We start from the raw sequence: 112,796 nt of genomic DNA on the forward strand, positions 1-112,796 counted from the left end.
TCGCGCGCTGCGGGCGAGAAACGCGCTGCCGTAGCCCTCGCCGGAGGAGACGTCGAGCACGTCGAGCCCGGCGACGAATTGCGAGGCAAAAGCGTAGCGGTGCTGATGCTCCGAGGCGATGGGCCCGGTCACACCCGGGACAAAACGTTCACCAGTGAATTCCACGATCGTCACCTGCGAATGTCTGGGGCTGCGAATATCCGGCACTTGTCGAAGCCGCGTGCGCGTGAGCGCCGCTCGCACATCGCGTGTGTCATTCCAGGCGAATCCCCCGACACTTTTTTCGATTCGTTGTTAACGAAAAACCCTTTCCGAAAAGTTCGTGTGCACGGGTCCGGTTCCCTCCGATCGGAAAAAAGACGCGGCACCCAGCGCGCGGGGTCCTTTTTGGCGGGGTCGTCGGCGCCGGCGAGCCGGTGATGCTGATCGTGCCGGTGCGGGTCGCGCGGCTGCCGGGGAAGGCGGCCAATCCCGGCGACATCCGGCTGGTGCCGGGCATGCTGGTGGAGGCGTTCATCCGCACCGAGGAGCGAACGGTGCTTGGTTACCCCGCAAGGCCGTTCGCCGAGCAGGTGATGCGCACCTTCCGCGAGAAGTAGATTTTCCTTGTCGAACCAAGGTTCGGCGCGCCTCGAATTGCCGCGCGCAAGACCTCGCCGGCCCGCACGTGCGGATCGCGTGTAAATCCCGCTTGCCATTTTTCGCGCCGGGGACTACACGGGCTGCGGGCCACCCCTCCCCACCGAGGGGCACCCATCTGGAAGGATGGCTATCATGACGACTATCGCTCTGCCGGCGGCGAAGCCGGCGAATCCCAATTTTTCTTCTGGTCCGTGCTCCAAGCGTCCCGGCTGGACGCTGGAAGGCCTGAGCGATGCGCCGCTCGGCCGCTCGCACCGTGCCAAGGTCGGCAAGGCGAAGCTGAAGCTCGCACTCGACCTCACCCGCGAAATCCTCGAAGTGCCCGCCGACTACCGGATCGGCATCGTCCCCGCCTCCGACACCGGGGCGGTGGAGATGGCGCTGTGGTCGATGCTCGGGCAGCGCCCGGTCGACGTTCTGGCCTGGGAGAGCTTCGGCGAGGGCTGGGTCACCGACATCATCAAGCAGCTCAAGCTCAAGGACGCCCGCACCCTCAAGGCTCCTTATGGCGAGCTGCCGGACCTTGCCGAGGTGAATTTCGACCATGACGTGGTCTTCACCTGGAACGGCACCACCTCCGGCGTGCGCGTGCCGAACGGCGACTGGATCGCCGCCGACCGCAAGGGCCTGACCATCTGCGACGCCACCTCGGCGGCCTTCGCCCAGGCGCTCGACTTCGCCAAGCTCGATGTCGTCACCTTCTCCTGGCAGAAGGTGCTCGGCGGCGAGGCGGCGCACGGCATCCTCATCCTCTCGCCGCGCGCGGTCGAGCGGCTGGAGAGCTATGTCCCGGCCTGGCCGCTGCCCAAGCTGTTCCGCATGACCAAGGGCGGCAAGCTGATCGAGGGTATCTTCGAGGGCGAGACCATCAACACCCCGTCCATGCTCTGCGTCGAGGACTATATCGACGCGCTGCAGTGGTCGAAGTCGCTCGGCGGCCTCAAGGGGCTGCGCGCCCGCGCCGACGCCAACTGCAAGGTGCTGGCCGACTGGGTGGCGAAGACGCCGTGGGTCGACTTCCTCGCGAAGGACCCGGCCACGCGCTCCAACACCAGCGTCTGCCTGGTGGTGGTCGACCCGCAGGTGACCCAGCTCGCCGCCGATGCCCAGGCCGCCTTCGCCAAGGCGATCGCCGGCGCGGTGGAGAAGGCCGGCGTCGCCTACGACATCGGCGCCTATCGCGATGCCCCGGCGGGGCTGCGCATCTGGGCCGGCTCCACGGTCGAGGCTTCCGATCTCGAAGCGCTTCTGCCCTGGCTCGACTGGGCCTATGCCGAGGCCAAGGCCGGTCTGAAGCAGGCCGCCTGACGCCCGTTCCCGCTCCCCGCCGCTGACGCGAGGGGACGGCGAACGGGCAATGCTCCGGAACGGTGGCGAAGGGCTTTCTCCTCCCGGCCGCGTCTCGCCACCGACCTCCGTCGAGCTCTGCCCGGCGAACGCTTCGTCGTCCCCTCCCGCCAGCGGCGGGACGCACTGCCCCCCGCCCGGCGGCGGGTCGACATCAACCGTCTCAAGGGACGAAATACATGGCTCCCCGCGTTCTCATTTCCGACGCCCTTTCCCCCGCCGCCGTGCAGATCTTCAAGGATCGCGGCATCGAGGTCGACTTCCAGCCGGCCCTCGGCAAGGACAAGGACAAGCTTGCCGAGATCATCGGCAATTATGACGGCCTCGCCATCCGCTCGGCCACCAAGGTGACGCCGAAGATCCTGGAGCAGGCGAAGAGGCTGAAGGTGGTCGGCCGCGCCGGCATCGGCGTCGACAATGTCGACATCCCGGCCGCCACCGCCCGCGGCGTGATCGTGATGAACACGCCGTTCGGCAACTCCATCACCACCGCCGAGCACGCCATCGCGATGATGTTCGCGCTGGCCCGCGAGATCCCCGCCGCCGACGCCTCCACCCAGGCCGGCAAGTGGGAGAAGAACCGCTTCATGGGCGTCGAGCTCACCGCCAAGACGCTCGGCATCATCGGCTGCGGCAATATCGGCTCGATCGTCGCCGACCGCGCGCTGGGCCTGAAGATGAAGGTGATCGCCTTCGACCCGTTCCTCAGCCCCGAGCGCGCGCTCGACATCGGCGTGGAGAAGGTCGAGCTCGACGACCTGCTGGCGCGGGCCGACGTGATCACCCTGCACACCCCGCTGACCGACCGCACCCGCAACGTGCTTTCCGCCGAGGCGATCGCCAAGACGAAGAAGGGCGTGCGCATCATCAACTGCGCCCGCGGCGGGCTGGTCGACGAGGCGGCGCTGGCGGCGGCGCTCGATGCCGGCCATGTCGCCGGCGCGGCGTTCGACGTGTTCTCCACCGAGCCGGCGAACGAGAACCCGCTGTTCGGCCATCCCAACGTGATCTGCACCCCGCATCTGGGCGCCTCCACCACGGAAGCGCAGGAGAACGTGGCGCTGCAGGTCGCCGAGCAGATGAGCGACTACCTGCTGCGCGGGGCGATTTCCAACGCGGTCAACTTCCCCTCGATCACGGCGGAAGAGGCCCCGAAGCTGAAGCCCTTCATCGAGCTCGCCGAGAAGCTCGGCTCCTTCGCCGGTCAGCTCACGGACACCGACATCAAGACCGTGCGCATCACCTATGAGGGCTCGGTCGCCGGGCTGAAGATCAAAGCGCTGACCTCCTCGGCGGTCGCCGGCCTGCTGCGCCCGGCGCTTCAGGACGTCAACGTCGTCTCGGCCCCGAGCGTCGCCAAGGAGCGCGGCATCGTGGTCGAGGAGACCACCCGCGACGTCGCCGGCGACTATGAGAGCCTGGTGACGCTCACCGTGGTGACCGAGAAGATGGAGCGCTCGGTCTCCGGCACCGTCTTCGCCGACGGGCGCCCGCGCATCGTCGACATCAAGGGCATCAAGGTCGATGCCGAGTTCGCGCCCTCGATGATCTACGTGACCAACGAGGACAAGCCCGGCTTCGTCGGCCGCTTCGCCAGCCTGCTGGCCGATGCCGGCATCAACATCGCCACCTTCGCGCTCGGCCGCGACCGGCAGGGGGGCGATGCCATCGCGCTGGTGGAGATCGACGGCGCCGCGCCGGCCGAGCTGCTCGCGCAGGTGCAGGACCTGCCGCATGTGAAGCAGGCCAAGCCGCTCGCGTTCTGAGACGCGGAGCGCATTCCGGGCGGCCCTAAGAGGGGCCGGCCGCGCGTTTCCAGAGACTGAAGGACCCGGCCGCCCGCGCGGCCGGGTTTTTCGTATCCGCGCGGCGCGTCAGGAGCTGCGCGGATACCAGAACACGTTGGAGACCGGCTCCATGCCGGCCTTCTCATAGAAGCCGACGGATTCGGGGACCGCGCCGAGGATGACGCAGACCCCGCCACCGAGCTCGGCGCGCAGCCGGTCCAGCAGCCCCTTGCCGATGCCGAGGCCCTGCGCTCCGGCCTCCACCGCGAGGTCGGAGACGTAGCAGCACCAGGCCGAATCGGTGATGGCGCGGGCGATGCCGAGCAGCTCGCCGCCGCGGCGCGCGGTGACGATCATGTTGGCGCCGGCGATCAGCGCGGCGAGGCGCGCCGGGTCGTCGACGGGCCGGATCCGCGACAGGCCGGAGGAGAGGAGCACGCGGCGGAACTCCTCGACCCCGACACCGGCCTCGCGGGCGAAGACGATGCCGTCCTCGGCCGCCATCTCCGCCCCCACGGCCCGCCTCCGCGCCTCAGAGCGGGAAGGCGGCGCGGTGCAGCTTCGAGGCCGCCTTGGCGAGCGACGCGATCTGTTCCCAGTCGCCCATGGTGACCGCCTCGCCCGGCGCCACCCAGGAGCCGCCGACGGCGAGGATGTTGGGCTGGGCGAGATAGGAGCCGACATTGGCCGGGCCGATGCCGCCGGTGGGGCAGAAGCGCAGGTCCGGCAGCGGGCCGGCCAGCGACTTGATGAGGGCGACGCCGCCCGCCGACTCGGCCGGAAACAGCTTCAGCACCGGGAAGCCCATCGCGTGCAGCGTCATCGCCTCGGTCGCGGTGGCGCAGCCCGGCATCACCGGCACGGGCGCCTCGGCCAGCGCCTCGGCGAGCGCGGGCGGGCAGCCGGGGCTGACGAGGAAGCGCGCGCCGGCGTCGATCGACTTCTGGATCAGCTCCGGGCGCGTCACCGTTCCGGCGCCGACGATCGCGTCCGGCACCTCGGCGGCGATGGCGGCCATCGCCTCCAGCGCCACCGGCGTGCGCAGCGTGACCTCGATCAGCGGCAGCCCGCCTTCGACCAGCGCCTGGGCGAGCTTCACGCCCGCCGCGACGCTCGGCACCGTGACCACGGGAACGACCGGCGCGCGGGCGAGGAGGAAGCTGGGATCGGGGAGCGACATCGGGCACCTTTGGAGCGTTGCGGTCATCAGGAAGGCCAGGCGGGGAACCTTATACAGCCGATGCAAGATTTGTGCGGCGTCGGCGACGCGGTGTTTCGCCCGCGCTCATAACGCACTAGCCTGACGGCTCGACAAAGTCTCGTTCCCTTGCGTGCCGGCCGGAACCTCTCGCACATGTTCAACATCGATGCACCCTATCCCCGCGACATGATCGGCTATGGTCGCACGCCGCCGGACCCGAAATGGCCGGGCGGGGCGCGGGTCGCGGTGCAGTTCGTCATCAATTACGAGGAAGGCGGCGAGAACTGCATCCTGCATGGCGACGCGGCCTCCGAGGCGTTCCTGTCGGAGATCGTCGGCGCGCAGCCCTGGCCCGGCCAGCGGCACATGAACATGGAGTCGATCTACGAATACGGCTCGCGCGCCGGCTTCTGGCGGCTGTGGCGGCTGTTCACCGGACGCGGCCTGCCGGTCACGGTCTACGGCGTTGCCACCGCCCTCGCGCGCAACCCGGAGGCGGTCGCGGCGATGAAGGAGGCGGGGTGGGAGATCGCCAGCCACGGGCTGAAGTGGATCGACTACCGCGACCATTCCTACGCCGCCGAGAAGGCGGATTTCGAGGCGGCGATCGACCTGCACACCCATGTCACGGGCGAGCGCCCGCTTGGCTGGTACACCGGGCGCACCTCGGAGCATTCGCGCCGGATCGTCATGGAGGAGGGAGGCTTCCTCTATGATTCCGACATCTATTCCGACGACCTGCCGTTCTGGGTCGAGGGGCCGCGCGGGCCGCATCTGAGCATCCCCTACACGCTCGACACCAACGACATGCGCTTCGCCGTGGCCGCCGGCTTCAATTCGAGCGAGCAATTCTACACCTATCTGCGTGACAGCTTCGACGCGCTCTATGCCGAGGGGGCGGAGGCGCCGAAGATGCTGAGCATCGGGCTGCACTGCCGGCTGGTCGGCCGGCCCGGGCGCATCGTCGGGCTGCAGCGCTTCCTCGATCACATCGCCAGGCATGACCGGGTGTGGGTGCCGCGCCGCATCGACATCGCCCGCCACTGGCACGAGCATCACAAGCCGGCGTGAGGCGTTCCCATGCGTGTCGTTTCCCTATGTGTCGTTCTTCGGCGAGCCGTTTCCAGGTGTGTCGTGCCTCTGGCGGCGGTCGCCGCCTTCACCCTCCTGGCGGGTGCGGCGCAGGCCGCCGACCGCATCGTCATCGCGCTGCCCAAGGGCAGCTCGGTCGTCACCAGCAAGGTCAGCTACAGCTGCGACCGTATCAAGGGCGTGGAGGCGACCTACATCAACGCCCCGCCCAACGCGCTGGCGACCATCGCCTTCAATGACGAGTTCGTGGTGATGGCTAACGTGCTGGCCGGTTCCGGCGCGCGCTATGCGGGCGACCGCTTCATCTGGTGGACCAAGGGGGCGCAGGCCAGCCTCTACGACCTCACCAAGGGTGAGGACGCCCCGCCCATCGCCACCTGCACGCAGGACTGAGGCGCGGCCCGCTCACGGGGCCTCGCGCCGCGCGCCGAGGAGATGGGGAAGATGGCTCTGCAGCACGTAGATGAGCAGCGCCGTCGACCAGCCGAACATCATGATGCCGCTGCCGGCCGCCATCGGGCCCAGCAGGCGGGTGCGGGTGGCCTGCAGCACGTCGCCATAGCCGAGCGTCGTGTAGTTGACGAAGGCCGAGTAGTAGGCGTCGCCCGGGTTCGAGACCAGGCCGAGATAGCCGTAGACCCCGCCCCAGATGCCGACCTCGATGAGGTGCGCGCTGAGCAGGATGACGTTCGCCGTGAGCAGGGCGAAGGTGACGCGCGCATGCGGAAATTTCCACAAGGCCTTCTCGAACGGGCGGGTGAGCGCGAGCAGGGTGAGGGTGGCGCTCAGATGCACCAGCATCACCGCGACGTTCACGGCGACGCCTGTAATCAGCTCGTCCATCATGGGATCAGTTCCAGCGCGAATCGGCGGTGTTTAGCATGAGTGAGGCGGTTCACATTCGATTCCTCGATCGCGACGAAATTCAGCTCGCGTCGGATTGGGCGGCGGGGGAGGGCTGGAACCCGGGCCTCGCCGACGCTGCCTGTTTCGGCGCGGTCGACCCGCAGGGCTTCCTGGTCGCGGAGGTGGACGGCGCGCCGGCGGCGACGATCTCGGTGGTCAATTACGACGAGCGCTTCGCCTTTCTCGGCTTCTACATCGTGCGCCCGGAGCTGCGCGGGCGCGGCATCGGCTGGGCGCTCTGGCAGGCGGGTATCGCCCATGCGGGTGGGCGCACCATCGGGCTCGACGGCGTGCTGGCGCAGCAGGCCAATTATGCCCGGGTGGGCTTCACCTTCGCCTATCGCAACATCCGCTTTTCCGGCCCCGCCCCGCAGGAGGGCGCGGCGGCGGAGCGGTGCGTCGACCTGGCGGAAATCCCTTTCGCGGCGGTTGAGGCGAGCGACGCGGCGATCTTCCCGGCGGCGCGGCCGGCATTCCTGCGGGCCTGGATCGACACTCCCGGCCATGTCGGGCGGGCGCTGCTGCGCGAGGGTCGGCTCGCCGGCTGGGGCGTGGTGCGGCCGGCGCGCGAGGGCTGGAGGATCGGGCCGCTGGTGGCGGAGGACGAGGCGGCGGCCGAGGCTCTGTTCGCGGCGCTGGGCGCGGCGACGGGCGGGGGCACGATCGTGCTCGACGTTCCCGAGCCGAACGGCACGGCGATGGCGCTGGCGCGCCGGCACGGGCTGGCGCCGGTGTTCGAGACCGCGCGCATGTATACCGGCCCGATCCGCGAGGTGGCGCTGGAGCACCTGTTCGGCGTCACCAGCTTAGAGCTCGGCTAGGGCGGCGTCGAGCTCGCCGCGCGGCCGGGCGCCCAGATGGTGGCGATGGCGATGCCCGACAGCACGAGCGCGTAGCCGGCGGCATGGTAGAGATGGGGCACCTCGCCGAGGAATGCTATGGCGAGTGCCGAGCCGAACATCGGCATCAGGTGGAAGAACGGCGCCGCCCGGTTCGGGCCGATGAGCTGCACCCCCCGAATGAAGAACAGATAGGCGAGCACCGAGGGGAAGACCGCCACATAGGCGAAGGCGAGCAGCGCCGTGGTGTCGAGGACGAAGCCCTCGCCGAAGCTGCGCTCCACCGCGAAGGCCGGGGTGAGGAACAGGACGCCGAGGAGCAGCGTGGTGGTGAGGAAGCCGAGCTGCGACATGGCCGGCCGGCGCGCCAGCAGCGCGGAATAGATGCCGTAGACGATCATCGCCAGCAGCACCAGCACGTCGCCGCGGTTGAAGCGGATATGCACCAGCACGTCGAGATCGCCGCGGCAGACGATGGTGAGCACGCCCATCAGCGACAGGCTGATGCCGGCCGCCTGACCACCGGAGAGCCGCTCGCCGTTCAGCACCAGCGACCAGAAGGCGATCATCAGCGGGCCGGTGGACTGGATCAGCAGCGCATTGATCGCCGGCGTGAAATGCAGCGCGTAATAGGCGATCGTGTTGAACAGGGTGATGCCGGTGAGAGCCAGCACGGCCAGCAGCTTCCAGTGGCGCAGCACCAGTGGATAATCCTGGCGCAGCGCCCGCCAGGCGAAGGGCAGCAGGATGAGCGAGGCCAGCGCCCAGCGCATCCAGGCGAGCGTCACCGGCGGCACATGGCCGGCGACGTAGCGCCCGAGCACCAGATTGCCGGCCCAGAACAGCGAGACGAGCGTCAGCAGGAGATAGGGGGCGTCGAACAGGCGACGGAACATGGCGGGACCGCGGAAGGACCAGAAGGGTGCCGGCGATAGAGGTATCGATGGCCGGCCGATGGTCTAGTGCATTCCGGGCCGCGATGGACCACCGCGTCCAATGAATAAACTTCATGCTGCGCCGCACTGCGTTTATGGGGCGGTGCAGCGCGTTAGCGGGGGCGCCGTTCAGCCGGCGCGCGAGACCACGTGCAGGCGGGTGCCCCAGGGGTCGGCGATGCTGAAGCCGTGCGCGATCGGCGAGGGGCTCTCGCCGGCCGCGCGCAGGCGCTCGCTCGCGGCCTCCACCGCTTCGGCATCGGGCAGCACGATCTCGAAATGGGCGAGGCCGACGCTGTTGGCCGGCGCCGGGCCGCCGCCCCGGCTCTGCCAGATGTTCAGCCCGAGATGGTGGTGGTAGCGCCCGGCGCTGACGAACAGGGCGCCCGGATAGCGGTCGGTCGTCACCGCGAAGCCGAGGCGTTCCACATAGAAGCGGCGCGCACGGGTCAGGTCCGCGACCTGCAGGTGGACATGGCCGATCACCGTTCCCGCCGGCATCGGCGCCGCGATGTCGGCATCGGCCGGGAGCTCGGCGAGCAGGGAGCGCATGTCGAGCTGGTAGGTCGCCATCTCGACGGTCGCGCCGTCCCAGCGCCAGTCGCGCGGCGAACGGTCGCGATAGACCTCGATGCCGTTGCCGTCCGGGTCGTCGAGATAGAGCGCCTCGCTCACCAGATGGTCGGAGGCGCCGAGCCTGACGCCGCGCTCGATCAGACGCCGCAGCACCAGGGCTAGGGCGGGGCGGTCCGGCACCAGGATCGCGACATGGAACAGGCCGGTGGTGCCGCGCGGGCGCGGGCGGGCATTGGCGACCGGCTCCAACTCGATCAGCGTCTCGTCCCCTGCACCGAGCCGCACGACGCCGTCCGGCGCGGTGCCGAGCACGGTGAGGCCGAGCACGCCGCTGTAGAAGGCGGTGGAGCGGGCGGCATCGCTGACGCGCAGCCGAACCGCACCCATGCGCAGCGCATCGGGCAGGCTGGTAGGGCGTGTATCGGCGGCGGCGTCAGCGGCGTCTTGGGCGGTCGGCGGGGCGGAAAGGGGGGCGGTCATGGTCGTGTCCGGTGTGACGTTCCCCCTTAAAGTCATGGTGCGGCGCGGCGTGCGCAAGCGTCGGCTGCTTGCGGGCGCGCAATGTCGACCTGTCGCCGTCGCCGCGGGCGACATGACGCTGTCGTCATCCTGCTGCACGAGGCACAATTTCTTGCCTCGTTCCTGCGCATCCCTTAAGACGAAGCGGCCCCGGTCGGATCGTTTCGCCGGGGTTTTGTCTGCGCAAGCGGCGCCATGCGTGGCCCCTCGCGCGCAATCAGGAGCGTGGCTCAGTGGCGAATGTGGTCGTCGTCGGTTCCCAGTGGGGCGACGAGGGTAAGGGCAAGATTGTCGACTGGCTCAGTGAGCAGGCGGATGTGGTCGTGCGCTTCCAGGGCGGCCATAATGCCGGGCATACGCTCGTCGTCGGCAACACGACCTACAAGCTCTCGCTGCTGCCCTCGGGCCTGGTGCGCGGCGCGCGCCTGTCGGTGATCGGCAACGGCGTGGTGCTCGACCCCTGGGCGCTGGTGAGCGAGATCGAGCGAATCGGCGGGCAGGGCGTGGAAGTCACCCCCGAGCGCCTGCGCGTCGCCGACAATGTCGCGCTGATCCTGCCGCTGCACCGCGAGCTCGACGCCATCCGCGAGAACGCCGCTGCCTCCGGCACCAAGATCGGCACCACCAAGCGCGGCATCGGCCCCGCTTATGAGGACAAGGTGGGCCGGCGCGCCATCCGCCTGGTGGACCTCGCCTTCCCCGCCACGCTCGCGGGCAAGATCGAGCGGCTGCTCGCCCATCACAACCCGCTGCGGCGCGGGCTCGGCATCGACGAGGTCGACGCCGAGGCGCTGCGCGGCGAGCTGCTCGCCATCGCTCCCAGGGTGCTGCCCTTCATGGACCGCACCTGGTCGCTGCTCGACGACGAGCGCCGGCACGGCTCCAAGATCCTGTTCGAGGGTGCGCAAGGCGCGCTGCTCGACGTCGACCACGGCACCTATCCCTTCGTCACCTCGTCCAACACGGTGGCGGCGCAGGCGGCGACCGGCTCCGGCCTCGGGCCCGGCGCGGTGGACTATGTGCTCGGCATCACCAAGGCCTACACGACCCGCGTCGGCGAGGGGCCGTTCCCTTCCGAGCTGGAGGACGAGATCGGCCGGCGGATCGGCGAGCGCGGGCACGAATTCGGCACCGTCACCGGCCGCGCCCGTCGCTGCGGCTGGTTCGACGCGGTGCTGGTGCGCCAGACCGTGCGCACCTCGGGCATCAACGGCATCGCGCTGACCAAGCTCGATGTGCTCGACGGGTTCGATGAACTTAAAGTGTGCACCCGCTACCGCCTCGGCGGCGAGGAGATCGACTATTTTCCGGCCGGGCAGGACGCCCAGGCCGAAGTCGAACCCGTCTACGAGACCATCGAGGGCTGGAGCGAATCGACCGCCGGTGCCCGCTCCTGGGCGGATCTTCCGGCCGAGGCCGTCAAATATGTACGTCGCATCGAAGAACTCATCGGCTGCCCCGTGGCGTTGTTGTCCACGAGTCCGGAGCGCGATGATACGATCTTGGTGCAGAATCCCTTCGAATCGTGAACGGCAACTGATTCGCCGACCCTGATGGCCGATTATTATCCGCTTCTCGCACGCGCCATTGGCGGGCTCCCCAACAAGTCTGGGGACGCCCGGAAGGTGGTCTATGATCGCGCCCGGCGGGCGCTGCTGACGCAGCTGCGCGGTGCCGAGCCGCCGCTGACAGAGGACGACGTCGCGCGCGAGCAGCACGCGCTGGAAAACGCGATACGCCGGCTCGAAGCCGAGTATGGCGGGGCGCCCGCGCCCGAGGAGCCGCGGCGCGCGCCGCCTCCGCAGCCGGAGCCCGCGCCTGCCGCGCCACCTCCCGTCGCCACGCCGCCTGTCGCACCTCCTCCCGTCGCGCCCGCTCCCGCACCGTCGATGGCCGAGCCTCCCGCACGGGCGGAGCGGCCGGCGCCCTTCGCGCCGTCGCGTCCCGCCGCGCCGACGCCGATCGATCACGACGAGGAAGACCTCTACGCCGCCGCGCTCGGCGCGCCCTCGCCTCATCTCGGGGCCGAGCGGCGCTATCCCGCCGGCCGGTCCGGCGAGGATTTCGGCGGGCTGCGGCCGGAAGACGAGGTGCCGGTCGATACCGGGTCCGCGCCCCTCGGAGAGGACGCGGATCCCGCCGCGCCGGAGCCTGCCCGCCCGGCACGCGGGCGGCTGATCGCGATCGCAGCGGTGATCCTGCTGGTGATCGCGGGCGCCGTGGTGGGCTACACCCAGCGCAACACCATCATCGCGCTGATGGGGCGGGCCTCCGGCCAGCAGACGACCTCGGTCCCGGCCGACGCGCCGACCGCCGGCGCTTCCGCGCCCGAAGTCACCAAGTCGACCGACCGCATCGCCCAGGCGCCCGGCGGCAACGCGCCGAGCGCGACCTCTTCCTCCACGCCGTCGGCCGCGCCGTCCTCCTCGGCCCAGGGGACCGCCGCGCAGGGCCAGAGCCCGAGCGTCGCGGTGGCCCAGCGCGCCGTGCTGTTCGAGGAAAGCCCCGGCGGCGGCGAGCAGGGGCTGCAGCAATATGTCGGCACGGTGGTCTGGGACACCGAGAACTATTCGCCGGGGCAGGGGCTGGCGCCCGATGTCGGCATCCGCGCCACCATCACCATCCCCGACCGCAAGATGAAGGTGACGCTGCGCATCCGGCGTAACCAGGACGAGAGCATCCCCGCCTCGCACATCGTCGAGATCCAGTACGACCTGCCGCCGGACTTCGATCTCGGGGCGGTGGCGAATGTGCCCGGCATGCGGGCCAAGGCGGTGGAAGGCGCGTCCGGCGCGCCGCTGACCGGCATTTCGGTCAAGGTGGCGCCGGGCTACTTCCTGATCGGCCTGTCCTCGCTGCAGGCTGAGCGCCAGCGCAATCTCGGCCTGCTCATCACCCGCAACTGGCTCGACATCCCGACCGTGTTCGAGAACGGGCGGCGCGCCATTCTGGTGCTGGAGAAGGGCGTGCCGGGCGACCAGGCGTTCCGTACGGCGTTCTCCGCCTGGGGCCTGCCGCTGCCGCCGCCCTCCGAGCCGGCGAACTAAGGCGTTCCCAGAGAGGGAGGGGAGGGCGGTCTTCTGGCCCCGCCCGAACCTGATTCGCCGCAGGCTGGAGCGTCCGTTCTGGCGTCGCATTGTCCTATTAGGTGCGGCTTCGTCACGTGGGTTCCGGGCGCACCCCGACTTCCGATATTTCCGAGCTGTAGTGGCGTGGCTGCCGGAGCGATGCGTTCCGGGCGAACGAGTGCCGGTTCGGGGCCAATGTTACGCCCTCCGGACGCTGACGTTTTCAACTTGCCGGGTGGCGCGGTTCCCTTTTTGGCGGCGCGTTGCGTTATGAGGCAGGGCTGCGTCTCGTAGGCTCCGGGCCTACCCCGACTTCCAGTACTTCCGAGCGGAAGCAATGCCGGGGCAAGCGCTCCGGGGCTTCGCGCCCTTGCGCGCAGGCCGCTCGTCCAGGTTTGTCCCGGCGCGGGCAGTAAGCGCCGGCGCTGCATGCCCATCAAACGACATCTCAGGTCCGGCAGCGTCATTCCGCTGCCTTGATGGCGCCGGCCGGCGCCGCGTAGTCGCCCCGCGCATGCCATCGTCCACGCCGGAGCGCTGCCGCTATGCGCACGGCGCAGTGGCACGTCCTGATATTAGGTATACCAAATACCAGATACACAAACTAAGGTCCGGGCAGATACAGCTCGCGATCGGGGTCCTCGCATGTTCCAGACAGTGTTTCCTGTCCTCCCGCTTCTCATCATCTGCCATGCGTGGATGACTATCGTCTTTGTCGAGACGCTCGGCCGTGAGGAAGGTGCGGCGCTGCCGCCGGAATGCTACCCGGCCTGACACGGCGCCGGCCGACATGAAAAAAGCCCCGCGCCGGGTGGCGCGGGGCTTTTCTCGTTGGTGCGTGTCGCGTCGGGCGTCAGGCCGCGGCGCGCTTGTTGAGCACGTCGACCAGGGTCTTGCCCAGCCGCGCCGGGGAGGGGGAGACCACGATCCCGGCCTCTTCCATCGCCGCGATCTTGTCTTCCGCGCCGCCCTTGCCGCCGGAGATGATGGCGCCGGCATGGCCCATGCGGCGGCCGGGAGGGGCGGTACGGCCGGCGATGAAGCCCACCATCGGCTTCTTGCGCCCGCGCTTGGCCTCGTCCTTCAGGAACTGCGCCGCCTCTTCCTCGGCCGAGCCGCCGATCTCGCCGATCATGACGATCGATTCGGTGGCGTCGTCGGCCAGGAACAGCTCCAGCACGTCGATGAACTCGGTGCCCTTGACCGGGTCGCCGCCGATGCCGACCGCCGTGGTCTGGCCGAGGCCTTCCTGCGAGGTCTGGAACACCGCCTCATAGGTGAGGGTGCCCGAGCGCGAGACGATGCCGACATTGCCCTTCTTGAAGATGTTGGCAGGCATGATGCCGATCTTCGATTCGCCGGCGGTGACGATGCCCGGGCAGTTCGGCCCGATGAGGCGCGACTTCGAGCCGTCGAGCGCGCGCTTCACCTTCACCATGTCGAGCACCGGAATGCCTTCGGTGATGCAGACGATGAGCGGGATCTCGGCGGAGATGGCCTCGCAGATCGCGTCCGCCGCGCCCGGCGGCGGGACGTAGATCACCGAGGCGTCGGCACCGGTCTGCTCCTTGGCCTCGGCCACGGTGTCGAACACCGGCAGGCCGAGATGGGTCATGCCGCCCTTGCCCGGCGAGGTGCCGCCGACCACCTTCGAGCCATAGGCCAGGGCCTGCTCGGAGTGGAAGGTCCCGTTCTTGCCGGTGAAGCCCTGGGTGATGATCTTGGTGTCCTTGGTGATGAGAACCGACATCACGCAGCCTCCTTCACGGCCTTGACGATCTTCTGGGCGGCGTCGTCGAGATCGTCCGCCGGGATGACGTTCAGTCCGCTGTCGCGGATGATCTGCTTGCCTTCCTCGACATTGGTGCCCTCGAGGCGCACCACCAGCGGGACCTGGAGCCCGACCGCCTTCACCGCCGCGATCACGCCGCGGGCGATGACGTCGCACTTCATGATGCCGCCGAAGATGTTGACGAGGATGCCCTTCACCTGCGGGTCGGCGGTGATGATCTTGAACGCCGCCGTCACCTTCTCTTCCGTGGCGCCGCCGCCGACGTCGAGGAAGTTCGCCGGGCTCTCGCCGTAGAGCTTGATGATGTCCAGCGTCGCCATGGCGAGGCCGGCGCCGTTGACCATGCAGCCGATGGTGCCGTCGAGCGCGATATAGGCGAGGTCGTACTTGGAGGCCTCGATCTCCTTGGAGTCCTCCTCGGTCTCGTCGCGCAGCGCCATGATGTCGGCGTGGCGGTAGAGCGAGTTCGAATCGAAGGAGATCTTCGCGTCGAGGCACTTCAGCTCGCCGCCCTTGGTGACCACCAGCGGGTTGATCTCGAGCATCGCCATGTCCTTGGCGACGAAGGCCTTGTAGAGCTTCTCGACCAGGCTGCCCGCCTGCTTGGCGAGATCGCCGGACAGGCCGAGCGCCTTCGCCACGGTGCGCCCGTGATGGGGCATCACGCCGGTCGCGGGGTCGACGGAGAAGGTGTGGATCTTCTCCGGGGTCGAGTGGGCGACCTCCTCGATGTCCATGCCGCCCTCGGTCGAGACCACAAAGGCGACGCGGGAGGTGGCGCGGTCGACTAGCGCGGAGAGGTAGAACTCCTTGTCGATGTCGGAGCCTTCCTCGATGTAGACGCGGTTCACCTGCTTGCCGGCCGGGCCGGTCTGGACGGTCACCAGGGTCTTGCCGAGAATGAGCTTGGCGTTGTCGGCCGCCTCGGCGGCGGACTTGACGACGCGCACGCCACCCTTCTCGCCGGCCTCGGTCTCCTTGAACTTGCCCTTGCCGCGTCCGCCGGCGTGGATCTGGCTCTTCACCACCCACACCGGGCCGGCGATCTGCGCGGCCGCCGTCTCGGCCTCTGCCGCGGTCAGCACCGCCACGCCACTCGGCACCGGGACCCCGAATTCACGGAGCACTCCCTTGGCCTGATACTCATGGATATTCATTCGTCCCGCTCCTCCACAACCGTGCGGCCGGGAACGCGCATGGCACAGTGCGCGCCGCACGTTCCCCTCGATTGGCGTATCCTATTCCCCTATAGGCGCAACAGCGCCAAGACGCTACTGCACGAAAGTGTTGCTGAGCGTCCCGATGCCCTCGATCGCGATCTCGACCGCGTTGGAGGGTTCCTTCATCGTACCCACGCCGACCGAGGTGCCGCAGCAGATGACGTCGCCGGGATTGAGCGTCATGTCGTGCGAGATCCGGCTCACCAGCTGGCGGGCGGAGAACACCATGTCGCTGATGGGATAGTTCTGCCGCTCCTGCCCGTTCAGGATGGTGCGGACGACGAGGCTGGCCGGGTCGACATCGGTGGCGACGACGGGGCCGAAGGGTCCGAACCCGTCGAAGCTCTTGGCCCGCACCCACTGGGCGAAGGTGGCGTCCTTGTTGATGATGTCGGCGGCGGTGATGTCGTTCACGCAGGTGTAGCCGAAGATGCAGTCGCCCGCTTCCTCCTCCGACACGCCGGTCGCGGTCTTGCCGATGACGATGCCGAGCTCGCCCTCATAGACCACCTTGCCGTCATAGGACGGCGGCCGGCGCACGGTGGCGCCGGGGGTGGTGAGGCAGGAGCCGGCCTTCAGCAGGTACAGCGGATCGGCCGGAATCGGCGAATTCAGCTTGGCCGCGAGGGCGCGGAAATTGTTCCACAGAGCGATGATCTTGGTCGGCTCGGTGGGCGTGAGGAGCTCGACCTCGGAGAGCGCCACGCGCTCCCCGGTCGGCGTCGCGCCGTTGAACATGTTACCGCCGTGAACGACGATGGTGTCTCCCTCGAGCGTGCCGAAACCGACGGCGCCCGAGCGATTGTAGCGAACCCAATGTGCCATGTGTCGTCGACTCAGCTGTAGCAGCCGGCGATCTGCGCACGCTGGCGAACCAGCGAGAGCACGACGTCGATGGTCGGGGTCGGGATGCCGGCGAGGCGGCCCATTTCCTGGACCACGGTCACCAGCGGGTCGATCTCCATGGCGCGCGAGCGCTCCAGGTCCTGCAGCATCGAGGTCTTGTGCGCGCCGACCGCGCCCGCCCCGTCGATGCGCCGCTCCACGCCGACGCGGAAGTTGACGCCGGACTGCACCGCGATCTCCTGCGCCTCCAGCATCATCGCCTTGGCGACCGCGCGGGTGCCCGGATCGGAGGCGATGACGTCGAGCGTCGCATGGGTGAGGGCGCTGATCGGGTTGAAGCACAGGTTGCCCCACAGCTTCAGCCACAGCTCGTCGCGGATGTTCGGCATCACGGGCGCGCGCATGCCGCCGGCGGTGAACGCCTCGGACAGCTTGTTGACGCGATCGGTGATCTCGCCCGAGGGCTCGCCGAGCGGGAACTTGTCGCCATAGACGTGCTTGATCACGCCCGGCTCGATCACCTCGGTCGCCGGGTAGACGATGCAGCCGATGGCGCGCTCGGGGCGCAGGCCGTTCCACTGCTTCGCGCCGGGGTCGATGCTCTCGAGCGTCTTACCTTCGAGCTGGTCGCCATGCTTGTAGTAGTACCAGTACGGCACGCCGTTGACGGCGGTGACGACGGCGGTGTCGTTGCCGAGCAGCGGCTGCATCAGGTCGACCACGCCCGGCACCTGGTGCGCCTTCAGCGCCACGATCACGTAGTCCTGGGGACCGAAGTCGGCCGGGTTGTCCGAGCAGGGAATGTGCTCGACCCGCTCCTCGTCGTCGATGAGCAGCTTCAGGCCGTTGCTGCGCATGGCCTCGAGATGGGCTCCGCGCGCGATCAGGCTGACGTCGACGCCCGCCCGCTTGAGCTGAACACCGACATAGCCACCGATGGCGCCGGCACCATAGATGCAGACCTTCATTGGACTCCCTCCTGCCCGTAGCGCCCCCGCGGCGCACGGAACTTGTTTGGTATTTTGTATGCCATGATTGGGGAGAATGAGCCCCGCGTCAAGGCCGATCTGTCGGGCGTGATAATACGTCGCGCATGTTAAGCCGCATCCGAGGCAGAGCCGGGCGTGTTTGCGACGTGTGACCTAAGTTACGTCGGCAACCGGCGGTTTGTCCACGGTGTATAGGGCAGAACAATTGTCTCCCGGCGTGCGCAAAAGACTACCGGGGCGCCTGGTTCCACTACAGGGGAAGCATTGCTTACTGGTCTTCAAAAACACTTCGGGGGCGCTTGGCGCCCCCGAATCTAATTTGCATTCATTATTCAGTCAGCAGTCGTCGATCGCCTCAGGCGTCGGGCATGACGGTGTGGTTGGCCATCATCTCCAGCGCCTTGACCAGCGCCGAGTGGTCCCACGCCGCCCCGCCATTGGCCGCGCAGGCCGAGAACAGCTGCTGCGCCACCGCGGTCGCGGGAAGCGCCATCTGCAGCTGGCGCGCCCCGTTCAGCGCCAGGTTCAGGTCCTTCTGGTGCAGCTCGATCCGGAAACCGGGGTCGAAGGTCCGCTTCACCATCCGCTCGCCATGCACCTCGAGGATGCGCGAATTGGCGAAGCCCCCCATCAGCGCCTGGCGCACCTTGGCCGGGTCCGCACCCGCCTTGGAGGCGAACAGCAGCGCCTCGCCCACCGCCTGGATGGTCAGCGCCACGATGATCTGGTTCGCCACCTTGGTGGTCTGACCGTCGCCGTTACCGCCCACCAGCGTGATGTTCTTGCCCATCTTCTCGAACAGCGGCTTCACCGTCTCGAACGCCTTGTCCGGCCCGCCGACCATGATGGTCAGCGAGGCCGCCTTGGCCCCGACCTCGCCGCCCGACACCGGCGCGTCGAGATAGTCGCAGCCGAGCGCGTTGACCTTCTTCGCGTATTCCTTGGTCTCGACCGGGGCGATCGACGACATGTCGACCACGATCTTGCCCGCCGACAGGCCGGCGGCGATGCCGCCCTCGCCGAACAGCGCCGCCCCCACATGCGGGGTGTCGGGCACCATGATGATGATGATGTCGGCGTTCGACGCCACCTCGGTCCCGTTGGCGCAGGCGATGCCGCCCTTGCCTGTCAGGTCCGCCGGGACCGGCTTGATGTCGTACAGATAAAGCGTGTGGCCCGCGTCGATCAGGTGACCCGCCATCGGCGCGCCCATGATCCCGAGACCTACAAATCCAACCTTCGCCATCGTTTCGTCCTCGCTTCCTAGACTGTGTTTCTTGACCGTCGCGGCCTCACGCCGCGCCGGTGAGCGTCTTCAGCCAGCCGAGACCGGCCGCCGTGTCGCCCTTCGGCTTGTACTCGCACCCGACCCAGCCGGCGTAGCCGATGGAATCGAGGTAGCGGAACAGGAACTCGTAGTTGATCTCGCCCGTGCCCGGCTCGTTGCGGCCCGGATTGTCGGCGAGCTGGATATGCGCGATCTGCGGCAGGTTGGCCTCGATCGTCCGGGCGAGGTCACCTTCCATGATCTGCATGTGATAGATGTCGTACTGGATGTAGAGGTTGTCCGAGCCGACCTCGTCGATGATCGCCTTGGCCTGCTTCGTGTAGTTGAGGAAGAAGCCCGGGATGTCGCGGGTGTTGATCGGCTCGATCAGCAGCTTCAGGCCGGCGTCCTTGATCTTCGGTGCGGCGAACTTCAGGTTGTTCACGAAGGTGTTGTGCAGCACCTCGCGATCGGCCCCGGCGGGGACGATGCCGGCGAGAATGTTCACCTGCGGGCAGCCGAGCGCGGTCGCGTAGGTGATCGCCTTGTCGACGCCGGCGCGGAACTCGTCCACACGCTCGGGCAGGATGGCGATGCCGCGCTCGCCCGCGCCCCAGTCACCCGCGGGCAGGTTGTGCAGCACCTGCTTCAGGCCGTTGGCCTTCAGGCGGGAGACGAGGTCCTCGACCGAGAAATCGTACGGGAAGAGGTACTCGACACCGGAAAAGCCGGCTTCGGCAGCCTTCTCGAACCGGTCGAGGAAGGGCACCTCGTTGAACAGCATGGTGAGATTGGCGGCAAAACGGGGCATGGACCGCTCCTAGGCATGGACAGATTTTCTGGGCGGGAGGCGCGTCCCGAAGCGGGGCGCGCCCCGGCGGCTTGGGCGCGCTCGCCTGCCGATCGCAGGAAAGCGCACCGAGCATAAGGGGGCGGATCGGAATCCGCATCCCGAAGCTGGAAGGGGCGGGCGCCCGCGGCTCACGCGCCGGTCGGGCGCCGGCAGATCAGCGCCAGCCGGTCAGGCGCCTGCCTTGGCACCGTCGAGCGGAAGGTCGAGGACCTCCTCGAACTCGTTGACGTTGTCGATCTCGGTGCCCATGGCGATGTTGGTGACGCGCTCGAGGATGAACTCCATCACCACCGGCACCTGGTGCTCCTTCATCAGCGCCTTGGCGCGGGTGAAGGCGTCCTTGAACTCGTTGGGCGAGGAGACGCGCACCGCCTTGCAGCCGAGGCCTTCGGCCACCGCGACATGGTCGACGCCGTAGCCCGCATTCTCCACCGCGTTGACGTTGTCGAAGGCGAGCGAGACCTCGAAGTCCATGTTGAAGCCGCGCTGGGCCTGGCGGATCAGGCCGAGATAGGAGTTGTTCACGACCACGTGGAGATAGGGCAGCTTGTGCTGGGCGCCGACCGCGAGCTCCTCGATGAGGAACTGGAAGTCGTAGTCGCCCGACAGCGCCACGATCTCGGCATCCGGGTCCGCCGCGCGCACGCCGAGCGCCGCCGGCAGGGTCCAGCCGAGCGGGCCGGCCTGGCCGCAATTGATCCAGTTGCGCGGCTTGTAGACGTGCAGCATCTGCGCGCCGGCGATCTGGCTGAGGCCGATGGTCGAGACGTAGCGGGTGTCGCGGCCGAACGCCTCGTTCATCTCCTCATAGACGCGCTGCGGCTTCAGCGGCACGTTGTCGAAATGCGTCTTGCGCAGCATGGTCTTCTTGCGCTCGAGGCATTCGGCGGCCCAGGCGGAGCGGTCCTTCAGCTTGCCGGCGGCCTTGTATTCCTTCGCCACCTCGATGAAGAGCTCGAGCGCGGCGCCCGCGTCCGAGACGATGCCGAGGTCCGGCCCGAAGACGCGGCCGATCTGGGTCGGCTCGATGTCGACGTGAATGAAGGTGCGGCCCTTGGTGTAGACGTCGATCGAGCCGGTGTGGCGGTTCGCCCAGCGGTTGCCGATGCCGAACACGAAGTCCGAGGCCAGCATGTTCGCATTGCCGTAGCGGTGCGAGGTCTGGAGCCCGCACATGCCGGCCATCAGGTCGTGGTCGTCCGGGATCGTGCCCCAGCCCATCAGGGTCGGGATGACCGGCACGCCGGTGATCTCGGCGAACTCGACCAGCTTGTCGGAGGCATCGGCATTGATGATGCCGCCGCCCGCGACGATCAGCGGCTTCTCCGCCGCGTTCAGCATGGCGAGGGCCTTCTCGGCCTGCTTGCGCGAGGCCTTCGGCTTGTAGACCGGCAGCGGCTCGTAGGTGTCCTCGTCGAACTCGATCTCGGCCATCTGCACGTCGATCGGCAGGTCGATCAACACCGGGCCCGGGCGGCCCGAGCGCATGACGTGGAACGCCTGCTGGAACACCTGCGGCACCAGCGCCGGCTCGCGCACCAGCACTGCCCACTTGGCGATCGGCTTGGCGATCGACTCGATGTCCACCGCCTGGAAGTCTTCCTTGTAGAGGCGCGCGCGCGGCGCCTGGCCGGTGATGCACAGGATCGGGATCGAATCGGCGGCGGCCGAGTAGAGGCCGGTGATCATGTCGGTGCCGGCCGGGCCCGAGGTGCCGATGCACACGCCGATATTGCCGGCCTTGGCGCGGGTGTAGCCCTCGGCCATGTGGGAGGCCGCCTCGACGTGGCGGGCCAGCACGTGCCGGGTCTTCCCGTAGGCGCGCATAGCGGAATAAAGCGGATTGATCGCGGCGCCGGGCACGCCGAAGGCGGTGGTCACGCCTTCCTTTTCGAGGACCCGTATCGCTGCATCGACGGCACGCATCTTGGCCATGGCATTTCCTCCTGGCGTCATCGCCGGCGAGGGCATCCCCTTCGGTTCAGGGGCGGCGTGCCCGGCACCGGACTTCAGGCTTGTTCAAAATCTCCGGTCTCGGCGGCCGCGCGAAGCGCATGGCGCCGGAACGGCAGCATGCAACGCAGCATCATTCTTCCCGCACTGCGGAAAGAATTTCCGAAATCGGGGGAAACATGCCACGCCCGCCGCATTCCCGCAATACGGGATGTATTTCTGATTTGCGAAAAAGCGGAGGATGCGCCTTTATGCTAGGGCGAGGGCGGCGCCGGAGGGTGCGATAACCGCCGAGGCCAATATGGATGCCCGCATCGACGCCTCGGCCGAGGCCAGGACGATGGCGGCACGGAACCCGGGAGGAGGCGAGGTTGGGAGGTGACATGCGGATGACGGACGCCGTCACGGTCACGCGCCGCCGCGGCCGGCCCTCCAGTTCCGGAGGGACCGAGACCGGTGGCGAAGTGCAGTCGCTCGACCGCGCCATCGCCCTTCTGGAGGTGCTTGCGCTTTCCGACGGCATGACGCTGAGCGAAGTAGCGCGCGCGGCGGAATTGCCAACCTCGACCGTGCATCGTCTGTTGACCACGCTGGAGCGGCGCGGGCTGGTGGGGCACGATCCGGCCACCGGCCAGTGGATGGTCGGGCTCGGCCTGTTCCGCATCGGCTCGGCCTATCTGCGCATCCGCAAGCTGCCGGAGATCGCGCGCGGATTGCTGCGCGAGCTGTCGCACGGCGTGAACGAGACGGTGAACCTGTCGCTGATCGACGGGCCGCACCTCATCTGCGTGGCGCAGATGGAAAGCCACGCGGCGGTGCGCGCCTTCTTCCGCATCGGCGGCGACCTGCCGATCCACGCCTCGGGCGGCGGCAAGGCGATCCTCGCGGCGATGAACCCGGAGGCGCGGCGAGCCTGGCTGGGCGGCGACCAGCTCCAGCGCTTCACCGAGCACACCCATGTGAGCCGGCGCGCGCTCCAGGCCGACCTCGCGACGATTGCCGAGCGCGGCTACTCGATCGACGACGAGGAGCATACGCCGGGCATGCGCTGCGTGGCGGCGGCGGTGCTGGACGAATGGCGCGAGCCGGTGGGGGCGATCTCGATCTCGGCGCCGACCGTGCGCATGCCGCCCGAGCGCATCGCCGATCTCGGCCGCCAGGTCCGCGAGGCCGCACAGCGTCTGACGACGCGCTATTCGGGGCTGTGAGCGGATCCGTCGCGGCCGGCGCTCTCGTTTCGAACGATCGGCCTAGGGCCCGGATCGGCGGGCGGGCAGGGCAAGGGCGGACCTCGCAAGAGCTTTGGCACGAACGGCGCTCGGCCGGATAGCGCCCGCGCATCTTCAGCCGTCTTACTTCAGGCAAAAAAATGCCGGCACCCCGCTCTCCGAGTGTGCCGGCACCAGTCGCCTAGGAGGAACCGAACGTTGGGAAATGACCCTTCGTCCTGCTCCGGGAGGCTCGTAGGCCAACCCGTCGGCCGGCGGTTCGTTCCGCCATTCGGGCCGGGTGGCCGATAGGGGCCGCGGCAGGGCCGCGGGGGAGGGCGACGCGCTGGACGCGCCGCCCGGACGCCGGACGGATCAGACCGCCTTGGCGTCGTGCATCGCGGAGATCTCTTCCTGCGAGTAGCCGAGCTGGGCGAGCACCTCGTTGGTGTGCTGGCCGAGCAGCGGCGAGGCAGTGATGTCGACCTCGACGTCGGAGAACTTGATCGGCGAACCGACCGTCAGGTACTTGCCGAGCTTGGGGTGCTCGACCTCGACCACGGTGCCGCTCTTGCGCAGCGACGGGTCGTTGGCGATCTCCTTCATCGACAGCACCGGCGCGCAGGGGATGTCGAACTTGCGCAGGATGTCGATGGCCTCGAACTTGGTCTTGTCGGCAAGCCAGCCCTCGATGAAGGCGAAGATGTCGAAGATCTTGTCCTGGCGCGCCTCGGCGGTGTTATAGGCCGGGTCGTCGATCCACTCGGGCTTGCCCAGCGCCTTACAGATCGGCGCCCAGGCGTGGCCCTGGATGGTGAAGTAGATGTAGGCGTTCGGGTCGGTCTCCCAGCCCTTGCACTTCAGCACCCAGCCCGGCTGGCCGCCGCCGCCCGCGTTGCCGCCGCGCGGCACCACGTCCGAGAACTCGCCGTGCGGGTACTGCGGGTACTCCTCGAGGTAGCCGAGGGCGTCGAGGCGCTGCTGGTCGCGCAGCTTCACGCGGCACAGGTTCAGCACCGAATCCTGCATCGACACGGCAACCTTCTGGCCCTTGCCGGACTTGAGCTTCGCGTGCAGCGCCGTGAGGATGCCGATCGCGAGGTGCATGCCGGTGTTGGAGTCGCCGAGAGCGGCGGCCGACACGGTCGGCGGGCCGTCCCAGAAGCCGGTGGTGGAGGCCGCGCCGCCCGCGCACTGCGCGACGTTCTCGTAGACCTTCAGGTCTTCATAGGCGTGGCCTTCCGAGAAGCCCTTCACCGAGGCGAGGATCATGCCCGGGTTCAGCTTCTGGATGTTCTCCCAGGAGAAGCCCATGCGGTCGAGCGCGCCGGGGCCGAAATTCTCGACCATGACATCCGAGTCCTGGATGAGCTTGGTCAGGACTTCCTTGCCCTGCGGGGTCTTGGTGTCGAGCGTCAGCGAGCGCTTGTTGGAATTCAGCATGGTGAAGTAGAGCGCGTCGGCATCCTTCACATGGCGCAGCTGCGAGCGCGTGACGTCGCCGGCGCCGGGGCGCTCGACCTTGATCACATCGGCGCCGAACCAGGCGAGAAGCTGCGTGCAGGCAGGACCAGCCTGAACGTGCGTGAAATCGATGATCTTAATACCTTCGAGGGGCTTAGACATCTCGGTCGACTTCCCTTTTAAGCGTTAACAGTCCGACGGAGGCTCACCCTGCCGCCGGAAAGTGTACTCCCGGCCCTCTTGGTCGGGACTACTTCCTTCTCCCCAAACCCGCGACCCTGAATGGGCTACGGGTAACTCCCAGGTGGTGATTCGACTTCGGAAATATTCACGACTTCTTTTCGCTCACCCTGGCCTCACACCCCGCCGGATGCCGGCGCAACACGCGCTTCCCGGTCCGGCGGACTGTCTCGTCACGGGCTGCCGGCGCGAGAGCGCGGTGCCCGCTTCGTCTCGGGAAAGGCGGGCGCGATCGGCCGCGTCCGCTCTTCCTGTTCCGTCCCGGCACGCGCTTCGTCCGCCTGCCGTCTCCCGTGCCGCTCGGCGCTCGTGCCGGCCTGCCGTTCCGCGGTGGCGCCGCCGCCGGCGCCGGAACGGTCAGGCCGCGCTCGCGCGCCGTCGCCTGCACGGGGATGCCGGCACCGAAGCGCCGGCACCGAAACTCATTCCGCGGCGAGGCGGACCGGAAGGCCCACGGCGCCGGAGGCCTTGACCTCGCTGATCCGGCCCTCGTCGAAGCCGAGCACCTGCGCGAGGATCTCCTCAGTGTGCTCGCCCAGCAGCGGCGAGCGCGCGACCTGTACGTCGTTGTCCGACAGCTTGATCGGATTGCCGACCGTCAGGTAGGTGCCGCGGGTGGGGTGATCGATCGAGACCAGCGTGCCGCTCGCATAGAGCGACTCGTCCTCCGCGATCTCCTTCATCGAGAGCACCGGCCCGCAGGGGATGTCGAGTTCGTTGAGGATCTCCATCGCCTCGAACTTGGTGTGGGCCATGGTCCACGCCTCGATGCGGGTGAAGATCTCGTTGAGGTGCGGCAGGCGCGCGGCCGGCGTTGCGTAATTGGGGTCGGTCTTCCACTCGGGTTCGTGGATGACGTCGCAGATCTTCTCCCAGACCGGGGCCTGGGTGATGAAATAGATGTAGGCGTTGGGATCGTGCTCCCAACCCTTGCAGCGCAGGATCCGGCCCGGCTGGCCGCCGCCGGAATCGTTGCCCGCGCGCGGCACGGCGTCGCCGAAGGGAATGCCTTCGCCGAACTGGCTGTATTCGCGCAGTGGTCCACGCTCGAGGCGCTGCTGGTCGCGCAGCTTGACGCGGCAGAAGTTCAGCACCGCGTCCTGCATCGCGCACAGCACCTTCTGGCCGCGGCCGGTCAGGGTGCGCTGATAGAGGGCGGTGACGATGCCGAGCGCCAGATGCAGGCCGGTGCCGGAATCGCCGATCTGGGCGGCCGTCACGAGCGGCAGGCCATCACGGAAGCCGGTGGTCGAGGCCGAGCCGCCGGTGCACTGGGCGACGTTCTCATAGACCTTGCAATCCTCGAACGGGCCGGGGCCGAAGCCCTTCACGGAGGCGAGGATGATGCGCGGATTGAGCTCCTGGATGCGCTCCCAGGAGAAGCCCATGCGGTCGAGGGCGCCGGGGGCGAAGTTCTCCACCATCACGTCGCAGCTCTTCACCAGCTCCTCGAGGACCTTCTTGCCCTCGGGATTCTTGGTGTCGAGCGTGATCGAGCGCTTGTTGGAGTTCAGCATGGTGAAGTAGAGGCTGTCCGCGTTCGGAACGTCGCGGAGCTGGGCGCGGGTGACGTCACCCTCGCCCGGGCGCTCTACCTTGATGACGTCGGCGCCGAACCACGCCAGAAGCTGGGTGCAGGTCGGTCCCGACTGAACATGAGTGAAATCGAGGACGCGAACGCCGTCCAATGCCTTGCCCATAAGGTTTCCTCTCGAAGTACTCGGCGTTTTTTACGCCGTTGTTTTTCTCGTCTTGAGGGGATGGCGGGCGGGGATCTCCCCACCCGCCGGTTTGTCGTCAGCTCTTCTTCTTCACGACGCTCTGCGGGTTGAGGCTGCCGATGTTGCCGCTCTCGCTGCCGGCGGCCGGATCGATCACCGCGTTGATGAGGGTCGGCTTGCCGGAGTCCATCGCCGCGTCGACGGCGCGCTTCAGCTCGTCCGGGGTCGTCGCGTTGACGCCAACGCCGCCGAAGGCCTCCATCATCTTGTCATAGCGGGAGTCCTTCACGAACACCGTCGTGCCCGGGTCGCGACCGGTCGGGTCGGTGTCGAGGCCGCGATAGATGCCGTTATTGTTGAACACCACGATGCAGACCGGCAGGTTGTAGCGGCAGATCGTCTCCACCTCCATGCCGGAGAAGCCGAACGCCGAGTCGCCCTCGACCGCGAGCACCGGCTTGCCGGTCTCGACCGCGGCGGCGACGGCGAAGCCCATGCCGATGCCCATCACGCCCCAGGTGCCGACGTCCAGGCGCTTGCGCGGCTGGTACATGTCGATCACGCCGCGGGCGAGGTCGAGGGTGTTGGCGCCCTCATTGACCAGCATCGCGTCGGGACGCTCCTTGATGACCTGCTTGAGCGCGCCCAGCGCCGAGTGGAAGTCCATCGGCGTGGAGTTCTTGAGCAGGCGCTGGGACATCTTGGCGATGTTGACGTCCTTGCGGGCCTTGATGGTCTCGATCCACTCCGAGGGGGGGGCGGTCCAGCCGGCCTTCACGCCGTCGAGCAGCGCGGAGATGCAGGAGCCGATATCGCCGACCACGGGGGCGACGATCTCGACGTTCGAGTCCATCTCCTTGGGCTCGATGTCGATCTGGATGAATTGCTTCGGCGCGTCGCCCCAGGTCTTGCCCTTGCCGTGCGACAGCAGCCAGTTCAGCCGCGCGCCGACCAGCAGCACCACGTCCGCGTCCTTCAGCACCACCGAGCGCGCCGCACCGGCGTTGAGCTCGTGGGTGTCGGGCAGCAGGCCCTTGGCCATGGACATCGGCAGGAAGGGGATGCCCGAGGTCTCGACGAAGGTGCGGATCTCCTCGTCGGCCTGCGCGTAGGCGGCGCCCTTGCCGAGGATCACCAGCGGCTTCTTGGCGCCCTTGAGGACGTCGAGCGCGCGGGTGACGGCGGAGGGGGCGGGGAGCTGCGCGGGGGCCGCGTCGATCACCTTGACGAGCGACTTGGCGCCCTTCTCGGCGTCCATCACCTGCGAGAACAGCTTGGCCGGCAGGTCGAGATAGACACCGCCCGGGCGGCCGGAGACCGCGGCGCGGATGGCGCGGGCGACACCGATGCCGATGTCCTCGGCGTGCAACACGCGGAACGCCGCCTTGCACAGCGGCTTGGCGATGGCGAGCTGGTCCATCTCCTCGTAGTCGCCCTGCTGAAGGTCGACGATCTCGCGCTCCGAGGAGCCCGAGATGAGGATCATGGGGAAGCAGTTGGTGGTGGCGTTGGCCAGCGCCGTCAGGCCGTTCAGGAAGCCGGGGGCCGAGACGGTGAGGCAGATGCCGGGCTTCTTCGTCAGGAAGCCGGCAATGGCGGCTGCGTTGCCGGCGTTCTGCTCGTGGCGGAACGACACCACGCGGAGGCCTTCGGCCTGCGCCATACGGCCGAGATCGGTGATCGGAATGCCGGGCACTCCGTAGATCGTCTCGATGCCGTTGAGTTTGAGCGCATCGATGACGAGATGAAAGCCGTCGGTGAGCTCCTGCTCGGCGTCGGCGGCGGCGTTTACGTCAATCATTTGTGCGACTGCGGACATCCCATTTTCCCTCCCAAACACTTCCGGCGGGTTCGGCCGCCTTAATCTAGGTCCACATGGTTCTCGACATATCTCGCCAGCCTGAACGTGTGGTCCCGGACCAGACGTTCCGCGCGGTCCGCGTCCCGCGCTTCGATGGCGAGGATGATCTCGAGGTGGTCGGACGCCGAACGCTGCGCCCGGTCCATCTCGAAGATCGTGCGGTGCCGGATTGCCCTGACGTGAAAGAACAGGTTCTCCGTCATCGCCTCGAGCAGCTTCGAGCCGCTCAACCGTATCAAGGCCTGGTGGAACGCGATATTCGCGGTCGAATACTCGTCACACCGGTCCCGCTCGATACGGGAGAGGTCGAATTCCTTGAAAAACATCCTCAACTCGGCGATCGCCTCGTCGCTCGCGCGTTGCGCGGCAAGGCGGGCCGCCATGCTTTCCAGCGCCGCCCAGGCCTCGATCATCTCGACGATCTCGGCCTTGCTGCGGCGAACCACCAGTATGCCCCGCCGGGGTACGGCCCGGAGCAGGCCTTCCTGCTCCAGCATCGCGACCGCCTCGCGGATCGGCGTCCGGCTCGCGCCGAGACGCTCGGAAATGTCCCTTTCGTCGAGCAGCAACGGCTCGCTGGAGCCGTAGATGTTCATGTTGGTGATCGCCTCTTTCAGAGCGGCGTAGGCCTTGCTCTTGAAGCTCTCCTTGGCCGGCAGTCGTTCGATGGCCAGGCTGTGCTCACCACTTTGCCAACGCTTGTTCAGTACCGCCTTGCTGCTCACCGAAATGTCCTCTGCGGAAAATCCGCCGGGGAATTCCGGAAACATTGGCATACCAAATACCAACGTGTCAATTGGAATGTCCCCTCTGCCGGGAGCGGCTGCGCTCCTCTTCCCTATCGTCACGTATGCGCCCAATCCCTTTCTCTCTGTCGGGTTTACGAGGCGCATCGCATTACAGTATGCAATATACCACGGCTTGGCACGCATGGCGAGGCGGGCTGAACAGAATGCGCCGGGCAGTGTTCAAAAGTTCCGGCGCGGGTGCCAAGCGCCTGCGGCAGCAGACCGATTCGCGGACCGGGAAGGGGCTGCCGGGCGCCGCCCGCCGCGCGGGCGGAGCGGGCAGGCCGGCGGCTTGTCGGCGAGAGGGCAGGGCGTCTCGGGTCGGATTCGGCGCGGGACAGGGCCGGGGCTCAGGTCCGGGCGGCGTCGCCGGCCCGGGCCCCGCAGGACGCCCGCTCAGGAGGGGAAGCGGCCGTGCTTCTCGACATGGGCGGCGAGGCCCAGCGTGTGCTCGCGCACGAGGCGCTCGGCGAGGTCGGCATCGCGCGCCACCAGCGCGGCGATGATGGCGCGGTGCTCCTGCAGCGAGCGCTCGGAACGGTTCTCTTGGCGGACCGAGACGGCGCGGATGCCGCGGATGTGGATGAACAGGTTCTCCGTCATCTCGGCGATCATCTGGCAGCCCGAGAGGCGGATGATGGTCTGGTGGAAGCGGATATTGGCGTCCGAGTACTCGTTCATGTGCTCGGAGGGCGCGTCGTCGTCGAAATCGTGGAACATGTCGCGGAGCTGGGCGATGTCGTCGTCGCTGGCGCGCTCGGCGGCGAGGCGCGCGGCCATGCTCTCCAGCGCCGCCCAGACGATGATCATCTCGATGATCTCGCCCTTCGACTTGCGCACCACGAAGATGCCGCGCCGCGGCACGGAGCGCACGAAGCCCTCCTGCTCCAGCACGGTGAGCGCCTCGCGGATGGGGGTGCGGCTCACCCCGAGGTCCTGCGAGAGCTGCCGTTCGTCGAGCCGGATCTCGCTCTCCTGGCCATACATGTCCATCTCGGTGATGGCCTTCTTGATGGCGTCATAGGCCAGCGTGCGCAGGCTGGTATTGGCCGCGAGGGGAGCGATGTTCAGTCTCGTCTGGTCGGCGCTTTCCACAGGTCGGGGTCCTCTCCATAGTGAGTTTTGTTGTTGTCGCCGAGCGTTCGGTCCGGCAGCGGGGCAAGCCCGTGCCGGCGGCTCGATCTTTTGGGATCGGCGCCCGATTCTCCCGGGCCCCGACAGGCGTTCTCAACATCATATAACATATAATGAATGTCCATCAGCGGGTTTTGCCGTACCCCGGTCCGCCCGGGCGGATGTCGCGACGGGCCGCTTCCGGCCCGATGAAGCGCCGCGCGACGGCTTGATTCCCTTCATTTCCGCACCGCTCGTCACGCTGTGGGCGGCCGCACGAAGCGTCCGGCGGGCAGCCGGCGCATGCCTGCGCCTGCCGCATAGCTCGGCCGGCAGCCGGCACGGAAGGGGTGGTCGGCGTTCCGTTAGGTAAAGATCAGGGCAAGCATTCCCTAAGGGAAACTTACGTTAGGGAAGTTTCCCGCTCCTGCCGTTGGGGATGGCTGGTATGCAAAATTTTGCATAACAAAAAAATCCGGCTATATTCCCCAACGATCTCTGACCGAACTCCTGCGGAAGGGGCTGGTCGTGTGTGGATTCAACAACAAGAACAATAAACCCTTCACCACTTACGTTCGGAAACGTTCGAGGAATAAAATGAGCACTGCCGTAACGTCATCAATGAATAAGACGCGCTGGCTCCAGCTGCTGTTCGGTGTGATCTGCATGTGCATGATCGCGAATATGCAGTACGGCTGGACGTTCTTCGTGAACCCGATCCAGGAGCGTCACGGCTGGGATCGCGCCGCCATCCAGGTCGCGTTCTCGATCTTCATCGTCACCGAGACCTGGCTGGTGCCGGTCGAGGGCTGGTTCGTGGACAAGTACGGCCCGCGCGTCGTGGTGCTGTTCGGCGGCATCATGTGCGGCCTCGCCTGGGTTCTGAACGCCTACGCCATGTCGCTGACGGTGCTCTATATCGCCGCGGCGGTCGGCGGCATCGGCGCCGGCGCGGTCTACGGCACCTGCGTCGGCAACTCGCTCAAGTGGTTCCCGGATCGCCGCGGCCTCGCCGCCGGCATCACCGCGGCCGGCTTCGGCGCGGGCTCGGCGCTGACCGTCATCCCGATCCAGAACATGATCAAGGGGCAGGGCTACGAGGCGGCCTTCTTCTATTTCGGCATCGGCCAGGGCATCGTCATCACCGTGCTCTCGCTGTTCCTGATGGCGCCGAAGAAGGAGCAGATCGCGCAGTTCGCCGTGAACGTCGCCACCAAGGTCGCCCAGTCGGCCCGCGACTTCTCGCCGAAGGAGATGCTCTCCACCCCGCTGTTCTGGGTCATGTACGCGATGTTCGTCATGATGGCCGCCGGCGGCCTGATGGCGACCGCCCAGCTCGGCCCGATCGCCAAGGACTTCGGCATCTCCGAGGCCCCGGTCACCCTGATCGGCATCACCCTGCCGGCGCTGACCTTCGCCGCGGCCATCGACCGCGTGCTGAACGGCCTGACGCGCCCCTTCTTCGGCTGGGTGTCGGACCAGATCGGCCGTGAGAACACCATGTTCCTCGCCTTCGCCATCGAGGGCGTCGGCATCTACGCGCTGAGCGTGCTCGGCCACAACCCGTTCATGTTCGTGATCCTGACCGGCCTCGTGTTCTTCGCCTGGGGCGAGATCTACAGCCTGTTCCCCGCCATGTGCGGCGATGCCTTCGGCACCCGTTTCGCCACTACCAATGCCGGCCTGCTGTACACGGCCAAGGGCACGGCGGCGATCATCGTGCCGTTCACCAGCATCATCACCACCATGACGGGCAACTGGCAGGCGGTGTTCCTGTCGGCCGCGGCCCTCAACATCATCGCCGCCGTGATGGCGATCGTGGTGCTGAAGCCGCTGCGCCAGGCGCACGGCAAGCGCACCGCGCAGGCGGCGTCGACCTCGGCGATGGCGGCGGAGTAGTCCGCTCCCATCTTCGGTCTTCGGACCCTTTCTTTCGGGCGCGCCTGCGGGCGCGCCCTTTTTGTTTGTGCCGGCCGCTTCCGGCCGTGCGGGACCCGCTGGCGAGACGCCAGCAAGCTTCCAGAAATCCGAACGTAATCGTCGCCCCGAATCGCCAAGCCCGGCAGCACGCCGTGGAAGGGCGAGGCGAGGGTGGTGGGTCCGTCGTCGTATTTACGCTAGGGAATTACAGGGGCATATCGGACGGAAACTGACATGATACGCAGCGTAATGTATGGAAACACCTGAAGAAATCTAGTATGAATTTGGTTTTATAAGAATATATAGAATATAAATCTGCACATTACCTAGGTGTTTCTCCTTTCAAAAAGGCAATTGGCATACATAATATTGTGTAATATGGTCGCCACACAGTGGATTGGCGAAGAAACCCTGCGTCACCCTCAGTAACCCCCGCGAGGGGTCACGGGATGGGGCAAGGGACCTGTCGCGCAATGCGGCCGGCGGCGCCCAGTGCGCCGGGGCCGTAAGAGCCCGGATCGGCCCGATGGGCCGGCCCGCAACAAGGACGCCGGTCCGCGGCGAATTGTCGATTGGGAGAGGAGATCGCCCCTTGAGCACGTCTACGTCCACCCCTGCGCCCATGGGCTCCGGCGCGGAATTCTCGGAAGGCCGTCGCTGGCTTCAGCTTGCCGTCGGCGTCGTCTGCATGGTGGCGACCGCCAACATCCAGTACGCCTGGACCCTGTTCGTCCCCGAGATCCAGGAAACCTTCGGCTGGGAGCGCGCGTCGATCCAGATCGCGTTCACCATCTTCGTCCTCGTCCAGACCTGGCTGGCGCCGATCGAGGGCTACTTCATCGACAAGCTCGGCCCGCGCATGATGGTGGCCTTCGGCGCGCTGATGATCGGCACCGCCTGGGTCATCAACTCGCAGGCCATGAGCCTTCCCGGCTTCTATCTCGGCGCCGCGGTCGGGGGCGTCGGCGTCGGCTGCATCTACGCCACCTGCATCAACAATGCGCTGAAGTGGTTCCCGGACCGTCGCGGCCTCGCCGTCGGCCTCACCGCGGGCGGCTATGGCGCGGGCTCGGCCGCGACCATCCTGCCGATCGCGGCGATGATCGATTCCTCGGGCTTCCAGGAGACATTCTTCTTCTTCGGCCTGCTGCAGGGCGGCCTCGCCTTCATCGCCGCCTGGTTCCTGCGCGCGCCGGCGGCGGGCGAAGTGAAGGTGTCCGGCAAGGTCAGCCAGAGCCGGCGCGATTACACGCTGAAGGAAGCGCTCAACACCAAGCTGTTCTGGCTGATGCTGCTGATGTTCACCTGCGTGGTGACGGGCGGCATGATGGCGGTGGCCCAGCTCGGCGTCATCGCCGTGGACCTCGGCGTGAAGGAGTTCGAGGTCAACCTCTACTTCTTCACCATGGCCGCGCTGCCGCTGGCGCTGATGCTCGACCGCGTGATGAACGGCATCTCGCGTCCGCTGTTCGGCTGGGTCTCCGACCATATCGGCCGCGAGAAGACGATGGTCATCGCCTTCTCGCTGGAAGGCACGGGCATCATCGCGCTCGGCTATTTCGGCCACAATCCGTGGGCGTTCCTGATCCTGTCGGGCGTGGTGTTCCTGGCCTGGGGCGAGGTCTACTCGCTGTTCTCGGCGCTGGCGGGCGACGCCTTCGGCACCAAGCACATCGGCAAGATCTACGGCGTGCTCTACACCGCCAAGGGCATCGGCGCCCTGTTCGTCCCGATCGGCAACGTGCTGATGGAGGCGACCGGCACCTGGTCGACCGTGCTTTACACCGTCGCCGGCATGGACCTGTTCGCCGCCTTCCTCGCACTCGCCGTGCTGCCGAAGGTGCTGAACGCCCATGTCGCGAAGTCGACCCTCGCGCCGACGACGCCGGTCATCGAGGGCAAGGCGGGCACGGCTTCCGCGCACGCCTGACGGACGACGCGCCGGCGGGCCACAAGCCGGCCGGCGCGACACGTATCGGGGCCTCCTTCGGGAGGCCCTTTTTCTTTGCGCGTCAGGTCGTCTCGGTGGCGAAGGAGAAGGCCGCCTCGCTCAGCCACTCCACCTTCAGGCTGGCGCTGTCGCCGAGCCCGGCGATTTCGGCGCGAGAGAACCAGCGCGCCTCCAGCGCATCGTCGGCGGCGACGGCCTCGCCTGCGCGCCAGCGGCACAACACCGCGATCATCACGAAATGATGGGCGAGCGCGCCCGCCGCGTCGTGCTGGATGAAGTCCAGCGCGGTGATGAGGCGCGGCGTGTCGGCGACGATGCCGGTCTCCTCGGAAAGCTCGCGCAGCGCCGCCTCGAGATGGGTCTCGCCCATCTCCATGCGCCCGCCGGGAAAGCCCCACAGGCCCTGATCCGGCGGGTTGGCGCGGCGCACCAGCAGCACCTCTCCGTCCCGCACGACGACGGCAAGGACAGCGGGGATGGGGCGGGTCGGCGCGCTCACGAGGCCGCTCCTTCCGCACCGGCCGAAAGGAGAGCCGCCGCGCGCTGCGCCGCCTCGTGCCGCCGGGTCTGGAAGGCGCCGGTCTCGGCGCGGATCTGCTCCACCAGTGCCGGCTCGCTGGTCGTGGCCGAGCCGCCGGGGAAGGGCGGGGCGGGATCGTATTCCATGAAGAGCTGGGCATGGCGCGCCCGCGCCTCGCCGAAGATGCGCGCGGTGAGGGCGAGCGCGAAGTCGATGCCGGAGGTCACGCCCGCGCCGGTGACGACCGGCCCGTCCATCACCACCCGCTCGGCCACCGGCTCCGCGCCGAACAAGGCGAGCTGGTCCAGCGACAGCCAGTGCGAGGTCGCGCGCCGGCCCGCCAGCAGGCCGGCGGCCGCCAGCACCAGCGAGCCGGTGCAGACCGAGGTGATATAGCGCGCGCCCGCCGCCTGCCGCCGCAGGAAATCAAGGACTTCCGCGTCCTCCATCAGCGCGAGCTGGCCCGGGCCGCCGGGCACGAAGAGGATGTCCGCCGGCGGGCAGTCGGCAAAATCATGGGTCGGAAGCAAGGTGAGGCCCCGGCAGTCGGCGACCGGATCGCGTGTCTTCCAGACGAGGTGCAGCTCGAGCTCGGGAAAGCGGCCGAACACCTCGTAGGGGCCGGTGAGGTCGAGCTGCGTGAGGTTCGGGTAAAGCAGCATCACGACATGCATGGAAGCCTCGACGGGGAGCCTGGGACGACGGGGACGGCACAATGGGCTGCGCCGCCCCCGGTGACAACCGGCCCCGCGCGAGGCGGAGGCCGGGAAGGGCGGGGTGCGCGGGCGGCGCCGGGGAGCCGCCCGCGCAGCCTCATTCGGCCGCCGGGGCGGGGCGGTAAAGCGCACCGCCGCCGGCGCGGAACGCCTCGCTCATCGCGTCCATGCCGCTTTCCCGCTCGGCCGCTCGGGCGGCATCGCGGATGTCCTGGCTGATCTTCATCGAGCAGAATTTCGGCCCGCACATGGAGCAGAAATGCGCCACCTTGTGCGCCTCCTTGGGCAGCGTCTCGTCGTGGAAGGCCATCGCCGTGTCGGGATCGAGCGCGAGGTTGAACTGGTCCTGCCAGCGGAACTCGAAGCGGGCGCGCGAGAGCGCGTCGTCCCAGGCGCGCGCCAGCGGGTGGCCCTTGGCGAGGTCGGCGGCGTGGGCGGCGATCTTGTAGGTGATGACGCCGGTCTTCACGTCGTCGCGGTTGGGCAGGCCGAGATGCTCCTTCGGCGTGACGTAGCAGAGCATGGCGGTGCCGAACCAGCCGATCATCGCCGCGCCGATGGCGCTGGTGATGTGGTCGTAGCCCGGGGCGATGTCGGTCGTCAGCGGCCCGAGCGTGTAGAAGGGCGCCTCGCCGCAGGCGGCGAGCTGCTTGTCCATGTTGGCCTTGATCTTGTGCATCGGCACGTGGCCGGGTCCCTCGATCATCACCTGGCAGTCGTTGGCCCAGGCGATCTGCGTCAGCTCGCCCAGCGTCTCGAGCTCGGCAAACTGCGCGGCGTCGTTGGCATCGGCAATGGAGCCGGGGCGCAGCCCGTCGCCCAGCGAGAAGGTGACGTCATAGGCGCGCATGATCTCGCAGATCTCGGCGAAGCGCTCATAGAGGAAGCTCTCGCGGTGATGGGCAAGGCACCACTTGGCCATGATCGAGCCGCCGCGCGAGACGATGCCAGTCACGCGGTTCGCGGTCAGCGGCACGAAGGGCAGGCGCACGCCGGCATGGATGGTGAAATAGTCCACGCCCTGCTCGGCCTGCTCGACCAGCGTGTCACGGAACACCTCCCAGCTCAGGTCCTCGGCGACGCCGCCGACCTTCTCCAGCGCCTGGTAGATCGGCACGGTGCCGATCGGCACGGGCGAGTTGCGCACGATCCAGTCGCGGATGTTGTGGATGTTGCGTCCGGTCGAGAGGTCCATCACCGTGTCGGCGCCCCAGCGGATCGCCCACACCATCTTGTCGACCTCGTCGGCGACCGAGGAGGTGACGGCGGAATTGCCGATATTGGCGTTGATCTTGACCAGGAAGTTGCGGCCGATCGCCATCGGCTCCAGCTCGCCATGGTTGATGTTCGCCGGGATGACGGCGCGCCCGCGCGCCACCTCGTCGCGCACGAATTCGGGCGTCACCACGTCGGGAATTGATGCGCCGAAATCCTCGCCGTCGCGGATGATGTCGCGCACGCGCTCGCGCAGGCCGTTCTCGCGGATGGCGACATATTCCATCTCCGGCGTGACGATGCCCGCGCGCGCATAGGCCATCTGCGTCACCGCCCCATCGCGGGCGCGCAGCGGGCGCCGGTGGAGCGGGAAGGGCGCCACCAGCCTTTCGGCCGAGACGTGGCCGTTGTCCTCCGGCTTCACGAGGCGGCCGTCATAGTCCTCGACGTCGCCGCGTGCGCGCACCCATTCCTCGCGCGGGCGGGGCAGGCCGGCCGCGATGTCGATGAGCGCCGCCGGGTCGGTATAGGGGCCGGAGGCGTCGTAGACGGCGAGGTTCGGCTCGCCGGCCGAGGGGTGGAGCTGGATTTCGCGGAACGGTACGCGGAAGCCGCGCGCGGGGCATTCGGCATAGATGCGGCGCGAGCCGGGAATCGGCCCGGTGGCGACGCCGATGTCGCCCGCCTCCCGAGGGGGAACGGCATTGTGCGGCGGCTTTTGCGGGGTGGTCGTCATGTGGATCTCCTGAACCATCGGTTGGGAGACCCGGGCAGTGTGACGTCAGGGGAAAGATGGCGTTGCGCGGTCGGCACGAGGCGCCATTCGGTTCCGATCCCTTCGCCGGCATGACCCGGATCAGGTTCGAAGGGTCAACGCGTCGCGAAAGCCCGAAGGCTCCGCCGGCGATTTCTCAGCCCCCTAGCGGGGCTCCCCTTGGAACGACGCCATAGTCGACCAAAGGCGGAGCCCGGTCAATTCGCCGGAGGGACGCCTTCGTGCCCGTTCGCCCCGCCGATTGCGTGCCCGTGACCCCGCCGTCGCCGCATTTCCTGTAGATTGCTTAGCTGTCGCCCAATCGAACACGAATCATTCGGGGGAAACTTCATGGGCCGCCTGACCACCAGGCTCCGCCGCGTCGCCATCGCGGCGGCGCTCTGTGCGCCTCTCGCCTCGCCTCTCGCCGCAAGTGCCCAGCAGCTCCAGCAATGCGGCACCAGCGGCGCCGGATTCGACGCCTGGCTGGCGCAGTTCAAGAGCTACGCGGTCTCGCAGGGCGTCTCGCCGCGTGCCGCGGCCGCCGCGCTCGACGGCGTGCGCTACGATCCCAACATCGTGGCGCTGGACCGCCGGCAGGGCGTGTTCGCGCAGAGCTTCTTCCAGTTCTCCGACCGCATGGTCGCGAACTACCGGATCCAGAAGGGGCGCCAGCTCATCAACGGCGACCAGTCGCTGTTCAACCGGATCGAGCAGCAGTTCGGCGTGCCGGGCGCGGTGCTGGTCTCGTTCTGGGGGCTGGAGACGGATTTCGGCGCCAATATGGGCGACAAGCCGACCATCCGCTCGGTCGCGACGCTGGCCTGGGACTGCCGGCGGGCGGAGATGTTCCGTACCCAGCTCCTCGCCGCGATGAAGATTATCGACCGTGGCGACCTGACCCCGCAGTCGATGCGCGGGCCCTGGGCGGGCGAGCTCGGCTCGTTCCAGTTCCTGCCCGACCACTATCTGAACTATGGCGTCGACTTCGACGGCGACGGGCGGGTCGACCTCCTGCGTTCGCATCCCGACGCGCTGGCCTCGGCCGCGAACTACATCCGCGCGCTCGGCTGGAAGCGCGGCCAGCCCTGGCTGGAAGAGGTGCGCGTGCCCAAGAACCTGCCCTGGGACCAGGCGGATCTCTCGATCAAGCTGCCGCGTTCGCAATGGGCGCGCATGGGCGTGGTGCGGGCGGGCGGCGGGCAGCTGCCGGCCGACCAGCTCACCGCATCGCTGCTGCTGCCGATGGGGCGCAGCGGGCCGGCCTTCCTCGCCTATCCCAATTTCGACGTCTTCACCGAATGGAACAACTCGCTCGTCTACGCGACCTCGGCGGCCTATCTCGCCACCCGCGTCGCCGGGGCGGGCCCGTTCGACCGCGGCGCGGGCAAGGCGATCCCGGTGATGTCCATGTCGCAGGTGAGGCAGCTCCAGACCCTGCTCAACCAGCGCGGCCACCATGTCGGCGGGGTCGACGGCATTCTCGGCTCGGCGACGCGGCAGGCGGTGAAGGTGGAGCAGATGCGGCTCGGCATGCCGGCCGATTCCTACCCCACGCCCGAGCTGCTGGCGGCGCTTCAGGCCGGGCGCTGAGGCCACGGGCGGGGGCGGCGTGACGCTCCCCGCCTTTGCCCCTACAGCACCGGGATGCCCTGGTGCTTGGCCTTGCCTTCCGGCTCGACATGGATGTTGACGAGAATGTCGGCCACGTCGGCCTCCAGCGCATCCTCGATCCGGTCGCAGATGGCGTGCGCCTCGCGCACCGCCATCTCGCCCGGCACGACGAGGTGGAAGTCGACGAAGATCATCCGCCCCGCCTGCCGGGTGCGCAGGTCGTGCGCCTCGATGGCGCCGGTGGCCTCGTCGGCGATGCGCCGGCGGATCAGGCCGAGCGTATCCTCCGGCACCGCATGGTCCATCAGCCCGCCGACGCTTTCCTTCAGCACCGTCCAGCCCGACCACAGGATGTTCACCGCCACCAGCCCGGCGAGGATGAGGTCGAGCCGTTCCCAGCCGGTCATGCCGGCGACGACGACGCCGGCCAGCACGCCGGCCGAGGACAAAACATCGGTGAAGAGATGCCGGCCGTCGGCGGTGAGGGCCGGCGAGCGGGCGCGGCGCCCCTGGCGCAGCAGCACCACGCACCACACAGCGTTGATCACGCCGGCGAGCGCGTTGACGGCGAGGCCGGACGGGGCGGCGTTGAGCGGCACGGGGTTGAGCCAGCCCAGATAGACCTCGCGGAAGATCGTCAGCGCGGCGACGACGATCAGCACGCCGACGACGACGGCGGAAAAATATTCAGCCTTCGCATAGCCATAGGGGTGCGCGGCATCGGCGGGCCGGGCGCTGACGCGCAGCGCCAGCACGGCCGTTCCCGCCGTCGCGACGTTGACCAGGCTCTCCAGCGCGTCCGAATAGAGCGCGATGCTGCCGGTGAGGAGGTATGCGAGGTATTTGAGCGCCAGCACGAGGATGCTGACGCCCACGCTGCCCACCGCGATCCGAAGGGTCTGTGTCATCTGCGCCGCCGTTGTGTGACCGTCGGCGCCGCGCGCCACGGGCCGGACGGATAGCCTCACAGGCGCAGAAAATCAAGTCAGGCCAATAACTTGCAAGTAATTCTCAGAAGCGTTCTCGCCTCCGCCGGATCCGTCCCGGCCGGGGCGGGCGTCACGCGTTGGCCTGGCGCGGCAGGATCGCGCCGCGATGGCGGATGACCTGGCCGGCGAGCACGTGGCCGGCCTCGGCCGCCGGGCCCGGCGCCTGCCCGTCGAGCCGTGCGGCGAGATAGGCGGCGTTGAAGCTGTCGCCGGCGGCGGTGGTGTCGACCGGCTCGACCGGGCGCGGGATCGGCACGAACTGGGAGGCGCCGCCGGCCATCACCAGCGCGCCCTCGGCGCCGTTCTTCACCACCACTTCCGGCACGCCGAAGGTGGCGAGGCGCTCGGCGGTGGCGGCGGGCGAGGCGTCGCCCCACAGCCGCGTCTCGTCGTCGAAGGTCGGCAGCGCGATCGAGGTGCGCTTGAGCGCCTGCGCGTAGACGGCGCGGGCGCGGGCGATGTCGCCGCCCCAGCCGGCGGGGCGGAAATTGCCGTCGAACACGATGCGCGATCCCCGCTCGCGGGCGAATTCGAGCGTCGCCAGCAGGCGCCCGAGCCCGGTGTTCGAATAGAGGGCGAGCGTGATGCCGGACAGGTAGATCACGCTGGTCTCGATGATGCGCTCGGCGGTCGCTTCCCAGTTCGGCAGCTCGAACAGATCGCGCGCGGGCGAGCTGTCGCGCCAGTAGGTGAAGCTGCGCTCGCCCCTGGCGTCGGTGTCGATCAGATAGAGGCCGGCCGTGCGCCCGACGACGCGGACCATGTGCCGGATGTCGATGCCCTCGGCGCTGGCCGCGGCCTGGATCGATTCGGAATAGGGGTCGTCGCCGAGCGCGGTGGCATAGGCCGTCTCGACGCCGGCCCGGGCGAGATAGACCGCCGTGTTGAACGTGTCGCCGCCAAAGGACAGGCCGTAGCGCCCGTCCGCACCGCGCGACAGCTCGACCATGACCTCGCCGATCGAGATGACCTTGGACATCGGATGCCTTTCCTGCTGCGCCGCGGCGGCGGACGGCCGGGCGCGTGCTGATGGGCGGGCCAGACTCGCCTTATTCGCCGCCCGCGGCAACCCGCGCCGCCGAATTCGCCCTCATGGGCCGGCCGGCGCCATGTCGATGATGCGCACGGGCCCGCTCGGGACCCGGCTCGCGGCCTCCACCGGATCGGGCGCGGCGTCTGCCTCCGGCCTGTCGGCCGGGGGCTGCCAGCCGGCAGGCGGGGGATAGCGGCGCGAGAGGTCGGCCGCGCGGTGGCTGTTGGCGGCGATCAGGCAGAACAGCCGCTCCTCGATCACGCCGATGCCGCCGATGCGCCCGCCGATGGTGCGCTTGCCGTCGCTGCCCTCATAGGGGGCGATGCTCTGGCATTCGAAGTTGCGCCAGCCGACGAAGCGCGCCTGCGCCTCCTTCAGCAGCGCGACCCAGCGCCGGCGCTGCGCCGGCTGCAGATCCTCGCGCGCCTCGATGGCAGCGGTAGCCCCGGCGACGGTATTGGAGACGTCGCGGTCGCTGCGTTTCTGCTCGCGGTTCAGGCAGTCGAGATACTCGCGCGGCGCCAGCGTCGGCGACTGGCAGCCGGCGGCTTCCGGCACGCCGTCGCGGGCGGCGGCCGGCGCGGCCGCGAACAGCACGGGAGCGAGCAGGCAGAGTGGGAGGAGGTGGAAGCGCGCCGTCATCGTCCTGCCGCCTCCCTGTCCCCTCACGTCGCCCGCTCGGTGGCGAGGAACTGGCCCATGCGGTCGAGCCCGCGCGCGATATTTTCCGCCGAATTGGCGTAGGACAGGCGGATATAGCCCTCGCCATGGATGCCGAAATCCGGCCCGCCGACGGTGGCGACCCCGGCCTTCTCGAGGAGCGCCGAGGCGAGCTCCCTGGCGGACGGCCAGCCTGTGCCGGTGATGTTGGGGAAGGCGTAGAAGGCGCCCTTCGGCATGGTGCAGGAGACGCCGGGGAGCGCGTTCAGCCCGTCCACCACCAGGTGCCGGCGTCGGTCGAACTCGGCGACCATGTCGGCCACGCAGTCCTGCGGCCCGGTGAGGGCGGCGAGCGCGCCGTACTGCGCCGGCGCGTTGACGCAGGACCAGGCGTTGACCGCGAGCTTGCGCGCGGCGTCGTACAGACCGTCCGGCCACAGCGCCCAGCCGAGCCGCCAGCCGGTCATGGCATAGGTTTTCGACCAGCCGTTCAGCAGCACCAGCCGGTCGCGGATCTCGGGATAGGCGAGCAGCGAGGTGTGCCGTTCGCCGTCGAACAGGAACTGGTCGTAGATCTCGTCGGAGAGGATGGCGACGTGGGGATGGTCGGCGAGGCCGGCCACCAGCTTGTCGATCTCAGCCTTCGGGGCGACGCCGCCGGTCGGGTTGGCGGGCGAGTTGAGAATCAGCAGCCGCGTGTCCTGCGTGATGAGGTGCAGCGTCTCCTCGGCCGAGAAGGCAAAGCCGTTCTCCTCGCGGATCGGCACCGGCACCGGCCGGGCGCCGGTGAACTCGATCATCGAGCGGTAGATCGGAAAGCCGGGATCGGGATAGAGGATCTCCGCCCCCGGCTCGCCCATCATCAGGATGGTGCCGAACATCGTCACCTTGCCGCCCGGCACGATGACGACGCGGCCGGGGTCGATCTCGGCCCCGAGGCGGCGCTGGACATCGGCCGCGACCGCCACCCGCAGCGGCTCGATGCCGGTCGAGGGCGTGTAGCCGTGATGGCCGTCGCGCAGGGCCTTGATAGCCGCCTCGACGATATGCTGGGGTGTGGGAAAGTCCGGCTGCCCGATGCCGAGATTGACGATGTCACGTCCCTGCGCGGCGAGGGCATTGGCGCGCGCCAGCACGGCGAAGGCGTTCTCCTCGCCCATGCGTTCGAAGCCGGCAACGGGGCGGATGACATAAGGCGTGGCGGGCATCATCGGGTCCTAGGCAGGTTTGTGCCGGCTTTTCCCGCACAAACGACTTGTAGTTTTTTCCTTCCTGTCACACGGACAGCGGGGTCGTTCAAGTGCGTATGCTGTTGCGGCCGGTGCCGCTTACAATCCCCGGGTGGTGAGCTTATGAGCGAAGACAGGATGCTGCCTCTCGGAGAGCCGGTCGATGCCGCTCCGGCATGCCGCCCGGCCCGCGAGGCGCTGGACGGACGCTTCATCACGCTGGTTCCGTTCGACGTGGAGCGCCACGGCCCGGACCTGTTCGCCGCGACGCAGGGGGCGGAGCACGACTGGCTGTGGGCCTATCTCGGCGCGGGTCCGTTCGCCGACTATGCTGCCTTCGAGGAGCACTACCGCGCCGCCGCGACGCGCGAGGACCCGCTGCTGTTCGCGATCCTCGACGTGCGGGACGGCGCGGTGCTCGGCCACGTGACCTATCTGCGGATCGACGCCGCCAACCGGGTGATCGAGGTCGGCAACATTCTCTATGTCCCAGCGCTGATGCGCACGCCGGGTGGTACCGAGGCGATGTACCTGATGGCGCGCCACGTGTTCGAGGAGCTCGGCTACCGGCGCTACGAATGGAAGTGCAACGCGCTCAACGCGCCCTCGCGGCGGGCGGCGGAGCGCTACGGCTTCGTGTTCGAGGGCGTCTTCCGCCACCATATGATCGTCAAGGGCCGCAACCGCGACACGGCTTGGTTCTCCATGCTGGCCGAGGAATGGCCGCAGCGCGCGGTGGCGATGGAGGCCTGGCTCGCGGCCGGCAATTTCGACGCCGAGGGCCGCCAGATCGTGCCGCTCGCGGTGCTGAACGCCAATACGCTGGAACTGCCCGGCGGCATGTTGCGCCGCGCCAGCCTCGACGACCTCGAGTCCATCCGGACGGTGCAGCAGGCCGCCTATGCCAGCAACCGCATCCTGCTCGGCGTCGAGCCGGTGCCGCTGCTGTGGGACTACGCACAGGTCATGCGCGGGCGCGAGGTGTGGGTGCTGGACGGCGAGAAGGGCCTCGCCGGCGTGCTGGTGCTGCACACCCGCCCGGACGACCTCGTCATCGACAGCCTGTCGGTGGCGCCGATGGCGCAGGGGCAGGGCGTGGGCAACCTGCTGCTCGCCGCCGGCGAGGTGCGCGCGCGGGCGCTCGGCCGGCGGACGCTGCGCCTCTACACCGGCGAGCCGCTGGCCGCGAACATCCACTGGTACCGCCGCAAGGGCTATTCGATCGAACGCGTCGAGCAGATGCCGGACCGCCGGCTGGTGCACATGGCGAAGGCGGTGGGCTGAGGGACCCCGGCGCCCGTCCAAGGAGCAGCCTTCGGTGCCGCCTTTCTTGCGCCCGGGCGCGGATCGCTTACATTCAGCCCGACATCCGATGGTGGAATTCAGACAATGAGCTATGTGGAGGCGGCCGGCGCGCCGCTGCGCAAGACCGGCCATATCAAGCTGCACGGACCGGAAGGATTTGCCGGCATGCGGCGCGCGGGCCAGCTCGCGGCGCAGGCGCTCGACCTCATTCACGAGATGGTCGGGCCGGGCGTCACGACCGACGCCATCGACAATGTGGTGTTCGAGTTCGCCATGGACCACGGCGCGCTGCCGGCGACGCTGATGTATCGCGGCTACCGCAAGTCGGTCTGCACCTCGATCAACCATGTCGTGTGCCACGGCATCCCGAACGACAAGCCGCTGCGCGAGGGCGACATCGTCAATGTCGACATCACGCTGATCCTCGACGGCTGGTACGGCGATTCGAGCCGCATGTTCGCGGTCGGCGAGATACCGCGCCGGGCCGAGCGGCTGCTTGACGTCACCTATGAATCGATGATGCGCGGCATCGCCGCGATCCGCCCCGGCGGGCATGTCGGCGACATCGGCGCGGCGATCCAGGATTTCGTCGAGCCATTCCACATGAGCGTGGTGCGCGACTTCTGCGGCCATGGGGTGGGCCAGCTCTTCCACGACGAGCCGAACATCGTCCATGTCGGCCGGCGCGGCGAGGGGCCCGAGCTCTTGCCGGGCATGATCTTCACCGTGGAGCCGATGATCAATCTCGGCCGCCCGCACGTGAAGGTGCTCTCCGACGGCTGGACCGCGGTGACGCGCGACCGCTCGCTTTCTGCCCAGTTCGAGCACACGGTGGGCGTGACCGAGACCGGCTGCGAGATCTTCACCCTCTCGCCGAAGGGCTACCACAAGCCCGTCTTCAGCAGCGGCAACTGAACGTTCGGGAGCCCGCATGGCGCGGAGAAGGGGGCAGGACGAGGGCGCGGCCGGACCAGCCGGCGCTGCGCCGGGCGGCCTGTCGGAGCCGGCGGCCCATTTCATCGGACATCGCGAGCGTCTGCGCGAACGCTTCCGCAAGGCGGGCGCCGACGCGCTGCCGGATTACGAGCTGCTCGAGCTGGTGCTGTTCCGCGCCGTGCCGCGTGCGGATGTGAAGCCGCTGGCCAAGGCGCTGATCGACCGCTTCGGCTCCTTCGCCGAAGTGGTCGCCGCCCCGCCGGGACGGCTGCGCGAGGTGAAGGGGGTGGGCGATGCGATCACCACCGAGCTCAAGCTCATCGGCGCCGCGGTCGAGCGGGTGACGGGCGGGGAGGTGCGCTCGCGCCCGGTGCTCTCCTCCTGGAGCGCGGTGCTCGCCCATTGCCGCGCGGCGATGGCCTTCGCCGAGCAGGAGCAGTTCCGCATCCTGTTCCTCGACAAGCGCAACCAGCTCATCCTCGACGAGGTGCAGCAGCGCGGCACGGTGGACCACACGCCGGTCTATCCGCGCGAGGTGGTGAAGCGGGCGCTGGAGCTGTCGGCGAGCGCGATCGTCCTCGTCCACAACCATCCCAGCGGCGACCCGACGCCGTCCCATGCCGACATCCAGATGACCAAGACCATCATCGACGTCGCCAAGCCGCTCGGCATCGAGGTGCACGACCACATCATCGTCGGCAAGAGCGGCCACGCCAGCCTGAAGGGCCTGCGACTGATCTGACACGGGCGGCTGAGGGCGGGGCAAATGACCGCTGTTCCGGCAGGTTTGAGCCAGGGAGTGCCAGCGCCTCGACGGAGAGGCGGCGAACCGCCGTGGCCAAGCGCGAAATTAGTAATTGTTCTAACTATAAGCAAACGCCTATTATATAGGCTGTAAATCGCCTATTTTTACGTCAACTCTATGCGCGTCGCCTTCCAGGCTGCGCGTCTTCCTTTTCACTGTCATGTCGGCGTCCCGCGATGGCGCGCAATCGGGGTGGCGAGGCGCTGCCTTGGTTCGAGGATTCCGCAACTATAGGCCCGGCAATATTGTATACAATTTGCAGATAGGAAGACTTCAGCGTGCAATGTGGAATTGCATTTAGTATATACATATAAAGCCGTCCGTTTGCACATTTGTCATACGTATAATCCCGTGCCGTATCCATGGGTTCGCCCCCGCCGGGCGGCGGCCGAAATAGACAAATCCGTTGTCCGGCCTCTGAATTCATGAAGCAGAATTTATTCCCAATGCCGGGCGGCCAAACGGCATCGGTCTTGCTGCACCGCCAGAAGTGGATGGTGGCGACAGCGTTAGTCGTGAACGGCATGCGGTTTGCTAGCTAACCATACCATATGGAAATGAGGCGCCTCTGACAGGGGACGAGGTGCTCTCATCGCGTGTACCGGCCCCGCGAGGGTAACCTATGCGATATACGTTGAGGCAGCTCGAGTACTTCATCGCGGCCGGCGAGACGAGCAGCATCACGCTGGCGTCGGAACGGGTCCACATCTCGCAGCCGTCGATATCCACCGCCATCGCCCATCTGGAACGCGAGCTCGGCGTGCAGCTCTTCGTGCGGCACCACGCGCAGGGCCTGTCGCTGACGGCGATCGGGCAGACGATGCTGAAGGAGGCCAAGGCGCTGGTCGGGCAGGCCGAGGGCCTGTACTCCATGGCCTCCGAGGCGACCACGCAGGTGCGCGGGCAGATCAATGTCGGCAGCCTGGTCACGCTGGCGCCGCTGGTCATGCCCGAGCTTGCCCATTCCTTCGAGGCCGCCTATCCGGGCGCCAAGATCCACCAGACGCCCCATGACCAGGAGGGCCTGATCGCCGCGCTGCAGCGCGCCGAGATCGACGCCGCGCTGAGCCTCGACCTACGCCTGCCGCCCGAGGTCGAGTTCCAGCCGCTCGCCGCCATGCCGACCCATGTGCTGGTGGGCGAGGGGCACCCGCTGGCGCGCCAGTCGGTCACGACGCTCGCCGAGCTGGCGCCGCTCCCCTACATCCTGCTCGACCTGCCCTGCGGGCGCGACTATTTCCTCGCCCTGTTCCTGCGCGAGGGGCTGGAGCCGAACATCGCTGCACGCTCGACGCACCAGGAAATCATCCGCACCATGGTGGCGAACGGGCACGGCTATGCGCTCGCCAACACCCGCCCGCGCTCGGACCTGGCGCTGGACGGGCGGCGCCTGATCCGGCTGCGCCTCGCCAACGACTTTCCGGTGCTGAACCTCGGGCTGATGACGCTCTCCAGCGTCCGCAAATCGCGGCTGGTGGAGGCCTTCGCGGCCCATTCCGCCGGTTTCATCTCCGATGCCTACATTCCCGGCATGGTGCCGGCCTATCCGGGGCGGCACATGCGCCAGGCCGTGTAGCGGCCGGCATTTCCCGTGGGTCATCGGCTTGGCTGGCGCGCCCGATTCGTAGTCATTTTCGTTTGTATTGGAGTAAAATTTTATCAGTCCAACAAATGCTTTCGAAAATAATGGCATTGGGCTTGAAAAGAAATAATTGCGCGCGCGGGCGGGCGTGCGCCTCATGGGTCATGCACTGGTGACGCGCTGGTGTATTGTTTACGTTTGCTTATAGGTCAGCACCTCGAACTCGAAAGATGGATTGATGCGAGACAGAGAGACAGAAGAAGCGCTCGGCATTTTGCGCGACGTCCTCGAAGAAACGCGCGGCATGGACCGCCGTGCCTTTCTGACCCGCCTGGGTGCCGCCGCCGCCGGCTCGGCCCTCCTTTCGACCTTCACCAGCGTTCTGAGCTCGACCGCGGCCAAGGCGGCCGAGGAGCCGGTGACGGTCATGGGCTGGGGCGGTCCGTGGAAGGACGCCATCATGAAGGCGCTGGCCGACCCCTTCAGCGAGAAGTCGGGCATCCCCGTCCGCTATGTCAGCCCGTATGACTATTCGAAGCTGCTGGCGATGGACCAGGCCAAGCAGCAGCAGTTCGACGCGGTCGAGGTCAACGGCATGGATTCGACGCGGATGATCCGCGACAATCTGGGCACGCCGCTCGACTTCAGCATCATCGACAAGAACAACCTGTCGCCCGAGCAGCTCGAATACCCGAACGCCATCGGCGCCTGCTCCGTCGCCACGGTGATGATCTACAGCAAGAAGCGCTGGCCGGGCGACGACCACCCGAAGACCTGGGCCGACTTCTGGGACCAGAAGAAGTACCCGGGCGGGCGCTCGCTGCAGCGTACGCCGGTCAAGACGCTCGAATTCGCGCTGCTCGCCGACGGCGTGCCGAAGGACAAGCTCTACCCGCTGGATCTCGACCGCGCTTTCAAGAAGCTCGAGGAGATCAAGCCGCACATCGTCACCTGGTTCTCGACCGGTTCCGAGCCGCAGCAGCTTATCGCCAGCGGCGAGCTCGAGTTCACCGCCATCTGGTCGACCCGCGCGAACGACTCGATCCTCAACCAGAACCAGCCCTTCGAGATCATCTGGGACGGTGGCGCGAGCGAGGGCAATGCCGAGTGCTGGTTCGTCTGCCGCGGCTGCCCGAACCCGACCGGGGCGATGAAGTTCCTCAACTTCGCCGCCAGCGCCGAGCCCCAGGCGGCCTTCGCCCGCATCATCTTCGCCGCTCCGGTGAACCAGAAGGCCTACAAGCTTCTGGACAAGAAGTTCGCGGAGACGATGCCGTCCTATCCCGCCAACGAGGAGAAGATGTTCCAGATCGACTTCAAGTACTGGGTGGACAACTACGAAGCCGTCACCCAGCGCTTCGAGACCTGGATCCAGTCCTGATCCCCTCGTCCGACACATGCCGGGGCCCGGCCGCGCGAGCGGCTGGGCCTTCTGTGCCGATAGCCTGCCGACACGACCAGAGCCGGGCCCCTGCGCCCGCCACCGCCTAGGATAGCCGATGCATAATGTTGACCCGGCCGACCTGAAGACCGCCCCGGGCGCCGGGGTGCGCCTCGTGGGCGTCAGCAAGGCGTTCCGCGGAACGCTGGCCATTGACGACATCTCGCTGAACATCGAGCCGGGTTCGTTCGTCTCGCTGCTCGGGCCCAGCGGCTCGGGCAAGACCACGACGCTGAACATGATCGCGGGCTTCGTCACGCCCGACGCCGGCCAGCTCCTGTTCGACGACAAGCCGATCACCGACATCCCGCCGCACAAGCGCAACATCGGCATGGTGTTCCAGTCCTATGCGCTGTTCCCGCATATGACGGTGTTCGACAACGTCGCTTATCCGCTGCGCATGCGCACCAAGCTGCGCAAGGACGAGCTGGGCGAGCGCGTGCGCGAGGCGCTCCAGCTCGTGCGCCTGTCCGGCTTCGAGGACCGCTATCCGCGCCAGCTCTCCGGCGGCCAGCAGCAGCGCGTCTCGATGGCGCGCGCGCTGGTCGGGCGCCCGCGCCTGCTGCTGATGGACGAGCCGCTGGGCGCGCTCGACAAGAAGCTGCGCGACGAGCTGCAGGTCGAGATCAAGGAGATCCACCGCAAGCTCGGCTCCACCTTCATCTATGTGACGCACGACCAGACCGAGGCGCTGACCATGTCGGACGCCGTGGTGGTGATGCGCAACGCGCAGATCGCCCAGTTCGGCTCCCCGCGCGAGGTCTATGAGGAGCCGGAGAACACCTTCGTCGCCTCCTTCCTCGGCAATGCCAACCTGCTGCCGGCCAAGGTGGTGGCGACGGACGGGCAGGGGCAGACGGTGCGCCTGTCCAACGGCGCGGCGCTCACCCTGCCGAGCGGCGGCCGGCGGACCTTCATCGCCGGCAGCGACGTCATGCTGCTGCTGCGGCCGGAGGACCTCGCGCTCGCCGCGCCGGGCGCGGCCGATTCCGCGACGCTCAACGGCACGCTGCACGAAATGCTGTTCTTCGGCGACAGCTACAAGCTGATCGTCGATATCGGCAGCGACACGCTGATGCTGTGGGCCTCGCCGCGCGAGATCGCCGACCTGTCGGTCGGGGCGCCGGTGCGGGTGGCGTGGGATGCGGGCCGCGCCGGCCTGCTGCCGGCAGGGGAGTAGGCGCATGGCCGGCTCCCAGGATTCCACGCCGAGCCCGACATCGTCCGCACCCGCGCTGCCGCTGTTCCAGCGCAGCTGGTTCGCGCCGACCGTGCTGCTGGCGCCGACGCTGCTCTGGCTGATCTTCTTCTACATCGCGCCGATCGCCCTCATGGTCTGGCGCGGCCTGATGGACACGGGCCTTCAGGGCTACATCAAGATCTTCAGCTCCGACATCTACCTGAAGGTGTTCTGGAACACGCTGCAGATCAGCATCATCACCACGATAGGCTGCCTGGTGCTCGGCTATCCGATCGCCTTCGCCCTGACGGTGGTGGGCCGGCGCCTGCAGGCGCTGATCCTGGTGCTGGTCACGCTGCCCTACTGGCTCGACTATGTGGTGCGCAGCTATTCATGGATCGTGCTGCTCGGCCGGCGCGGGCTGATCAACAACATCCTCGTCGGCCTCGGCATCGTCGACCAGCCGCTGCCGCTGCTGTTCAACCTGTTCAGCGTGTGCGTCGGCATGATCCAGGTGCTGCTGCCGATCATGATCCTCGCTCTGTTCGGCGCCATGTCGCGTATCGACCGGCGGCTGATGCTGGCGGCGGAGATCCACGGGGCGAGCCGCTGGCGCGCCTTTCGCACCGTGTTCTTTCCGCTCAGCCTCGCCGGCGTCTATTCGGCCTGCCTGCTCATCTTCATCTCCGCGCTCGGCTTCTTCATCGTGCCGGCGCTGATCGGCAGCCCGCGCCAGACCATGATCACGCAGTCGATCCTGGTGCTGGCCGAGACGCTGCTGAACTGGACCGACGCGGCGGCGCTGTCGATCGTGTTGCTGGTGGCGACGATGGTGCTGACCATCATCTACGACCGCTTCTTCAACATCGACCGCCTGTGGGGAGGGGACCAGCGATGAACGCGCGCATCGACGTATGGGTGCTCGGCGCGAGCGTCGTCGCCGTGCTGCTCTACCTGCTGTTCCCGATCGTGGTGGTGATCGGCGCCTCGTTCAATCCGACGACGGCACTGCAGTTCCCGCCGAGCGGCTTCTCGCTGAAATGGTATCAGGAGATCGCCGGCAACCCGGACTGGATCAACGCCTTCATCGTCACGCTCGAGGTGGGCGCCATCACCACGCTGCTGTCGCTGCTGTTCGGCGTGCCGGCCGGCTTCGCGCTGTCGCGCTACCGGGTGAAGGGCAAGACGCTGGTCACCGCGCTGCTGCTCTCGGCGCTGGTGGCGCCGCACATCGTACGGGCGGTCTCCACCTATCTGTTCTACGTCCCGCTGGGGCTGAACAACACCATCCTCGGCCTTGCCATCGCCCATTCCATCGGCGGCATCCCGTTCGTGGTGATCAACCTCGGCGCGAGCCTGCGCTCCTTCGACCCGACGCTGGAGCGCGCCGCCGTGATCCATGGTGCGCATCCGGTGCGGGCGGTGCTGACCATCACCTTCCCGGTGGTGGCGCCGGGCATCATCGTCGGCGCGCTGTTCGCCTTCATGCAATCCGCGCAGGAATTGCTCATCAGCATCTTCGTGCTGGGCACGCTGCAGATGCCGATCGCGGTCAAGCTGTGGGAAGGCGTGCGGGTGGCGGTTGATCCGACGCTGGCGGCGGCCTCCTCGCTGCTGGTGCTCGCCGCGCTCGGCTTCTTCCTGCTGGCCGCGCTGGCGCGGCGGGGCGCGGCCCCGGCACCCAACGCCTGACCCCGCGCCCCTCGCCCGCGGCCGAAGGGCCGCGAGTGGGCACGACGGCGAGGGCGCTTCCGGCCAAAGCCATTGGCGCAGACGAAAAAACCCGGCAGTCGGTTCGCGACTGCCGGGTCCTTCATGTGCGGGGTAGCGCTGCGGCGGGCGGCGCTTGTCAGGCGGGAACGGCGTCCTTGGCGGGCACCGCGTAGCGGCTGGCCGGGCGCGTCAGGCCGAGATTTTCCCGCACCGTCTTGCCGGTATATTCGGTGCGGAACACGCCGCGTTCCTGCAGTTCCGGGATCACCAGGTCGACGAACTCCTCGAGATGGGTCGGGAACACCGAGGGGTGCACCAGGAAGCCGTCGACCGCCTGCTCGCGGAACCAGTAGGTCATCTCGTCGGCGATCTCGGAGGGCGAGCCGAGAATGGTGCGCTGGCCGCGCGCGCCGGCATAGATCTCGTACATCTCGCGGATGGTGCGCTCCTTGCTGAGGAACGCCTTGAAGCGCGGGTTGTTGGTCGCCATGAGCTGGTCGACCGTCGCCTCGGGCAGGCGGTCCTCCGGCCCGTAGGGGCTGAGGTCGAGATTGCCGAGCGCGTTCGAGAGCAGTTCCTTGCCCACGTCCGGGTGGATCAGCGAGCGCAGATAGTCGAACTTCTCCTCCGCCTCCTTGCGGGTGCGGCCGATCACCGGGTTGAGGCCCGGCACCACCTTCAGGTCCTCCGGCCGGCGGCCGAAGCGGGCGGCGCGGGCCTTCAGGTCCTGGTAGAGCGCCTGGCCCTGGGCGAGGTTGTGCAGCGGGGTGAAGACGATCTCGGCGACGCGCCCGGCCAGTTCCTTGCCGGTCTCGGAGGCGCTCGCCAGCGCGAAGACCGGGTAGCCCTGCGGCGGGCGCGACGTGTTCAGCGGGCCGCGCACCGAGAAGTGCTCGCCCTTGTGGCGCAGGAAGTGCAGCTTCTCGGGGTCGAAATAGCGCTGGCTGGCGCGGTCGCGGACCAGCGCGTCGTCGTCCCAGCTGTCGAGCAGGCCGGTCACCACGTCGACGAATTCAGCCGCGCGCTCGTAGCGCTCCTCGTGGCCGTAATGCTCCTCGCGCCCGAAATTATAGGCCTCGCTGAGATTGGCCGAGGTGACGATGTTCCAGATGCAGCGCCCCCCGCTCATATGGTCGAGCGAGGCGATGCGGCGGGCGACGTTGTAGGGCTCGTTGTAGCTGGTGGTGATGGTGGCGGCGAGGCCGATATGGCTGGTGCGCGCCGCGATGCCCGCCAGCAGCGTCAGCGGGTCGAAGAACACCATGTATTGCGGCCAGCGGCTCAGCGCCTCGAGATTGCCGTCGCGGGTGGCGACGGCGTCGGCCAGGAACATGAAGTCGAGCTTGCCGCGTTCGGCGATCTGGGCGACCTCGACATAGTGCTCGAAATTGGTCCCGGCATCGATCTGCGCCTGCGGGTGCAGCCAGGAGGCGACATGGTTCCCGGTGGGATGCACCATGACGCCGAGGGCCATGTGGCGGGGGGCGGACGGTTCCGCGTGCGTGGATTCGCTCAAGGTCGGTACTCCGGTCATCCGCCCGTGCGGCGGCAGAAACGACGCGTCAATCAGGCGTCCACCAGCTCGGCGACGTGCCGGTTGGCGGGCCTCTTCAGGCCGAGGAGATCGCGCAGCGTGCGGCCCTCATATTCCGTGCGGAACAGGCCGCGCCGCTGCAGCTCGGGGATCACCCCGTCGATGAATTCGTCGAGGCAGCCCGGCAGGGTGAGCGGGGAGAGCATGAAGCCGTCGCAGGCCTGCGCGCTCACCCATTCCTCCATCATGTCGGCGATCTGCAGCGGCGTGCCACAGAGCACGGCGCGGCTGCGGTTGTAGCGGCGGCAGATCTCGCGAAGCGTCAGCCCCTCGCGGACCATGGCGATGATCTCGTCGGCATAGGCCTTGTGCATCCGGGCGTTGGTGGGGATGCGATCCTCCGGCACCGGCGCGTCGAGCGGCAAATCCGTCAGGTCGGCCTCGAGGTCCTCGCCGATCCAAACCCGGGCGAGGTCGGGGTGGACGTAGTCGTGCCAGCTCGCGAGCTTGGCGCGGGCCTCCTCCTCGGTCGCGCCGAGCACGATCGAGATGCCGGAGACGATCTTCAGCGAATCGCGGTCGCGGCCGAAGCGGGCGAGCCGGCCCTTGAGGTCGGCATAGAAGTCCTGCGCGGCCTTCATGCTGGCGCTGGGGCCGAACACCACCTCGGCGGTCTCGGCGGCGAGCTCCTTGCCGGTCTCGGACGCGCCGGCCTGGATGATGACCGGATGGCCCTGCGGGGTGCGGGAGATGTTCAGCCCGCCATCGACCTTGAAATAGGTGCCGTGATGATGCGTCGGGTGGAACTTCTCGGGCAGGTAGGACAGGCCGGCCTCGTGGTCGTAGACGAAGGCGTCGTCCTCCCAGGTGTCCCACAGGCTCAGCACCACCTCGACGAACTCGCGGGCGCGGGCGTAGCGCTCCTCGTGGGGAGGCAGCTTGTCGAGGCCGAAATTGCGGGCCGAATCGTTGCTGGCGCTGGTGACGACGTTCCAGGCGGCCCGCCCGCCCGAGATGTGGTCGAGCGAGCCGTATTGGCGGGCGACGTTGTAGGGCTCGAAGAAGCTGGTCGAGGTGGTCGCGCCGAGGCCGATATGGCTCGTCACGCCGGCGACGGCGGAGAGCAGGGTCAACGGCTCGAGAATGTTGGTGTAGGTCGGCGCCCGGCTCCACACCTCCATCCGGTCCACGCGCACGCTGGGGCGGTCGGCGATGAAGAAGAAGTCGAGCTTGCCGCGCTCGGCGGTCTGCGCGAGGCGGCGGTAGTAGTCGATATTGACCGAAGCGCCGTCGAGGGCCCCGGGCAACAGCCAGGCCGCGGAATGCGAGCCGTTGGGCAGTGCGAGAAGGCCAAGGACCATGTTGCGCGTGTCGGCCATTACCGGCTCCCTTTTCGGCCGGCAAGGCGCGCCTTTGCCGGCGATTTTTCGATCCGTAAACAATACCCGCCGGACGGCGGCGTAAATTAGGATTAACTGGCCTTCTGGTTAGGCTCGCCCGCGCGAAGTGCCTGATAGCAAAGGGTCGCGCGCGCCTGTGTCGCGTCCGTGGCAGGCCTCGGGAGGGGGTTCCGGGGAGGCCGGAGGCTGCGATTGCGCCTCCCGCGCATCGGCCGGCCGGGGGCAAAAATGGCGAAGGGCCGGTTGCCCGGCCCCTCGTGTCGCTTGGTTCGGTGAACGGGCCCGCCTCAGGCGGCGACGCCCTTCATGCCGTAGCGCGGGTCCGCCGGGATGCCCCGGAAGCGCTCCACCGTGTGCTGCGCCCAGTGCACCGAATCGTACAGACGCACCTTCTCCAGCATCGCGGCGAGCCGCTGGGTCTGCTCCTCGGCCGGCATGTCGATCGCCTGGTCGATGGCCGCGTCCATGTTCCGGTTGGAATAGGGGTTGGCCATGATCGCGGTCGGCAGCTCGATCGCCGCGCCGGTGAACTCGGACAGCACAAGCGCGCCCGACTTCAGGTCGCCGCGCGCGGCGATGTATTCCTTGGCGACGAGGTTCAGCCCGTCGCGCAGCGGCGTGATCCAGCAGATGTCGGCGCAGCGGTAATAGGCGACGAGTTCGTCGAACGGGATCGCCTGGGTGAACAGCACCAGCGGCTGCCAGGCGAGGGTCGAGTACTTGCCGTTGATGCGCCCGGCGATCTGCTCGATCTCGCGCTGCACGTTGCGATAGACGGTCATGCCCGAATTGGCGGCCACCGAGGTGACCAGGAGCTGGACCTTCTCCATCAGCTCGGGCCGGCGGGCGAGCAGGCGCTCGAAGGCGAGCAGCATGTCGCGCGTGCCCTTGGTGTAGTCCGAGCGGCCGACCGAGATGATGAACTTGCGGTCGTTGAGCGTTTCCTTGATCGCCTTCTCGCGCTCATGCGTCTTCTCGCTGGCGCACAGCTCGTCGATGAAGCCGACATTGGTGCCCACCGGGAAGGCGTCGACCGCGATCTCGCGCCCCTCATAGCCGATGCGGGTGGCGACCTTGGGCACGGAGAGCGCCATGCCGTGGGGCGACAGGCCGTCCTCGACATCGATCTCCTCCAGGATCTCGACCTTCTTCAGGCTGCGCGCGGTGGAGACGAAGTTCATCGCGTAGCGCGGGATGTGGAAGCCGACCAGATCGCAGTGGAGCAGGCTCTCGATGATCTCCGCGCGCCAGGGCAGGATGTTGAACATGCTCGGCTCGGGGAACGGCGTATGGTGGAAGAAGGCCACCTTCACGTCCGGCCGGAACTGCTTCACATAGAGCGGCACGAGCCACAGATTGTAGTCGTGCACCCAGATCACGGCGCCTTCCGCCGCCTCCTGAACCGCCGCTTCCGCGAACAGCCAGTTCACCTCGCGGAAGGTCTCCCAGTCCACCGGATCGTAATTGTACTTCTCCGGGAAGGAATGAAGGATCGGCCAGAGCGCCTCCTTCGAGGTGACGTGGTAAAAGCTGCGGACCTGATGGGCGGTCAGCGGCAGGCGCGAGACGTTGTACTCGCCATAGGAATCCTTCATCCGCACGACGCGCTCGAAGGTCTTCTTGTCCTTCGGGTCGACCTGCTTCCACGCGACCCAGGCCGCCTGCTCCACCTCCCCGAAGAAGCTCTTGAGGGTCGGGACGATGCCGTTCGGGCTGGAATTCTCCCGATAGACGGTCTTGCCGTCCTCGACGACCTCTTCATAGGGCTGGCGGTGGTAGACGATGACTAGGTTTGACTTCTTCACAGTGCACCCTCGGTCATGAACCCGTGACGCTCGATGGCGTCGGCGATCCCCGCCGCACCCGGCCGCGGGCTCAGATAGACGTTGGGCATGCCGGAGACCTGCGCGACCAGCGCCGGCTCGGAATTGCCCACCGCGACGCCCGCATAGGGCGTCCGGAAAAGGGAGAGATCGTTGAGCGTGTCGCCGGCGACCAGCACCCGCTCGCGCGGAACGGCGAAATGCTCCATCAGGCGGATCAGGGTCGGGCCCTTGGAGACGCCGCGCGGCAGCACGTCGAAATAGATGTCCGCCGAGGTGATGCAGTCGAAGCCGGCCGCCTCCACCTTCTCGCGCGCGCTCGGGCGCAGCGTCGCCGGCTCGTAATAGTAGCTCATGCGGTAGCGGAACGGGGTCGGCTGGAGCGTGAGCCCCGGCTCGTCCCGCAGCATGTCGCGCACGCGCTCGCTGGCGTCGCCCCAGGCCTGCGCGATGGGCAGCTCCAGCTCCGGCACGGGCTCGATGCCCTCGCCGCCGGCGATGGTGGTGCCGACGTCGCCGATGACGAAGTCCGGCCGCGGCACGCCCTGATCGGCGAGCGAGCGCACGAAGGGCAGGTCGCGCCCGGTCACGAAGACCAGCGAGACCTCGTCGCGCCGGGCCTCGATCCAGTCGTAGAGAGCGGCGCGCTGGGCATCGTCGCCGCCGAGGAAGGTGCCGTCGAGATCGGTCGCCAGGACGAGCCGCTTGTTGCCATTGGCCAGTCCCATCAGCGACGATCCTCCATGCTGGGTAGGGTTGTGTCGGAAGGGCCGGGGAGCATCAGCTCGATGCTGCGCGGCTCGGCCTTGAAGGGACGGCCGAGCAGCGCGGCCATCGCCTCGTGGATCGGCGTGCCGTCGATCACCACGGCGCGCACCGCCTCGCAGATCGGCATGTCGACGCCGAGCCGGCGGGCGAGATTGGTCACCGAGACCGCGTTCTCCACGCCCTCGACCACCACAGGGCGACCGTCGAAGATGTCGGCGGCCGAGCGGCCCATGGCGAGGCCCATGCCGTAGCGCATGTTGCGCGACTGCTCGCTGGAGCAGGTGAGCGTCAGGTCGCCGATGCCGGACAGGCCCGTCACCGTGTCGCGCCGCCCGCCCAGCGCCTCGGAGAGCCGCTTGATCTCGTCGAGGCCGCGGGTGATGACCGCCGCGCGGGTGTTGGCGCCGAAGGACAGGCCGCTCGCCATGCCGCTGGCGAGCGCCAGCACGTTCTTCACCGCACCGCCGACCTCGACCCCGGTGACGTCGTCGGCGACGTAGGGCCGGAAGGTCTGGGTGCCGAGCGCGACCGCCATGCGCGCCGCCAGCGAGGTCTCGCCCTCGGTCGGCACGTCGTCGGAGGCGATGGTCACCGCGGTCGGCTGGCCCGCCGCCACCTCGGAGGCGAAGGTCGGGCCGGACAGTACGGCGACCGGATGGTCGGGAAGCTCCTCGGCGAGGACGGACTGCAGCAGCAGCCCGGTGTCCTGCTCGATGCCCTTGGCGCAGATAACGATCGGCATGCGCGGCGCCAGATGGCGCTTCAGGGCCTGGCAGGCCTCGCGCACATGCTGCGAGGGCACGACCAGCAGCACGGCGTCGGCGTCCGTCACGGCCTCGCCGAGATCGGCCGTCGCCTCGATGCCATCCGGCAGCTCGATGCCCGGAAGGAAGACGGGATTGGTGCGCGACGTGCGGATCGCGTCCACCACCTCGGCTTCGCGTGCCCAGAGGGTCACCTTTCGACCGGCGCGGACGGCGGTCACGGCAAGCGCGGTGCCCCAGGCGCCGCCACCCATGACCGCGATCCGATCAATCGCGGGAACGACCTCCTGCTTTTGCTTCATATCGAGTCGATCTCTCCTATCGTTGCGAGGCGCGAGCCGAACCATGCGCGCCGATCTCTCGCACGGCCGAACTGGCCATCCCGACGGACCGCCATTTACAGAAGAGCGACTAAAACTGACGCAGCGACATCCCACTCGATATCTGCGTCAGACCCCCTCGATCGCAAGTAATTCCGATGTACGAATAGTAACTTGCGTTTCATTAGGATCCGATAAGAAGTCGATCTCCCGCTTGCGCGTCAAACGCGACGAAATCCGTTCCAAAACCATGCGCCGTAGAGACGCAAAGGACGGCTCGAAAAGGCAAGTTGCCTTCAAGTAGATGATCCTACCTACCGCAAATAGCCTGAAAAGTCCAGTCCGTGACCAAATTGCGGCGGGCAACTCCACACGAAGTGGGTTTATTGCGGCCGTATATCAAGGGCCTGGCCGTCCGCGCCGAACAGGTGGAAGGCGTCCGCGGGGGCCGCGACCCGCAGCGTCTCACCGCGCCGCGCGGGCACCGTGCGCGCCAGCTTGACCACGAGCGGCACGTCGTGGCCGATCTCCACGTGGACGAGCTGGGACTCGCCCAGCCGCTCCACCAGCGTCACCCGCCCCTCATAGAGCGCGGGCTCGCCTTCCTCCGCGATGTGGAGGTCCTCGGGCCGCACGCCGAGGCCGAGCCCCTCGGCCTTCGCCGGCGCGCGCAGGGGCAGGGCGGCGCCGCCCTTCGGCCGCAGACCGCCCTCGGCCGTGACCTCCGCCGGCAGGATGTTCATGGCCGGCGTGCCGATGAACTCGGCGACGAAGCGGGTCGCGGGCTTGAGATAGAGATCCATCGGCGCGCCCACCTGCTCGACCCGCCCGGCGCGCAGCACCACGATGCGGTCGGCCAGCGTCATCGCCTCGATCTGGTCGTGGGTGACGTAGACCATCGTCGTCTCGGGCATGCGCTCGTGCAGCCGCGCGATCTCGACCCGGGTCTGGCCGCGCAGCGCGGCGTCGAGGTTCGAGAGCGGCTCGTCGAACAGGAACACGCGCGGATTGCGCACGATGGCACGGCCGATGGCGACGCGCTGGCGCTGGCCGCCGGAGAGCTCGCGCGGCTTGCGGTTCAGCAGCGGCTCGAGCTCCAGCAGGCGCGCGGCCTCCTCCACCCGCTCGCGGATGGTGCCGCTGTCGCTCTTCGCCAGCTTCAGCCCGAACGCCATGTTGTCGAACACGCTCATATGCGGGTAGAGCGCGTAGGACTGGAACACCATGGCGATGCCGCGCTCCTTCGGCGGCAAGTCGTTCACCTTTTCGCCGTCGAACAGCAATTCGCCCGAGCTGATCTCCTCCAGCCCCGCGATCAGGCGCAGCAGGGTCGACTTCCCGCACCCGGACGGGCCGACGAAGACCACGAACTCGCCCTTGGCGATGTCGAGGTCGATGCCGTGGATGATCTCCGCCCGCCCGAACGACTTGCGGAGGTTCCTGAGCGTCAGCTGCGCCATGGAAGGTCCTGTCCTTTCCCGGTGTTCATCCCTTCACGCCGCCGGCGGTGAGACCGGCCACGATGCGGCGCTGGAAGATGAGAACGAGGATGATGAGCGGCATGGTCACGATCACCGAGGCGGCCATGATGGCGCCCCAGGGCGTCTCCTGCGCCGAGGTTCCCGACAGCAGGGCGATGGCGACGGGCGCGGTGCGGGTGCTGTTCGAGGACACGAAGGTCAGCGCGAACAGGAACTCGTTCCACGCCTGGATGAAGGCCAGCAGGCCGGTGGTGACCAGCGCCGGCCACATGAGCGGCAGGAACACCCGGCTCACGATGTGCCACGGCCCGGCGCCGTCGACGATCGCCGCTTCCTCGATCTCCACCGGCAGGTCGCGCATGAAGGTGGTTAGCACCCAGACCGTGAAGGGCAGGGTGAAGATGAGATAGCTCATGATCAGGCTGCCGAGCGAATTGTAGAGCCCGAGCGCGCGCACGATCTCGAACAGCCCCGCCAGCACCGCGATCTGCGGGAACATCGAGACCGACAGCACGGTGAGCAGCAGCAGCTTGCGGCCGCGGAACTGGATGCGCGCCAGCGCGAAGGCGGCGGTGAGGCCGAGGAACAGCGAGATCGCGACCGTTGCCGCCGCGACGATCACCGAATTGAGCACGTTGCGCGGGAAGAAGCCCTGGCTCAGCACCTGCGCGTAATTGGCGAGGTCGATGTTCTGCGGCAGGTAGCTCGGGGTGAAGATCGCCGTCCCGGTCTCGAACGAGGTCAGCACCGCGTAGTAGAACGGGAACAGCGAGAACAGCAGGATCAGCGCCACCAGCAGGTAGAAGGCGAACGTCTTGAGGATCTTCATGGCCCGCATCAGCCGAGGTTCAGCCGCGCCGCCCGGATGTAGCCGAGCGTGATGAAGGCGATCACCAGGAACAGCAGCGTCGAGGCGGCCGAGCCGTAGGCGAACTGGTCGAACTGGAACAGGTTCTCCTGCACGAAGACCGACATGGTCCGCGTCTCCGCATTGTTCGGGGTGAGGACGTAGATGATGTCGAAGACGCGCAGAGCGTCGAGCGCGCGGAAGATGACCGCGACCATGATCGCGGGCGCGGCGAGCGGCAGCGTCACCCGCCAGAAGGTGACGAGGGGGTTCACCCCGTCGATCTTCGCCGCCTCGTAGATGTCCTCGGGGATCATCTGCAGCCCGGCGAGGATCAGCAGCGCCATGAAGGGGGTCGACTTCCAGATGTCGACCAGCATCACCGCGACCATCGCCGTGTCCGCGGAGGCGATCCAGGCGACGGGGCTCGAGATGAGCCCGAGCTTCAGCCCGATGTCGTTGATGATGCCGAACTGGTCGTTGAGCATCCACGCCCACATCTTGGCCGAGACCACGGTCGGGATCGCCCAGGGGATGAGCACGGCGGCGCGCACCAGCCCGCGCAGCGGGAAGCGCACGTTCAGCACCATCGCGACCACGAGGCCGAGCGCGGTCTCGACCGAGACGGTGATGAAGGTGAACACCAGCGTGTTCCACACCGCCCGCCACCATTCGCCGTCGACCAGCAGGCCCACCCATTCCCCGTCACCCTCGCCATAGGAGAGCCATTCGAGGTAGTTGGAAAAGCCGATCCAGCGCGCCCCGGCGAGGTCGCCCAGCGAGGCGTCGGTGAAGCCGAACCACAGCGTGCGCAGCAGCGGCCAGCCGGCGACCAGCGCCAGCACCAGCAGCATCGGGGCGAGGAAGAGCGCGGCGGCCCGTCGCCGTCGCGCGCTGATGGTCAGGGTGCGGCCTGTGCTCTGCTTCATGCCTCCGGGACCGGCTTCACTTCCAGCCGGAACCCTTCAGCCGCTTCAGCCGCGCCTCCAGCCGGGCGAGGTTGCGTTTGGCGCTGCCCTTGCCGGCGAGCGTGGCATGGACCGCGTCCCAGAACTCCTTGGAGACCTCGTTGTAGTCGGCCTTGGTCGCGGCCGACGGGCGCGGGGTCGAGTTGTTGAAGATGTCCTTCCACAGGCCGATGCTGGGCTGGGCCTTCAGGATCTCCTGGTCCTCGTAGAGCGCGGGGCGGGTCGGCAGGTTGTTGTTCTCGATGGCGCGCATCTTCTGTGCCTCGGCGCTGGTGAGGAACAGCACCAGCTCCACCGCTTCCTTCGGGTGCTTGGAGTATTTCGACACGGCGAGGTTCCAGCCGCCGAGCGTCGCGGCCGAGCCGGCCCCGCCGGAGGGGAGCGCGGCGACGCCGAACTTGCCCTTCACCGCGCTGTCGTCGCTGTTCGAGAGAGCATAGGCATAGGGCCAGTTGCGCATGAAGGCGGCGTTGCCGGTCTGCCAGACGCCGCGCGCCTCCTCCTCCTTGTAGCCCAGCACGCCTTCGGGCGAGATGGTGCCGATCCAGGAGGCGGCCTGTTCGAGCGCGGCGGCGGCCTTGGGGTTGTTGACCGAGATCGTGCCGTCGGCCTCGACGATGTGGCCGGCGCCGTGCGAGACCAGCCATTCGAGCCCGTTGCAGGTCAGCCCCTCATAGGCGGCGGCCTGGAACACATAGCCCTGGAAATTGCCCGCGCCAGCCTTGCGCTCGCCGTCCTGGATGGTCTTCGCCGCCTTGGCGAGGTCGTCCCAGGTCTTGGGCACGTCGAGCTTGTACTTTTCCAGCAGGTCCTTGCGGTAGAACAGCGCCGGCGCGTCCGTGTAGTAGGGCAGCGCCACCAGCTTGCCGTTCACGGTCTGCGACTGGATGATGGAGGGGAAGTGCTCCTTCGCGGCGGCGGCGGCCTTCTCGTATTTCGACAGGTCGAGCAGGTGGGCGGCGATCTGCGGCGCCCAGATGATGTCGGTGCGGTAGACGTCGATGTCCGAATTGCCGGCCGAGAGCCAGAGCCGATACTGGGCGAACTGGTCGGTCGAGGAGGACGGCATCTCGACGATCGTGACCTTGTTGCCGGTCATCTTCTCGAAGCGGTCGAGATTCTCGCGCAGCACCTGAATGTCGCGGCCCACGGCACCGGAGACGATCTGCAGGTCGGCGGCCGAAGCGGCGGAGGCGAGTGTTGCCAGAGTGGCGCCTGCCGCGAGGCAGGTGAGTGCGCGCGAAATCTTCATGGGCTCCTCCGCAAAATGCTTTTGGCCGGCTGGTCTTCCACCGGGCTTGTGCGCTCCGTAGTACGCGTGATGGCGGCGATTGGGATTCGAGCGACCATAGAGCGACCGTTCACATTGAGTCAAAATCCGGGCGCCGGCGTCTGTTCCCACATCAGTGCCAGAACAACCATGCGGTGTGTCCAGTATCGCGTGGCGTTGCCGGGTCGTCGGAATTGTTAGGTGGCTCGGCAGATCGATCGAACATCGTTCGAATAGCCTTCGCCACGCCTTCCAGCGGGCACGCGGGCGGGCCGAATTTCGTTCCTGATCTCAGGCGCTTCGCGGAATAACTCGCCGCGTCATGAGGTCTCCTGTGCCGGCACATCGGCCTGCCATGCGCGGCGCGGAGGCGGGAGCGGTGGACAGGGGCGGGGTCGGCGCCTCTATCATTGGGGCACGCGACCCCGTCGGGCGCGTGTCCGGCTCTGGCCCGCGGCTTGCCTGCCGCCTGCGCGGCCCCTCTTCGCCGGGCCGGCAGCCGGAGCAGTGAACGCGCATGACCGCCCCCACCGACAATATGCGTGCCGACGGCGCGCGGCTCTGGAACAGCCTGATGGAGATGGCGAAGATCGGCCCGGGCCTGCGCGGCGGCAACAACCGCCAGGCGCTGACCGACGCCGATGCCGAGGGGCGGCGCCTGTTCGCGCGCTGGTGCGCCGACGCCGGGCTGGCGGTCAGCGTCGACGCCATGGGCACCATGTTCGCCCGCCGCGAGGGCATCGATGCCGACGCCGCGCCGGTGCTGATCGGCTCGCATCTCGATACCCAGCCCACCGGCGGGAAGTTCGACGGCGTGCTGGGCGTGCTCGGCGCGCTGGAGGTGGTGCGCACGCTGAACGATCTCGGCATCCGCACCCGCCATCCGGTGGAGGTGGTGAACTGGACCAATGAGGAGGGCACGCGCTTTGCCCCGGCCATGGTCGCTTCCGCCGTCTATGCCGGGGTGATGAGCCTTCAGGACGCCTATGCCGCGACCGATGCCGCCGGCCTGACGCTCGGCGCCGAGCTGGAGCGGATCGGCTTCCGCGGCGAGCGCCCGGCCGAGCTCGCCGCCGGCGGGCCGGTGCCGCATGCCTATTTCGAGCTGCATATCGAGCAGGGGCCGATCCTTGAGGCGGAAGGGCTCGACATCGGCGTCGTCACCCATGGCCAGGGCACGCGCTGGCTTCAGGTGACGCTCACCGGCCGCGAGGCACACACCGGCTCGACGCCGATGCCGCGCCGGCTCAATGCCGGGCTCGGCATGGCGCGCGTCACCGAACTGGTGGACGCGGTGGCGTGGAAGCACGCCCCGCTCGCCGTCGGCGCGGTCGGCCATGTCGAGGTCTATCCCAATTCGCGCAACATCATCGCCGGGCGAGCGGTCTTCACCATCGACATCCGCCATCCCGAGCTCGCCATCCTCGACGCAATGGACCGGGAGATCCGTGCCGGGGCGGCCGAGATCGCGGCCCGGATGGGGCTCGGCATCGCCATCGAGGAGGTGAACGCCTTCGATCCGGTCACCTTCGATCCGGCGCTGGTCGGCCATGTGCGCGCCGCGGCGGAGCGGCTCGGTTATCGCCACCGCGACATCGTCTCCGGCGCCGGCCACGATGCCTGCTGGGTCAACAAGGTGGCGCCCGCCGCCATGATCTTCTGCCCCTGCGTGGACGGGCTGAGCCACAATGAGGACGAGACCATCACCCCGGAATGGGCGAAGGCGGGCGCCGACGTGCTGCTGCATGCGGTGCTCGCCACCGCTGAAGTTGTGTGAGGACAGAGCGGAGGAGACGTGCCGATGTCGATCGTCATCAAGGGCGGCACCGTGGTCGCCGCCGACCGCTCCTACGAGGCGGACGTGCTGATCGAGGGCGAGACGATCGCCGCCATCGGCCCGGGTCTGTCGGGCGATACGGTGCTCGACGCCTCCGGCACCTATGTGATGCCCGGCGGCATCGACCCGCACACCCATCTCGAAATGCCCTTCATGGGCACCACGGCGGCCGAGACCTGGGAAAGCGGCACCTTCGCCGCGCTGTCTGGCGGCACCACGCTGGTGGTCGACTTCGTGATCCCGGACGACGAGAACCTGACCGCCGCGCTCGACGCCTGGGAGGCGCGCGCCAGCCGGCAGGCCAGCGCCGACTATTCGTTCCACATGTGCATCACCGGCTGGTCGGAGCCGATCTTCGAGGCGATGGAGGCGGTGGTCGCGCGCGGCGTGAACAGCTTCAAGCACTTCATGGCCTATAAGGGCGCGCTGATGGTCGACGACGACCAGATGTTCGCCTCGTTCCAGCGCTGCGCCGCGCTCGGCGCGCTGCCGCTGGTCCATGCCGAGAATGGCGACATCGTCGCCGCGCTCCAGCAGAAGTTCCTCGCCGAGGGCACGCGCGGCCCGGAGGCGCACGCCTTCTCGCGCCCGCCCGAGGTGGAGGGCGAGGCAGCCAACCGCGCCATCATGATCGCGGACGCGGCCGGCGTGCCGGTCTACATCGTGCACGTCTCCTGCGAGCAGGCGCATGAGGCGATCCGCCGGGCGCGGCAGAAGGGCATGCGGGTCTATGGCGAGCCGCTGATCCAGCATCTCACCCTCGACGAGGGCGTCTACGCCAATACCGACTGGGACTATGCCGCCCAGCGCGTGATGTCGCCGCCCTTCCGCGACAAGGCGCATCAGGACAGCCTGTGGGCGGGGCTCGCGGCCGGCTCGCTCCAGGTCGTCGCCACCGACCATTGCGCGTTCAGCACCGCGCAGAAGCGCATGGGCCTCGACGACTTCACCCGCATCCCGAACGGCACCGGCGGGCTGGAGGACCGGCTGCCGATGCTGTGGACCCGGGGCGTCGAGACCGGGAGGCTGACGCCGAACGAGTTCGTCGCCGTGACCTCGACCAACATCGCCCGCATCCTCAACCTCTATCCGAGGAAGGGGGCGCTGATCCCCGGCGCCGATGCCGACATCGTGGTGCTCGACCCCAAGGCGGGCAAGACCATCGCCGCCGCGCGGCAGAAATCCATCATCGACTACAACGTGTTCGAGGGTTTCGAGGTGCGCGGCCTGCCGCGCTACACGCTCTCGCGCGGCGAGGTGGTCTGGTCGGAGGGGCGCAACGACGCGCCCCGTCCGGGGCGCGGCCGCTTCATCCCGCGCCCGGCCTTCAATCCGGTGAACCGGGCGCTTTCGACCTGGAAGGCGCTGGTCGCCCCGCGTGCGGTGGCGCGCGATCCCTCGCGCATGCCAATCGGGGTATAGCGCGGGCCCGTCTCAGGGGACGCGGGTGAGGAAGAGCGGGCGGTTGTCCGCCGGCACCTTGATCCAGTCGTCGTCCTCGTTGGGGCTGAAATGCAGGCGCGCCCCGGTCGCGTTCTCGAGGATGAGCTCGCCCTGCTCCAGCCGCCAGCGGTCGGGCGTGCTGGCGCGGCCGAACAGCAGGCCGCAATTCGGGTCGGGATCGAGGCGGTAGCCGCTCGGGCGCATCGGCGCGTCGGAAAAGCGGATGCGGCAGGCCGGCCGGCCCGGTGCGCGCCCGAGGTCCCACTGGCCGAACAGGTCGGAGGGCTGGATTCGCGCGGCGTCGGCGATGCGCGGATTGACCAGGAAATAGACTCCGTCGCCCTCGCGCAGCGCCTCCCAGGTGCCGTCTATGCCCTCGGTGAACTCGGCCACGAGGCTGCCGTCGCCGCGCAGGAGCTGGATCGAGTTGCCCGAGGCGGGCGTCCAGGCGGCGATGTCGGGCGAGAACAGGATGGTGGCGGCGCAGGCCTGCCTGTCGAAGCTGAGGTCGAATAGCGGCCCGCCATCGGCCGTCTGTCCGCCGCGCCGCCGCGCCGAGAGCGACATGGCGCAGACTTGGTCGCCATCGGCATTGGTGAGCTGGTAGTCGGCGGCGAGCGCGGTGGCGGCTTGCGCCGGGGAAGGGTCGGTGGACGCGGAACCGGCCTGCGAAAGGTCGGTCTGCGAGGGCTCTCTCGCGTCGGCGTCCTGCGCGCGCAGCGCCGTACCGCCGGGAATCGCGAGCATCGCCGGCGCGAGCAGGAGCGCGCACAGGAACGGGGCGAGACGCCACGAGGGCATGACGCCGCGCCTTCCGCACCGCCCGGGACGCCGCGCCGGAGCGCTCATGCGGGCCTCCTCAGACCCTCGCCGGCACCGGGGTTTCCGGTACCGGCGTCAGGGGCGGGCGGCCTTCGAACCAGGCGGCGAGATTGTCCACCACGAGCTGGCCCATGGCGTTGCGGGTGACGTGGGTCGCGGAGGCGACGTGCGGCAGCAGGACGACATTATCCATCGCGATCAGCGCCTCGGGCACGTTCGGCTCGTCGGCGAACACGTCGAGGCCGGCGCTGGCGATGGTGCCCTCGGTAAGCGCCTTGATCAGCGCCGGCTCGTCGACCACCGAGCCGCGCGCCACGTTGATCAGCGTGCCGGTGGGGCCGAGCGCGGCGAGTACCTCGGCATTGATCATGTTGTTCGTCTCCGGCCCGCCCGGCACGATGACGATGAGCGCGTCGGCGTCCCGCGCCATCTCGACCAGCGAGGGATAGTGGCGGTAGGGCACGTCGGCGACCGGCCGGCGGCTGTGATAGACGATCGGCCGGCCGAAACCCTCCAGCCGGCGGGCGATGGCGCGCCCGATCCGGCCCATGCCGACGATGCCGATGGTGCGGTCGCGCAGCGTCGGGGTCAGCGGGAAGCCGCCCTTGGGCCACAGCCCGGCGCGCAGGTGCCGCTCGGCCTGCGGCAGCCGGCGGATGGTGGCGAGCAGCAGCGCCACCGACAGGTCCGCCACCTCGTCGTCGAGCACGCCCGGCGTGTTGGTGACGACGATGCCGCGTTCGGCCGCCGCGTCCGTGTCCACCGCGTCGTAGCCGACGCCGAAATTGGCCACGATCTCGACCTTGGGCAGGCGCGCGAGCAGGTCGCCGGTCACGCGGCGCTTGCCGCCGGCGGTCGAGCCGACCCCCGTCGCGACGGCGCGGATGCGCGGGCCGGCCTGCGCCAGCACCGCCTCGGGATCGGTGCCGTCGAGCCGGTGGACCGTGAAACGCTCGGTGAGCTGGGCCTCGATCATGGGCATCATCGGGCCCGTCAGCAGCAGCTCGGGCCGGGAATCAGTAGCGGACATTGGTACTCCTGTACGTAAAGCTAGGGTCTCAGGCCGTCTCGTCCGCGTCGACAGGATCGTCGTCCGGCTCGACGCTGATCGCGCCGAGCTGGCCCGAAAGGTTCTTCTCGATGCGGCGCAACAGCTTGCGCAGCCGCTTGCGGTCCTTGCCGTCGAGCCCCGAGACCATGGTGTCCTCGAGCGAGGTCCATATGTCGTCGATCGACTGGGCGCGGGCACGGCCTTCGTCGGTGAGGTAGACCCGCACCAGCCGGGCGTCGCCTTCGGCCGCCCGACGGGCGAGAAGACCCTGGGCGGAGAGGCGGCCCACGGTCTTGGAGGCGGTGGGCGGGCGCACCTGCAGCGCCGAGGCGAGCTCCGTCATGGTCCGCCCGTCCGATTCGGCGAGCAGCTTGAGCACCGTTTCCTGGCCGGGGAAGAGCCCGAATTCGTGGAGCTTGCGGGCTGCAAGAGCGCGCTGCAGGCGCGCTGCGTGATGGAGCCGATGTCCGATATTCTTTTCGAAGCCGTCCTTCATGGTGGCCCCCATTCGATTCGCCGCGACAGCAACTTCGTGTTGCAACAAGAACCGCGCGCCGTAACAGAAAGATGGCGGCAAACCTCTTCGCCGTCAAAATACCTCTCGCGGTGGTAGGATCTATAGCCGGGCGAAGCGCGCCTCGACACGCGAAAGAAAGGCCGAACACTTGGCTTCGGTGGTAGAGTCCATGCTGTGCAGCGCCAGCCAGAGCTTTCGCGCCCGCGGATGGATGATGCCGCCGACCCCGTCGAGCAGGATTCGCCGCCCCGGCTGGCCGACCCACAGCCACCAGAACCAGGGCGAGCCGAGCGTGCTCACGGCGGCGATGAGCCGGATATTGGTGAGCCGGCGTTCGAGCGGGCGGAACGGCCTGGGCAGGCCGAAGGTCTCGTAGGGCACGAGCACGCGATCCAGCCAGCCCTTGAGCATGGCCGGCGGCCCGTACCACCAGGTGGGAGCGACGAACACCAGCGCCTCGGCCGCCTTCACCCGCGCGAGGTGGTCGGCCACCGTCCGCGCGTTGAGGCCGGGCTGATGGTAGTCGAGCCGCTCCTGGCGGGTGAGGGCGGGCTGGAAGTCCTCGCCATAGAGGTCGATCAGGTCGGCCTCGTGCCCGCCCGCCTTCAGCCCGCGCAGCACCGCGTCGCGCAGGGCGGCGCTGAAGCTCTCCCCGACGGGGTGGCAGTAGACGACCAGCGCGCGCATCAGGCTACGCCTCCGAGGCCTCGAAAGAGGTAGGTGCGCCCGGCGCCGAAATCGAAATCGGGATGCTCGAAGGCGATCATTTTGCCCGGATTGAGTAGGCCGGCCGGGTCGGCCTCGCGCTTGAACGCGAGCTGGGCCGCGTCGGTCTGCTTCATGCCGCCTTCCTCAAGCGTGTAGCGGTGGGGATTGAACACCGGAATGCCGAACGCCTCGTGACGGGTGACGATCTCCTCCAGCCGCTCCTCGCTGGTGAAGCGCACCAGCGGCAGGCCGAAGCAGGTCACCTTGCCGTCGAAGCGCACGAATTCGAGATGGGCGGGCACCTCCTCGCCGAGCTCGGCATGGATGCGCGCCACGAGGCCGAGCTGGTCGGGGAACGGGTAGAGCGTCTGCAGATAGGTGATCGAGGGGTCGACCCGGAGCGCGCGCAGCGTGGTGTGGTTCCACGACAGCTCGTAGAGCGGGGGCAGGCCCTTGCGCGCGTCGGGATCGAGCTGGTCCGAGCGGAACAGCATCCGCCCCCGCCAGCGCGCCGTGAAGTCGGCGAAGGCGGCGCCGGCGACCGGGGCAATCATGGCCAGCACCACATGCAGCCCGTCCGGCAGATAGGGGCGGTGGCGCAGGAAATAGTCCTGCGGCAGTGGCGCCGCGATCACCGAGACGAGCTTCTTGAGGATCGCGTCCTGTTCGCCGAGCGCGTTGGCATAGGCGGCGGCGGTGGCGAAGTCTTCGAAGCCGACGATCGCCTCGATCCAGTCGCAGGCGGGCGCCAGCGGCATCTCGACCTCGAGGATGACGCCGTTGGTGCCGTAGGCGTGCGAGACCTTCTGCAACGCCTCGCCCTCGAGCTCGAGGATGCGCGGGCGTGCCTCCATGGTGGCGAGGCGAAGGCGCAGGATGTTGCCGAGGTCGCGCAGCCCGCCCCAGGTGATGGAGCCGACCCCGCCCGAGCCGCCGGCGACGAAGCCGCCGATCGAGGCGGTGCGGTAGGTCGAGGGATGAAGGCGCAGCTCCTGCCCGGAGGCGCGGCAGGCGGCGTCGATGTCGGCCATGATGGCGCCGGCCTGCGCCCGCACCCGGCCTGGCGCGATCTCCCGCACCTCGTTAAGGCCGGAGAGGTCCAGCACCAGCCCACCGGCCAGCGGCATGGCCTGCCCGTAATTGCCGGTGCCGGCGCCGCGCGGGGTGACGGGGATGGCGAGCGCGAAGCAGGCTTCGAGGATGCGCAGCACCTCGTCCTCGCTGGCGGGGAAGGCGACGATCTCGCCGGTGACGTCGTCGAGCTGGCGCTTCAGCGTCGGCGAGTACCAGTAGAAGTCGCGGCTCTTCTGGCGCACCAGAGCGGGATTGTCCTCCAGCCGGATGCCGGCGAGCCGGGCCTTGAGCGCGGGGATATCATGGGCCATGGCGCGGGGCCTTCCGGGTCTGCATCGCGTCGTCCAGTTCAGCGTAGTCGGGCACGGCCGCGTCGAGGAGGCGGCCCCTGCGCAGCACGCCGCGCGCCCCCAGCGGCCGGGCGAGCCATTCGTTGAGACTGCGGGCGGGGAAGAGGACGAGGTCTGCCGCCGTGCCGGGCGCCAGCCGGCCGGCTTCGAGGCCGATCCACTGCGCAGGGGCGCGCGAGACCACGGCCGGCCAGTCGGCGGCGGGATGGTCGAGATGGGCGATGCGGGTCGCCTCGCGATAGACCTCGGCAAGGTCCAGGTCGCCATAGGCATAGAAGGGGTCGCGGGTGTTGTCGCTGGCCACCATCACCGGAATGCCACGTGCCTTCATCTCGTGGAGCAGGGTGACGCCCCGCCAGCGTGGGGTGCGGCCGGGCGCGCGGTCTTGAAGGTAGAGGTTGCACATGGGCAGCGATACCACGCCGATGCCGGCCTGCGCGACGAGGTCCAGCGTGCGGTCGATCTCCTCCGCCGCCTTGAGCGAGAGCGCGCAGCAATGGCCGGCAAGGATCGGCCCCTCGAAGCGGCGCTCGCGGGCGAGGGTGGCGATCTCGAACAGGCCGCGCCCGTTGCGGTCGCGCTCATCGACATGAAGGTCGAGGGCGAGGCCCCAGCGCTCGGCCGTCGCGAACAGCCGCTCGAGGCCGGGGACGAGGTTGGGCGTCGCATAGGTGTAACTGCCGAGCAGCCCGCCATGGGCGCGGATGAGCTCGATCAGGGTCGCGAACAGCGTGTCGTCCATCACGCTGTCGATCGGGATCAGGCCGACCGCCTGCAGCTCGATTCGCCCGCGCCAGGCCTCGCGCATCGCGGCGAAGACGCGCCAGGCGGTGGCGGCGCGCGGGCCTTCCGAATCGAGATGGGTGCGGATCGCCACGGTGCCGTGGGCATGGGCGCAGCGCAGCGCGAAGTCGAAGCGGCGGGCGATGTCCTCCTCCGACCAGTTGGCGGCGCGGTCGGCGGCGACTGCCGCCATGGCGCCGTCGAAGCTGCCGTCCGGGTTCGGCGCGCGCTGCCAGATGAAGCCCTTGTCGAGATGGGTGTGGATGTCGACGAAGCCGGGCAGAACGAGGCGCCCGGCGAGGTCGAGGCGCGCCGGATCGGGCTGGGTAGCTCCGCTCGCGGAAGTCAGCGCCGCCACCCGCCCGTCGGCGACCGCGATGTCGACCGCGGCCAGCCCCTCGCGGTCCGCGCTCCAGGCGCCGTCCGCCAGCAGGCAGGCCGGCACGCGCGCATCGGCGAGGGTGAAGGCGGCGGGGAGATCGGCGAGGTCGGCGGCAAGGTCGGCAGGAAGACGGTTCATGGCGTTCAGCCGTTCGCCAGCGCGCTCTCGTGCCAGCGCCGAAGCGCCAGCCACGAGATGAGGCTCAGCACGGCATAGATCAGGATGCCGGCCAGCGAGATGAGCAGCAGCGCGGCGAACATGCGCGGAATGTTCAGCCGGTAGGCGGATTCGACGATGCGGAAGGCGAGGCCCGAGCCCTGTCCGGCCGAGCCGGCGGCGATCTCGCCGACCACGGCGCCGATCAGCGCCAGCCCGCCGGCGATGCGCAGCCCGCCGAGGAAATAGGGCAGGGCGGTGGGCAGCCGAAGCTGCACCAGCGTCTGCCAGCGGCTGGCGCCGGCAAGCCGGAACAGGTCGCGCAGGTTCGGGTCGACCGAGTTGAGGCCGAGCGTGGTGTTGGCCAGCACCGGGAAGAAGGCGACGATCCAGGCGCAGACCAGCACCGCGGTATCGGTGCTCAGATAGATCAGCATCAGCGGCGCGATGGCGATCACAGGCGTCACCTGGAGGATGACGGCGATCGGGAACAGCGAGAACTCGACGATCCGCGCGCTGGCGAAGATCAGCGCCAGCGCCACCCCGCCCGCCACCGCGAAGGCCAGCGCCAGCGCCGTGGTGCGCAGCGTCACCAGCATCGACTGCAGCAGCACCGCGTGGTCGGCGATGAGCGTCTCCACCACCTGGGCCGGGCTCGGCAGGATGTAGGGCGGCAGGTCGTTGAGATCGACGATCGCCTCCCAGCCGATGACGAGGGCGGCCATGACGGCCACCGGGAGCAGCCAGCGGAGCGGGGAGGTCTCCATGGCGCTCCCCGTCCTACTGCGCGTCCATCGCGCGGGCGAGCGCGAGCGAGGTCTCCCGGCACAGGCCGACATATTCCGGCGAGGTGCGGTACGCCTCGTCGCGCGGCTGGTCGGGATCGATCGACAGCTCCGCCGAGACGCGGCCCGGGCGGGCGCGGAACACAAGTATGCGGGTCGACAGGAACACGGATTCGAACACCGAATGGGTGACGAAGACGATGGTGCAGCCGAGCCGGCGCCAGACCTCGAGCAGGTCGTTGTTCAGCTTGAAGCGGGTGATCTCGTCGAGCGCGGCGAAGGGCTCGTCCATCAGCAGCAGGCGCGGACGCGTGACCAGCGCGCGGGCGATGGAGACGCGCATCTTCATGCCGCCGGAAAGCTCGCGCGGATAGGCGTCGCGGAAGGAGGACAGCCCGACCATCTCCAGCGCCTCGGCGATCGCCGGCTCGGCCTGCCGGCGCCCGACGCCGGCGAGCTTGAGCGGCAGGTGGACGTTGCCGAACACGCTCGCCCAGGGCATCAGCGTCGGCTCCTGGAACACGAAGCCGATGGAGCGGCGCGCGGCCTGCTCGCCGTTCCATTCGATGGTGCCGGCGCTCGGCTCGGACAGGCCGGCGATGAGCCGCAGCGCCGTCGACTTGCCGCAGCCCGAAGGGCCGAGCAGCGAGAGGAACTCGCCCTGCCGCACCTGCATGTCGAGCCCTTCCAGCGCCGTCACCGTGTTGGCGAAGCGCTTGCCGACGCCGTCGAGCGAGACGAGGGGGGCGGACATGCGGGCGGCGGGCTCTTTAATGGCGGCGTTCATGCGAAGCGGCATCGGCCTATTTGGCGAGGTCCTTGCCGACGCCCTTGTTCACGAATTGCAGCGTGTAGGACTTCTTGTAGTCGATGCCGCCGTCGACCACCTTGGCGGCGACCATCTTGTCGAAGAAGCTCTTCATCTTCGCATCGGTCATCGCGCCGATGCCCATCGTCTTGGTGTCCCCGGAATCGACGATGCCGTACTCCTTCATCTTGGCGATGGAGAAGGCGATCATCTCGTCGGTCATTTCCGGATTGTCCTTCTTTATCAGCTCGTTGGCCTTGGTGTTGTCGCCGTAGAGATAGTTGTACCAGCCGATGATCGAGGCATCGACGAAGCGCTGGACGAGGTCCGGGTTCTCCTTCACCAGCTCGGTACGGGTCTCGATCGTGGTCGAATAGGTGTCGAAGCCCTCGTCGGCCAGCAGGAACAGCTTCGGCTTGAAGCCGCCCTGCTTCTCGACCGCCAGCGGCTCGGAGGTGATGTAGCCCTGCATGGCGCTGTTCTCGTCGGCGAGGAACGGCGCGGCATTGAAGGTGTAGGGCTTCACCTGGCTCTCGCTGAAGCCGTAATCGGCGACCAGCCACTGGTAGTAGCTCGCCAGCCCCTCCTTGGAGATGAACAGGGTCCGCGTCTTCAGGTCCTCGAACGTCTTCACGTCCGGGTGCGCGATCAGCACCTGCGGGTCCTTCTGGAACATGGCCGCGACCACCTCGGTCGGGATCTCCTCGGCCACCGAGGAGAAGGCCTGCAGCATGTTGGCGCCCATGTAGAAATCGATCTTGCCGACCGGCAGCAGCAGCCGGTTGTTGGCCTGCGGCCCGCCCGGCACGATGGTCACGTCGAGCCCGTACTTCGCGTAGGTGCCGTCCACTACCGCCTGATAGAAGCCGCCATGCTCGGCCTGCGCCACCCAGTTGGTGCCGAAGGTCACCTTGTCGGCGGCCCGTGCGGCCGGCGCGGCGAGGGTGAGGGAGACGGCGAAGGCGAAGGCGAAGGCGAAGGCGAAGGCTAGGGGGGCGAGATCACGCAGGCGCGGAAGACGCAGGCGCATCGATGTCTCCATCCGGTGCGAAGGGGCGGCGGGCGGGGTGCAGATGGCGCCATGATAGGCGAGCTTAAGACGGATGCACATATGCCTGTACCGTCCTCTCCCGCAGTTGCGAACCGCGCCGCGTGCTCCTAGCGTGGGCCCATGCTTCGCCATCTCGTTCCCGATGCCGTCCGCCGGCCGTTCGCGCGCTACAGCCACGCGGTCGAAATTCCCGCCGGGGCGCGCCTCCTGCTGGTCTCGGGCCAGCTCGGCATCTCGCCCGAGGACGCCATCCCCGAAGGCGCGGAAGCGCAGGCGACGCTGTGCTTCGCCGCCATCGCCGCCTGCCTCGCCGAGGCGGGCATGGGGCCGGCCGACATCGTGCGTCTCAACGCCTATGTGACCGACCGCGCCCACATGGCCGGCTACATGGCCGCGCGCGACGCCTTCATCGCCGATCCGCCGCCCGCGTCCACCCTGATGATCGTCTCCGGCTTCACCCGGCCGGAGTTCAAGGTCGAGGTCGAGGCGCTGGCGGCGAAGGCGGATTGAGCCTAGAACGCGCCCATCCACCGCCTGCATCGCCGCCGCCCGTATTGTTTGTCTTGCCGGATCAGTGCCATGCCGCCCAAACGCTTCTGGACCGAACTCGCCTGGACCGATTTCGCCGAGGGCGACACGGCCGACTGGATCGCCGTGCTGCCGGTGGCCGCGGTCGAGCAGCACGGCCCGCACCTGCCGGTCGGCGTCGATACGATGATCGGAGAGGGCTATATCGAGGAGGTGATGAAGCTTCTCCCGGACGACCTGCCGGCAGTCTTCTTGCCGCTGCAGGCGATCGGCAAGTCCAACGAGCACATCCATTTTCCCGGTACGCTGACGCTGTCGGCGGAGACGGTCATCCGCGCCTGGAGCGAGATCGGCGAGAGCGTGCACCGCGCCGGGGTGCGCAAGCTGGTCATCGCCAATTCGCATGGCGGCAACGTGCCGATGCTCGACGTGGTGGCGCGCGACCTGCGCGCCCGGCTCGGCATGCTGGCGGTGACGGTCTCCTGGCATCGCTTCGGCTATCCCGAGGGGCTGTTCTCGCCGCAGGAGCGCCAGCACGGCATCCATGCCGGCGGCATCGAGACCTCGCTGATGATGGCGTTCCGCCCGGACATGATCCGAATGGACCAGGTGCGCGACTTCCCGCCCGCGACGCTCGCCATGGAGCAGGAATTCGCCTTCCTGCGCGCCGGCACGCCGGCCGGCTTCGGCTGGATGGCGCAGGACATACAGCTCGCCGGCGCCATGGGCGACGCCACCGAGGCCAGCGTCGAGAAGGGCGAGACCTGCGCCTTCTACGGCGCGCGGGCCTTCGTCGAGCTGCTGGCGGACGTGCACCGCTTCGATCTCGCGCGGCTGCCGGCCGGCCCGCTCGGCGGGGCCGCGCTCTGATGGACGCCAGGATTTCCGCTGACAAGGCCTCCGCCGACAAGGCCGCCGCCTCGCCGCTCGCTCCCCGCCGGGTAACGCTCGACGAGGCCCGCCTCTATGCCGCCCGGGTGCTGGAGCGCTTCGGCACGCTGCCGGCCAATGCCGCGCTCACCGCCCGCGCCCTCGTCGCCGCCGAGGCGGACGGGCTGGCGACGCATGGGCTGAGCCGGCTGCCGAGCTATTCGGCCATGGTGGCGAGCGGCAAGATCGACGGCCACGCGGTGCCGGTGGCGCGGCGCGTGGCGCCGGCGGTGCTCGCCGTCGATGCCGGCAACGGGTTCGCTTACCCGGCCATCGAAACCGGGTTGCCCCAGCTCGAGGCGATCACGCGCGAGGCCGGCATCGGCCTGATGATCCTGCGCCGGTCCAGCCATTTCGGCGTCGCCGGCCAGCCGGTGGAGCGGCTGGCGGAGCAGGGGCTGGTCGGGCTCGCCTTCGCCAACGCCCCGGCCTCGATCGCCCCCTGGGGCGGGCGGAAGGCCATGTTCGGCACCAACCCGATCGCCTTCGCCACCCCGCTGAAGGGGCGCGCCCCCGCGGTGGTCGACCTCTCGGTGGCGAAGGTGGCGCGCGGCAACCTCATGGCGGCGGCCCAGCGCGGCGAGCCGATCCCGGAAGGCTGGGCGCTCGACGCCGAGGGCCGGCCGACCACTGACGCCAAGGCCGGGCTCGGCGGCACGATGGTGCCGATGGGCGAGGCCAAGGGCACGGCGCTCGCCTTTATCATCGAGGTGATGGCGGCGGCGCTGACCGCCTCGACCCTCTCGATCGACGCGCCGAGCTTCTTCGACGGCGAGGGTCCCCCGGCGGCTCTCGGCCAACTCGTCATCTCCATCGACCCGTCGCGGGGGGCGGGCGACGCCTATCTCGACCATCTCGAGCGGCTGGCCCGCACCATCGAGGCCGAGCCCGGCGCGCGGCTGCCGGGCACCCGGCGCCTCGCCAATCGCGACCGCGCGGCCGGGGAGGGCGTGGTGATCGGCGTCGCGCTGCAGCGGGCGCTGGCCGGGATGGGCTTCACCGGCTGAGCGGGCGGACGCTTTCCGCCCTCATTCCGGCAGGGTCGACCAGTCCGGGTACCAGCCGCCCTCGCCCTTGCGGAACAGCGGGCAGGAGATCGGCGCGCGCACGAGGCCGGGCCAGGACGGATGGATGGCGCCGAGCGCCTTCTGCCAGACGTTCGTCTCCCGGATCGCGGTGACGACGCCGACCACGTCGGCGCCGATGCGCCGCATAAGCTCCAGCTCGGCGGAGACGGTGCCGCCGGTGGAGATCACGTCCTCGACCAGCAGCACGCGCTTGCCTTCCATCCGCTCCAGCAGGCGCGGATCGATGAACACCGTCTTCGGCTTGAGCGGGCTGGTGATGGAGATGACGGGGATCGACAGTTCGTCCTCGAACCAGAACTTGCGCGAATAGCTCAGCGGCACGTAGTGCGGGTGGCCGAGCTTCTTCGCCACCGAGGCGGCGAGAACCATGCCCAGCGTCGGCATGCCGACCACGATTTCCGGCGCGAGGTCGCGCACGGCGTCGGCCATGGCGCTGCTCAGCCGGTCCTCGAGCTCGAACGAGTTCTCGGTGATGCACAGATAGGCAATCGCCGTGTCGAAATCGGGCGGCAGGGCGAGGAAGGGCAGGTCCGCCCAGTCGCCGTCCGGCAGCTTCACCGGGTAGCTGTCGCCATAGGGCGGCGGGCCGACTTCCTTGAGCTCGGAGGCGGGGATGATGCGGTCGCGATAGGAGCCGCGGTTCTGGAAATTGAGGGGCATGGGAACTCCGGCGCGAGATATGCGCCGGAGCGAGCAATCACGATGCCAAGGCGTATCCGCCCGATGCCCATCCGCGCGGCGCCCATGAACGAGGGAGGGCCGGCTCCGCGCGGAACCGGCCCTCCGGGTTGTCGTCTGCTCGTCGGCGCCCGGTGCGGCGCCGTGCTCACTTCTTCGCGGCTGCGAGGCCGCGCTTGATGATCTCGTGGGCGCCGGCGGCATCGCGCCAGTCTGCGACGGAGACCGACTTGCCCTTCTCCAGATCCTTGTAGTGGGTGAAGAAGTGGGCGATCTGCTCGATGATGAGCGGCGGCAGGTCGGAGTAGTTCTTGACCTTGGCGTGGTAGGGGTAGACCGAGTCCGCGGGCACGGCGAGGATCTTCTCGTCGCCGCCCTTCTCGTCGGTCATCATCAGCACGCCGACCGGACGGGCGGGGATGACGGAGCCGGCGAGCAGCGGGATCGGCGAGATCACGACCACGTCGAGCGGGTCGCCGTCGTCGCCGAGCGTCTGCGGGATGAAGCCGTAATTGCCCGGGTAGAACATCGGCGTGTGCAGGAAGCGGTCGACGAAGAGCGCGCCCGATTCCTTGTCGATCTCGTACTTCACCGGCGCCCCGCCGGCGGGAATCTCGATGATGACGTGAATCTCCTCAGGCGGATTCGGTCCGGCCGAGATGCGGGAAATATCCATGAACGGGCTCCAGTCGGAAGCGCCGGCAGCGCCGGCAGGGCAACGCGCCTTCTCTTAAGTCGGCGCGGCCGCGCCGTCGAGACGCGCCGTGCGGTCAATTTAGCCTATCTCCGCCGGCCGGCGTGGTCGTTGACGTGGCTCAGGCGCGGCGAGGGATGTGGGGACCAAGCGATACATTGCATCATTTTCCCTAGGCAAAGCGAATTGATATGTTATATCACTTCCGCTCCCGGAGAGACCCGATGCCCATCGCCAGCGTGCCGCCCCCGTCCCACGACCCCCATCGCACCCCGCCGCAGGGCCTTGCCCCGGCGAGTTCGCGTGAGGGGGCCCACGCCCCTTCCGGGGCGCACGGTCATGCGCACGCCCATGGGCATCCGCACGGTCATTCCCACGGGCCCGGGCGGCGCCATCCGCCGGCACGGCCCTCGGCCTCGCTGCTGCGGCTCTCGGTGTGGCAGCGGCTCGCCATGGCGGTGCCGCTGGCAGCGCTGCTGTGGGCGGCGGCGCTGTGGGTTATCGGCGGGGTGGGGGCGTGATGGCACCCGTGCTCGCCTTCCGCGACCTGACGCTCGGCTATGAGCGCCACCCGGCCGTGCACCATCTCGAGGGTGAGGTGCCGGAGCGCTCCCTGCTTGCCGTGTGCGGGCCGAACGGCGCCGGCAAGTCGACCCTGCTGAAGGGCATTGCCGGCGTCCTCGCGCCGCTGTCGGGCCGGATCGAGGGCGCCGTACCGGCGCAGGAGACCGCCTATCTGCCGCAGGCGGCGGAGGTCGACCGTTCCTTTCCCATCGACGTCTACGACCTCGTTGCCATGGGCCTGTGGCGGCGCACCGGTCTGTTCGGCGGCATCGGCCGCGCCGACCGGGCACGGATCGAGGCGGCTATCGCCGCGGTCGGGCTCGAAGGCTTCGAGGACCGGCCCATCGCCACCCTGTCCGGCGGCCAGATGCAGCGTACGCTGTTCGCCCGCCTGCTGCTGCAGGATGCGCGGCTGATCCTGCTCGACGAGCCGTTCAACGCGCTCGACGCCGGCACCATCGCCGACCTGACCGCGCTGGTGGAGCGCTGGAACGGCGAGGGGCGGACCGTGGTTGCGGTGCTGCACGATCTCGAACTGGTGCGCGCGCATTTTCCCCAGACGCTGCTGCTGGCGCGCTCGACGGTGGCCTGGGGCGCGACGCGTGACGTGCTGACCACCTCCAATCTCGCCGTCGCCCGCCGCATGTGCGAGGCCTGGGATGAGAACGCGCCGGCCTGCGCACCCGGAGAGGCCGCGTGATGGTGCTGTACGACTACATCGTCGGCCCGTTCGCCGAGTTCGACTTCATGCGCCGCGCGCTGGTCGGCGTGCTGGCGCTCGGTGTCGGCGCGGGGCCGATCGGCGTGCTGATGATGCTGCGCCGCATGAGCCTTGCCGGCGACGCCATGGCGCACGCCATCCTGCCCGGGGCGGCAGTCGGCTTCCTCGCCGCCGGGCTGAACCTCTGGGCGATGACCATTGGCGGCATGGCGGCCGGCTTCACGGTGGCGATCGGCGCCGGCGCCGTCGCCCGCGCCACGCAGATGAAGGAGGACGCGGCGCTCGCCGCCTTCTATCTGGTGTCGCTGGCGCTCGGCGTGCTGCTGGTGTCGCTGCGCGGCTCCAATGTCGACCTGCTGCACGTGCTGTTCGGCACCGTGCTGGCGCTCGACGACCCGACGCTGCTGCTGATCGTCTCGATCGCCAGCATCACCCTGCTGGTGCTGGCGGTGCTGTGGCGCCCGCTGGTGATGGAAAGCGTCGATCCGGGCTTCCTGCGCTCGGTCAGCCGGGCGGGGGCGCCCTCGCACCTCGCCTTCCTGGCGCTGGTGGTGCTCAACCTCGTCGGCGGCTTCCACGCGCTCGGCACGCTGCTGGCGGTGGGCATGATGATGCTGCCCGCCATCGCCGCCCGGTTCTGGAGCCGGGAGCTGACCACGCTGGTCTGGCTGTCGGTGCTGATCGCCTGCGGCTCCGGCGCGCTGGGGCTGCTGGTTTCCTACCATTCGGGCGTGCCCTCGGGGCCCGCCATCATCCTCGTCGCCGGCGGCGCCTATGTGCTGTCGGTCCTGTTCGGGCCGGTCGGCGGACTGCTGCCGCGGCTCGTTCCCCGTCGTCACCTCGAAGCCTGAGGAGAATCGCATGCTGATCAACTGGCGGCCCACCCGCCGTTCCTGGCTCGCCGTGTTCGCCACGGCAGCGCTCGCCGCGCCGGCCCTGCTCACGCCTGCTTCGGCGCAGGACGCGGCGCCGGCCGCGAAGATGCCGGTCGTCGCCACCTTCTCCATCCTCAGCGACCTGGTGAAGCAGGTCGGCGGCGACCGCGTCGCGGTGAGCGTGCTCGTCGGTCCGAACGGCGACGCGCACGTGTTCCAGCCCGCGCCCGCGGACGCCAAGAAGGTAGCGGACGCCAAGGTCGTGTTCGTCAACGGGCTCGGCTTCGAGGGTTGGATGGACCGCCTGCTGAAATCCTCCGGCACCAAGGCGAAGATCGTCGTCGCCTCCGAGGGCGTGACGCCGCGCGAGATGGCGCACGAAGAGGAGGGCGACGCGCACGATGCCGATGCCACGCACGAGGCTGATGCCGCGCACGAGCACGAGGGCCACGAGCATGGCGGGCTCGACCCGCACGCCTGGCAGTCGGTGGCGAACGCCAAGCTCTACGTCGCCAATATCCGCGACGGGCTGATCGCCGCCGACCCGGCCGGGCAGGCGGCCTATGCCTCCAACGCCGCCGCCTACACCGCCAAGCTCGACGCGCTGGAGAACGAGGTGAAGGCCGCCATCGCCGCGATCCCGCCGGAGCGCCGGCGCATCATCACCTCGCATGACGCGTTCGGCTATTTCGGCGCCGCCTACGGCATGGAGTTCATCGCGCCGCAGGGCGTGTCGACCGAGGCCGAAGCCTCGGCGCAGGACGTGGCCAGCATCATCCGCCAGATCAAGGCGGAGAAGATCCCGGCGGTGTTCATGGAGAACATCTCCGACCCGCGCCTCATCCAGCGCATCGCTGCCGAGACCGGCGCCAAGATCGGCGGGGAGGTCTACTCCGACGCCCTGTCCGATGACAAAGGCCCGGCGAGCACCTACATCGACATGATCGAGAACAACATCCACCAGTTCTCGTCGGCGCTGTCGAGCTGACCCGCGCTGAGCTGGCATTCCGCAGACGCGTCCCGCGTCGCGGGGGCGCCGGCCGGCAGGATGAAGAATAGCGGTCCCGGATGTCGCAGGGCGACGTCCGGGACGACTCGTCTGACGAGACCATTGGAGTGGCACCATGCCCGAGACCCAGTCCGACAAGATCCCCGTCACCGTCCTCACCGGCTATCTCGGTGCCGGCAAGACCACGCTCCTCAACCGCATCCTCTCCGAGCCGCACGGCAAGAAGTACGCCGTCGTGGTCAACGAGTTCGGCGAGATCGGCATCGACAACGACCTGGTGGTCGGCGCCGACGAAGAAGTGTTCGAGATGAACAACGGGTGCATCTGCTGCACCGTGCGCGGCGACCTGATCCGCATCATCGACGGCCTGCTGCGCCGCAAGGGCGACTTCGACGGCATCATCGTCGAGACCACCGGCCTCGCCGACCCGGCCCCGGTCGCGCAGACCTTCTTCGTCGACGAGATCGTCGGCGCCAAGACCTCGCTCGACGCGGTGGTGACGGTGGCCGACGCCAAATGGCTGAAGGAGCGCCTGAAGGACGCCCCCGAGGCGAAGAACCAGATCGCCTTCGCCGACGTGATCCTTCTCAACAAGACCGACCTCGTCACCGACACCGAGCTGAAGGACGTGGAGATGCGCATCCGCGCCATCAACCCGTTCGCGCGCATCCACCGCACGCAGCGCTCGGACATCGCCATCGACAAGGTGCTGGGGCAGGGCGCGTTCGACCTCGACCGCATCACCGCGATCGACCCCGACTTCCTGGAAGGCGGCCACCGCCACTTCCACGACGAGGACATGAAGTCGGTCTCCTTCGCCTCCGACAAGCCGCTCGACCCGGACAAGTTCTTCCCGTGGATCCAGGAGCTGACCCAGCGCGAGGGGCCGAACATCCTGCGCTCCAAGGGCATCCTCGCCTTCAAGGACGACCCGGACCGCTTCGTGTTCCAGGGCGTGCACATGATCCTCGACGGCGACCACCAGCGCCCCTGGCGCGCGGACGAGGCGAAGACGAGCCGCATCGTCTTCATCGGGCGCCATCTCGACGAGAAGGCGCTGGAGGAAGGCTTCCTCTCCTGCACGGCGTGAGGGGGCGGCGTGAGCGAATTCGCTGACAAGGTCGTCATCGTCACCGGAGCGGCGCGCGGCCTCGGCCGCGTGACCGCGCTCGCCTTCGCCGGCGAGGGCGCGCGGGTCGTGGTCACCGACATCGACCGCGCCGGCGGCGAGGAGACGCTCGAGATGGTGCGTCAGGCGGGCGCGCAGGGCCTGTTCCTGCCGACCGACGTGCGGGTCGAGAGCGAGGTGGAGGAGATGGTCGCGAAGACCGTCGAGACCTATGGCCGGCTCGACTGCGCGGTGAACAATGCCGGCGTGGTCCGCTTCGCGCCGATCGACGAGGAGACCGGCGAGAGCTTCGACCTTCACGTCGACACCAATCTGCGCGGCGTGTTCCACTGCATGAAGCACGAGATCCGCCAGATGAAGAAGAATGGCGGCGGGGCGATCGTCAACCAGTCCTCCGTCACCGGCAGCCTCACCGGCAACCCGACCGAGAGCCTCTATGCCGCCTCCAAGGGCGGGGTGGACGGGCTCACCAAGTCGGTGGCGCTGGAAGTCGCCAGGCACGGCATCAGCGTCAACGCCATCGCCGCCTGCGGCATCGACGCGCCCGGCGACGTGTTCCACCAGTGGATGGAGCGCGAGGGCATCAGCGCCGAGGAAGCGGGAAAGATGTTTCCGATCGGCCGTCTCGGGCAGGCGGACGAGCTGACCGCGGCGGTGCTGTTCCTGTGCTCGGAGAAGGCACGCTTCATCCTCGGCCACCTGCTGGTCATCGACGGCGGCTGGATCGCCCGCTGAGCCGCAGGCGGACGCGCTCATGAGAGCGGGGCGTGACGGCGGCGCCCGCATCGGCTAACTCTGCACCTGCCCGCGACCGACAGAAATGCCATGGCTGCCCTTTCCTCCACGCCTTCCTCCATCACCTCGAAGCTCAACCCGCTCGATCTCGGCGACCCCGTGGTCGGCGTGCGCTTCCTCGGTTCCGTTGCCGCCTTCGCGCTCGGCGGCGGGCAGATCGTGCTCGCGGGCGAGGAGGAACGGCGCCTCGACGCCCATGGCGGCGCCATTCTGAGCGTCGATGGCGACCGGCGCCGCCTCGTCACCGGCGGCGACGACGGCCGGGTGGTGGAGACGGCGGGCGACGGGTCGAGCCGGGTGCTGTTCGAGCAGAAGGGTCGGTGGATCGACCAGGTGGCCGCCGGGCCGGACGGCTCGGTCGCCTTCTCCGCCGGCCGCACTGCCTATTTCCGGCCCGCCAAGGGCGATCCGAAGACGCTCGACCTGCCCTCGACGGTCGGCGGGCTCGCCTTCGCGCCGAAGGGCACGCGGCTCGCCATCGCCCATTATGGCGGGTCGACGCTGTGGTTCCCGAACGCGCAGGCCAAGCCGGAGTCGCTCGAATGGAAGGGTTCGCATCGCGGCATCCTCTGGCATCCGGAGGGGCGCTTCATCGTCACCACCATGCAGGAGCCGGCGCTGCACGGCTGGCGGCTGCCGGACGGGGCGCATATGCGCATGTCGGGCTATCCCTCGCGGGTGAAGTCGATGGCCTTCACCGCCGGCGGGCGCTTCCTCGCCACCTCCGGCTCGAGCGAGGCGGTGCTCTGGCCGTTCGGCTCGAAGGAAGGGCCGATGGGCAAGCAGCCGACCATGCTGGCGCCGCGCGATGTGCGCGTCTCCTGCGTCGGCGCGCATCCCAAGGACGAGGTGATCGCCTGCGGCTATGACGACGGCATGGTGCTGCTCGTGCGCATTTCCGACGGGGCGGAGATCCTCGCCCGCTCGCCGTCGGGCGGGGCGGTCAGCGCGCTCGCCTGGCGCGCGGATGGCGGCGCGCTCGCCATCGGCACCGAGGACGGTGCGGGCGGGCTTATCGTGCTGTGACGGTGCGATGACGCGGTTCGCACTGTCGCGGCCGCGTGCGGTGCATTAGGCTCGGAATCCGTTCCAGCTGAGGGCCCGTCATGAAGATTGAAGACGTCCGTCGCACTGCCTATTCCATGCCGTTGACCAGCCCTTCCTACCCGAAGGGCCCGTACCGCTTCTTCAACCGCGAATATTTCATCATCACCTACCGCACCGATCCGGCGGCGCTGGAGAAGGTGGTTCCCGAGCCGCTGAAGGTGACGGACCCGATCGTCAAATACGAGTTCATCCGCATGCCGGATTCCACCGGCTTCGGCGACTACACCGAGACGGGGCAGGTGATCCCGGTCGAGTTCGAGGGCCGCAAGGGCGGCTTCGTCCATTCCATGTATCTCGACGACGAGGCGCCGATCGCCGGCGGGCGCGAGATCTGGGGCTTTCCCAAGAAGCTGGCCAAGCCGAGCATCGCGGTGGAGAGCGACACGCTGGTCGCCAAGCTGAACTATGGCAGCGTGCTCTGCGCCTGCGGCACGATGGGCTACAAGTACCAGGCGGTCGACAAGGACGCGACGCTGAAGTCGATGCTGGCGCCGAACTGGATGATCAAGATCATTCCCGACGTGGATGGCGGCCCGCGCATCTGCGAGCTGGTCGAGTACTATCTCGAGGACGTCACCATCAAGGAAGCGTGGACCGGGCCGGCGGCGCTCGGGCTGTTCCCGCACGCCATCTGCGACGTCGCCAAGCTGCCGGTGCTGGAGGTGCTCTCCGCCACCCACATCAAGTCCGACCTGACGCTCGGCCTCGGCAAGGTGATCCACGACTATATGAAAGACTGAGGCCTGCGCGCTGACTGCAAGCCTGCCGCTGGCTTCAGCCGAGCGACAGGCGCTCGGTGAGCATGAAGCCGAACATCAGCGCGAGGCCGAAGGCGATCAGCGCCAGCGCGGCGAGGAATTCGACGCCGCGCAGCACGACGGACCCGGCCGAGCCCGGCCGGGTCGCGGCCAGCCGCACCGCGGTGCGCTTGGCGAACACCGCGAGCGCGGCGACGGCGCTCACCGTCATCGCCGTGCCCACGCCCATCAGCAGGGTCGAGGCCGCCCCGACCCAGAAGATGCCCTGCGTCAGGGCGAAGATCAGCACCAGGATCGCGCCCGAGCAGGGCCGCAGCCCGACCGAGAGCACCGCGCCCCACCATTCGCGCCAGCCGCTCCCCTTTGGCAGCGCGTCGGGGCCGGGCAGGTGGCCGTGATCGTCGCAGCTCTCGTCGCCATTGTGGACATGGTCCGGCAGGCCGCGCCAGGCGGCGATGAGCGCGCGGCCCTTCACATAGGCGAGGCGCAGGCCGATCAGCACCACTAGCGCGTAGGCGGCGAGCTCGACGATATAGACCGCCCGGCTCATCGTCACGGCGGTGGCGCCGAGCACGATCGCGAACAGCGCGGCGACCAGGATGGCGGTCATCGACTGGGCGAAGGCGCTGGCGAAGGCAAGGCCGACGCCGCGCTTCAGCGTCGCCTCGTTGGCGAGCAGGTAGGAGGAGATCACCGCCTTGCCGTGCCCCGGCCCGGCGGCGTGGAAGATGCCGTAGGCGAAGGAGATGCCCCCGAGCACGGCGAGCGCGCTGCCGTCCTGCTTGGAGGCGCGCACCGCCGAGGTCAGCAGGCGGTAGAACTCGGCCTGCTTGGCGAGGATGAAGGCGGCGATGCCGGCGGGCTCCGGCGGGGCCGGGGCGCCGACGCCGAAGGGCGATTGCGCGAAGGCGGGGTGGAGCGCGAGCGCCGCCCCGAGCACGGCCAGAAGGGCAAGCGCGAGCCGCTTCACGGACAGGTCACCGTGGCCCGGTTGGAGAATTGCGAGCCGAAATTGCTGGCCGAGGTGAGCGTGTTGAAGAAGCTCTCGGACAGCGTCATGGTCGAGCTCGAGGTCGCGGCCGGATCGGGCCGGTGCAGGTCGACCGTGCAGCCGGGCGGCCCGCCCGCCAGCTTGACCGGATTGTCGTCGGCGAGCTGGAAGGCGACGAAATAGGTCGGGTCGTAGACGTCGATCGCGGTGCTGCCCTTCGCCGGCACGGGCTTGGCCAGCGGCAGGGTGAAGTGCAGCGTCAGCGACGTGCCGTCATAGGTGAGGCTGTAGTCCTTCGGCGGGGCGAACGGGAACTTCTGCTTCCCGCGCTGGGCATAGGTGAAATAGTCGTAGTCCTTGAGGGAATCGATGTTGACCTGGGCGAGCTCCTTCAGCGTCTTCTCGGTCGGCTTGCCGTCCGGCCCGGTCTCCAGCCCCTGCAGCGCGAAGCTCGAGAAGCCCTCGTCGAAGGTCCAGTCGTGGCGCACGTCGACCAGCGAGCCGTCGGGCGCATAATTGAACTGGGATCTCACGACCACCCAGACATGGGGATGGGCGAGGGCCGGGGCGGAGAGCGAGGCCAGCCCGCCCGCGACGATCGCCGCGATGGTGAGAAGACGCGTCAGCACGATTCCATCCGAAGTTGAGGTGCGGCGCACCTTGTACATCGACTTCGGCGGAACGGTGACGCGGTAATGTCAGAACGACAACGGCCGCCCCGGAGGGCGGCCGCTGCATTTCCCGTAATATCGGGCCGCCCGGAAGCAGCCTTCGCGGTCTCGCGACCGCGTCCGCTCAGGCCGCCTTCTGCGACTTCGGCTGAAGCAGCTTGCGGTTGACCAGAACCTCGGCGATCTGCACCGCGTTCAGCGCCGCGCCCTTGCGCAGATTGTCCGACACGCACCAGAAGGAGAGGCCGTTCTCCACCGTCGCATCCTCGCGGATGCGCGAGATGTAGGTTGCGTCCTCGCCGGCCGCCTCATAGGGCGTGACGTAGCCGCCGGGCTCGTGCTTGTCGACGACCAGCACGCCGGGGGCGTTGCGCAGCGCCTCAGTTGCCTCCTCGACCGTGATCGGCTTCTCGAACTCGATGTTCACCGCCTCGGCATGGGAGATGAACACCGGGACCCGCACCGCGGTGCAGGTGAGCTTGATCTTCGGGTCGAGGATTTTCTTGGTCTCGGCCATCACCTTCCATTCTTCCTTGGTGTAGCCGTCCTCCATGAAGACGTCGATGTGCGGAATCACGTTGAAGGCGATGCGCTTGGTGAACTTCTTCGGCTCGATCGGGTCGGAGACGAACACGGCGCGGGTCTGCGAGAACAATTCGTCCATCGCGTCCTTGCCGGCGCCGGAGACCGACTGGTAGGTCGCGACCACGACACGCTTTATCGTCGCCAGATCGTGCAGCGGCTTCAGCGCCACGACGAGCTGGGCGGTCGAGCAGTTCGGGTTGGCGATGATGTTCTTGCGGGTGAAGCCCTTCACCGCGTCGGCGTTCACTTCCGGCACGATCAGCGGCACGTCGGAATCGTAGCGCCAGGCCGAGGAGTTATCGATCACCACGCAGCCCTGGGCGCCGATCTTGGGCGACCACTGCTTCGACACGTCGCCGCCCGCCGACATCAGGCAGATGTCGGTGTCGGAGAAGTCGTAGTGCTCGAGGGCTTTGACTTTCAGGGTCTTGTCGCCGAAGGAGACTTCCGTCCCGACCGAACGGCGGGAGGCGAGCGCGACCACCTCGTCGGCGGGAAAGCCCCGCTCCGAGAGGATGTCGAGCATTTCACGGCCCACATTGCCTGTGGCGCCGACGACGGCGACCTTGTAGCCCATCATATTTCTCCTGAAAGTCCTGCCATTCACAGGCTCGGACGAGCGCGGGCTTTTACGCGATAAGGCCCACCGACGCAATGTGGGGGCAGGGGCCGGCGCGACAAGATCGGCTCTCCGCAGCGCTTCGGTCGGGACGACGTTCTTCCGCCGACCGCCGTCATCCCGGCCGCAGGCGGAGCCGGAGAGCCGGGATCGTGAAGAGGCGCGGCGTCGTGTCGGTTCAGGCAGCGATCTCGGCGAACCGGTCCAGCCATTCGGGATTGTGCGCCTCGATCAGGGCGACCTTCCATTCCCGCCACCCGCGCTTGATGCGTTTCTCGCGAAGAATGGCGCCTTCCGCGTCCTCGTGCCGTTCGAACCAGACCAGACGGTCGATGTTGTAGCGCGCGGTGAAATCCGGGATGGAATGAGTGCGGTGCTCGTGGATACGCGTGGGAAGATCGCTGGTTACGCCGACATAGAGCGGACCGTCCTTGCGGGTCGCGAGTATGTAGACGAAGAAACGCTTCATGCGCTCAATCGTTGCGCGATCCCGGCTCTCCGGCTCCGCCTGCGGCCGGGATGACGTTTCCGGTTTGAGTATCCCGGTGCCATGGTGGCGCAAAGGCGCGAGCGGTTGCCGATCCAGAGGCCTATTCGGCCGCGTCGACGCTGCCCGCCTCCGTCCGTCCCACGCCGAAGCGGCGGGCGACATAGTCCTCGACGATCTTCTTGAAGTCGTCGCGCAGGGTCGGCCCGCGCAGCGTCATCGCCTTCTTGCCGTCGAGATAGACCGGGGCGGTGGGGAACTCGCCGGTACCGGGCAGCGAGATGCCGATGTCGGCATGCTTGGATTCGCCCGGCCCGTTGACGATGCAGCCCATCACCGCGACGTTCAGCGTCTCGACGCCGGGATAGTGCTTCTTCCATTCCGGCATCGAGGTGCGGATGAAGTCCTGCACCTCGAAGGCAAGCTCCTGGAAGGTGGTGGAGGTGGTCCGCCCGCAGCCGGGGCAGGCGGCGACCAGCGGCACGAAGGTGCGCAGGCCCATGGTCTGCAGCATCTCCTGCGCCACCGTCACCTCGCGCGTGCGGTCGCCGCCCGGCTCGGGGGTGAGCGAGACGCGGATCGTGTCGCCGATGCCCTGCTGGAGCAGCACGCCCATGGCGGTGGAGGAGGCGACGATGCCCTTCGAGCCCATGCCGGCCTCGGTGAGGCCGAGATGCAGCGCGTAGTCGGCGCGGCGCGCGAGCTCGGAATAGACGGTGATCAGGTCCTGCACCGCCGACACCTTGGCGGAGAGGATGATCTTCTCGCGCTTGAGGCCGATCTCCTCGGCGAGCGCCGCCGAGAGCAGCGCCGAGCGCACCAGCGCCTCGCGGGTGACGGCGCGCGCGTCCGCCGGGCGCGGAAGCTTCGCGTTCTGGTCCATCAGCGCGGTGAGCAGGTCGTTGTCGAGCGAGCCCCAGTTGGCACCGATGCGCACCGGCTTATCGTATTTGATGGCGAGCTCGATGATGGTAGCGAAGTGCCGGTCGCGCTTGTCGCCGAAGCCGACATTGCCCGGGTTGATGCGGTACTTGTCGAGCGCGGCCGCGCAGTCGGGATACTTCGTCAGCAGCAGGTGGCCGTTATAGTGGAAGTCGCCGACGATCGGGGTGGAGAGCCCCATCGCCAGCAGGCGCTCCTTGATCTCCGGCACCGCCTGGGCGGCTTCGTCGCGGTCGACCGTGATGCGCACGATCTCCGAGCCGGCGCGCGCGAGCTGGGCGATCTGCAGCGCCGTGCCGGCAGCGTCCGCGGTGTCGGTATTGGTCATGGACTGCACGACGACCGGCGCGCCGCCGCCAACCAGCACCTCGCCGACCCGGACGGGAACGGTCGCCCGCCGCGGGGCCGGGCCGGCGGCCTCGAGCTCGGGAGCGACGATGGGTTCGAGAGCGGTCGGTTCGGCGGTGTCGCGGAGCAGGGTCATCGGGGGACGTTCCAGTGGCGCGGCGCGAAGGCGGCGCCTGTTCGGGTAGACGCGGCGTCCGCCGCCGTCAACGATCCTCTCCAGCCTGAACCGCCTGCGTGGCATCGGCGTGACGGCCGGCCTCGGCGCAGCGCGCGCACAGGCCGGGGATCTCGACCACCGAGGCGCGGCGGGTGAAGCCGGCCGCCCGGCTCGCCCAGGCGAGGTCGCGGCCGACGGCGTGGGAGGCGATCTCGGTCGTCAGCCCGCATTCGTCGCAGATGAGGAACACCACCACCTCGTCGGCGGCATGCTTGCGCCCGCAGGCGATGAAGGCGTTGCGGCTCTCCACCCGGTGGGCGAGGCCCTCGCCGACCAGGAAGTCGAGCGCGCGGTAGACCGACATCGGCGGCGGCTTCTCGCCGGTGGCGCCGAGCCGCTCCACCAGGTCGTAGGCGCCGAGCGGGACATGGCTGTCGGCGAGCACTTCCAGCACGCGCCGGCGCAGCGGGGTGAGCCGGGCCCCGCGCTCCTCGCAGCACATCTCCGCCCGCGACAGCGCGTCGGCGACGCAGGTGCTGTGGTCGTGATCGGCGTGGAGCGGTTTGCGCCCGGTTTCGAGGTGCGACGTCATGCGGTGATCGTACTCCAGCGCTAGCAAACCGAAAACCATGCCGGCAGGATCACCGGAAGGTTGGAAGCCGCTGTGCGATAAGGGTGTTTGCAGTGCGGTATGGCGTGCTAGCGTAGATCATATGGGAATTCGGACGGCAGGATGCGAGCCGCCAGGCCTCGACCCGTCGCCCTCCAGCTCAGGAGCTCTTGAATGCTTAAGGGGAAGAACGCCGTCGTCACCGGCTCAACCAGCGGCATCGGCCTCGCCTATGCGCGCGCGCTTGCGGCCGAGGGCGTGAACGTGACGCTGAACGGCTTCGGCGATCCGGCGGCGATCGAGAAGGAGCGCGCGGGCATCGAAAGCGAGTTCGGCGTCAAGGCGATCTATTCGGGCGCGGACCTCACCAAGGGCTCGGAATGCGCCGGCCTCGTGAAGTTCGCCGAGGGCGAGCTGGGCTCGGTCGACATCCTCATCAACAATGCCGGCGTGCAGCATGTCGAGCCGATCGAGGACTTCCCGGACGACAAGTGGGACCTCATCATCGCGCTGAACCTGTCGGCCGCCTTCCACGCCATCAAGGCGGCGGTGCCGGGCATGAAGGCGCGCAAATGGGGGCGCATCATCAACACCGCCTCCGCCCATGCGCTGGTCGCCTCGCCCTTCAAGTCGGCCTATGTCTCGGCCAAGCACGGCATCGCCGGCCTGACCAAGACGGTGGCCCTGGAAACCGCCACCTTCGGCATTACCTGCAATGCGATCTGCCCGGGCTATGTGTGGACGCCGCTGGTCGAGAAGCAGATTCCCGACACCGCCAAGGCCCGCGGCATCACCGAGCAGCAGGTGAAGGAGTTCCTGCTGGCCGAGCAGCCGACCAAGGAATTCGTGACGGTCGAGCAGGTGGCCGCCCTCGCCGTGTTCCTGTGCGGCGACAACGCCAAGTCGATCACCGGCGCGCTGCAGCAGATCGACGGCGGCTGGGTCGCCGAGTAACGAAGTCGAGGAGGAGCCGCGTGGCCGATACGCCCAGGCGCACCCGCGCCACCCCCGCGAAAGCACAAGCCAAGCGGTCTGCCAACAAGCCGTCTGCGACGGCGTCGCCTAAGGCACCCGCCGGCGGCCGCACGGCTGCCGCGACCGGGCCGTCGCGCCGCACGGTGTCGACGCCCACGCCCGAGGCGACGGCACCCGCCAGCCCGGCTCCCGACATCGTCGAGCCGGCGACGTCGGTGCCGGCCGCCGGTGACGTGACCGGGGCTGCGAAGACCGGGGTGGACAAGTCGGGGGCGAGCCGGAAGGGCGCCGGAGAAGCGGCGGTTGGCAAGCTCGCCGGAGGCGAGGCGGCCGGAAGCGCCGCCGCGTCGACGGCGACGCCGGGTCGTACGAAGCCGGGCACGGCCAAGCCTGCCGCGGCCAAGCCCGGCGTGGCCAAGTCCGCCGTGGCCAAGTCCGGCGCGGCCAAACCGGGTGCCCGTAAGCCGGCGCCGAAGCCTGCTTCGGCCAAGAGCGAGACGGTCACTTCCGAGGCGGCCGTCGCGGAGGCACGAGTGGCTACACCCGCAGAGACCAAGCCGGCCGAGATCAAGCCGGCACTCGCCGAGGCGAAGGCGACTGATGCGAAGCCCGCTGCCAAGCCGGTCCGGCGCGGCGCGGCGGCCAAGGCGGCGCCGAAGGCTTCCGCCAAGAAGGCCGAAGCTCCGGCCAAGGACGCTCCGGCCAAGGAGGCCTCCGCCGAGAAGGCGGATACGGAGGCGGAGAGCGCCAAGGCCGAGGCCGTGGCCGGTGCGCTCGCCACCCCGACCGGCGAGGTCAAGGTCAAGCGCCAGCCCGGCAAGCCCTCGAGCCCGACGCTCAAGCCGATCAACCTCGCTTTGCAGGGCGGCGGCGCGCATGGCGCCTTCACCTGGGGCGTGCTCGACCGGCTGCTGGAGGACGGGCGCATCTCGGTCGAGGGGATTTCCGGCACCAGCGCCGGAGCGATGAACGCCGCCGTGCTGGCGACCGGCCTCGCGCGCGGCGGCAATGAGGGCGGGCGCGAGGCGCTGCGCCGCTACTGGCGCGCGGTCTCCAAGGACGGGCGCACCAGCCCGCTCCAGCGCACGCTGCTCGACCGGCTGATGGGCAACTGGTCGCTCAACTCCAACCCCAGCTACATCGCCTTCGACGTGATGAGCCGGTTTTTCTCGCCCTACGACCTCAATCCGCTCAACATCAACCCGCTGATGGACCTGATCGAGCAGCACGTGGATTTCGATGCGGTGCAGTCGTGCCGCCACGTGCACGTGTTCGTGTCCGCCACCAACGTTCACACCGGCAAGGTGCGGGTGTTCGCCAAGCACGAACTGACCGCGCAGGCGATCATGGCCTCGGCCTGCCTGCCGTTCATGTTCCAGGCGGTGGAGATCGACGGCGTGCCCTACTGGGACGGCGGCTATATGGGCAATCCGGCGCTGTTCCCGTTCTACAGCGCGGTCAAGACCGACGACATCCTGCTGGTCCAGATCAACCCGATCATCCGCCGCGATACGCCCAAGACAGCACGCGACATCCAGGACCGGATGAACGAGATCACCTTCAACGCCTCGCTGCTGGCGCAGCTTCGCGCGGCGGAGTTCGTCGGTCGGCTGCTGAAGCACGGCAACCTGAAGAAGAAGGGCGACGGCATCGACGGCTATCGCGACCTGCGCATCCACCGCATCGACGGGGCCGAGAAGCTGGTGGCGCTCGACGCATCGACCAAGATGAACGCGGAGTGGGAGTTCCTGCTCTATCTCCACGCCATCGGCCGCGAGGCGGCAGAGAGCTTCCTGGAGCAGCATTTCAACGACATCGGCGTGCGCTCCACGCTCGATGTCGGCGAGGAACTGCGCAAGAGCTGAGGACGTCAGCGGCGTGCTGCTAGGCCCGTCCCGGTGCCGGAACTGGAGACGGCCCGGCTGCGGCTCGCCCGCTGGCGCCGGACGTCGTCGCCGGCCTGCATCGCGCCTAGGCGATCCCGAGGCCACGCGCTTGCGGGATCTGCCGCCCAGCGTCGACGAGGCGAAAACCTTTCGGCGGATCCGTTCCTCAACGGCAAGCGACCCGAACGGGCACGCCGCCCGGGCCATGCGCGCCGCGGCGGCGCGGATTTGTCGGGCGTGGTCGACTCCTATACCCGCCGGCCCTGGAATCGCACGCTGGCGACAGGGGGGCCTGGTTCCCGAGGCACGCGGGGAGGGGCTGATGGCCGAGGCGATGAGGGCGCCTCTCGCGGATTGCTTCGGCGTCCTGGAGACACGTCGCGTCGAGGCGGCGATCGAGCCGGACAACAGCGCCTCGGAACGGCTCGCCGGAGGCCGGGTTGCGGCGGGAGAGCCTGCCGCGCGAGCAGCTGCAGGTCTGCGGCACACCGCGCACCGTCGTCATGTGGTCGCTGCTGCGTGCCGATCGGGAGGCCGGCGCCGACGGCCGGCATCCCACCATCCCTCTCGACGCGCCCGCCGCTCTGTGCTGTGACGGCGCGATGAGCCAGATCGCGCCCGACGCTCCCGCCCCGCTCGACATCGCCTCCCGCCTGCTGCACCGGGACGGGATGATGCTCGTCATCGACAAGCCGGCCGGGCTCGCGGTCCACAAGGGGCCGAAGGGCGGCGAGACGCTGGCCGATCACCTCGACGCTTTGCGCTTCGGCCTGCCCGCTGCGCCCGAGCTCGCCCACCGGCTCGACAAGGACACTTCCGGCTGCCTGGTGCTGGGCCGCCACCGCAAGGCGCTGGCCGAACTCGGCCGGGCCTTCGCCGACGGCAGCGTCGGCAAGACCTATGTGGCGGTGGTGCGCGGCGTGCCGGCGCAGGAGGTGGGGCGGATCGAGCTGAAGCTCGCCAAGCGCTCGCCCACGCGCGGCTGGTGGATGCAGGTCGACCCGCGCGGGCAGGAGGCGATCACCGAGTGGCGGCTGCTGGCGGCGGGGGAGGGGCTCGCCGTGCTGGCGCTGTCGCCGCTGACCGGCCGCACGCACCAGCTCCGCGTCCATCTCGACGCCATCGGCCACCCCATCCTCGGCGACAGCATCTATGGCGGCGCCTCGCGCCTGCCGGGCGGACCGGTGCTGCACCTGCATTCGCGCCGGGTGGTGGTGCCGCAGAAGAAGGGGCGCGCGCCGGTCGACGTCAGCGCGCCGCTGCCCGCCCATATGCGCGCGACGCTGGAACGGGCAGGGTTCGCTGTCGCGGCGCTGGAGGCGGCGGCCGACGCCGCGTCCTTCACACGAGGTGAAGGTTCGGCTTCGCGTCCTTGAGGCTGCGCGCCAGCCGGGCGCCGAGCTGGCCGCAGCCGACGAGGCCGGGCGTCGGGTGATTGATGATGTTCACCGGCGTGGCGACGAGCCGGGCCTCGTGCGGGGGATGCTCCTCGAACGCCTTGCGGAACGGCGAGCCCTCGAAGAAGGGCGCCAGCGCGGTCGACACGCCGCCAGCGAGGAAGACGCCGCCGCGCGCGTTGAAGATGAGCGCGAGGTCGCCGGCGATGCGGCCGAACAGCCGCAGGAAGATGTCGATGCTCGCCCGCGCCGCGTCGTCGCCGCGATGGGCGGCGGCGATCACCTGCTCGGGGGAGAGATCCTTGCCGGCGAAGATGCGGTGGATGCGTCCGAGCCCCGAGCCGGACACCGCATGCTCCACCACGACCGGGCCGAGCTCGCTCAGCAGATGGGCGAGCAGGCGCGCCTCCTCGGCATTGGCGGCGCCGAGCCGGCAGCGTCCGCCCTCTCCTGTGACGGTGTGGTAGGTGCGCCCGATGCGCAGCAGGCCCGCCGTGCCGAAGCCGGTGCCGGGGCCGCAGACCACCATCGGCGCGGAGGTGTCCGCATGGGCATGGCCGACCGGCACCAGGTCCTCCGCCGTGAGGGCGGGCACGCCCTGGGCGAGCGCCTCGAAATCGTTGACGATGGACAGCTTCTGCCAGCCGAAATGCTTGCGCAGCCCGGTCTTGGTGAAGGACCAGTCGCGGTTGGTGAGCTTGATGGTCTCGGTGTCGGCCGGGGCCGCGACCGCCAGCACCGCCCCGCCGATTGCCGAGACGCTCGCCGCGTCGCGCATCGACAGGTCCGCCTCGATCATCGCCTCGAAGCCGTCGAACGAATCGTTGCGGTGGATCTGCACGTCGGTGGGCACGCCGTCGGCGCCGACCTTGGCGAGGCGGGAGGAGGTTCCGCCGATATCGGCGATCAGGACGAGATTCGGCATGAAAGCTAACGCTGATCCTACGCTGGTCGCGACATGCGGCCGGCCCGGCAACGCCGGGACCGGACGCGGTGGCCCGCTCCGGGACACAGATAGGAGCCAATCTCGCGCGCTTCCACAAGGGCGCGGGGCCAACTCTTTGCGGCGAGTGGCTTCTTCGGCCCTCCACACCACCTCAGGGTATGGTTGCGTTCGCGCCGGCACGGGCCTAGTGCGTTGGCCATGAACGACACCCCTCGCGCTCCGAATCACCGCCGTCCGGGCCGTCCAGACGGCAAGGCTCCGAGGAAGGCCGGCGGTTCGCGCCCGGCGCAGACGCCGGGCCTCGCCGTGCGGCGCGCCGCCGTCGACGCGATCGACGCGGTGCTCGACAAGGGCCGCCCGCTCGAGGAGGCGCTCGACCGCCTGACCCGCGACCTCGACGAGCGCGACCGCTCGCTCGCCCGCATGATCGCCGCCACCAGCCTGCGCCGCCTCGGCAGCCTGCGCGCCCTGTTGCGCGGCATGGTCGAGCGCGGCCTGCCGGAGAAGGCGCGGCGGGTGGAGACGCTTCTCGTCGTCGGCGCCGCGCAGATCCTGCTCACCGAGGTGCCGGACCATGCCGCGGTGGCGACCAGTGTCGCTCTGGCTGGCGAGGACCCGGCGAGCGCCGGTTTCAAGGGCCTTGTCAACGCGGTGCTGCGGCGGGTCGCCCGCGAGGGAAAGGACGCGCTCCCCGAGGGGCCGGACCAGCCGGGATGGATGGTCGAGGGCTGGCGCGAGGCCTACGGCCCGCAGGAAGGCGCGGCCATCTCGAAGGCGCTGGCGCATGAGGCGGGGCTCGACCTGACGGCGCACACGGATGCCGCCGTCTGGGCACAGACGCTGGGCGGGCGGCTGCTGCCGACCGGCACGATCCGCCTCGTCGATGCCGGCAATGTCACCGCGCTCCCGGGCTTTGCGGAAGGCGCCTGGTGGGTGCAGGACGCGGCCGCCGCGCTGCCCGCGCGCCTGCTCCATCCCGCCCCGGGAATGACGATCGCGGATCTGTGCGCCGCGCCGGGCGGCAAGACCGCCCAGCTCGCGGCGGCGGGCGGCGAGGTCACGGCGGTCGACCGTTCCGGCCAGCGGCTGAAGCGGCTGAAGCAGAATCTCGACCGGCTCGGGCTCTCGGCCGCCATCGTCGAGGCGGATGCGGCGAGCTTCGCCGGCGGGCCGTTCGACGCCGTGCTGATCGACGCGCCGTGCTCGGCCACCGGCACCATACGCCGCCATCCCGACGTCGCCTGGAGCAAGCGCCCGGAGGACGTCGCCGCGCTCGCCGGCCTGCAGGCGCGCATCCTCGCGCGTGGCGCCGAGCTGGTGCGGCCCGGCGGCATGCTGGTCTATTCCACCTGCTCGCTGGAGCCGGAGGAGGGGGAGCGGCAGGTCGAGGCGCTGCTCGCCGCGCGGCCCGACTTCCGCCGCGAGCCGATCGGGCCGGGCGAATGCGGCATCCCGGCGGAGTGGATCAATGCCGCGGGAGAGCTGCGCACCCTGCCGACCCACCTGCCGGACGCCGACCCGCGTCAGGCCGGCCTCGACGGCTTCTTCGCCGCGCGGCTGCGGCGCGCATGAGCCGGGGACGGTGCCTTTCGAGGCTGTTGGAGGCGGAAGAGGGCTTCGATAAGCTATCATCCGGGGGAGGGCCCAGGTTTGCCCGCACGCAACGACAAAAGGTAGGCCGCTGATGGCCCGCGATCTCCACGCGGACCGTGCCAGGCTGGCGCTGTTCGTGACGCAGTTCGGCTGGCACCGGCTGCGCACGCGCCTGATGGCGCACCCGCTGTTTCCCTGGCGCAGCACCTCCGTGCCGGTACCCTCGCGCCTGCTTTTCGCCCCGCACGATCTGCGCACCGGCGACCCCACCCGGGCCAGCGAGTTCTATGCCGGGCGCTTCGCCTTCGCCGGCAAGGTGGTGCTGACCGACGGCGTTTCCCCGTTCGAGGTCGAGCCGCCCTCGCGCGAATGGGCCGAGGAGCTGATGTCCTTCGCCTGGCTGCGCCACATGCAGGCGGCGGGCACCCCGATCGCCCGCGCCAATGCCCGGGCGCTGGTCGGCGACTGGATCGGCATGCGCGGCCACCGCATGCCGATAGCCTCCTCGCCGGAGGTGATGGCGCGGCGGGTGATAAGCTGGCTCACCCAGTCGCCGCTGGTGCTGCAGGACGCCGATCCGAGCTTCCACCGCCGCTTCATCCGCAGCCTCACCAGCCAGGTGCGCATGCTGGCCAATATCGGCGCGGATGCGCGCGACGGACGCCCGCGCCTCGCCTGCGCGCTGGCGCTCGCCTTCGCCAGCCTGTGCATGGCCGACCAGACCCGGCTGATGAAGCTGGCGCAGAAGCGCCTCGTCGACGAGCTCGACCGCCAGATCCTCGCCGATGGCGGCCATGCCAGCCGCAATCCCGGCATGCTGGTGGAGGTGCTGCTGGACCTGCTGCCGCTGCGCCAGTGCTTCGGCGCCCGCCACATGCCCCCGCCGCCGGCGCTGCTCAACGCCATCGACCGGATGATGCCGATGCTGCGCTTCTTCCGCCATGTCGACGGCGCCTTCGCCCATTTCAACGGCATGGGCCCGACCCCGGCGGACTGGCTGGCCACCGTGCTGGCCTATGACGACGCGCGCGGGCGCCCGCTCTCCAACGCGCCCTATTCGGGCTATCAGCGCATGGAAGCGGCCGGCACGGTGCTGATCGCCGACACCGGCGCGCCCCCGCCCATGCCGCTCAGCCACGAGGCCCATGCGGGGTGCCTGTCCTTCGAGATGTCGGCGGGGCGCAACCGGATCGTGGTCAATTGCGGCATGCCCGCGACCGCGCGGGAGGAATGGCGCGCGGTGGCGCGCCAGACCGCCGCCCATTCCACGGCGACGGTGGAGGAGACCTCCTCCTGCCGCTTCGTGACCGGCGGCGCGCTGATGCGCCTGTGCGGCACGCCGATCCTCGAAGGACCGGCAGAACTCCATGTCGACCGCTCCGAGCGCGGCGGCGCGGACGTGCTGCGCGCGAGCCATGACGGCTATGCGCGCCGCTTCGGCATCATCCACCAGCGGTCCTGGCGGCTGTCGCCGGACGGGGCGCGCGTCGATGGCGAGGACCTGTTCCGGGTGGCGCAGGGCGAGGAATTCTCAGCCGACCAGCCCAGCGGCTACGCCATCCGCTTCCATCTTCATCCCGCCGTCCAGCCCTCGCGCGCCAGCGACGGGCACAGCGTGATCCTGAAGCTGCCGGACGGCGAGCGCTGGGCCTTCGCTGCGCCGGACAGCGCGGTGACGATCGAGGAGAGCATCATGCTCGCCGCCGGCAGCGGGCCGCGCCGGACCGCCCAGCTCGTCATCACCGGCCAGGCCCGGGAGGTGCCGCGGGTGGCGTGGACCTTCGTGCGGGCCAAGTCGGTAAAGGGCTGAGGGCGGTGAAGGGCTGAAGGCGGTGAAGGGCTGAAGCCCTGCGGCCGGCGCGGGGCCGGCATCGCGCGCGCCGGTTTCCGTCGGGGCGCGGACGTGATAGGGCGGCGCCCTGATCCCGCTCACGAAACGGCCCGTCCAATGTCCACCGATGTCCGCCCCATCGCCCGCGCCCTGATCTCCGTCTCCGACAAGAGCGGGCTCGTCGCCTTCGCCGGGAGGCTCGCCGCGCACGGCGTCGAGCTGGTCTCGACCGGCGGCACCCGCAAGGCGCTCGCCGAGGCCGGGCTGAAGGTGCTCGACGTTGCCGACCTCACCGGCTTTCCCGAGATGATGGACGGGCGGGTGAAGACGCTGCACCCGGCGGTGCATGGCGGCATCCTCGCGGTCCGCGACGATGCCGCCCACCAGGCCTCGATGAAGGAGCACGCGATCGCCCCGATCGACCTGGTGGTGGTCAATCTCTACCCCTTCGAGGCGACGGTGGCGCGCGGCGCCTCCTATGACGAATGCGTCGAGAACATCGACATCGGCGGCCCGGCGATGATCCGCGCGGCGGCGAAGAACCATGCCGACGTCGCGGTGGTGGTCGACGCCTCGAGCTACGAGACGGTGCTCGCCGAGCTCGAGGAGAAGGGCGGCACCACGCTGGCGACGCGGCGCAAGCTGGCCCAGCTCGCCTATGCCCGCACCGCCACCTACGACGCCGCCATCACCCGCTGGTTCGCGCAGGTCGAGAACGACACCACGCCGAACACCCGCATCTTCGACGGCACGCTGGCCGAGGCGCTGCGCTATGGCGAGAACCCCCACCAGAGCGCGGCCTTCTACACCGGCGGGGCGCCGCGTCCGGGGGTGGCGACGGCGCGCCAGCTCCAGGGCAAGGCGCTGTCCTACAACAATCTCAACGACACCGACGCCGCCTTCGAGGCGGTGGCCGAGTTCGATCCCGCGCGCGGCCCGGCGGTGGTGATCGTCAAGCACGCCAATCCCTGCGGCGTCGCGGAGGGCGCGACGCTGGAGGCGGCCTACCGCAAGGCGCTGGCGTGCGACCCGACCTCGGCCTTCGGCGGCATCGTGGCGCTGAACCGAACGCTCGACGCCGACGCGGCGCGGGCGATCGTCGAGATCTTCACCGAGGTGATCGTCGCCCCCGACGCGAGCGAGGAGGCGATCGCCATCGTCGGCGCGAAGAAGAACCTTCGCCTGCTGGTGACCGGCGCGCTGCCCGATCCGCGCGCCTCCGGCACGCTGGTGAAATCGCTCGCCGGCGGGCTCCTGGTGCAGTCGCGCGACAATGCGGTGGTCGACGACATGGAATTGCAGGTGGTGACGAAGCGCGCCCCGACCAATGCCGAGCTCGCCGACCTCGCCTTCGCCTTCCGCGTGTGCAAGCACGTCAAGTCCAACGCCATCGTCTATGCGAAGGACCTCGCCACGGTCGGCATCGGCGCGGGGCAGATGAGCCGGGTCGATTCGGCGCGCATCGCCGCCTCCAAGGCCCGCGACGCGGCGCAGGCGGCAGGCCTCGCCGAGCCGCTGACCAAGGGCTGCGTGGTCGCCTCCGACGCCTTCTTCCCCTTCGCCGACGGGCTGCTGACCGCCATCGAGGCGGGCGCGAGCGCGGTGATCCAGCCCGGCGGCTCGATCCGCGACAAGGAGGTGATCGCCGCCGCCGACGAGGCCGGCGTCGCCATGGTGTTCACCGGGGTGCGCCACTTCCGCCACTGAGCGGCGGACGCGAAAAGGGGCCGGCTCGCGCCGGCCCCCTTCGGCTTCCGAGTCGATCCCCCGACGCTCAGAAGCGGTAGGTGACGCCGAGGCCGACGATCCACGGATCGAGATCGGCCTTGCCGGTCAGCGCGGTGCCGGCGACGGTGACGTCGAAATCGGGCTGCAGGAAGAGCTTCTTGACGTCGACGTTGACGCCCCAGTGCTCGTCCAGCATGTAGTCGAAGCCGGCCTGCAGGGCGAAGCCCCAGGTGTCGTGCACGTCGAGCGAATCGGCGCTGTCGGCCTTCTGGTCGAAGAAGATGGTGTAGTTCACGCCCGCGCCGACATAGGGCTTGAAGGCGCCGAAATCGGTGAAGTGATACTGCAGGGTGAGGGTCGGCGGCAGCAGCCAAACCTCGCCGATCTTGCCGAGCCCGGATAGCGAGCCGGCGCCGTTGATGTCGTGCGGCGTGACGCCGAGGATCAGCTCGGCGGCCCAGTTCTCGGTGAAGAAGTAGGTGATGTCGAGCTCGGGCACGACCGAGGTCGAGTATTCGAGATCCGAGCCGGAAATGCCGTCCACCGATCCCTTGTCCTCCGGGATGACCACCAGCGCGCGCACGCGGATCTGCCACGGGCTCGGCTGGGCCACCGGCTCGGGCGCCTTGTAGGCCGGCGCCGGCGCGGCGACGTCCGCGGCCATGGCGCTGGTGACGGCCATCGGCAGCGCGACGAGCGCCGCGCAGGTGGCGGAAAGGGTGAAACGACGGATCGACATTGTGGTCCCCTGAACCTTTTGAGGCGGCCCCCGTCCCCACAGCGGCCATGAACACATTCCTGCGACCGGGCGGGACGGGCGGGGTTGATCGATGTCAAAAGGCGCATGCGCCGCGCAGTTCATGTGACCGCACGGCAACAGACCTGTCGTGTGTGCAGGAATCGTGTCCGTGCAGCGCCGCCGCGACCCTGTCGCACACGCGCGATATGCCGTCATCGCGTGGACAGGATAGGATGCATCCATAAGTCCGGCCGCTGCCATGGGCGGCACGGATGCCGAGAACCGGCAAGGGAGGACAATCATGGGCGTCGAAGGATTCCTCGCCACCGAGGACGAGCGTGCCGCGCGCCAGCTCGTCGAGCAGGCGGACCTGATTCTCCAGGCGACCGATGGCGAGGTGCCGCCACGCTTCGCCGGCCGGCTGTTCGGCCGCGCCGTGGCGGAGGATGTGCGACTCTACACGGCGCACGAGCTGGCGAGCCTCGCCGGCCGCGCCTATGCCCATCTGAAGAGCCGCCGGCCCGGCGCGTTCGACATCCGCGTCGAGCCGCCCGCGCCGGTCAAGGACGGGGAGCGGCTCGCCAAGGTCAGCGTGATCGAGATCGTCAACGACGACATGCCGTTCCTGCTCGATTCGGTGATGGCGGCGCTGAACGCGCAGGGCCTGACCGCCTCGCTGGTGGTCCACCCGATCCTCGGCGTCGACCGCGACGCGGCGGGCGAGCTGCATGGCGTCGGCGATGCCGGCGCCGGGCGCACGCGGCGCGAGAGCCTGATCCACGTCCATGTGCCGCGCATCGAGGACGAGGCCCGGCGCGAGGCGCTGGTGGCCGAGCTTTCCGCCACTCTGACCCAGGTGCGCGCGGCGGTCGACGCCTGGCAGCCGATGATGGAACAGGTGCGCGCCGCCGTCGCCGATCTCGGCCACGCGCCGGCCGCAGTACCGCGCGAGGAGGTGGAGGAGGCGATCTCCTTCCTCGAATGGCTGCTCGCCGGCAATTTCACCTTCCTCGGCTGCCGCAGCTACGACACTGCCGGCACGGCGGCGGCCGGGCAGCCGCCGACCCGCTTCGACCGCCGCATGACCGACGCGCTCGGCCTGCTCGCCGACGAGGAGTTCCGCCTGTTCCGCCGGCCGAGCGACCCGCGCGCGGTCAGCGCCGACCTCTCCGACGTGCTGGCGCAGCCGAGCCCGCTCATCGTCACCAAGTCGCGCACCTTCTCCGTGGTGCACCGGCGCACCTGGATCGACGTGGTGGTGATCAAGCGCTACGACGACGCGGGCAACATCACCGGCGGGCTGTGCCTCGCCGGGCTGTTCACCGCGACCGCCTATACGCGCTCGGTCAGCACCATCCCGCTGCTCGGGCGCAAGGTGGCGGCGGTGCTGGCGCGCGCCGGCTTCGCCCCGGAGAGCCATTCCGGCCGGGCGCTGGTCAAGGTGCTGGAGAGCTTCCCGCGCGACGACCTGTTCCAGATCGAGCCGGAGCCGCTCTATCACTACGCGCTCGCCATCCTGCAGCTCGACGAGCATCCGCGCGTGCGCGTGCTCGCCTGGCGCGACCGCTTCGACCGCTTCGTCTCGGTGCTCGTTTTCGTGCCGCGCGACCGTTACGGCTCGGAGGTGCGCGAGCGCATCGGCGCGCTGCTGGAGAAGAGCTTCGGCGGGCAGGTGGCGATGTTCCGCCCGCTGTTCATGGACGGGCCGCTGACGCGGGTGCATTTCATCATCGAGCGCACCGGCGGGCGCGAGCCCGAGGTGAGCCGCGCCCAGCTCGAGGAGGGGGTGGCCGCAGTCATCCACACCTGGACCGACGCCTTCAACGAGGCGCTGCGCTTCGTCTTCCCGGCCGAACAGGCGAGCGCGCTCGGCCTGCGCTATGGCGAGGCGTTCCCGCCCGGCTACCAGAGCAGCTACGCCGCCGAGGAGGCGGTCGCGGATCTGCGCCTGATCGAGCGGCTGGGCGAGCAGAACCCGGTGGCGGCCGACTTCCACCGCCCGGACTCGCTGGCCGGGCGCGAGCGCGCGGCGCTGAAGGTGCTGAGCTACGGCGTGCCGCGCCTGCTGTCCGAGCGGGTGCCGATGCTGGAGGCGATGGGCTTCGTCGTCATCGACGAGCGCACCTTCACCGTCGCGGCCCGCGACCGCAGCCCGGTCTATGTCCACGACATGGTGCTGGCGCGCCGTGGCGGCGGCGAGATCGAGCTCGAGGCGCTGGAATCGCGCCTGCACGCCACGCTGATGGCGGTGCTCCGCGGTACGGCGGAGAGCGACGGCTTCAACGCGCTGGCGCTCAACGCCCGGCTCGGCTGGCGCGACATCGCGATGCTGCGTACTCTGGGGCGCTATCTGCGCCAGATCGGCATCCCCTTCAGCCAGGACTATCTGTGGTCGACGCTGAACGCGCACCCGGCCATCGTCGACCGGTTGGTGGCGCTGTTCCACGCCCGCTTCGACCTCGGCGGCGGCGAGGGGCGCGAGCAGCAGCGCGCGGCGCGCGAGGCGGCGATCCGCGAGGAGATCGAGACTGCGCTCGCCGATGTGCAGAGCCTTGACGAGGACCGCATCCTGCGTCGCTTCGCCAACCTCATCGAGGCGGCGGTGCGTACCAATTTCCACCAGACCGGCGAGGATGCCGGGCCCAAGCCCGCGATCGCGATCAAGTTCGTCTCGCACAAGGTCGAAGGCATGCCGCTGCCGCAGCCGCTGTTCGAGATCTTCGTGCATTCGCCGCGGGTGGAGGGCATCCATCTGCGCTTCGGCCGGGTGGCTCGCGGCGGGCTGCGCTGGTCCGACCGGCCGCAGGACTTCCGCACCGAGGTGCTCGGCCTCGTCAAGGCGCAGCAGGTGAAGAACGCGGTCATCGTGCCGGTCGGCGCCAAGGGCGGCTTCGTGCCCCAGCAACTGCCGGCCGGACCGCGCGAGGCGATCCAGGCCGAGGGCACCGAGGCCTACAAGCTCTTCATCTCCAGCCTGCTCGACGTGACCGACAATATCGAGGGCGCGGAGATCGTGCATCCGCTCAAGACCGAGCGCCACGACGAGGACGACCCCTATCTCGTCGTCGCCGCCGACAAGGGCACCGCGACCTTCTCCGACACCGCCAACGCCATCGCCCAGCAGCGCGACTTCTGGCTCGGCGACGCCTTCGCCTCGGGCGGCTCGGTGGGCTACGACCACAAGGCGATGGGCATCACCGCGCGCGGCGCCTGGGAGGCGGTGCGCCGGCACTTCCGCGAGATGGACGTCGACATCCGCGTCACCCCGTTCACCGTGGTGGGCGTGGGCGACATGTCGGGCGACGTGTTCGGCAACGGCATGATGCTGGAGAACACCATCAAGCTCGTCGCCGCCTTCGACCATCGCGACATCTTCCTCGACCCGAACCCCGATCCGGTGGCCTCGCTCAAGGAGCGCCAGCGCCTGTTCGCGCTGCCGCGCTCCTCCTGGCAGGACTACGACAAGTCGCTGATCTCGGCCGGCGGCGGGGTGTTTCCGCGCTCGGCCAAGAGCATCGCGCTGAGCCTGGCGGTGCGCGAGGCGCTCGGCTTCGACAGGAGCTCGGCCTCGCCCGCCGAGGTGATGAGCGCGATCCTGCGCGCGCCCGCCGACCTGCTTTGGTTCGGCGGCATCGGCACCTATATCCGCGCCTCGTCCGAGACCGACGCGCAGGCCGGCGACCGCGCCAATGACCCGATCCGCATCGCCGGCACCGAGGTGCGGGCCAAGGTGATCGGGGAGGGCGCCAATCTCGGCGTCACCCAGCGCGGGCGCATCGAGGCGGCGCGGCGCGGGGTGAGACTCAACACCGACGCCATCGACAATTCGGCCGGCGTGAACACCTCCGATGTCGAGGTGAACATCAAGATCGCGCTGGTGCCGGCGGTGCGCGAGGGGCGGCTGGACGCGGAGAGCCGCAAGGCCTTCCTCGCCTCCATGACCGACGAGGTTGCCGCGCTGGTGTTGCGCAACAACTACCTGCAGACGCTGGCCCTTTCGCTGGCGGAGCGGCGCGCGCTCGACGAGCTCGGCTTCCACCAGCGGCTGATGCAGCGGCTGGAGGCGCGGGGCCTGCTCGACCGCGTGGTCGAGGCGCTGCCGAGCGACGCCGAGCTGAACGAGCGGCGCGGGCGCGGGGAGGGGCTGACGCGGCCCGAGCTCGCGGTGCTGCTCGCCTATGCCAAGCTGACCGCCCATTCCGACCTGCTCGACACGGCGGTGCCGGACGATCCCTATCTCGCCCGCGAGCTCACCGCCTATTTCCCGCCCGAGCTGGCGAGCCGGTTCCCGCAAGGGATCGAGGGCCACCGGCTGCGGCGCGACATCATCGCCACGCGCCTGTCCAACGCCATGCTGAACCATGGCGGGCCGGCCTTCCTCGCGCGGCTGAACGACGAGACCGGGGCCGATGTCGGCTCCATCGCCAAGGCGTTCGCGGCGACGCGCGAGAGCTTCGACCTCGACGCGCTGAACGCGGCCATCGACGCGCTGGACGGCACGGTGCCGGGCGGCGTTCAGCTCGACCTCTACGCCACGGTGCAGGACGTGCTGCTCGACCGCACCGTGTGGTTCCTGCGCAATGTGGACCTGCGCGAGGGGCTCGATGCGCTGGTGGCGCATTACGCGGCCGGCATCGAGCCGGTGGAGCAGGCGCTCAGCGGCGTGGTGCGCGAGCTGCTGCCGGAGGAGGCCCGGGCCGAGCGCGACGCGCGGATCGCCCGCTGGACCGATGCCGGCGTGCCCGAAGCGCTGGCACGCGGCATCGCCCGCCTGCCGGCGGTGGCGAGCGCGACCGACATCGTCATCATCGCCGACCGCACGCGGGCGCCGGTGGCCGAGGTGGCGGCGACCTTCTTCGCGCTGGCGCTGCATTTCCGGCTCGACCGGATCCTCGGCGCGGCGCAGAACCTGTCGGTCAGCGACTATTACGACCGGCTGGCGCTGGAGCGCGCGCTCGCCGCCTTCGAGATCGCGGTGCGCCGGCTCACGGCGGAGGTGATCGCCGAGCACGGCACCGGCGCGGAGAGCGTTGCGGCCTGGGCGGCGGCGCGCGGCGAGGCGGTGGAGCGGGCGCGCAACGGCGTGCACGAGATCGCCGGCTCTGGCCTGTCCGTGTCGAAGCTCTCGGTCGCGGCCAGCCTGCTGGGCGACCTGGTGCGGAGCTAACGGGAAAGGGGCGGGCCGACACCCGCCCCGTCGCCGCGCGCGGCGCGGTTCTCAATCGACATGACGGGCGGCCGGGCACGGATGCCCGGCGCCCATGCCGGCCGATTTGGGGGTGACGTTCTCTGTCGTGCCCGGTGGAGGCGATTGAGAGCGAGCCGCTCCATCGCCTTCAAGGTCCCCAAGGGCCGGGGCCACGCGAACGCGGTCCCGGTTCCCGGAGGCAGGACGGGCCGGCGCGAAGGAGATCACGCCTGCCCGCCTGGAATCACGCCTCGGCGTGCTTCTTGTTCTGGCGCTGCGAGATCAGGTCCTGCACCACCGCCGGGTCCGCCAGCGTCGAGGTGTCGCCGAGATTACCGTACTCGTCCTCGGCGATCTTGCGCAGGATGCGGCGCATGATCTTGCCCGAGCGGGTCTTGGGCAGGCCGGGGGCGAACTGGATCAAGTCGGGCGAGGCGATGGGGCCGATCTCGCGCCGCACCCAGCCGACCAGCTCCTTGCGCAGCTCCTCGGTCGGCTCCACGCCCGCCATCAGCGTCACATAGGCGTAGATGCCCTGGCCCTTGATATCGTGAGGGTAGCCGACGACGGCGGCCTCGGACACTTTGGGATGGGCGACGAGGGCGCTCTCCACCTCGGCCGTGCCCATGCGGTGGCCGGAGACGTTGATGACGTCGTCGACGCGGCCGGTGATCCAGTAATAGCCGTCGGCGTCGCGCCGGCAGCCGTCGCCGGTGAAGTACTTGCCGGGATAGGTGGAGAAATAGGTCTGCATGAAGCGCTCATGGTCGCCATAGACCGTGCGCATCTGTCCGGGCCAGGAATCGGCGATCACCAGATTGCCCTCGCAGGCGCCCTCCAGCACGTTGCCTTCCGCGTCCACCACCTGCGGGATCACGCCGAAGAAGGGGCGTGTCGCCGAGCCGGGCTTGAGCCGGGTGGCGCCGGGCAGCGGGGTGATGAGGATGCCGCCGGTCTCGGTCTGCCACCAGGTGTCGACCACCGGGCAGCGCTCCTCGCCAACCACACGGTAGTACCATTCCCACGCTTCCGGGTTGATCGGCTCGCCGACCGAGCCGAGCAGGCGCAGCGAGGCGCGCGAGGTCTTCAGCACTGGCGCGTCGCCGCCCTGCATCAGCGCGCGGATGGCGGTGGGGGCGGTGTAGAAGATGTTGACCTTGTGCTTGTCGATCACCTCCCAGAAGCGGGAGTTTGACGGGTAGTTCGGCACGCCCTCGAACATCAGCGTGGTGGCGCCGTTGGCGAGCGGGCCGTAGAGGATGTAGCTGTGGCCGGTGACCCAGCCGATGTCGGCGGTGCACCAGTAGACGTCGCCCTCGTGGTAGTCGAACACGTAGTGGTGCGTCATCGCGGCGTAGACGAGATAGCCGCCCGTGGTGTGCAGCACGCCCTTCGGGCTGCCGGTCGAGCCCGAGGTGTAGAGGATGAACAGCGGGTCCTCCGCGTTCATCGGCGTGGCCGGGCATTCGCTGGTCACGAGGTCGGCGGCCTCGTGGTACCAGACGTCGCGGCCGGGGGTCATGTCGACCGCGCCGCCGGTGCGCTTCACCACGATCACATGGTCGACCTCGGCGTCGGGCGCCTTGGCGATGGCGGCGTCGACATTGGCCTTGAGCGGCACCTTGCGCCCGCCGCGCAGGCCCTCATCCGCGGTGATGATGACGCGCGAGCCGCAGTCGCGGATGCGCCCGGCGAGGCTGTCCGGCGAGAAGCCGCCGAACACCACCGAATGGACGGCGCCGAGCCGCGCGCAGGCGAGCATCGCATAGGCCGCCTCGGGGATCATCGGCATGTAGATGGTGACGCGGTCGCCCTTCTCGACGTTGCGGTTGCGCAGCACGTTGGCGAAGCGGCAAACCTGATCGTGCAGCTCGTTATAGGTGATGAGCCTCGATTCCGAAGGGTCGTCGCCCTCCCAGATGATCGCGACCTGGTCGCCGCGCGTGTCGAGATGGCGGTCGATGCAGTTCCAGGCGACGTTGGTCACGCCGTCCTCGAACCATTTGATGGAGACGTGGCCCGGGTCGTAGGAGGTGTTCTTCACCCTGGTGTAGGGCTCGAACCAGTCGATGCGCTTGCCCTCTTCCGCCCAGAACCCCTCGGGATCGCGCACGGAAGCTTCGTACTTCGCCCTGTAGCCGTGGTCGTCGAGATAGGCGCGCTGCGCCCACGCGGCGGGGACGTCATAGATTTTGTCGGACATGGCGTTTCATCCCTCGAGGCTTTTATTGACGTTGCGGAATGCGTGAGGCGTTCGCGCGTGTCGGCGGGATTATGGGCACGCACCTTAGCCCCGACAAGGATCGGGCGCGCGCGACTTTGGTCGGTATGTAGTAGCCCCTAGGGAAGGGCGCGCGGGCGCCAGACGGCGGTGCGCTTGATCTCCTCATCCTCCAGCTCGCGGGTGACCGGCACGCCGTAATCGGCGACCTTCTCCAGCCGCTCGCGCGGGAGATAGGTGCGGGCGGGGTCGCCGATCCATACCTGCGCGCCGCGGGCGGCGAGGCTCTCCAGCCAGGCGAAGACGCGCAGCGCCGTATCGCGCTCATAGGCGATGTCGCCGGCGAGGACGACTTCCCAGCCGGCGTCGGTGCCGACGATGTCCTGCGCCAGCACCTGCGGCGCCTCCACCCCGTTCAGCGCCGCGTTGAGGACGATCGCCGCCTGCGCGAACGGGTCGATGTCGGCGGCCTCGACCGCGCGCGCCCCGGCGAGGCCGGCGGCGATGGCGACGAGGCCGGAGCCGGCGGCGAAGTCGAGCACGCGCCGGCCGCGCACGATGTCGGGATGGTCGAGGACGTGGCGGGCGAGCGCCTGCCCGCCGGCCCAGGCGAAGGCCCAGAAGGGCGGCGGCAGGCCGATCTCGCCCAGCTCCTCCTCGGTGCGCTGCCAGATCGGCAGCGATTCGACCGCGAGCTGCAGCGTGATCTCCGGCACCAGCGGCACGGCGAGCGGGCGCGTCTCGGCGCGGATGAAGGCGGCCGGGTCGGCGGCCGCGCGCCGCGTCATGGAGCGAGGCCGGAGATGCCGCCGGCCATTTCGAGCACGATCGCCCATTCCTCGTCGGTGACCGGCTGCACCGAGAGGCGGGAATATTTCATCAGCGCCATCTCGGAGAGGCGCGGCTCGCCCCTGATGGCGGCGAGCGAGACCGGCTTGACCAGCGGCGCGACCGCCTTGAGGTCGACCATCACGAACTTGCCCGAGGCGTCGGAGGGGTCGGGATAGGCTTCCCTGATCACCTCGACGATGCCGACGATCTCCTTGCCTTCGTTGGAGTGGTAGAAGAAGCCGTGGTCGCCGGTCTTCATCGCCTGAAGCTGCTGCTTGGCGAGGTGGTTGCGCACCCCGTCCCAGTGCGTGCCCTTGGCGCCGGCGGCGACCTGCTGCGCCCAGGACCATTTGAAGGGTTCGGACTTGTAGAGCCAGTGCGCCATTTTCACAGTTCCGCCTTTTGCGGCCGGGCCAGCAGCGACCCGATCGCCTGATCCACGTTCCAGTGCCCCGCGAGCACCGCCTCGACCGCCGCCGCGATCGGCATTTCCACGCCCTGCGCCTGCGCCATCGCCACGAGCACGCGGGCGGTCAGCGCGCCTTCGGCGAGCTTGCCGGCGGGGTGGAGCCCGCCCTCGCGCCCGAGCGAGAGGCCGAGGGCGTAGTTGCGCGACTGCGCGGTCGAGCAGGTGAGGATGAGGTCGCCGAGGCCCGACAGGCCGGCCAGCGTCTCCGGCCGGGCGCCGAAGGCGCGGCCGAAGCGGGCGAGCTCGGCGAAGCCGCGGGCGATGAGGGCGGCCGCCGCGCTGGCGCCGAGCGCGCGCCCGCCGACGATGCCGGCGGCGATGGCGAGCACGTTCTTGGCCGCGCCGCCGATCTCGACGCCGCGCACGTCGTCGCTGTGATAGAGCCGGAACGAGGACGAGCCGAGCGCGGCGGCGAGCGCCTCGGCAAGGCCCGGCTCGTGCGCCGCCAGCGTCACCGCGGTCGGCAGGCCGGCGGCGACGTCGGCGGCGAAGCTCGGCCCGGAGAGGATGGCGGGGCGCGCCTGCGGGCAGGCCTCGGCCAGCACCTGCGTCATGAACAGCGAGGTGCCGCGCTCGATCCCCTTGGCGCAGGTGACGAGCGGGGTGCCGGGCGCGAGATGCGGGCACAGCTCGGCGGCGGCGGCGCGGCTCGCCTGCGCCGGCACCACCAGCAGCACCGCGTCGCACGTGGTGAGCGCTTCGGTGTCGGCGGTGGGCTCGACGCCGTCGGCGAGGGCGACGCCGGGCAGGTAGGGCCGGTTCTCGCGCGTGGCGCGCATGGCGGCGATGGCGCCGTCGTCGCGCCCCCACAGAACCACCTCGCGCCCGGCGCGGGCGGCGGCATTGGCGAGCGCGGTGCCCCAGGCGCCGGCCCCGGCCACGCCGATGCGCTGGAGCGGGGGAGGCATCAGTCGAGGCTCGCGGCGCCTTCGACCTCGTCGAGCGGCCAGCGCGCGCGCGGAGCGAAGGAGAGCTCGTCGGTCAGGCCGAGGGCGAGGCGCTCGGCGCCCGCCCAGGCGATCATCGCGCCATTGTCGGTGCACAGCTCCGGTGGGGGCACGGCGAGCCGCGTGCCGCCATCGGCCGCCACCTTGTGCAGCGTGCGCCGCACCACCTGATTCGCGCCGACGCCGCCGGCGAGCACGAGCGCGTTCGGCTTGATGCCGTGCTCGCGCATCTTGCGCAGCGCGCAGCGCACGCGGTCGGCCAGCACGTCGACCACCGCCGCCTGGAAGGAGGCGCACAAATCGTTGACGTCCTGGTCGTGCAGCGGCGCGATGGCGAGCGCCTCCAGCCGCACCGCGGTCTTCAGCCCGGAGAGCGAGAAGTCCGGCGTCGGCCTGCCCATCAGCGGGCGCGGCAGGTGGAAGCGCGAGGCATCGCCCCGCAGCGCGGCGCGCTCCACCGCCGGGCCGCCCGGGTAGGGCAGGCCGAGCATCTTGGCGGTCTTGTCGAAGGCTTCGCCGATGGCATCGTCGATGGTGCCGCCGAGCTTGTGGTATTCGCCCACGCCGGTGACGGCGACGAGCTGGGTGTGCCCGCCCGAGACCAGCAGCAGCAGGAAGGGAAAGGGCACGGCGTCGGTGAGCCGGGCCGTCAGCGCGTGCGCCTCGAGGTGGTTCACCGCGACCAGCGGCTTGCGCGCGGCGAGCGACATCGCCTTGGCGGTGGTGAGCCCGACGATGACGCCGCCGATGAGGCCCGGGCCGGCGGCGGCGGCGATGGCGTCGAGCTCGACCAGCTTGACGCCGGAGGAGCGCAGCGCGCGCTCGATCACATGGTCGAGAACCTCGACATGAGCGCGCGCGGCGATCTCCGGCACCACGCCGCCATAGGCCGCGTGATCGTCGGTCTGCGACAGCACGATATTGGACAGAATCGTGCCGGTGCCATCGGCGCGGCGGCGCACGATCGCGGCGGCGGTTTCGTCGCAGGTGGTCTCGATGCCGAGAAGAAGAAGATCGCGCATTGACT

100 protein-coding genes and 1 riboswitch (1 of these 101 running past the window's edge) are annotated in these 112,796 nt (G+C 68.9%); of the genes, 42 read left to right on the plus strand and 58 right to left on the minus strand.

The annotated features are described in order from the left end of the window. Window positions 1–165, minus strand: partial view of a methyltransferase domain-containing protein gene (locus tag NVS83_RS16195; RefSeq protein ID WP_258740244.1) — the 5' end (the start) only. The gene continues 1,533 nt to the left of window position 1, outside the view; the window shows 165 of its 1,698 coding nt (coding positions 1–165); it begins with the start codon at window positions 163–165; the stop codon falls past the left edge of the window. Window positions 166–419: 254 nt separating this feature from the next. Here NVS83_RS16195 and NVS83_RS16200 point away from each other — a divergent pair, with 254 nt between their 5' ends. The 3 genes from NVS83_RS16200 to serA all read left to right on the plus strand — a co-directional run bounded on the left by NVS83_RS16200 (window position 420) and on the right by serA (window position 3,755). Continuing rightward, on the plus strand, window positions 420–599 hold the full coding sequence (locus NVS83_RS16200; RefSeq protein ID WP_258740245.1) for a hypothetical protein: 180 nt from the start codon (window positions 420–422) through the stop codon (window positions 597–599). 175 nt (window positions 600–774) lie between these two features. Beyond that, window positions 775–1,950: a phosphoserine transaminase gene (locus tag NVS83_RS16205; protein WP_258740246.1), complete on the plus strand. Its 1,176-nt coding sequence runs from the start codon at window positions 775–777 to the stop codon at window positions 1,948–1,950. A 218-nt stretch (window positions 1,951–2,168) separates the two neighbouring features. Continuing rightward, the gene (gene serA / locus NVS83_RS16210; protein ID WP_258740247.1) at window positions 2,169–3,755 is read left to right on the plus strand and encodes a phosphoglycerate dehydrogenase; all 1,587 of its coding nucleotides are present in this window, start codon (window positions 2,169–2,171) and stop codon (window positions 3,753–3,755) included. A gap of 108 nt (window positions 3,756–3,863) precedes the next feature. Here serA and NVS83_RS16215 read toward each other — a convergent pair whose 3' ends face one another. Both NVS83_RS16215 and eda read right to left on the minus strand, forming a co-directional pair. Then, window positions 3,864–4,292 carry a GNAT family N-acetyltransferase gene (locus tag NVS83_RS16215; RefSeq protein WP_258740248.1) on the minus strand — a complete coding sequence of 143 codons (429 nt, stop codon included), beginning with the start codon at window positions 4,290–4,292 and terminating at the stop codon, window positions 3,864–3,866. 16 nt (window positions 4,293–4,308) lie between these two features. Then, a complete protein-coding gene (gene eda / locus NVS83_RS16220; RefSeq protein ID WP_258740249.1) occupies window positions 4,309–4,956 on the minus strand; it encodes a bifunctional 4-hydroxy-2-oxoglutarate aldolase/2-dehydro-3-deoxy-phosphogluconate aldolase in 648 nt (215 codons plus the stop codon). 174 nt (window positions 4,957–5,130) lie between these two features. Here eda and puuE point away from each other — a divergent pair, with 174 nt between their 5' ends. After that, window positions 5,131–6,048 carry an allantoinase PuuE gene (gene puuE / locus NVS83_RS16225; RefSeq protein WP_258740250.1) on the plus strand — a complete coding sequence of 306 codons (918 nt, stop codon included), beginning with the start codon at window positions 5,131–5,133 and terminating at the stop codon, window positions 6,046–6,048. A gap of 63 nt (window positions 6,049–6,111) precedes the next feature. After that, window positions 6,112–6,462 carry an MliC family protein gene (locus tag NVS83_RS16230; RefSeq protein ID WP_258734788.1) on the plus strand — a complete coding sequence of 117 codons (351 nt, stop codon included), beginning with the start codon at window positions 6,112–6,114 and terminating at the stop codon, window positions 6,460–6,462. 12 nt (window positions 6,463–6,474) lie between these two features. Here the strand turns inward: NVS83_RS16230 and NVS83_RS16235 are convergent, their stop codons facing one another. Then, the gene (locus NVS83_RS16235) at window positions 6,475–6,915 is read right to left on the minus strand and encodes an ion channel (protein WP_258734789.1); all 441 of its coding nucleotides are present in this window, start codon (window positions 6,913–6,915) and stop codon (window positions 6,475–6,477) included. Between the two features lie 35 nt (window positions 6,916–6,950). Between NVS83_RS16235 and NVS83_RS16240 the strand changes: the two genes are divergently transcribed. Continuing rightward, on the plus strand, window positions 6,951–7,796 hold the full coding sequence (locus NVS83_RS16240) for a GNAT family N-acetyltransferase (RefSeq protein ID WP_258740252.1): 846 nt from the start codon (window positions 6,951–6,953) through the stop codon (window positions 7,794–7,796). On the opposite strand, the gene NVS83_RS16245 is transcribed toward NVS83_RS16240, so the two are convergent. Both NVS83_RS16245 and NVS83_RS16250 read right to left on the minus strand, forming a co-directional pair. Next, window positions 7,793–8,710 carry a DMT family transporter gene (locus NVS83_RS16245; RefSeq protein ID WP_258740253.1) on the minus strand — a complete coding sequence of 306 codons (918 nt, stop codon included), beginning with the start codon at window positions 8,708–8,710 and terminating at the stop codon, window positions 7,793–7,795. The two genes, NVS83_RS16240 and NVS83_RS16245, sit on opposite strands and share 4 nt — an antisense overlap. 168 nt (window positions 8,711–8,878) lie before the next feature. Beyond that, window positions 8,879–9,805 carry a VOC family protein gene (locus tag NVS83_RS16250; RefSeq protein WP_258740254.1) on the minus strand — a complete coding sequence of 309 codons (927 nt, stop codon included), beginning with the start codon at window positions 9,803–9,805 and terminating at the stop codon, window positions 8,879–8,881. 272 nt (window positions 9,806–10,077) lie between these two features. Between NVS83_RS16250 and NVS83_RS16255 the strand changes: the two genes are divergently transcribed. From NVS83_RS16255 to NVS83_RS16265, 3 genes are all read left to right on the plus strand, one after another. Then, window positions 10,078–11,373 (plus strand): adenylosuccinate synthase, encoded by a 1,296-nt coding sequence (locus tag NVS83_RS16255; RefSeq protein ID WP_258740255.1) that lies wholly within the window; start codon window positions 10,078–10,080, stop codon window positions 11,371–11,373. Window positions 11,374–11,469: 96 nt separating this feature from the next. Beyond that, window positions 11,470–12,891 carry a hypothetical protein gene (locus tag NVS83_RS16260; protein WP_258740256.1) on the plus strand — a complete coding sequence of 474 codons (1,422 nt, stop codon included), beginning with the start codon at window positions 11,470–11,472 and terminating at the stop codon, window positions 12,889–12,891. Window positions 12,892–13,557: 666 nt separating this feature from the next. After that, window positions 13,558–13,686: a hypothetical protein gene (locus tag NVS83_RS16265; protein ID WP_258734795.1), complete on the plus strand. Its 129-nt coding sequence runs from the start codon at window positions 13,558–13,560 to the stop codon at window positions 13,684–13,686. A gap of 79 nt (window positions 13,687–13,765) precedes the next feature. Here the strand turns inward: NVS83_RS16265 and sucD are convergent, their stop codons facing one another. The 7 genes from sucD to gcl all read right to left on the minus strand — a co-directional run bounded on the left by sucD (window position 13,766) and on the right by gcl (window position 21,814). Continuing rightward, the gene (gene sucD / locus NVS83_RS16270; RefSeq protein WP_258734796.1) at window positions 13,766–14,662 is read right to left on the minus strand and encodes a succinate--CoA ligase subunit alpha; all 897 of its coding nucleotides are present in this window, start codon (window positions 14,660–14,662) and stop codon (window positions 13,766–13,768) included. Beyond that, window positions 14,662–15,861 carry an ADP-forming succinate--CoA ligase subunit beta gene (gene sucC, locus NVS83_RS16275; RefSeq protein WP_258734797.1) on the minus strand — a complete coding sequence of 400 codons (1,200 nt, stop codon included), beginning with the start codon at window positions 15,859–15,861 and terminating at the stop codon, window positions 14,662–14,664. Before sucC ends, sucD begins: the two co-directional genes overlap by 1 nt. Window positions 15,862–15,975: 114 nt before the next feature. After that, window positions 15,976–16,749 (minus strand): fumarylacetoacetate hydrolase family protein, encoded by a 774-nt coding sequence (locus NVS83_RS16280; protein WP_258740257.1) that lies wholly within the window; start codon window positions 16,747–16,749, stop codon window positions 15,976–15,978. Between the two features lie 11 nt (window positions 16,750–16,760). After that, window positions 16,761–17,738, minus strand: a complete 978-nt coding sequence (locus NVS83_RS16285; protein ID WP_258734799.1) for a 2-dehydropantoate 2-reductase — start codon at window positions 17,736–17,738, stop codon at window positions 16,761–16,763. A 376-nt stretch (window positions 17,739–18,114) separates the two neighbouring features. Further along, on the minus strand, window positions 18,115–19,005 hold the full coding sequence (locus NVS83_RS16290; RefSeq protein ID WP_258735094.1) for a 2-hydroxy-3-oxopropionate reductase: 891 nt from the start codon (window positions 19,003–19,005) through the stop codon (window positions 18,115–18,117). 46 nt (window positions 19,006–19,051) lie between these two features. Continuing rightward, window positions 19,052–19,837, minus strand: a complete 786-nt coding sequence (gene hyi, locus NVS83_RS16295) for a hydroxypyruvate isomerase (protein WP_258740258.1) — start codon at window positions 19,835–19,837, stop codon at window positions 19,052–19,054. A gap of 210 nt (window positions 19,838–20,047) precedes the next feature. Then, on the minus strand, window positions 20,048–21,814 hold the full coding sequence (gene gcl, locus NVS83_RS16300) for a glyoxylate carboligase (RefSeq protein ID WP_258740259.1): 1,767 nt from the start codon (window positions 21,812–21,814) through the stop codon (window positions 20,048–20,050). A gap of 401 nt (window positions 21,815–22,215) precedes the next feature. Between gcl and NVS83_RS16305 the strand changes: the two genes are divergently transcribed. Beyond that, complete coding sequence (locus tag NVS83_RS16305) at window positions 22,216–23,040, plus strand: IclR family transcriptional regulator (protein ID WP_258740260.1); 825 nt, start codon at window positions 22,216–22,218, stop codon at window positions 23,038–23,040. A gap of 375 nt (window positions 23,041–23,415) precedes the next feature. On the opposite strand, the gene frc (NVS83_RS16310) is transcribed toward NVS83_RS16305, so the two are convergent. From frc (NVS83_RS16310) to NVS83_RS16330, 5 genes are all read right to left on the minus strand, one after another. Next, window positions 23,416–24,666 (minus strand): formyl-CoA transferase, encoded by a 1,251-nt coding sequence (gene frc / locus NVS83_RS16310; protein ID WP_258734629.1) that lies wholly within the window; start codon window positions 24,664–24,666, stop codon window positions 23,416–23,418. A gap of 500 nt (window positions 24,667–25,166) precedes the next feature. Next, window positions 25,167–26,444 (minus strand): formyl-CoA transferase, encoded by a 1,278-nt coding sequence (gene frc / locus NVS83_RS16315; RefSeq protein WP_258740261.1) that lies wholly within the window; start codon window positions 26,442–26,444, stop codon window positions 25,167–25,169. A gap of 97 nt (window positions 26,445–26,541) precedes the next feature. Next, window positions 26,542–28,284: an oxalyl-CoA decarboxylase gene (gene oxc, locus NVS83_RS16320; RefSeq protein WP_258740262.1), complete on the minus strand. Its 1,743-nt coding sequence runs from the start codon at window positions 28,282–28,284 to the stop codon at window positions 26,542–26,544. Between the two features lie 41 nt (window positions 28,285–28,325). Then, window positions 28,326–29,051, minus strand: a complete 726-nt coding sequence (locus tag NVS83_RS16325; RefSeq protein WP_258740263.1) for a GntR family transcriptional regulator — start codon at window positions 29,049–29,051, stop codon at window positions 28,326–28,328. Between the two features lie 459 nt (window positions 29,052–29,510). After that, window positions 29,511–30,209, minus strand: coding sequence for a GntR family transcriptional regulator (locus NVS83_RS16330; protein ID WP_258740264.1), 699 nt, complete (start codon window positions 30,207–30,209; stop codon window positions 29,511–29,513). A gap of 615 nt (window positions 30,210–30,824) precedes the next feature. On the opposite strand from NVS83_RS16330, the gene oxlT (NVS83_RS16335) reads away from it, so the two are divergent. Together oxlT (NVS83_RS16335) and oxlT (NVS83_RS16340) are read left to right on the plus strand one after the other, a co-directional pair. Then, window positions 30,825–32,126 carry an oxalate/formate MFS antiporter gene (gene oxlT / locus NVS83_RS16335; RefSeq protein WP_258740265.1) on the plus strand — a complete coding sequence of 434 codons (1,302 nt, stop codon included), beginning with the start codon at window positions 30,825–30,827 and terminating at the stop codon, window positions 32,124–32,126. Window positions 32,127–32,769: 643 nt separating this feature from the next. Further along, window positions 32,770–34,077 carry an oxalate/formate MFS antiporter gene (oxlT, locus tag NVS83_RS16340; RefSeq protein WP_258740400.1) on the plus strand — a complete coding sequence of 436 codons (1,308 nt, stop codon included), beginning with the start codon at window positions 32,770–32,772 and terminating at the stop codon, window positions 34,075–34,077. 82 nt (window positions 34,078–34,159) lie between these two features. Here the strand turns inward: oxlT (NVS83_RS16340) and NVS83_RS16345 are convergent, their stop codons facing one another. The 3 genes from NVS83_RS16345 to thiC all read right to left on the minus strand — a co-directional run bounded on the left by NVS83_RS16345 (window position 34,160) and on the right by thiC (window position 37,285). Next, window positions 34,160–34,597 carry an NUDIX hydrolase gene (locus tag NVS83_RS16345; protein WP_258740266.1) on the minus strand — a complete coding sequence of 146 codons (438 nt, stop codon included), beginning with the start codon at window positions 34,595–34,597 and terminating at the stop codon, window positions 34,160–34,162. Beyond that, window positions 34,594–35,292 (minus strand): DJ-1/PfpI family protein, encoded by a 699-nt coding sequence (locus tag NVS83_RS16350; protein WP_258740267.1) that lies wholly within the window; start codon window positions 35,290–35,292, stop codon window positions 34,594–34,596. The genes NVS83_RS16345 and NVS83_RS16350 overlap by 4 nt, the downstream gene beginning before the upstream one ends. A 139-nt stretch (window positions 35,293–35,431) precedes the next feature. After that, window positions 35,432–37,285 carry a phosphomethylpyrimidine synthase ThiC gene (gene thiC / locus NVS83_RS16355; RefSeq protein WP_258740268.1) on the minus strand — a complete coding sequence of 618 codons (1,854 nt, stop codon included), beginning with the start codon at window positions 37,283–37,285 and terminating at the stop codon, window positions 35,432–35,434. Between the two features lie 80 nt (window positions 37,286–37,365). After that, a riboswitch (TPP riboswitch) is annotated at window positions 37,366–37,494 on the minus strand. 160 nt (window positions 37,495–37,654) lie between these two features. Between thiC and NVS83_RS16360 the strand changes: the two genes are divergently transcribed. After that, a complete protein-coding gene (locus tag NVS83_RS16360) occupies window positions 37,655–38,896 on the plus strand; it encodes a lytic murein transglycosylase (RefSeq protein ID WP_258740269.1) in 1,242 nt (413 codons plus the stop codon). Window positions 38,897–38,937: 41 nt separating this feature from the next. Here NVS83_RS16360 and NVS83_RS16365 read toward each other — a convergent pair whose 3' ends face one another. The 4 genes from NVS83_RS16365 to NVS83_RS16380 form a co-directional block, all read right to left on the minus strand. Further along, window positions 38,938–39,825 carry a cation diffusion facilitator family transporter gene (locus NVS83_RS16365; protein WP_258740270.1) on the minus strand — a complete coding sequence of 296 codons (888 nt, stop codon included), beginning with the start codon at window positions 39,823–39,825 and terminating at the stop codon, window positions 38,938–38,940. 151 nt (window positions 39,826–39,976) lie between these two features. Further along, window positions 39,977–40,885 (minus strand): sugar kinase, encoded by a 909-nt coding sequence (locus NVS83_RS16370; RefSeq protein WP_258734617.1) that lies wholly within the window; start codon window positions 40,883–40,885, stop codon window positions 39,977–39,979. Between the two features lie 111 nt (window positions 40,886–40,996). Beyond that, window positions 40,997–41,581, minus strand: a complete 585-nt coding sequence (locus tag NVS83_RS16375) for a lysozyme inhibitor LprI family protein (protein WP_258740271.1) — start codon at window positions 41,579–41,581, stop codon at window positions 40,997–40,999. Between the two features lie 23 nt (window positions 41,582–41,604). After that, complete coding sequence (locus NVS83_RS16380) at window positions 41,605–42,810, minus strand: pyridoxal phosphate-dependent aminotransferase (protein WP_374115077.1); 1,206 nt, start codon at window positions 42,808–42,810, stop codon at window positions 41,605–41,607. Between the two features lie 156 nt (window positions 42,811–42,966). On the opposite strand from NVS83_RS16380, the gene NVS83_RS16385 reads away from it, so the two are divergent. From NVS83_RS16385 to NVS83_RS16420, 8 genes are all read left to right on the plus strand, one after another. Beyond that, the gene (locus NVS83_RS16385) at window positions 42,967–44,112 is read left to right on the plus strand and encodes a GNAT family N-acetyltransferase (RefSeq protein ID WP_258740273.1); all 1,146 of its coding nucleotides are present in this window, start codon (window positions 42,967–42,969) and stop codon (window positions 44,110–44,112) included. Window positions 44,113–44,217: 105 nt separating this feature from the next. Beyond that, window positions 44,218–45,048, plus strand: coding sequence for a type I methionyl aminopeptidase (map, locus tag NVS83_RS16390; protein WP_258734613.1), 831 nt, complete (start codon window positions 44,218–44,220; stop codon window positions 45,046–45,048). Between the two features lie 16 nt (window positions 45,049–45,064). Next, window positions 45,065–45,811, plus strand: a complete 747-nt coding sequence (gene radC, locus NVS83_RS16395; protein WP_258740274.1) for a RadC family protein — start codon at window positions 45,065–45,067, stop codon at window positions 45,809–45,811. 685 nt (window positions 45,812–46,496) lie between these two features. Next, the gene (locus tag NVS83_RS16400; protein ID WP_258740275.1) at window positions 46,497–47,450 is read left to right on the plus strand and encodes a LysR family transcriptional regulator; all 954 of its coding nucleotides are present in this window, start codon (window positions 46,497–46,499) and stop codon (window positions 47,448–47,450) included. Window positions 47,451–47,760: 310 nt separating this feature from the next. Further along, window positions 47,761–48,837 carry an ABC transporter substrate-binding protein gene (locus tag NVS83_RS16405; protein ID WP_258734610.1) on the plus strand — a complete coding sequence of 359 codons (1,077 nt, stop codon included), beginning with the start codon at window positions 47,761–47,763 and terminating at the stop codon, window positions 48,835–48,837. A gap of 118 nt (window positions 48,838–48,955) precedes the next feature. Continuing rightward, entirely contained in the window at window positions 48,956–50,077 is a 1,122-nt protein-coding gene (locus NVS83_RS16410; protein WP_258740276.1) for an ABC transporter ATP-binding protein, read from the plus strand. A 4-nt stretch (window positions 50,078–50,081) separates the two neighbouring features. After that, on the plus strand, window positions 50,082–50,975 hold the full coding sequence (locus tag NVS83_RS16415; protein ID WP_258740277.1) for an ABC transporter permease: 894 nt from the start codon (window positions 50,082–50,084) through the stop codon (window positions 50,973–50,975). After that, window positions 50,972–51,769 carry an ABC transporter permease gene (locus NVS83_RS16420; RefSeq protein WP_258734607.1) on the plus strand — a complete coding sequence of 266 codons (798 nt, stop codon included), beginning with the start codon at window positions 50,972–50,974 and terminating at the stop codon, window positions 51,767–51,769. The genes NVS83_RS16415 and NVS83_RS16420 overlap by 4 nt, the downstream gene beginning before the upstream one ends. 157 nt (window positions 51,770–51,926) lie before the next feature. On the opposite strand, the gene NVS83_RS16425 is transcribed toward NVS83_RS16420, so the two are convergent. From NVS83_RS16425 to NVS83_RS16465, 9 genes are all read right to left on the minus strand, one after another. Then, on the minus strand, window positions 51,927–53,306 hold the full coding sequence (locus tag NVS83_RS16425) for an LLM class flavin-dependent oxidoreductase (RefSeq protein ID WP_258740278.1): 1,380 nt from the start codon (window positions 53,304–53,306) through the stop codon (window positions 51,927–51,929). A gap of 50 nt (window positions 53,307–53,356) precedes the next feature. Next, window positions 53,357–54,703 (minus strand): LLM class flavin-dependent oxidoreductase, encoded by a 1,347-nt coding sequence (locus NVS83_RS16430; protein WP_258740279.1) that lies wholly within the window; start codon window positions 54,701–54,703, stop codon window positions 53,357–53,359. Window positions 54,704–55,011: 308 nt separating this feature from the next. Next, window positions 55,012–56,529 (minus strand): glucosylglycerol-phosphate synthase, encoded by a 1,518-nt coding sequence (gene ggpS, locus NVS83_RS16435; protein ID WP_258740280.1) that lies wholly within the window; start codon window positions 56,527–56,529, stop codon window positions 55,012–55,014. Next, window positions 56,526–57,275 carry an HAD family hydrolase gene (locus tag NVS83_RS16440; protein WP_258740281.1) on the minus strand — a complete coding sequence of 250 codons (750 nt, stop codon included), beginning with the start codon at window positions 57,273–57,275 and terminating at the stop codon, window positions 56,526–56,528. The genes ggpS and NVS83_RS16440 overlap by 4 nt, the downstream gene beginning before the upstream one ends. Further along, window positions 57,275–58,381 (minus strand): NAD(P)H-dependent glycerol-3-phosphate dehydrogenase, encoded by a 1,107-nt coding sequence (locus tag NVS83_RS16445; protein WP_258740282.1) that lies wholly within the window; start codon window positions 58,379–58,381, stop codon window positions 57,275–57,277. The genes NVS83_RS16440 and NVS83_RS16445 overlap by 1 nt, the downstream gene beginning before the upstream one ends. Window positions 58,382–58,782: 401 nt before the next feature. Next, the gene (locus NVS83_RS16450) at window positions 58,783–59,859 is read right to left on the minus strand and encodes an ABC transporter ATP-binding protein (RefSeq protein WP_258740283.1); all 1,077 of its coding nucleotides are present in this window, start codon (window positions 59,857–59,859) and stop codon (window positions 58,783–58,785) included. A 25-nt stretch (window positions 59,860–59,884) separates the two neighbouring features. Next, entirely contained in the window at window positions 59,885–60,709 is an 825-nt protein-coding gene (locus NVS83_RS16455) for a carbohydrate ABC transporter permease (protein WP_258734600.1), read from the minus strand. An 8-nt stretch (window positions 60,710–60,717) separates the two neighbouring features. Next, the gene (locus NVS83_RS16460) at window positions 60,718–61,656 is read right to left on the minus strand and encodes a carbohydrate ABC transporter permease (protein ID WP_258740284.1); all 939 of its coding nucleotides are present in this window, start codon (window positions 61,654–61,656) and stop codon (window positions 60,718–60,720) included. A gap of 16 nt (window positions 61,657–61,672) precedes the next feature. Further along, window positions 61,673–62,947 carry an ABC transporter substrate-binding protein gene (locus tag NVS83_RS16465; protein ID WP_258734598.1) on the minus strand — a complete coding sequence of 425 codons (1,275 nt, stop codon included), beginning with the start codon at window positions 62,945–62,947 and terminating at the stop codon, window positions 61,673–61,675. A gap of 535 nt (window positions 62,948–63,482) precedes the next feature. Between NVS83_RS16465 and NVS83_RS16470 the strand changes: the two genes are divergently transcribed. Both NVS83_RS16470 and hydA read left to right on the plus strand, forming a co-directional pair. Next, window positions 63,483–64,742, plus strand: a complete 1,260-nt coding sequence (locus NVS83_RS16470) for a Zn-dependent hydrolase (protein ID WP_258740285.1) — start codon at window positions 63,483–63,485, stop codon at window positions 64,740–64,742. Window positions 64,743–64,766: 24 nt separating this feature from the next. Then, window positions 64,767–66,224 (plus strand): dihydropyrimidinase, encoded by a 1,458-nt coding sequence (gene hydA / locus NVS83_RS16475; protein WP_258740286.1) that lies wholly within the window; start codon window positions 64,767–64,769, stop codon window positions 66,222–66,224. 12 nt (window positions 66,225–66,236) lie between these two features. Here hydA and NVS83_RS16480 read toward each other — a convergent pair whose 3' ends face one another. The 9 genes from NVS83_RS16480 to NVS83_RS16520 all read right to left on the minus strand — a co-directional run bounded on the left by NVS83_RS16480 (window position 66,237) and on the right by NVS83_RS16520 (window position 74,711). After that, complete coding sequence (locus tag NVS83_RS16480) at window positions 66,237–67,046, minus strand: AprI/Inh family metalloprotease inhibitor (protein ID WP_258740287.1); 810 nt, start codon at window positions 67,044–67,046, stop codon at window positions 66,237–66,239. Between the two features lie 58 nt (window positions 67,047–67,104). Next, a complete protein-coding gene (locus tag NVS83_RS16485; protein ID WP_258740288.1) occupies window positions 67,105–68,097 on the minus strand; it encodes a 2-hydroxyacid dehydrogenase in 993 nt (330 codons plus the stop codon). A gap of 28 nt (window positions 68,098–68,125) precedes the next feature. Beyond that, window positions 68,126–68,614 (minus strand): MarR family winged helix-turn-helix transcriptional regulator, encoded by a 489-nt coding sequence (locus NVS83_RS16490; RefSeq protein WP_258734641.1) that lies wholly within the window; start codon window positions 68,612–68,614, stop codon window positions 68,126–68,128. Window positions 68,615–68,734: 120 nt separating this feature from the next. Next, window positions 68,735–69,322: an NAD(P)H-dependent oxidoreductase gene (locus tag NVS83_RS16495; RefSeq protein WP_258740289.1), complete on the minus strand. Its 588-nt coding sequence runs from the start codon at window positions 69,320–69,322 to the stop codon at window positions 68,735–68,737. Further along, complete coding sequence (locus tag NVS83_RS16500) at window positions 69,322–70,728, minus strand: FAD-binding oxidoreductase (RefSeq protein WP_258740291.1); 1,407 nt, start codon at window positions 70,726–70,728, stop codon at window positions 69,322–69,324. Before NVS83_RS16500 ends, NVS83_RS16495 begins: the two co-directional genes overlap by 1 nt. After that, window positions 70,718–72,070, minus strand: coding sequence for a cytosine deaminase (locus NVS83_RS16505; RefSeq protein WP_258740292.1), 1,353 nt, complete (start codon window positions 72,068–72,070; stop codon window positions 70,718–70,720). Before NVS83_RS16505 ends, NVS83_RS16500 begins: the two co-directional genes overlap by 11 nt. A gap of 5 nt (window positions 72,071–72,075) precedes the next feature. Beyond that, window positions 72,076–72,855 carry an ABC transporter permease gene (locus NVS83_RS16510; RefSeq protein ID WP_258740293.1) on the minus strand — a complete coding sequence of 260 codons (780 nt, stop codon included), beginning with the start codon at window positions 72,853–72,855 and terminating at the stop codon, window positions 72,076–72,078. A 13-nt stretch (window positions 72,856–72,868) separates the two neighbouring features. Beyond that, window positions 72,869–73,627 (minus strand): ABC transporter ATP-binding protein, encoded by a 759-nt coding sequence (locus tag NVS83_RS16515; protein WP_258734589.1) that lies wholly within the window; start codon window positions 73,625–73,627, stop codon window positions 72,869–72,871. Between the two features lie 49 nt (window positions 73,628–73,676). Beyond that, window positions 73,677–74,711, minus strand: a complete 1,035-nt coding sequence (locus NVS83_RS16520; RefSeq protein ID WP_258740294.1) for an ABC transporter substrate-binding protein — start codon at window positions 74,709–74,711, stop codon at window positions 73,677–73,679. Window positions 74,712–74,852: 141 nt separating this feature from the next. Here NVS83_RS16520 and NVS83_RS16525 point away from each other — a divergent pair, with 141 nt between their 5' ends. The 3 genes from NVS83_RS16525 (at window position 74,853) to NVS83_RS16535 (ending at window position 77,197) form a co-directional block, all read left to right on the plus strand. Then, entirely contained in the window at window positions 74,853–75,242 is a 390-nt protein-coding gene (locus NVS83_RS16525; RefSeq protein ID WP_258740295.1) for a RidA family protein, read from the plus strand. A 69-nt stretch (window positions 75,243–75,311) separates the two neighbouring features. Beyond that, complete coding sequence (locus NVS83_RS16530) at window positions 75,312–76,130, plus strand: creatininase family protein (protein ID WP_258740296.1); 819 nt, start codon at window positions 75,312–75,314, stop codon at window positions 76,128–76,130. Further along, window positions 76,130–77,197 (plus strand): Ldh family oxidoreductase, encoded by a 1,068-nt coding sequence (locus tag NVS83_RS16535; protein ID WP_258740297.1) that lies wholly within the window; start codon window positions 76,130–76,132, stop codon window positions 77,195–77,197. Before NVS83_RS16530 ends, NVS83_RS16535 begins: the two co-directional genes overlap by 1 nt. A 21-nt stretch (window positions 77,198–77,218) precedes the next feature. On the opposite strand, the gene NVS83_RS16540 is transcribed toward NVS83_RS16535, so the two are convergent. Further along, window positions 77,219–77,938 (minus strand): phosphoribosyltransferase, encoded by a 720-nt coding sequence (locus NVS83_RS16540; RefSeq protein ID WP_258740298.1) that lies wholly within the window; start codon window positions 77,936–77,938, stop codon window positions 77,219–77,221. A 166-nt stretch (window positions 77,939–78,104) separates the two neighbouring features. Further along, window positions 78,105–78,632: an inorganic diphosphatase gene (gene ppa, locus NVS83_RS16545; protein ID WP_258740299.1), complete on the minus strand. Its 528-nt coding sequence runs from the start codon at window positions 78,630–78,632 to the stop codon at window positions 78,105–78,107. Window positions 78,633–78,874: 242 nt separating this feature from the next. Between ppa and NVS83_RS16550 the strand changes: the two genes are divergently transcribed. From NVS83_RS16550 to NVS83_RS16585, 8 genes are all read left to right on the plus strand, one after another. Continuing rightward, window positions 78,875–79,171, plus strand: coding sequence for a hypothetical protein (locus NVS83_RS16550; RefSeq protein WP_258740301.1), 297 nt, complete (start codon window positions 78,875–78,877; stop codon window positions 79,169–79,171). Then, window positions 79,171–79,914: a zinc ABC transporter ATP-binding protein AztA gene (gene aztA, locus NVS83_RS16555; protein WP_258740302.1), complete on the plus strand. Its 744-nt coding sequence runs from the start codon at window positions 79,171–79,173 to the stop codon at window positions 79,912–79,914. Before NVS83_RS16550 ends, aztA begins: the two co-directional genes overlap by 1 nt. After that, the gene (locus NVS83_RS16560) at window positions 79,914–80,786 is read left to right on the plus strand and encodes a metal ABC transporter permease (RefSeq protein ID WP_258740401.1); all 873 of its coding nucleotides are present in this window, start codon (window positions 79,914–79,916) and stop codon (window positions 80,784–80,786) included. The genes aztA and NVS83_RS16560 overlap by 1 nt, the downstream gene beginning before the upstream one ends. 10 nt (window positions 80,787–80,796) lie before the next feature. After that, entirely contained in the window at window positions 80,797–81,798 is a 1,002-nt protein-coding gene (locus NVS83_RS16565) for a metal ABC transporter substrate-binding protein (protein ID WP_258740303.1), read from the plus strand. 136 nt (window positions 81,799–81,934) lie between these two features. Beyond that, window positions 81,935–82,909 (plus strand): CobW family GTP-binding protein, encoded by a 975-nt coding sequence (locus NVS83_RS16570; RefSeq protein WP_258734579.1) that lies wholly within the window; start codon window positions 81,935–81,937, stop codon window positions 82,907–82,909. Between the two features lie 9 nt (window positions 82,910–82,918). Continuing rightward, a complete protein-coding gene (locus NVS83_RS16575; protein ID WP_258740304.1) occupies window positions 82,919–83,683 on the plus strand; it encodes an SDR family oxidoreductase in 765 nt (254 codons plus the stop codon). Between the two features lie 90 nt (window positions 83,684–83,773). After that, window positions 83,774–84,769 (plus strand): WD40 repeat domain-containing protein, encoded by a 996-nt coding sequence (locus NVS83_RS16580; protein WP_258740305.1) that lies wholly within the window; start codon window positions 83,774–83,776, stop codon window positions 84,767–84,769. Window positions 84,770–84,849: 80 nt separating this feature from the next. Beyond that, entirely contained in the window at window positions 84,850–85,590 is a 741-nt protein-coding gene (locus NVS83_RS16585) for an acetoacetate decarboxylase (protein WP_258740306.1), read from the plus strand. Window positions 85,591–85,624: 34 nt separating this feature from the next. Here the strand turns inward: NVS83_RS16585 and NVS83_RS16590 are convergent, their stop codons facing one another. The 6 genes from NVS83_RS16590 to NVS83_RS16615 all read right to left on the minus strand — a co-directional run bounded on the left by NVS83_RS16590 (window position 85,625) and on the right by NVS83_RS16615 (window position 91,000). Further along, window positions 85,625–86,578 carry a nickel/cobalt transporter gene (locus NVS83_RS16590; protein WP_258740307.1) on the minus strand — a complete coding sequence of 318 codons (954 nt, stop codon included), beginning with the start codon at window positions 86,576–86,578 and terminating at the stop codon, window positions 85,625–85,627. Then, window positions 86,575–87,228, minus strand: a complete 654-nt coding sequence (locus NVS83_RS16595; RefSeq protein WP_258734574.1) for a DUF1007 family protein — start codon at window positions 87,226–87,228, stop codon at window positions 86,575–86,577. Before NVS83_RS16595 ends, NVS83_RS16590 begins: the two co-directional genes overlap by 4 nt. A 166-nt stretch (window positions 87,229–87,394) precedes the next feature. Then, window positions 87,395–88,432, minus strand: a complete 1,038-nt coding sequence (locus tag NVS83_RS16600; RefSeq protein WP_258740308.1) for an aspartate-semialdehyde dehydrogenase — start codon at window positions 88,430–88,432, stop codon at window positions 87,395–87,397. 220 nt (window positions 88,433–88,652) lie between these two features. Beyond that, a complete protein-coding gene (locus NVS83_RS16605; protein ID WP_258740309.1) occupies window positions 88,653–88,943 on the minus strand; it encodes a GIY-YIG nuclease family protein in 291 nt (96 codons plus the stop codon). Window positions 88,944–89,064: 121 nt separating this feature from the next. Continuing rightward, window positions 89,065–90,387 carry a flavodoxin-dependent (E)-4-hydroxy-3-methylbut-2-enyl-diphosphate synthase gene (gene ispG, locus NVS83_RS16610; protein ID WP_258740310.1) on the minus strand — a complete coding sequence of 441 codons (1,323 nt, stop codon included), beginning with the start codon at window positions 90,385–90,387 and terminating at the stop codon, window positions 89,065–89,067. A gap of 67 nt (window positions 90,388–90,454) precedes the next feature. Next, complete coding sequence (locus NVS83_RS16615; RefSeq protein ID WP_258740311.1) at window positions 90,455–91,000, minus strand: transcriptional repressor; 546 nt, start codon at window positions 90,998–91,000, stop codon at window positions 90,455–90,457. A 192-nt stretch (window positions 91,001–91,192) separates the two neighbouring features. On the opposite strand from NVS83_RS16615, the gene NVS83_RS16620 reads away from it, so the two are divergent. The 4 genes from NVS83_RS16620 (at window position 91,193) to NVS83_RS16630 (ending at window position 95,255) form a co-directional block, all read left to right on the plus strand. Next, complete coding sequence (locus tag NVS83_RS16620; RefSeq protein WP_258740313.1) at window positions 91,193–91,972, plus strand: 3-hydroxybutyrate dehydrogenase; 780 nt, start codon at window positions 91,193–91,195, stop codon at window positions 91,970–91,972. A gap of 164 nt (window positions 91,973–92,136) precedes the next feature. Beyond that, a complete protein-coding gene (locus NVS83_RS16625) occupies window positions 92,137–93,858 on the plus strand; it encodes a patatin-like phospholipase family protein (RefSeq protein ID WP_258740314.1) in 1,722 nt (573 codons plus the stop codon). Continuing rightward, on the plus strand, window positions 93,830–94,474 hold the full coding sequence (locus tag NVS83_RS23560; protein WP_374115078.1) for a GNAT family N-acetyltransferase: 645 nt from the start codon (window positions 93,830–93,832) through the stop codon (window positions 94,472–94,474). The genes NVS83_RS16625 and NVS83_RS23560 overlap by 29 nt, the downstream gene beginning before the upstream one ends. Window positions 94,475–94,481: 7 nt before the next feature. Continuing rightward, window positions 94,482–95,255, plus strand: coding sequence for an RluA family pseudouridine synthase (locus tag NVS83_RS16630; RefSeq protein WP_258740402.1), 774 nt, complete (start codon window positions 94,482–94,484; stop codon window positions 95,253–95,255). Here the strand turns inward: NVS83_RS16630 and NVS83_RS16635 are convergent. Continuing rightward, a complete protein-coding gene (locus NVS83_RS16635) occupies window positions 95,221–96,201 on the minus strand; it encodes a glucokinase (protein WP_258740315.1) in 981 nt (326 codons plus the stop codon). The two genes, NVS83_RS16630 and NVS83_RS16635, sit on opposite strands and share 35 nt — an antisense overlap. A gap of 219 nt (window positions 96,202–96,420) precedes the next feature. Between NVS83_RS16635 and rsmB the strand changes: the two genes are divergently transcribed. The 3 genes from rsmB (at window position 96,421) to purH (ending at window position 101,353) form a co-directional block, all read left to right on the plus strand. Further along, window positions 96,421–97,794 (plus strand): 16S rRNA (cytosine(967)-C(5))-methyltransferase RsmB, encoded by a 1,374-nt coding sequence (gene rsmB, locus NVS83_RS16640; protein ID WP_258740316.1) that lies wholly within the window; start codon window positions 96,421–96,423, stop codon window positions 97,792–97,794. Window positions 97,795–97,906: 112 nt separating this feature from the next. Then, complete coding sequence (locus NVS83_RS16645) at window positions 97,907–99,625, plus strand: heparinase II/III family protein (protein ID WP_258740317.1); 1,719 nt, start codon at window positions 97,907–97,909, stop codon at window positions 99,623–99,625. 138 nt (window positions 99,626–99,763) lie between these two features. Continuing rightward, window positions 99,764–101,353 (plus strand): bifunctional phosphoribosylaminoimidazolecarboxamide formyltransferase/IMP cyclohydrolase, encoded by a 1,590-nt coding sequence (purH, locus tag NVS83_RS16650; RefSeq protein ID WP_258740318.1) that lies wholly within the window; start codon window positions 99,764–99,766, stop codon window positions 101,351–101,353. A gap of 67 nt (window positions 101,354–101,420) precedes the next feature. On the opposite strand, the gene NVS83_RS16655 is transcribed toward purH, so the two are convergent. Beyond that, entirely contained in the window at window positions 101,421–102,107 is a 687-nt protein-coding gene (locus NVS83_RS16655) for an OmpW/AlkL family protein (protein WP_374115082.1), read from the minus strand. Between the two features lie 307 nt (window positions 102,108–102,414). On the opposite strand from NVS83_RS16655, the gene NVS83_RS16660 reads away from it, so the two are divergent. Continuing rightward, window positions 102,415–107,280 (plus strand): NAD-glutamate dehydrogenase, encoded by a 4,866-nt coding sequence (locus tag NVS83_RS16660; protein WP_258740319.1) that lies wholly within the window; start codon window positions 102,415–102,417, stop codon window positions 107,278–107,280. A gap of 265 nt (window positions 107,281–107,545) precedes the next feature. Here NVS83_RS16660 and acs read toward each other — a convergent pair whose 3' ends face one another. The 5 genes from acs to tsaD all read right to left on the minus strand — a co-directional run bounded on the left by acs (window position 107,546) and on the right by tsaD (window position 112,791). Then, on the minus strand, window positions 107,546–109,504 hold the full coding sequence (gene acs, locus NVS83_RS16665; protein ID WP_258740320.1) for an acetate--CoA ligase: 1,959 nt from the start codon (window positions 109,502–109,504) through the stop codon (window positions 107,546–107,548). A 137-nt stretch (window positions 109,505–109,641) separates the two neighbouring features. After that, window positions 109,642–110,310, minus strand: a complete 669-nt coding sequence (locus NVS83_RS16670; RefSeq protein WP_258740321.1) for a class I SAM-dependent methyltransferase — start codon at window positions 110,308–110,310, stop codon at window positions 109,642–109,644. Further along, the gene (locus NVS83_RS16675; protein ID WP_258740322.1) at window positions 110,307–110,738 is read right to left on the minus strand and encodes an EVE domain-containing protein; all 432 of its coding nucleotides are present in this window, start codon (window positions 110,736–110,738) and stop codon (window positions 110,307–110,309) included. Before NVS83_RS16675 ends, NVS83_RS16670 begins: the two co-directional genes overlap by 4 nt. A 2-nt stretch (window positions 110,739–110,740) precedes the next feature. After that, on the minus strand, window positions 110,741–111,730 hold the full coding sequence (locus tag NVS83_RS16680; protein ID WP_258740323.1) for an NAD(P)H-dependent glycerol-3-phosphate dehydrogenase: 990 nt from the start codon (window positions 111,728–111,730) through the stop codon (window positions 110,741–110,743). Beyond that, complete coding sequence (gene tsaD / locus NVS83_RS16685) at window positions 111,730–112,791, minus strand: tRNA (adenosine(37)-N6)-threonylcarbamoyltransferase complex transferase subunit TsaD (protein ID WP_258740324.1); 1,062 nt, start codon at window positions 112,789–112,791, stop codon at window positions 111,730–111,732. The genes NVS83_RS16680 and tsaD overlap by 1 nt, the downstream gene beginning before the upstream one ends. Between the last annotated feature and the right edge of the window lie 5 nt (window positions 112,792–112,796).

Source organism: Ancylobacter mangrovi (assembly GCF_024752335.1).
Taxonomy (GTDB): Bacteria; Pseudomonadota; Alphaproteobacteria; order Rhizobiales; family Xanthobacteraceae; genus Ancylobacter; species Ancylobacter mangrovi.

Excerpts from the sequence above, each read along its gene's own strand:
- NVS83_RS16200 (WP_258740245.1), top strand. The coding sequence starts at position 420 with ATGCTGATCGTGCCGGTGCGGGTCGCGCGGCTGCCGGGGAAGGCGGCC.
- NVS83_RS16205 (WP_258740246.1), top strand. The coding sequence starts at position 775 with ATGACGACTATCGCTCTGCCGGCGGCGAAGCCGGCGAATCCCAATTTT.
- serA (WP_258740247.1), top strand. The coding sequence starts at position 2,169 with ATGGCTCCCCGCGTTCTCATTTCCGACGCCCTTTCCCCCGCCGCCGTG.
- eda (WP_258740249.1), bottom strand. The coding sequence starts at position 4,956 with ATGTCGCTCCCCGATCCCAGCTTCCTCCTCGCCCGCGCGCCGGTCGTT.
- puuE (WP_258740250.1), top strand. The coding sequence starts at position 5,131 with ATGTTCAACATCGATGCACCCTATCCCCGCGACATGATCGGCTATGGT.
- NVS83_RS16235 (WP_258734789.1), bottom strand. The coding sequence starts at position 6,915 with ATGATGGACGAGCTGATTACAGGCGTCGCCGTGAACGTCGCGGTGATG.
- NVS83_RS16240 (WP_258740252.1), top strand. The coding sequence starts at position 6,951 with ATGAGTGAGGCGGTTCACATTCGATTCCTCGATCGCGACGAAATTCAG.
- NVS83_RS16245 (WP_258740253.1), bottom strand. The coding sequence starts at position 8,710 with ATGTTCCGTCGCCTGTTCGACGCCCCCTATCTCCTGCTGACGCTCGTC.
- NVS83_RS16250 (WP_258740254.1), bottom strand. The coding sequence starts at position 9,805 with ATGACCGCCCCCCTTTCCGCCCCGCCGACCGCCCAAGACGCCGCTGAC.
- NVS83_RS16265 (WP_258734795.1), top strand. The coding sequence starts at position 13,558 with ATGTTCCAGACAGTGTTTCCTGTCCTCCCGCTTCTCATCATCTGCCAT.
- sucD (WP_258734796.1), bottom strand. The coding sequence starts at position 14,662 with ATGTCGGTTCTCATCACCAAGGACACCAAGATCATCACCCAGGGCTTC.
- sucC (WP_258734797.1), bottom strand. The coding sequence starts at position 15,861 with ATGAATATCCATGAGTATCAGGCCAAGGGAGTGCTCCGTGAATTCGGG.
- NVS83_RS16280 (WP_258740257.1), bottom strand. The coding sequence starts at position 16,749 with ATGGCACATTGGGTTCGCTACAATCGCTCGGGCGCCGTCGGTTTCGGC.
- NVS83_RS16285 (WP_258734799.1), bottom strand. The coding sequence starts at position 17,738 with ATGAAGGTCTGCATCTATGGTGCCGGCGCCATCGGTGGCTATGTCGGT.
- NVS83_RS16290 (WP_258735094.1), bottom strand. The coding sequence starts at position 19,005 with ATGGCGAAGGTTGGATTTGTAGGTCTCGGGATCATGGGCGCGCCGATG.
- hyi (WP_258740258.1), bottom strand. The coding sequence starts at position 19,837 with ATGCCCCGTTTTGCCGCCAATCTCACCATGCTGTTCAACGAGGTGCCC.
- gcl (WP_258740259.1), bottom strand. The coding sequence starts at position 21,814 with ATGGCCAAGATGCGTGCCGTCGATGCAGCGATACGGGTCCTCGAAAAG.
- NVS83_RS16305 (WP_258740260.1), top strand. The coding sequence starts at position 22,216 with ATGCGGATGACGGACGCCGTCACGGTCACGCGCCGCCGCGGCCGGCCC.
- frc (WP_258734629.1), bottom strand. The coding sequence starts at position 24,666 with ATGTCTAAGCCCCTCGAAGGTATTAAGATCATCGATTTCACGCACGTT.
- frc (WP_258740261.1), bottom strand. The coding sequence starts at position 26,444 with ATGGGCAAGGCATTGGACGGCGTTCGCGTCCTCGATTTCACTCATGTT.
- oxc (WP_258740262.1), bottom strand. The coding sequence starts at position 28,284 with ATGTCCGCAGTCGCACAAATGATTGACGTAAACGCCGCCGCCGACGCC.
- oxlT (WP_258740265.1), top strand. The coding sequence starts at position 30,825 with ATGAGCACTGCCGTAACGTCATCAATGAATAAGACGCGCTGGCTCCAG.
- oxlT (WP_258740400.1), top strand. The coding sequence starts at position 32,770 with ATGGGCTCCGGCGCGGAATTCTCGGAAGGCCGTCGCTGGCTTCAGCTT.
- NVS83_RS16350 (WP_258740267.1), bottom strand. The coding sequence starts at position 35,292 with ATGCATGTCGTGATGCTGCTTTACCCGAACCTCACGCAGCTCGACCTC.
- thiC (WP_258740268.1), bottom strand. The coding sequence starts at position 37,285 with ATGACGACCACCCCGCAAAAGCCGCCGCACAATGCCGTTCCCCCTCGG.
- NVS83_RS16360 (WP_258740269.1), top strand. The coding sequence starts at position 37,655 with ATGGGCCGCCTGACCACCAGGCTCCGCCGCGTCGCCATCGCGGCGGCG.
- NVS83_RS16365 (WP_258740270.1), bottom strand. The coding sequence starts at position 39,825 with ATGACACAGACCCTTCGGATCGCGGTGGGCAGCGTGGGCGTCAGCATC.
- NVS83_RS16370 (WP_258734617.1), bottom strand. The coding sequence starts at position 40,885 with ATGTCCAAGGTCATCTCGATCGGCGAGGTCATGGTCGAGCTGTCGCGC.
- NVS83_RS16375 (WP_258740271.1), bottom strand. The coding sequence starts at position 41,581 with ATGACGGCGCGCTTCCACCTCCTCCCACTCTGCCTGCTCGCTCCCGTG.
- NVS83_RS16380 (WP_374115077.1), bottom strand. The coding sequence starts at position 42,810 with ATGATGCCCGCCACGCCTTATGTCATCCGCCCCGTTGCCGGCTTCGAA.
- NVS83_RS16385 (WP_258740273.1), top strand. The coding sequence starts at position 42,967 with ATGCTGCCTCTCGGAGAGCCGGTCGATGCCGCTCCGGCATGCCGCCCG.
- map (WP_258734613.1), top strand. The coding sequence starts at position 44,218 with ATGAGCTATGTGGAGGCGGCCGGCGCGCCGCTGCGCAAGACCGGCCAT.
- radC (WP_258740274.1), top strand. The coding sequence starts at position 45,065 with ATGGCGCGGAGAAGGGGGCAGGACGAGGGCGCGGCCGGACCAGCCGGC.
- NVS83_RS16400 (WP_258740275.1), top strand. The coding sequence starts at position 46,497 with ATGCGATATACGTTGAGGCAGCTCGAGTACTTCATCGCGGCCGGCGAG.
- NVS83_RS16405 (WP_258734610.1), top strand. The coding sequence starts at position 47,761 with ATGGACCGCCGTGCCTTTCTGACCCGCCTGGGTGCCGCCGCCGCCGGC.
- NVS83_RS16410 (WP_258740276.1), top strand. The coding sequence starts at position 48,956 with ATGCATAATGTTGACCCGGCCGACCTGAAGACCGCCCCGGGCGCCGGG.
- NVS83_RS16415 (WP_258740277.1), top strand. The coding sequence starts at position 50,082 with ATGGCCGGCTCCCAGGATTCCACGCCGAGCCCGACATCGTCCGCACCC.
- NVS83_RS16420 (WP_258734607.1), top strand. The coding sequence starts at position 50,972 with ATGAACGCGCGCATCGACGTATGGGTGCTCGGCGCGAGCGTCGTCGCC.
- NVS83_RS16430 (WP_258740279.1), bottom strand. The coding sequence starts at position 54,703 with ATGGCCGACACGCGCAACATGGTCCTTGGCCTTCTCGCACTGCCCAAC.
- NVS83_RS16440 (WP_258740281.1), bottom strand. The coding sequence starts at position 57,275 with ATGGGACTGGCCAATGGCAACAAGCGGCTCGTCCTGGCGACCGATCTC.
- NVS83_RS16445 (WP_258740282.1), bottom strand. The coding sequence starts at position 58,381 with ATGAAGCAAAAGCAGGAGGTCGTTCCCGCGATTGATCGGATCGCGGTC.
- NVS83_RS16450 (WP_258740283.1), bottom strand. The coding sequence starts at position 59,859 with ATGGCGCAGCTGACGCTCAGGAACCTCCGCAAGTCGTTCGGGCGGGCG.
- NVS83_RS16455 (WP_258734600.1), bottom strand. The coding sequence starts at position 60,709 with ATGAAGATCCTCAAGACGTTCGCCTTCTACCTGCTGGTGGCGCTGATC.
- NVS83_RS16460 (WP_258740284.1), bottom strand. The coding sequence starts at position 61,656 with ATGAAGCAGAGCACAGGCCGCACCCTGACCATCAGCGCGCGACGGCGA.
- NVS83_RS16465 (WP_258734598.1), bottom strand. The coding sequence starts at position 62,947 with ATGAAGATTTCGCGCGCACTCACCTGCCTCGCGGCAGGCGCCACTCTG.
- NVS83_RS16470 (WP_258740285.1), top strand. The coding sequence starts at position 63,483 with ATGACCGCCCCCACCGACAATATGCGTGCCGACGGCGCGCGGCTCTGG.
- hydA (WP_258740286.1), top strand. The coding sequence starts at position 64,767 with ATGTCGATCGTCATCAAGGGCGGCACCGTGGTCGCCGCCGACCGCTCC.
- NVS83_RS16480 (WP_258740287.1), bottom strand. The coding sequence starts at position 67,046 with ATGCCCTCGTGGCGTCTCGCCCCGTTCCTGTGCGCGCTCCTGCTCGCG.
- NVS83_RS16485 (WP_258740288.1), bottom strand. The coding sequence starts at position 68,097 with ATGTCCGCTACTGATTCCCGGCCCGAGCTGCTGCTGACGGGCCCGATG.
- NVS83_RS16490 (WP_258734641.1), bottom strand. The coding sequence starts at position 68,614 with ATGAAGGACGGCTTCGAAAAGAATATCGGACATCGGCTCCATCACGCA.
- NVS83_RS16495 (WP_258740289.1), bottom strand. The coding sequence starts at position 69,322 with ATGCGCGCGCTGGTCGTCTACTGCCACCCCGTCGGGGAGAGCTTCAGC.
- NVS83_RS16500 (WP_258740291.1), bottom strand. The coding sequence starts at position 70,728 with ATGGCCCATGATATCCCCGCGCTCAAGGCCCGGCTCGCCGGCATCCGG.
- NVS83_RS16505 (WP_258740292.1), bottom strand. The coding sequence starts at position 72,070 with ATGAACCGTCTTCCTGCCGACCTTGCCGCCGACCTCGCCGATCTCCCC.
- NVS83_RS16510 (WP_258740293.1), bottom strand. The coding sequence starts at position 72,855 with ATGGAGACCTCCCCGCTCCGCTGGCTGCTCCCGGTGGCCGTCATGGCC.
- NVS83_RS16515 (WP_258734589.1), bottom strand. The coding sequence starts at position 73,627 with ATGTCCGCCCCCCTCGTCTCGCTCGACGGCGTCGGCAAGCGCTTCGCC.
- NVS83_RS16520 (WP_258740294.1), bottom strand. The coding sequence starts at position 74,711 with ATGCGCCTGCGTCTTCCGCGCCTGCGTGATCTCGCCCCCCTAGCCTTC.
- NVS83_RS16525 (WP_258740295.1), top strand. The coding sequence starts at position 74,853 with ATGCTTCGCCATCTCGTTCCCGATGCCGTCCGCCGGCCGTTCGCGCGC.
- NVS83_RS16530 (WP_258740296.1), top strand. The coding sequence starts at position 75,312 with ATGCCGCCCAAACGCTTCTGGACCGAACTCGCCTGGACCGATTTCGCC.
- NVS83_RS16535 (WP_258740297.1), top strand. The coding sequence starts at position 76,130 with ATGGACGCCAGGATTTCCGCTGACAAGGCCTCCGCCGACAAGGCCGCC.
- NVS83_RS16540 (WP_258740298.1), bottom strand. The coding sequence starts at position 77,938 with ATGCCCCTCAATTTCCAGAACCGCGGCTCCTATCGCGACCGCATCATC.
- ppa (WP_258740299.1), bottom strand. The coding sequence starts at position 78,632 with ATGGATATTTCCCGCATCTCGGCCGGACCGAATCCGCCTGAGGAGATT.
- NVS83_RS16550 (WP_258740301.1), top strand. The coding sequence starts at position 78,875 with ATGCCCATCGCCAGCGTGCCGCCCCCGTCCCACGACCCCCATCGCACC.
- aztA (WP_258740302.1), top strand. The coding sequence starts at position 79,171 with ATGGCACCCGTGCTCGCCTTCCGCGACCTGACGCTCGGCTATGAGCGC.
- NVS83_RS16560 (WP_258740401.1), top strand. The coding sequence starts at position 79,914 with ATGGTGCTGTACGACTACATCGTCGGCCCGTTCGCCGAGTTCGACTTC.
- NVS83_RS16565 (WP_258740303.1), top strand. The coding sequence starts at position 80,797 with ATGCTGATCAACTGGCGGCCCACCCGCCGTTCCTGGCTCGCCGTGTTC.
- NVS83_RS16570 (WP_258734579.1), top strand. The coding sequence starts at position 81,935 with ATGCCCGAGACCCAGTCCGACAAGATCCCCGTCACCGTCCTCACCGGC.
- NVS83_RS16580 (WP_258740305.1), top strand. The coding sequence starts at position 83,774 with ATGGCTGCCCTTTCCTCCACGCCTTCCTCCATCACCTCGAAGCTCAAC.
- NVS83_RS16585 (WP_258740306.1), top strand. The coding sequence starts at position 84,850 with ATGAAGATTGAAGACGTCCGTCGCACTGCCTATTCCATGCCGTTGACC.
- NVS83_RS16600 (WP_258740308.1), bottom strand. The coding sequence starts at position 88,432 with ATGGGCTACAAGGTCGCCGTCGTCGGCGCCACAGGCAATGTGGGCCGT.
- NVS83_RS16605 (WP_258740309.1), bottom strand. The coding sequence starts at position 88,943 with ATGAAGCGTTTCTTCGTCTACATACTCGCGACCCGCAAGGACGGTCCG.
- ispG (WP_258740310.1), bottom strand. The coding sequence starts at position 90,387 with ATGACCCTGCTCCGCGACACCGCCGAACCGACCGCTCTCGAACCCATC.
- NVS83_RS16615 (WP_258740311.1), bottom strand. The coding sequence starts at position 91,000 with ATGACGTCGCACCTCGAAACCGGGCGCAAACCGCTCCACGCCGATCAC.
- NVS83_RS16620 (WP_258740313.1), top strand. The coding sequence starts at position 91,193 with ATGCTTAAGGGGAAGAACGCCGTCGTCACCGGCTCAACCAGCGGCATC.
- NVS83_RS23560 (WP_374115078.1), top strand. The coding sequence starts at position 93,830 with ATGTCGGCGAGGAACTGCGCAAGAGCTGAGGACGTCAGCGGCGTGCTG.
- NVS83_RS16630 (WP_258740402.1), top strand. The coding sequence starts at position 94,482 with ATGAGCCAGATCGCGCCCGACGCTCCCGCCCCGCTCGACATCGCCTCC.
- NVS83_RS16635 (WP_258740315.1), bottom strand. The coding sequence starts at position 96,201 with ATGCCGAATCTCGTCCTGATCGCCGATATCGGCGGAACCTCCTCCCGC.
- rsmB (WP_258740316.1), top strand. The coding sequence starts at position 96,421 with ATGAACGACACCCCTCGCGCTCCGAATCACCGCCGTCCGGGCCGTCCA.
- NVS83_RS16645 (WP_258740317.1), top strand. The coding sequence starts at position 97,907 with ATGGCCCGCGATCTCCACGCGGACCGTGCCAGGCTGGCGCTGTTCGTG.
- purH (WP_258740318.1), top strand. The coding sequence starts at position 99,764 with ATGTCCACCGATGTCCGCCCCATCGCCCGCGCCCTGATCTCCGTCTCC.
- NVS83_RS16660 (WP_258740319.1), top strand. The coding sequence starts at position 102,415 with ATGGGCGTCGAAGGATTCCTCGCCACCGAGGACGAGCGTGCCGCGCGC.
- acs (WP_258740320.1), bottom strand. The coding sequence starts at position 109,504 with ATGTCCGACAAAATCTATGACGTCCCCGCCGCGTGGGCGCAGCGCGCC.
- NVS83_RS16670 (WP_258740321.1), bottom strand. The coding sequence starts at position 110,310 with ATGACGCGGCGCGCGGCCGCCGACCCGGCCGCCTTCATCCGCGCCGAG.
- NVS83_RS16675 (WP_258740322.1), bottom strand. The coding sequence starts at position 110,738 with ATGGCGCACTGGCTCTACAAGTCCGAACCCTTCAAATGGTCCTGGGCG.
- NVS83_RS16680 (WP_258740323.1), bottom strand. The coding sequence starts at position 111,730 with ATGCCTCCCCCGCTCCAGCGCATCGGCGTGGCCGGGGCCGGCGCCTGG.
- tsaD (WP_258740324.1), bottom strand. The coding sequence starts at position 112,791 with ATGCGCGATCTTCTTCTTCTCGGCATCGAGACCACCTGCGACGAAACC.